Annotated in this window: 102 protein-coding genes and 4 riboswitches (1 of these 106 running past the window's edge); of the genes, 83 read left to right on the top strand and 19 right to left on the bottom strand. The window is 48.7% G+C overall.

Annotated features, from left to right (window positions below; genetic code table 11):
* Positions 1–101: 101 nt before the first annotated feature.
* The gene (locus GRF59_RS12375; RefSeq protein ID WP_160497837.1) at positions 102–545 is read right to left on the bottom strand and encodes a hypothetical protein; all 444 of its coding nucleotides are present in this window, start codon (positions 543–545) and stop codon (positions 102–104) included.
* A gap of 1 nt (position 546) precedes the next feature.
* A riboswitch (cyclic di-AMP (ydaO/yuaA leader) is annotated at positions 547–701 on the bottom strand.
* 392 nt (positions 702–1,093) lie between these two features.
* Positions 1,094–1,301: riboswitch (cyclic di-AMP (ydaO/yuaA leader) on the top strand.
* Positions 1,302–1,417: 116 nt separating this feature from the next.
* A riboswitch (cyclic di-AMP (ydaO/yuaA leader) is annotated at positions 1,418–1,597 on the top strand.
* A 124-nt stretch (positions 1,598–1,721) separates the two neighbouring features.
* On the opposite strand from GRF59_RS12375, the gene GRF59_RS12370 reads away from it, so the two are divergent.
* The 5 genes from GRF59_RS12370 (at position 1,722) to kdpC (ending at position 6,804) form a co-directional block, all read left to right on the top strand.
* Complete coding sequence (locus tag GRF59_RS12370) at positions 1,722–2,114, top strand: hypothetical protein (protein WP_160497836.1); 393 nt, start codon at positions 1,722–1,724, stop codon at positions 2,112–2,114.
* A 141-nt stretch (positions 2,115–2,255) separates the two neighbouring features.
* Positions 2,256–2,333, top strand: coding sequence for a K(+)-transporting ATPase subunit F (gene kdpF / locus GRF59_RS30285; RefSeq protein WP_160498257.1), 78 nt, complete (start codon positions 2,256–2,258; stop codon positions 2,331–2,333).
* A 23-nt stretch (positions 2,334–2,356) separates the two neighbouring features.
* On the top strand, positions 2,357–4,033 hold the full coding sequence (gene kdpA, locus GRF59_RS12360) for a potassium-transporting ATPase subunit KdpA (protein WP_160497835.1): 1,677 nt from the start codon (positions 2,357–2,359) through the stop codon (positions 4,031–4,033).
* 65 nt (positions 4,034–4,098) lie between these two features.
* Positions 4,099–6,129 carry a potassium-transporting ATPase subunit KdpB gene (kdpB, locus tag GRF59_RS12355; RefSeq protein ID WP_160497834.1) on the top strand — a complete coding sequence of 677 codons (2,031 nt, stop codon included), beginning with the start codon at positions 4,099–4,101 and terminating at the stop codon, positions 6,127–6,129.
* Positions 6,130–6,195: 66 nt separating this feature from the next.
* Positions 6,196–6,804, top strand: coding sequence for a potassium-transporting ATPase subunit KdpC (gene kdpC / locus GRF59_RS12350; RefSeq protein WP_160497833.1), 609 nt, complete (start codon positions 6,196–6,198; stop codon positions 6,802–6,804).
* 83 nt (positions 6,805–6,887) lie between these two features.
* Here the strand turns inward: kdpC and GRF59_RS12345 are convergent, their stop codons facing one another.
* Complete coding sequence (locus GRF59_RS12345) at positions 6,888–8,237, bottom strand: Nramp family divalent metal transporter (RefSeq protein ID WP_237391731.1); 1,350 nt, start codon at positions 8,235–8,237, stop codon at positions 6,888–6,890.
* 252 nt (positions 8,238–8,489) lie between these two features.
* Here GRF59_RS12345 and GRF59_RS12340 point away from each other — a divergent pair, with 252 nt between their 5' ends.
* The 13 genes from GRF59_RS12340 (at position 8,490) to GRF59_RS12280 (ending at position 20,972) form a co-directional block, all read left to right on the top strand.
* Positions 8,490–8,909, top strand: coding sequence for an organic hydroperoxide resistance protein (locus GRF59_RS12340; protein ID WP_160497832.1), 420 nt, complete (start codon positions 8,490–8,492; stop codon positions 8,907–8,909).
* 215 nt (positions 8,910–9,124) lie between these two features.
* Positions 9,125–9,409, top strand: coding sequence for a hypothetical protein (locus tag GRF59_RS12335; protein WP_160497831.1), 285 nt, complete (start codon positions 9,125–9,127; stop codon positions 9,407–9,409).
* Between the two features lie 144 nt (positions 9,410–9,553).
* The gene (locus tag GRF59_RS12330) at positions 9,554–9,985 is read left to right on the top strand and encodes a thiol-disulfide oxidoreductase DCC family protein (protein ID WP_160497830.1); all 432 of its coding nucleotides are present in this window, start codon (positions 9,554–9,556) and stop codon (positions 9,983–9,985) included.
* 149 nt (positions 9,986–10,134) lie between these two features.
* Entirely contained in the window at positions 10,135–11,340 is a 1,206-nt protein-coding gene (locus tag GRF59_RS12325; RefSeq protein ID WP_160497829.1) for a P-loop NTPase family protein, read from the top strand.
* A complete protein-coding gene (locus GRF59_RS12320) occupies positions 11,333–12,580 on the top strand; it encodes a TadA family conjugal transfer-associated ATPase (RefSeq protein ID WP_160497828.1) in 1,248 nt (415 codons plus the stop codon). Before GRF59_RS12325 ends, GRF59_RS12320 begins: the two co-directional genes overlap by 8 nt.
* The gene (locus GRF59_RS12315) at positions 12,577–13,449 is read left to right on the top strand and encodes a type II secretion system F family protein (RefSeq protein WP_160497827.1); all 873 of its coding nucleotides are present in this window, start codon (positions 12,577–12,579) and stop codon (positions 13,447–13,449) included. Before GRF59_RS12320 ends, GRF59_RS12315 begins: the two co-directional genes overlap by 4 nt.
* Positions 13,450–13,461: 12 nt before the next feature.
* On the top strand, positions 13,462–14,334 hold the full coding sequence (locus GRF59_RS12310) for a type II secretion system F family protein (protein ID WP_160497826.1): 873 nt from the start codon (positions 13,462–13,464) through the stop codon (positions 14,332–14,334).
* Between the two features lie 13 nt (positions 14,335–14,347).
* Entirely contained in the window at positions 14,348–14,536 is a 189-nt protein-coding gene (locus GRF59_RS12305; protein ID WP_160497825.1) for a Flp1 family type IVb pilin, read from the top strand.
* Positions 14,520–15,197 (top strand): TadE/TadG family type IV pilus assembly protein, encoded by a 678-nt coding sequence (locus tag GRF59_RS12300; RefSeq protein ID WP_160497824.1) that lies wholly within the window; start codon positions 14,520–14,522, stop codon positions 15,195–15,197. The genes GRF59_RS12305 and GRF59_RS12300 overlap by 17 nt, the downstream gene beginning before the upstream one ends.
* Before the next feature lie 35 nt (positions 15,198–15,232).
* The gene (locus GRF59_RS12295) at positions 15,233–17,467 is read left to right on the top strand and encodes a hypothetical protein (RefSeq protein WP_160497823.1); all 2,235 of its coding nucleotides are present in this window, start codon (positions 15,233–15,235) and stop codon (positions 17,465–17,467) included.
* Positions 17,436–18,434 (top strand): TadE/TadG family type IV pilus assembly protein, encoded by a 999-nt coding sequence (locus tag GRF59_RS12290; RefSeq protein ID WP_160497822.1) that lies wholly within the window; start codon positions 17,436–17,438, stop codon positions 18,432–18,434. The genes GRF59_RS12295 and GRF59_RS12290 overlap by 32 nt, the downstream gene beginning before the upstream one ends.
* A 58-nt stretch (positions 18,435–18,492) precedes the next feature.
* Positions 18,493–19,005, top strand: a complete 513-nt coding sequence (locus tag GRF59_RS12285) for an A24 family peptidase (protein WP_160497821.1) — start codon at positions 18,493–18,495, stop codon at positions 19,003–19,005.
* Positions 19,006–19,016: 11 nt separating this feature from the next.
* The gene (locus GRF59_RS12280; RefSeq protein ID WP_160497820.1) at positions 19,017–20,972 is read left to right on the top strand and encodes a DUF6382 domain-containing protein; all 1,956 of its coding nucleotides are present in this window, start codon (positions 19,017–19,019) and stop codon (positions 20,970–20,972) included.
* On the opposite strand, the gene GRF59_RS12275 is transcribed toward GRF59_RS12280, so the two are convergent.
* Both GRF59_RS12275 and GRF59_RS12270 read right to left on the bottom strand, forming a co-directional pair.
* Positions 20,969–21,862, bottom strand: a complete 894-nt coding sequence (locus tag GRF59_RS12275) for a TIGR01777 family oxidoreductase (RefSeq protein WP_160497819.1) — start codon at positions 21,860–21,862, stop codon at positions 20,969–20,971. The genes GRF59_RS12280 and GRF59_RS12275 overlap by 4 nt on opposite strands.
* 309 nt (positions 21,863–22,171) lie before the next feature.
* Positions 22,172–22,642: a DUF2621 family protein gene (locus tag GRF59_RS12270; RefSeq protein WP_237391730.1), complete on the bottom strand. Its 471-nt coding sequence runs from the start codon at positions 22,640–22,642 to the stop codon at positions 22,172–22,174.
* Positions 22,643–22,763: 121 nt separating this feature from the next.
* Between GRF59_RS12270 and GRF59_RS12265 the strand changes: the two genes are divergently transcribed.
* The 10 genes from GRF59_RS12265 to GRF59_RS12220 all read left to right on the top strand — a co-directional run bounded on the left by GRF59_RS12265 (position 22,764) and on the right by GRF59_RS12220 (position 38,549).
* Entirely contained in the window at positions 22,764–23,885 is a 1,122-nt protein-coding gene (locus GRF59_RS12265) for a deoxyribonuclease IV (RefSeq protein WP_160497818.1), read from the top strand.
* A 263-nt stretch (positions 23,886–24,148) separates the two neighbouring features.
* Positions 24,149–25,051: a formyltetrahydrofolate deformylase gene (gene purU / locus GRF59_RS12260; protein WP_160497817.1), complete on the top strand. Its 903-nt coding sequence runs from the start codon at positions 24,149–24,151 to the stop codon at positions 25,049–25,051.
* A gap of 432 nt (positions 25,052–25,483) precedes the next feature.
* A complete protein-coding gene (locus GRF59_RS12255) occupies positions 25,484–27,844 on the top strand; it encodes a DUF7408 domain-containing protein (protein ID WP_237391729.1) in 2,361 nt (786 codons plus the stop codon).
* On the top strand, positions 27,841–28,770 hold the full coding sequence (locus tag GRF59_RS12250) for an ABC transporter ATP-binding protein (protein ID WP_160497815.1): 930 nt from the start codon (positions 27,841–27,843) through the stop codon (positions 28,768–28,770). Before GRF59_RS12255 ends, GRF59_RS12250 begins: the two co-directional genes overlap by 4 nt.
* Positions 28,767–29,708, top strand: coding sequence for an ABC transporter permease (locus tag GRF59_RS12245; protein WP_160497814.1), 942 nt, complete (start codon positions 28,767–28,769; stop codon positions 29,706–29,708). Before GRF59_RS12250 ends, GRF59_RS12245 begins: the two co-directional genes overlap by 4 nt.
* A gap of 33 nt (positions 29,709–29,741) precedes the next feature.
* Positions 29,742–31,406 carry a phage tail tape measure protein gene (locus GRF59_RS12240; RefSeq protein WP_160497813.1) on the top strand — a complete coding sequence of 555 codons (1,665 nt, stop codon included), beginning with the start codon at positions 29,742–29,744 and terminating at the stop codon, positions 31,404–31,406.
* Between the two features lie 318 nt (positions 31,407–31,724).
* Positions 31,725–32,714 (top strand): AAA family ATPase, encoded by a 990-nt coding sequence (locus tag GRF59_RS12235; protein ID WP_160497812.1) that lies wholly within the window; start codon positions 31,725–31,727, stop codon positions 32,712–32,714.
* Positions 32,711–33,646 carry a DUF58 domain-containing protein gene (locus GRF59_RS12230; RefSeq protein ID WP_202128550.1) on the top strand — a complete coding sequence of 312 codons (936 nt, stop codon included), beginning with the start codon at positions 32,711–32,713 and terminating at the stop codon, positions 33,644–33,646. Before GRF59_RS12235 ends, GRF59_RS12230 begins: the two co-directional genes overlap by 4 nt.
* 36 nt (positions 33,647–33,682) lie before the next feature.
* Positions 33,683–35,650, top strand: coding sequence for a VWA domain-containing protein (locus tag GRF59_RS12225; RefSeq protein WP_160497811.1), 1,968 nt, complete (start codon positions 33,683–33,685; stop codon positions 35,648–35,650).
* Positions 35,634–38,549 (top strand): VWA domain-containing protein, encoded by a 2,916-nt coding sequence (locus GRF59_RS12220; protein ID WP_160497810.1) that lies wholly within the window; start codon positions 35,634–35,636, stop codon positions 38,547–38,549. Before GRF59_RS12225 ends, GRF59_RS12220 begins: the two co-directional genes overlap by 17 nt.
* Before the next feature lie 238 nt (positions 38,550–38,787).
* Here GRF59_RS12220 and GRF59_RS12215 read toward each other — a convergent pair whose 3' ends face one another.
* Positions 38,788–39,270, bottom strand: a complete 483-nt coding sequence (locus GRF59_RS12215; protein WP_202128549.1) for a hypothetical protein — start codon at positions 39,268–39,270, stop codon at positions 38,788–38,790.
* 377 nt (positions 39,271–39,647) lie between these two features.
* Here GRF59_RS12215 and tkt point away from each other — a divergent pair, with 377 nt between their 5' ends.
* The gene (tkt, locus tag GRF59_RS12210; RefSeq protein WP_160497809.1) at positions 39,648–41,690 is read left to right on the top strand and encodes a transketolase; all 2,043 of its coding nucleotides are present in this window, start codon (positions 39,648–39,650) and stop codon (positions 41,688–41,690) included.
* 54 nt (positions 41,691–41,744) lie between these two features.
* Positions 41,745–42,062, top strand: a complete 318-nt coding sequence (gene ppnP / locus GRF59_RS12205; protein WP_127606979.1) for a pyrimidine/purine nucleoside phosphorylase — start codon at positions 41,745–41,747, stop codon at positions 42,060–42,062.
* 165 nt (positions 42,063–42,227) lie between these two features.
* Here the strand turns inward: ppnP and GRF59_RS12200 are convergent, their stop codons facing one another.
* Positions 42,228–43,127, bottom strand: a complete 900-nt coding sequence (locus GRF59_RS12200; RefSeq protein WP_160497808.1) for an NAD(P)-dependent oxidoreductase — start codon at positions 43,125–43,127, stop codon at positions 42,228–42,230.
* Between the two features lie 349 nt (positions 43,128–43,476).
* Between GRF59_RS12200 and GRF59_RS12195 the strand changes: the two genes are divergently transcribed.
* The 3 genes from GRF59_RS12195 to GRF59_RS12185 all read left to right on the top strand — a co-directional run bounded on the left by GRF59_RS12195 (position 43,477) and on the right by GRF59_RS12185 (position 46,158).
* Positions 43,477–44,832 (top strand): glucose-6-phosphate isomerase, encoded by a 1,356-nt coding sequence (locus GRF59_RS12195; protein WP_160497807.1) that lies wholly within the window; start codon positions 43,477–43,479, stop codon positions 44,830–44,832.
* Between the two features lie 103 nt (positions 44,833–44,935).
* On the top strand, positions 44,936–45,568 hold the full coding sequence (locus tag GRF59_RS12190; RefSeq protein ID WP_160497806.1) for a YigZ family protein: 633 nt from the start codon (positions 44,936–44,938) through the stop codon (positions 45,566–45,568).
* A 5-nt stretch (positions 45,569–45,573) separates the two neighbouring features.
* The gene (locus GRF59_RS12185) at positions 45,574–46,158 is read left to right on the top strand and encodes a TetR/AcrR family transcriptional regulator (RefSeq protein WP_160497805.1); all 585 of its coding nucleotides are present in this window, start codon (positions 45,574–45,576) and stop codon (positions 46,156–46,158) included.
* A gap of 249 nt (positions 46,159–46,407) precedes the next feature.
* Here GRF59_RS12185 and GRF59_RS12180 read toward each other — a convergent pair whose 3' ends face one another.
* Positions 46,408–46,809: a secondary thiamine-phosphate synthase enzyme YjbQ gene (locus GRF59_RS12180; protein ID WP_160497804.1), complete on the bottom strand. Its 402-nt coding sequence runs from the start codon at positions 46,807–46,809 to the stop codon at positions 46,408–46,410.
* Positions 46,810–47,122: 313 nt separating this feature from the next.
* Here GRF59_RS12180 and cysT point away from each other — a divergent pair, with 313 nt between their 5' ends.
* The 6 genes from cysT (at position 47,123) to GRF59_RS12150 (ending at position 52,458) form a co-directional block, all read left to right on the top strand.
* The gene (gene cysT, locus GRF59_RS12175) at positions 47,123–47,938 is read left to right on the top strand and encodes a sulfate ABC transporter permease subunit CysT (protein ID WP_160497803.1); all 816 of its coding nucleotides are present in this window, start codon (positions 47,123–47,125) and stop codon (positions 47,936–47,938) included.
* Positions 47,935–48,732 carry a sulfate ABC transporter permease subunit gene (locus GRF59_RS12170; RefSeq protein WP_160497802.1) on the top strand — a complete coding sequence of 266 codons (798 nt, stop codon included), beginning with the start codon at positions 47,935–47,937 and terminating at the stop codon, positions 48,730–48,732. Before cysT ends, GRF59_RS12170 begins: the two co-directional genes overlap by 4 nt.
* A gap of 1 nt (position 48,733) precedes the next feature.
* The gene (locus GRF59_RS12165) at positions 48,734–49,798 is read left to right on the top strand and encodes a sulfate/molybdate ABC transporter ATP-binding protein (RefSeq protein WP_160497801.1); all 1,065 of its coding nucleotides are present in this window, start codon (positions 48,734–48,736) and stop codon (positions 49,796–49,798) included.
* A 75-nt stretch (positions 49,799–49,873) separates the two neighbouring features.
* The gene (locus tag GRF59_RS12160; protein WP_160497800.1) at positions 49,874–50,941 is read left to right on the top strand and encodes a sulfate ABC transporter substrate-binding protein; all 1,068 of its coding nucleotides are present in this window, start codon (positions 49,874–49,876) and stop codon (positions 50,939–50,941) included.
* A 237-nt stretch (positions 50,942–51,178) separates the two neighbouring features.
* A complete protein-coding gene (locus tag GRF59_RS12155) occupies positions 51,179–51,655 on the top strand; it encodes a GNAT family N-acetyltransferase (RefSeq protein WP_160497799.1) in 477 nt (158 codons plus the stop codon).
* A gap of 32 nt (positions 51,656–51,687) precedes the next feature.
* Positions 51,688–52,458, top strand: coding sequence for an MBL fold metallo-hydrolase (locus tag GRF59_RS12150; protein WP_160497798.1), 771 nt, complete (start codon positions 51,688–51,690; stop codon positions 52,456–52,458).
* Between the two features lie 126 nt (positions 52,459–52,584).
* Here GRF59_RS12150 and GRF59_RS12145 read toward each other — a convergent pair whose 3' ends face one another.
* Both GRF59_RS12145 and GRF59_RS12140 read right to left on the bottom strand, forming a co-directional pair.
* Positions 52,585–53,382: a Cof-type HAD-IIB family hydrolase gene (locus GRF59_RS12145; protein WP_160497797.1), complete on the bottom strand. Its 798-nt coding sequence runs from the start codon at positions 53,380–53,382 to the stop codon at positions 52,585–52,587.
* 39 nt (positions 53,383–53,421) lie between these two features.
* Entirely contained in the window at positions 53,422–54,324 is a 903-nt protein-coding gene (locus tag GRF59_RS12140; RefSeq protein WP_160497796.1) for a DMT family transporter, read from the bottom strand.
* 163 nt (positions 54,325–54,487) lie between these two features.
* Between GRF59_RS12140 and GRF59_RS12135 the strand changes: the two genes are divergently transcribed.
* Positions 54,488–54,748, top strand: a complete 261-nt coding sequence (locus tag GRF59_RS12135; protein WP_160497795.1) for a YqkE family protein — start codon at positions 54,488–54,490, stop codon at positions 54,746–54,748.
* A gap of 150 nt (positions 54,749–54,898) precedes the next feature.
* Here the strand turns inward: GRF59_RS12135 and GRF59_RS12130 are convergent, their stop codons facing one another.
* Both GRF59_RS12130 and lplA read right to left on the bottom strand, forming a co-directional pair.
* On the bottom strand, positions 54,899–55,792 hold the full coding sequence (locus GRF59_RS12130; protein WP_160497794.1) for a TolB-like translocation protein: 894 nt from the start codon (positions 55,790–55,792) through the stop codon (positions 54,899–54,901).
* A 164-nt stretch (positions 55,793–55,956) separates the two neighbouring features.
* Entirely contained in the window at positions 55,957–56,961 is a 1,005-nt protein-coding gene (gene lplA, locus GRF59_RS12125) for a lipoate--protein ligase (RefSeq protein WP_160497793.1), read from the bottom strand.
* Positions 56,962–57,217: 256 nt separating this feature from the next.
* On the opposite strand from lplA, the gene GRF59_RS12120 reads away from it, so the two are divergent.
* The 14 genes from GRF59_RS12120 to GRF59_RS12060 all read left to right on the top strand — a co-directional run bounded on the left by GRF59_RS12120 (position 57,218) and on the right by GRF59_RS12060 (position 71,136).
* The gene (locus GRF59_RS12120) at positions 57,218–58,309 is read left to right on the top strand and encodes a pyridoxal phosphate-dependent aminotransferase (protein WP_160497792.1); all 1,092 of its coding nucleotides are present in this window, start codon (positions 57,218–57,220) and stop codon (positions 58,307–58,309) included.
* Positions 58,310–58,367: 58 nt separating this feature from the next.
* On the top strand, positions 58,368–59,090 hold the full coding sequence (locus GRF59_RS12115; protein WP_160497791.1) for an adenosylcobinamide amidohydrolase: 723 nt from the start codon (positions 58,368–58,370) through the stop codon (positions 59,088–59,090).
* Positions 59,072–60,052 (top strand): adenosylcobinamide-phosphate synthase CbiB, encoded by a 981-nt coding sequence (cbiB, locus tag GRF59_RS12110; RefSeq protein ID WP_160497790.1) that lies wholly within the window; start codon positions 59,072–59,074, stop codon positions 60,050–60,052. The genes GRF59_RS12115 and cbiB overlap by 19 nt, the downstream gene beginning before the upstream one ends.
* A complete protein-coding gene (locus tag GRF59_RS12105; RefSeq protein WP_160497789.1) occupies positions 60,043–60,669 on the top strand; it encodes a histidine phosphatase family protein in 627 nt (208 codons plus the stop codon). The genes cbiB and GRF59_RS12105 overlap by 10 nt, the downstream gene beginning before the upstream one ends.
* 145 nt (positions 60,670–60,814) lie before the next feature.
* A riboswitch (cobalamin riboswitch) is annotated at positions 60,815–61,025 on the top strand.
* Positions 61,011–61,142 carry a hypothetical protein gene (locus tag GRF59_RS29990; protein WP_272914974.1) on the top strand — a complete coding sequence of 44 codons (132 nt, stop codon included), beginning with the start codon at positions 61,011–61,013 and terminating at the stop codon, positions 61,140–61,142. It overlaps the preceding riboswitch by 15 nt.
* 186 nt (positions 61,143–61,328) lie before the next feature.
* Entirely contained in the window at positions 61,329–62,339 is a 1,011-nt protein-coding gene (locus GRF59_RS12100; protein WP_160497788.1) for an ABC transporter substrate-binding protein, read from the top strand.
* Entirely contained in the window at positions 62,339–63,385 is a 1,047-nt protein-coding gene (locus tag GRF59_RS12095; protein WP_160497787.1) for a FecCD family ABC transporter permease, read from the top strand. The genes GRF59_RS12100 and GRF59_RS12095 overlap by 1 nt, the downstream gene beginning before the upstream one ends.
* Complete coding sequence (locus GRF59_RS12090) at positions 63,382–64,161, top strand: ABC transporter ATP-binding protein (RefSeq protein ID WP_160497786.1); 780 nt, start codon at positions 63,382–63,384, stop codon at positions 64,159–64,161. The genes GRF59_RS12095 and GRF59_RS12090 overlap by 4 nt, the downstream gene beginning before the upstream one ends.
* A gap of 63 nt (positions 64,162–64,224) precedes the next feature.
* Positions 64,225–65,295: a nicotinate-nucleotide--dimethylbenzimidazole phosphoribosyltransferase gene (gene cobT, locus GRF59_RS12085; RefSeq protein ID WP_160497785.1), complete on the top strand. Its 1,071-nt coding sequence runs from the start codon at positions 64,225–64,227 to the stop codon at positions 65,293–65,295.
* Positions 65,292–65,849 (top strand): bifunctional adenosylcobinamide kinase/adenosylcobinamide-phosphate guanylyltransferase, encoded by a 558-nt coding sequence (gene cobU, locus GRF59_RS12080; RefSeq protein ID WP_160497784.1) that lies wholly within the window; start codon positions 65,292–65,294, stop codon positions 65,847–65,849. Before cobT ends, cobU begins: the two co-directional genes overlap by 4 nt.
* Positions 65,846–66,655, top strand: coding sequence for an adenosylcobinamide-GDP ribazoletransferase (gene cobS / locus GRF59_RS12075; protein ID WP_160497783.1), 810 nt, complete (start codon positions 65,846–65,848; stop codon positions 66,653–66,655). The genes cobU and cobS overlap by 4 nt, the downstream gene beginning before the upstream one ends.
* A gap of 19 nt (positions 66,656–66,674) precedes the next feature.
* Positions 66,675–68,258: a cobyric acid synthase gene (locus tag GRF59_RS12070; RefSeq protein ID WP_237391816.1), complete on the top strand. Its 1,584-nt coding sequence runs from the start codon at positions 66,675–66,677 to the stop codon at positions 68,256–68,258.
* Between the two features lie 543 nt (positions 68,259–68,801).
* Positions 68,802–70,196: an L-cystine transporter gene (locus tag GRF59_RS12065; RefSeq protein WP_160497782.1), complete on the top strand. Its 1,395-nt coding sequence runs from the start codon at positions 68,802–68,804 to the stop codon at positions 70,194–70,196.
* Positions 70,197–70,440: 244 nt separating this feature from the next.
* Complete coding sequence (locus GRF59_RS12060; protein ID WP_160497781.1) at positions 70,441–71,136, top strand: queuosine precursor transporter; 696 nt, start codon at positions 70,441–70,443, stop codon at positions 71,134–71,136.
* A gap of 103 nt (positions 71,137–71,239) precedes the next feature.
* On the opposite strand, the gene GRF59_RS12055 is transcribed toward GRF59_RS12060, so the two are convergent.
* Both GRF59_RS12055 and GRF59_RS12050 read right to left on the bottom strand, forming a co-directional pair.
* Positions 71,240–72,331, bottom strand: coding sequence for a M24 family metallopeptidase (locus GRF59_RS12055; RefSeq protein ID WP_160497780.1), 1,092 nt, complete (start codon positions 72,329–72,331; stop codon positions 71,240–71,242).
* Positions 72,332–72,413: 82 nt separating this feature from the next.
* Entirely contained in the window at positions 72,414–73,205 is a 792-nt protein-coding gene (locus tag GRF59_RS12050; RefSeq protein WP_237391728.1) for an MBL fold metallo-hydrolase, read from the bottom strand.
* A 252-nt stretch (positions 73,206–73,457) separates the two neighbouring features.
* Between GRF59_RS12050 and GRF59_RS12045 the strand changes: the two genes are divergently transcribed.
* From GRF59_RS12045 to GRF59_RS11975, 15 genes are all read left to right on the top strand, one after another.
* Positions 73,458–74,303: an SDR family oxidoreductase gene (locus GRF59_RS12045; protein WP_160497779.1), complete on the top strand. Its 846-nt coding sequence runs from the start codon at positions 73,458–73,460 to the stop codon at positions 74,301–74,303.
* A 72-nt stretch (positions 74,304–74,375) separates the two neighbouring features.
* Positions 74,376–74,927 (top strand): DUF2569 family protein, encoded by a 552-nt coding sequence (locus tag GRF59_RS12040; protein WP_160497778.1) that lies wholly within the window; start codon positions 74,376–74,378, stop codon positions 74,925–74,927.
* Between the two features lie 235 nt (positions 74,928–75,162).
* A complete protein-coding gene (locus tag GRF59_RS12035) occupies positions 75,163–75,672 on the top strand; it encodes a GNAT family N-acetyltransferase (protein ID WP_160497777.1) in 510 nt (169 codons plus the stop codon).
* Between the two features lie 267 nt (positions 75,673–75,939).
* Positions 75,940–77,469 (top strand): copper amine oxidase N-terminal domain-containing protein, encoded by a 1,530-nt coding sequence (locus GRF59_RS12030; RefSeq protein ID WP_160497776.1) that lies wholly within the window; start codon positions 75,940–75,942, stop codon positions 77,467–77,469.
* A 129-nt stretch (positions 77,470–77,598) separates the two neighbouring features.
* A complete protein-coding gene (locus GRF59_RS12025) occupies positions 77,599–78,078 on the top strand; it encodes a tyrosine-type recombinase/integrase (protein ID WP_160498250.1) in 480 nt (159 codons plus the stop codon).
* Between the two features lie 156 nt (positions 78,079–78,234).
* The gene (locus GRF59_RS12020) at positions 78,235–79,107 is read left to right on the top strand and encodes a hypothetical protein (RefSeq protein ID WP_202128548.1); all 873 of its coding nucleotides are present in this window, start codon (positions 78,235–78,237) and stop codon (positions 79,105–79,107) included.
* Between the two features lie 202 nt (positions 79,108–79,309).
* Positions 79,310–80,413: a GTP pyrophosphokinase gene (locus GRF59_RS12015; RefSeq protein WP_160497775.1), complete on the top strand. Its 1,104-nt coding sequence runs from the start codon at positions 79,310–79,312 to the stop codon at positions 80,411–80,413.
* 475 nt (positions 80,414–80,888) lie between these two features.
* Entirely contained in the window at positions 80,889–81,656 is a 768-nt protein-coding gene (locus tag GRF59_RS12010; RefSeq protein ID WP_160497774.1) for a nucleotidyltransferase domain-containing protein, read from the top strand.
* 583 nt (positions 81,657–82,239) lie between these two features.
* Entirely contained in the window at positions 82,240–83,325 is a 1,086-nt protein-coding gene (locus GRF59_RS30135) for a Shedu anti-phage system protein SduA domain-containing protein (protein ID WP_160497773.1), read from the top strand.
* A 215-nt stretch (positions 83,326–83,540) separates the two neighbouring features.
* Positions 83,541–84,101, top strand: coding sequence for a GNAT family N-acetyltransferase (locus GRF59_RS12000; protein WP_160497772.1), 561 nt, complete (start codon positions 83,541–83,543; stop codon positions 84,099–84,101).
* A gap of 233 nt (positions 84,102–84,334) precedes the next feature.
* Positions 84,335–84,523: a GrpB family protein gene (locus GRF59_RS11995; RefSeq protein ID WP_160497771.1), complete on the top strand. Its 189-nt coding sequence runs from the start codon at positions 84,335–84,337 to the stop codon at positions 84,521–84,523.
* 116 nt (positions 84,524–84,639) lie between these two features.
* Positions 84,640–85,029: a hypothetical protein gene (locus GRF59_RS11990; protein WP_160497770.1), complete on the top strand. Its 390-nt coding sequence runs from the start codon at positions 84,640–84,642 to the stop codon at positions 85,027–85,029.
* A gap of 450 nt (positions 85,030–85,479) precedes the next feature.
* Positions 85,480–85,878, top strand: coding sequence for a hypothetical protein (locus GRF59_RS11985; protein WP_160497769.1), 399 nt, complete (start codon positions 85,480–85,482; stop codon positions 85,876–85,878).
* Between the two features lie 213 nt (positions 85,879–86,091).
* Entirely contained in the window at positions 86,092–86,967 is an 876-nt protein-coding gene (locus tag GRF59_RS11980; protein ID WP_202128547.1) for a serine hydrolase domain-containing protein, read from the top strand.
* 163 nt (positions 86,968–87,130) lie between these two features.
* The gene (locus GRF59_RS11975; protein ID WP_237391727.1) at positions 87,131–87,544 is read left to right on the top strand and encodes an NUDIX hydrolase; all 414 of its coding nucleotides are present in this window, start codon (positions 87,131–87,133) and stop codon (positions 87,542–87,544) included.
* Positions 87,545–87,855: 311 nt separating this feature from the next.
* Here GRF59_RS11975 and GRF59_RS11970 read toward each other — a convergent pair whose 3' ends face one another.
* Complete coding sequence (locus tag GRF59_RS11970; RefSeq protein WP_160497768.1) at positions 87,856–88,308, bottom strand: VOC family protein; 453 nt, start codon at positions 88,306–88,308, stop codon at positions 87,856–87,858.
* 338 nt (positions 88,309–88,646) lie between these two features.
* Here GRF59_RS11970 and GRF59_RS11965 point away from each other — a divergent pair, with 338 nt between their 5' ends.
* From GRF59_RS11965 to GRF59_RS11950, 5 genes are all read left to right on the top strand, one after another.
* Positions 88,647–89,210 (top strand): histidine phosphatase family protein, encoded by a 564-nt coding sequence (locus GRF59_RS11965; RefSeq protein WP_160497767.1) that lies wholly within the window; start codon positions 88,647–88,649, stop codon positions 89,208–89,210.
* A gap of 551 nt (positions 89,211–89,761) precedes the next feature.
* Positions 89,762–90,550, top strand: coding sequence for an SDR family oxidoreductase (locus GRF59_RS11960; RefSeq protein ID WP_160497766.1), 789 nt, complete (start codon positions 89,762–89,764; stop codon positions 90,548–90,550).
* Positions 90,551–90,815: 265 nt separating this feature from the next.
* Entirely contained in the window at positions 90,816–91,223 is a 408-nt protein-coding gene (locus tag GRF59_RS11955; RefSeq protein ID WP_160497765.1) for a hypothetical protein, read from the top strand.
* 261 nt (positions 91,224–91,484) lie between these two features.
* Positions 91,485–91,625, top strand: coding sequence for a hypothetical protein (locus tag GRF59_RS29755; protein WP_423802937.1), 141 nt, complete (start codon positions 91,485–91,487; stop codon positions 91,623–91,625).
* An 82-nt stretch (positions 91,626–91,707) separates the two neighbouring features.
* On the top strand, positions 91,708–92,157 hold the full coding sequence (locus tag GRF59_RS11950; protein ID WP_160497764.1) for a DUF1569 domain-containing protein: 450 nt from the start codon (positions 91,708–91,710) through the stop codon (positions 92,155–92,157).
* Between the two features lie 221 nt (positions 92,158–92,378).
* Here GRF59_RS11950 and GRF59_RS11945 read toward each other — a convergent pair whose 3' ends face one another.
* Positions 92,379–94,727 carry a helix-turn-helix domain-containing protein gene (locus tag GRF59_RS11945; protein ID WP_160497763.1) on the bottom strand — a complete coding sequence of 783 codons (2,349 nt, stop codon included), beginning with the start codon at positions 94,725–94,727 and terminating at the stop codon, positions 92,379–92,381.
* A gap of 329 nt (positions 94,728–95,056) precedes the next feature.
* Between GRF59_RS11945 and GRF59_RS11940 the strand changes: the two genes are divergently transcribed.
* The 4 genes from GRF59_RS11940 (at position 95,057) to GRF59_RS11925 (ending at position 103,057) form a co-directional block, all read left to right on the top strand.
* Positions 95,057–96,619, top strand: a complete 1,563-nt coding sequence (locus GRF59_RS11940; RefSeq protein WP_160497762.1) for an extracellular solute-binding protein — start codon at positions 95,057–95,059, stop codon at positions 96,617–96,619.
* An 82-nt stretch (positions 96,620–96,701) separates the two neighbouring features.
* On the top strand, positions 96,702–97,601 hold the full coding sequence (locus tag GRF59_RS11935) for an ABC transporter permease (RefSeq protein ID WP_160497761.1): 900 nt from the start codon (positions 96,702–96,704) through the stop codon (positions 97,599–97,601).
* Between the two features lie 19 nt (positions 97,602–97,620).
* Positions 97,621–98,490 (top strand): carbohydrate ABC transporter permease, encoded by an 870-nt coding sequence (locus tag GRF59_RS11930; RefSeq protein ID WP_160497760.1) that lies wholly within the window; start codon positions 97,621–97,623, stop codon positions 98,488–98,490.
* 52 nt (positions 98,491–98,542) lie between these two features.
* On the top strand, positions 98,543–103,057 hold the full coding sequence (locus GRF59_RS11925) for an Ig-like domain-containing protein (RefSeq protein ID WP_160497759.1): 4,515 nt from the start codon (positions 98,543–98,545) through the stop codon (positions 103,055–103,057).
* A gap of 157 nt (positions 103,058–103,214) precedes the next feature.
* Here GRF59_RS11925 and GRF59_RS11920 read toward each other — a convergent pair whose 3' ends face one another.
* The 3 genes from GRF59_RS11920 to GRF59_RS11910 form a co-directional block, all read right to left on the bottom strand.
* Positions 103,215–104,195, bottom strand: coding sequence for an alginate lyase family protein (locus GRF59_RS11920; protein WP_160497758.1), 981 nt, complete (start codon positions 104,193–104,195; stop codon positions 103,215–103,217).
* Between the two features lie 82 nt (positions 104,196–104,277).
* Positions 104,278–108,270, bottom strand: a complete 3,993-nt coding sequence (locus GRF59_RS11915; RefSeq protein WP_160497757.1) for a glycoside hydrolase family 2 protein — start codon at positions 108,268–108,270, stop codon at positions 104,278–104,280.
* Positions 108,271–108,300: 30 nt separating this feature from the next.
* A complete protein-coding gene (locus GRF59_RS11910; protein ID WP_237391726.1) occupies positions 108,301–108,957 on the bottom strand; it encodes a hypothetical protein in 657 nt (218 codons plus the stop codon).
* A 76-nt stretch (positions 108,958–109,033) separates the two neighbouring features.
* Here GRF59_RS11910 and GRF59_RS11905 point away from each other — a divergent pair, with 76 nt between their 5' ends.
* Complete coding sequence (locus tag GRF59_RS11905; RefSeq protein WP_160497756.1) at positions 109,034–109,894, top strand: helix-turn-helix domain-containing protein; 861 nt, start codon at positions 109,034–109,036, stop codon at positions 109,892–109,894.
* Between the two features lie 244 nt (positions 109,895–110,138).
* Here GRF59_RS11905 and GRF59_RS11900 read toward each other — a convergent pair whose 3' ends face one another.
* Entirely contained in the window at positions 110,139–111,008 is an 870-nt protein-coding gene (locus tag GRF59_RS11900) for a helix-turn-helix transcriptional regulator (protein ID WP_160497755.1), read from the bottom strand.
* Positions 111,009–111,167: 159 nt separating this feature from the next.
* Here GRF59_RS11900 and GRF59_RS11895 point away from each other — a divergent pair, with 159 nt between their 5' ends.
* The 4 genes from GRF59_RS11895 to GRF59_RS11880 all read left to right on the top strand — a co-directional run.
* On the top strand, positions 111,168–113,141 hold the full coding sequence (locus GRF59_RS11895; RefSeq protein ID WP_160497754.1) for a beta-galactosidase trimerization domain-containing protein: 1,974 nt from the start codon (positions 111,168–111,170) through the stop codon (positions 113,139–113,141).
* Positions 113,134–114,300, top strand: a complete 1,167-nt coding sequence (locus tag GRF59_RS11890; RefSeq protein ID WP_237391725.1) for a serine hydrolase domain-containing protein — start codon at positions 113,134–113,136, stop codon at positions 114,298–114,300. The genes GRF59_RS11895 and GRF59_RS11890 overlap by 8 nt, the downstream gene beginning before the upstream one ends.
* Positions 114,301–114,321: 21 nt before the next feature.
* A complete protein-coding gene (locus GRF59_RS11885) occupies positions 114,322–115,125 on the top strand; it encodes a polysaccharide deacetylase family protein (protein ID WP_160497753.1) in 804 nt (267 codons plus the stop codon).
* 150 nt (positions 115,126–115,275) lie between these two features.
* Positions 115,276–115,343, top strand: partial view of a glycoside hydrolase family 88 protein gene (locus tag GRF59_RS11880; protein WP_237391724.1) — the 5' portion only. It continues 1,114 nt past the right edge of the window; only the first 68 of its 1,182 coding nucleotides appear in the window; its start codon is at positions 115,276–115,278; its stop codon lies beyond the right edge, outside the window.

The raw sequence follows: 115,343 nt of genomic DNA, 5'->3' as shown, positions 1-115,343 counted from the left end.
TTCTGGATATAATCTAACGATACTCTGATCATCTTGCTTCTTATATCATATACAACTTAATTTTATACAATGAATCATTTGGTTTCAATCCTGCTTATTGTTCAGAACAAAGAAACGTATGCCTCGGCGAATCGGAGCAAATGGCCGGAGTCCTGCCGATCCTCGGTTACGCTGCCCCTTGTAGTCCGGCCGGCAGCCGTCTCGTGAATAGCATCGCAAAGCAGCTGCACTCTCGGCAGATGAAACGGTTGAATGGAGTGGAGGATGTCGTTTTGCAGGGAGGCTTCATCGGCGAAGTTTCTATGCAGAAACCGTTCATACCAGGAAGCCCATGTCACCCAATCAACCGGACGGTTCCCCTCGTTCAAGTAAATCTCACCCCAGCCTTTGCCGCAACTTGAATGAATTCTCATTAATACTCTGTAATGATCGCCCAATGAATGCAAGGGTTCGGATTTGCTTGAAGGCAAATGCAGAATGAACAGCTCGATGGCATGGAGGCGTATGACGGCCTGCACCCGGGTGCTGGTGTCCGCTTGAAGCATATGGTTCTCTCCTTCTAGCTTACGAGGTTAGCTGGCGGATTCGGGCCAGGAGAAGCCCTACGCTAATCGGAATGGCCGGTTAGAGATTCACCCCGCGGTCTAATGGACCGGTTGGTTCCCCCGTTTCCCTGCTCGGGAATTCAGCATTTACATGGTTTTAGGTAAACTGGATTTATGATATAGGACAAATGAAGGTTTGTAAATCAAGAGGTGGAGCATGTTAGCGCAGATGACCTCCGGTTTCGGGGGATACTTGACGTGCTGCCTGCGGTAACACCTGTTTCTGTTCCGTTTGCTCGCTCTCGCGCAGCTTCACGGCGGTTTATGAAAATGCCACATTCTTTTACGAAAAGAAGAATTAAGGACAATATCCCGTTTTGTGAGAATGGATGAAATAGAGAGCATAGGAGAGGTTAGAGGAGATATAAACTCTTGTAAGCGATAACCTTGCTCCAAATGCCGTCATTTTAAGCGATAAGCGATTTCGCAATGCCTTTACACTAACTCCAAGCGGGTGTATGATTCAAATCGTAATTCAAGACGTTTCCATTTTTGAATCGCTGAATTTCCATTCATAGGGGTGGAAATCGGGGGAACCAATCGCGTGTATCCCAGTCATCCGGTGTGAGAGTCGGAGGCAGGTGATACCGCAGGGGTGAATCCTGTGAACGGATGCCATGGATCCGGACACGGGTAGAGCGACTCTCACCGCTCGAATCCGTCAGCTAACCTCGTAAGCGTCGTTTGAGAGAGGAATGATGAAACTTGTGATCGATATCCATCGACCACAGGGGATCAATTGACCTCTGTGGTTTTTTATTGCCAAAAATGCTGATATACAGCGGAAATACAACAAAATTTATAACATTTGAACGTCTTTAACGCTTAATTCCGGTCCTGGACCGGAAGCGGGGGAACCAACAGCAGCATGCTTATTGATGAGCATGGCGCCGGGGTGAATCCTTCTGTCCTGCAAAGGGACAATGGAGGGATGGGCGACTCTCACGCCCTAATCCGTCAGCTAACCTCGTAAGCGTATAGGGAGAGGCAGCATTTGTCGTGAGCATATTTTCATGGCTTTCTTTCGTCATGAATTTGTAGGCCGCGGGAAAGGTCCTCTTTCCTGCGGCCTATTTTTGATGCAGATGAAGCTGCCAGAAGGAGGAGCACGAAGTCGTGGATGAGGAACTCATCATCGTCACAGCGCCGAACGAGGCCGGACGCAAATTTATCAAGCTTTTAATTTATCTTAAGCGGCCCTTCGCCGTGCTTACCAATAATCTGAAGGAAGAACGGGAGCTTAGAAAGCTCGGTGCTACGCAAATCATTCGCATTCATACCAATAACACGGATGAATGGGTCGTTCCTGATCATAGAATCGGACGGATTTTTATTTTTGAGAACAGCCTGAATCTAACTTGCAGGTATTTGCAAATCTGCAGACCCTGGACGTCGCGCCCCATCTACATTATTACCCGGGCGGATAATTCTCCGGGGATCTATCGGGGACTCGGAGCGAATCACATCATTCATACCTTGAATGGCGAGGTCGGATTCTTGCTGAAGTAGTGCTTATTTCGGGAATAAAAAGGGGAGATATGAAGCCATGATGGACTTTCTGATGATATTGACACTGGCAGGCGTATTTGGTGTCTTTCTGCTGTTCCTGACGTGGTGCGGCCATGTCGTGGACGGGGGAGGGGAAGACAAATGATCGTCGTTTTGGTACTGGCGCTGCTCGTATTTGTTTATTTGGTCTATGCCCTGATCCATCCGGAACGATTTTAGTAGGTTAAGAGGAGGAAGCGATTTTGGATATCCTGCAGATTTGTATTGTCATCGCAGTGCTGCTTCTGCTGGTCAAACCGGTAGGCAGCTATATATATCATGTGTTTTCCAATGAGGCGAACCGTACGGACAAGATTTTTGGACCCGTAGAAAAGCTTTTTTATAAAATCATCGGTCTGAAAAACCGTTCCGGCATGAGCTGGAAAAAATATGCGCTCAGTATGATTGCGACCAATATGATTTTGGTAGCCGTCAGCTATCTGATTCTAAGACTGATGGGCGGGCTGCCGGTCAACCCGAACGAAACCGGGAATATGGAGGCCAGCTTGTCCTTTAATACGGTCATCAGTTTTATGACCAACACGAACCTTCAGCATTACAGCGGCGAAAGCGGCATGTCCTATTTCGGACAGATGATCGTCATCACGATGATGATGTTTACGTCGGCGGCTTCGGGTCTCGTCATAGCCATTGCTTTTATGAGAGGCATTACAAGAAGAGGCGGCATGGGGAACTTTTTTGAGGACTTTGTCAAAGCCCATATTCGTATCTTCCTGCCCCTTGCGCTCATTGTGACATTGGTTCTGGTGGGGCTGAAAGTGCCGCAGACGCTGGATCCGACCGTAACCGTCAATACGCTGGGCGGTACAGTGCAGCACATTTCCATGGGACCTGTAGCTTCGCTGGAGTCAATCAAGCATTTGGGGACGAACGGGGGCGGATTTTTCGGGGCGAACTCTTCGCATCCATTTGAAAATCCAAGTCCGCTGACCAACGTGATCGAAATCTTGAGCATGTGGACCATTTCCGCAGCATTGCCTTATACGTTTGGACGATTCGCGAAGAATCGCAAGCAGGGCTGGATTATTTTCTCGGCCATGATGGTATTGTTCGTGGCTTTCCTTAGTCTGACGTATTTCTCGGAGAAAAGCGGCAATCCGCTTATTAACCAATTAGGCATTAACAGCTCTCAGGGCAGCATGGAGGGCAAGGAGGTTCGCTTCGGAGTGGCTCAGTCCGCACTCTTTACGACCGTTACCACGGCGGCGACCACAGGTTCCGTTAACAACATGCATGATACCTTGACACCGCTCGGCGGGCTTGCTCCCCTTGCGGAAATGATGCTGAACGTTGTATTTGGCGGCAAGGGCGTCGGTTTCGTCAATATGATTATGTATGCCATCTTGGGCGTGTTTATCTGTGGTCTGATGGTCGGACGGACGCCGGAGTTTCTGGGACGCAAAATCGAGAGCAGGGAAATGAAGCTGATCGCGATCGCGATTCTGGCGCATCCGCTCATTATATTGGCTCCGACAGCCATTTCATTTATGACGCATCTGGGGACAGACGCGATATCCAATCCGATGTATCACGGGCTGAGCCAATCGCTTTACGAGTATACCTCTTCCGCGGCGAACAACGGCTCGGGCTTTGAGGGCCTGGGAGATAATACGGTGTTCTGGAATGTAAGCACAGGGCTTGTCATGCTCCTGGGACGGTATGTTTCGATTATCGCTCTCTTGGGTGTAGCCGGCTCGTTGTCGCGGAAAAGAACGGTTCCTGAAACCATCGGCACCTTCCATACGGATACCAAGCTGTTTGCGGGAATTCTGGTCGGAACCGTGCTCCTGATTGGCGCACTGACCTTCCTGCCGGTACTGGTTCTGGGCCCTGTGGCGGAATTCCTGACAATTAAATAAGAATTGTGCAAAAACCTGAAATACGGAATAGCTTCAATTCTAGTATAAATGAGGTGGAAAGAGACATGAGCGGACAACGCAAGAGCATGCTTACAGGCAGTATCATCAAGCATGCCATGAAAGATAGCTTTATTAAACTGAATCCGGTAGTGATGATGAAAAATCCGGTCATGTTCGTCGTGGAAATCGGCACATTGGTTGTATTGCTGATGGTCCTGTTTCCGGCCTATTTCAATACCGGCGGGCGGCTGGGTTTTAACCTGACCGTATTTCTGATTCTATTGTTCACGGTCCTGTTCGCCAATTTTGCCGAGGCACTGGCCGAAGGCCGGGGCAAAGCTCAAGCCGACTCCCTGAAAAAGAGTAAAAAGGAGACGACCGCCAATAAAGTGGTCGGTCCGGACGTCAAAGTCGTCAATTCTACGGAACTGCGCAAGGGAGACATCGTCATCGTATCGCAGGGCGAGATGATTCCGGGGGATGGAGAAGTCATTGAAGGACTTGCTTCGGTAGACGAATCGGCCATTACCGGGGAATCTGCTCCGGTCATCAAGGAAGCAGGCGGTGACTTTAGTTCAGTGACCGGAGGCACGCGGGTGGTCAGTGACCGGATTAAAGTGGTCATCACCAGCGATCCAGGCGAATCGTTCATCGACCGGATGATTTCACTCGTTGAAGGCGCATCACGTCAGAAGACGCCGAATGAAATTGCGCTGAACACGCTGCTCACGACATTGACGCTGATCTTTTTGATCGTGGTTGTCACGCTTGCGCCCATTGCTAAATATTTGGGCGTATCGCTTGATATTCCGGTGTTGATTTCACTGCTCGTATGTTTGATTCCTACCACTATCGGCGGTCTCTTGTCCGCGATCGGGATTGCCGGGATGGACCGCGTCACCCAGTTCAATGTGCTTGCCATGTCAGGGAAAGCCGTGGAAGCCTCCGGTGATATCAATACCATGATTCTGGATAAAACGGGGACAATCACATACGGCAACCGGATGGCAAGCCAGTTCATTCCAACGGGCGCAGCTTCTTTGCCCGAAACCGCCTATTGGGCGGCGGTAAGCTCGCTGAAGGACGAAACGCCGGAAGGACGCTCCGTGCTCGAGCTGATGAAGAAACAGACGCTGCATTATGATGAAACGCATGCGGCGGGCGGCGAATTTATCGAGTTTAAGGCAGAGACCCGAATGAGCGGCATTGACCTGCAGGATGGGCGCCATGTCCGCAAGGGGGCCGTTGATGCGGTTCGCCAGTGGGTGCTGGCCCAAGGCGGCAGCATTCCATCCGATCTGGCTGCCAAATCCGATGCGATTGCATCGGAAGGCGGAACTCCCCTTGCGGTTGCTGTGGACAATCAAATCTATGGCTTGATCCATTTGAAAGATACCGTGAAGCCAGGCATGAAGGAACGATTTGAACAGCTTCGGCAGATGGGGATCAAGACGATCATGTGTACGGGGGATAATCCGCTGACGGCGGCAACGATCGCCCGGGAAGCCGGCGTCGATGATTTTATCGCAGAGAGCAAACCTGAGGATAAGATAGCTGTTATCCGCCGCGAACAGGCGGAAGGGAAGCTTGTGGCCATGACGGGTGACGGGACGAATGATGCTCCTGCGCTCGCTCAGGCGGATGTCGGGATTGCGATGAACAGCGGCACGGTTGCCGCCAAAGAGGCGGCGAACATGGTCGATCTGGATTCCGACCCTTCCAAAATCATTGAAGTGGTTGCGATCGGGAAACAATTGCTGATGACGCGGGGAGCGCTGACTACATTTAGCATCGCGAATGACGTGGCCAAATATTTTGCGATCATTCCGGCCATGTTCATGGTGGCGATCCCGCAGATGCAGGCACTGAACATTATGCACCTCGGATCGCCATTGTCTGCGATTCTTAGCGCATTGATCTTCAATGCTATCATCATTCCGCTGCTCATTCCACTGGCGATGAAGGGTGTTAAGTATAAGCCGATGAGCTCGGCGCGGCTGCTGAGCCGGAACCTGATGATTTTTGGACTTGGCGGGGTTATCGCTCCGTTTGCAGGCATCAAGCTGATTGATCTGGTCGTGCATTTGTGGATTTAGGATTATGACCCATAGAGAGAAGGGGCGAGTCCCCAAAAACAAGATTATGAAAAAGGATGATATACAATGAAGACGACGGCGAAATTCGAAGATGTGTCGCATGGTTCCATTTGGCTGATAGCACTGCGCTCGAGCTTGTTGTTTATCGTGATTTGCGGTATTGCCTATCCGCTGGCAAGCACGGGGCTGGCTCAGCTGATTTTTCCCCATCAAGCGAACGGAAGCATGGTCAAGGATGCCTCGGGACAGCCGGTGGGCTCGGAGCTCATCGGGCAGACCTTTACCGATCCCGCGTTTTTCCAAGGACGGGTCTCAAGCATCGACAACGATGGCGCAGGTTCGGGCTCGAACAACTATGCCCCGTCGAATCCTGAGCTGCTGAAGCGGGTCAAGGACTCGATCGCGCAGTGGGAGAAAGAGAACCCGAAAGTGCCTGTCAGCGAGCTGCCTGTCGATCTGATCACGAACTCGGGTTCCGGGCTGGATCCGCATATTACGCCTGCCTCTGCTGAGGTCCAAATTCCTCGGATCAGCGCGCTGCGCCATATTCCGGAGGACCAGCTGAAGCAGCTGGTGGATCAGAACGTTGAAGGACGCGATCTTGGCGTGTTCGGCGAGAAAAGAGTGAATGTGCTCAAGTTGAATCTGGCTCTCCAGGAGCTTGGGAGCAAGTAGTGCGCCACGAGAAAATGGTTTGAAATGATAAAAATCCGCATGACGTCTTTGGACGCATGCGGATTTTGGCATAGGGGCTGAAGTCAGCCTGTAAATGTTTGATAAATAAGAAACAGGTTCAGCACAACGATGATGGCAGAAACGCTCCAGGCGAGAATTTTCACCCAGGCTGCGTTGACGAATTTACCCATCAGCTGTTTGTCCCCAGTAAATTTGACTAAAGGGATGACCGCAAACGGGAGCTGAAGAGACAGGATAACCTGGCTGAGTATCAGCAGCTCCTCCGTACCCTTTTCCCCGGCAATGATGGTCACAATGACCGCTGGGATGATTGCAATCAGTCTGGTAATCAGCCGGCGCAGCCAAGGAGGGAGCTTGATGTCCAGGAAGCCTTCCATGACGATCTGTCCTGCCAGGGTGCCTGTCAGCGTTGAATTCTGTCCGGAGGCAAGCAGCGCGACGGCAAACAATATACTCGCAAGCGTCGTACCCACAAGCGGCGTCAGCATGTGGTAAGCATCGCTGATTTCGGCGACTTGGGTCATGCCTGCCTTGTGAAACGTGGCTGCCGAGACGATCAGGATGGCTGCATTAATGAACAGCGCCAGGGTCAGGGCGATGGTGGAATCCCAAGCGGAAAAACGGATGGCTTGACGTTTGCCCTTCTCGGTATTTTCATATTGCCTGGTTTGCACGATCGATGAGTGCAGGTACAGATTATGCGGCATGACGGTAGCGCCGAGGATCGCAATGGCAATGTACAGCTTCTGATGATCAGTGATCAGGTCGGCTGTCGGAATAAAACCGGCGAAGATGCTTCCTGCGTCGGGTTTTGCCAGATACAAGTCAACTGCAAAACATGCGCCGATCGTCAAAACGAGCACGATGACGAGGGTTTCGATAGCACGGAACCCTTTGTGCTGCAAGAGCAGTATCAACAGGACGTCCAGTGCCGTAATCAACACGCCGTACAGCAGCGGTATACCGAATAGAAGCTTCAGCGCGATGGCTGAGCCAATGACTTCGGCCAGGTCACAGGCTGCGATCGCAAGCTCGCACAATATCCATAAACCTATCGTAACAGGTCTGTTGTACTGGTTGCGGCAGGCCTGAGCCAGATCATGCCCAGTGACGATGCCGAGCTTGCTCGCAAGCGATTGGAGCAGCACGGCCATCAGATTGGACAGCAGGATGACAGCCAGCAGGGAGTATCCGAATTGGGCACCGCCGGCAATATCGGTCGCCCAATTGCCCGGATCCATATAGCCGACGGCGACAAGGTAACCAGGGCCCACGAACGCGAGAAATTTCCGGAACGTAGACCCCTGTAGCGGAACCTTCATGGAATGGTTCAGCTCAGAGAGCGATGACCGTTCCTCGGGTTTGGCCCATGTTTCTGTTTTCTTGGGATCCATATTTCCGGTGTCTTTCATCTATATCACGCACCTTGTTACGGTTATTCTTTTATATTAAACAGCTTACTATTCATTGTACTCACTCAAATATGTTTGTATGGGGAAACTTTTATGTAGATATGAAACTTCGTTGAAAATGACTGTTTTTCATGCTGTTATATTTCTCAAGGTGCCGCGTATTTCGGACGAAATCCTTTTTACCGTTTCAAATGAGGCTGTTAGCTTTAATGAAAGGGGTAGGTTATTTTCAGGAAAAAGGAGACGGTGAAGATGGAAGCACTATACACAGCTACAACAACAGTACGTGGTGGACGTGAAGGTTCGGTCACATCATCCGACGGTGTCCTGAAGCATGATCTCAGCATGCCCAAAGAGCTTGGAGGCTCAGGCGGCAGCGGCACGAACCCCGAGCAGCTTTTTGCTGCCGGTTATGGAGCCTGCTATGAAAGTGCTCTCGCTAACATTGCGCGTAAGGAAGGCGTATCTCTTCATGACGTGGAGATTAACTCTAATGTAATGATTGGAAAAGACGAGAGCGACGGCGGATTCCGATTGGCGGTTCGAATGGACATTAAATTGCCGGGCATTGAACGTTCCAAGGCGGAGGATCTTGCCAAGAAGGCCCATGAATTCTGTCCGTATTCCAAGGCAACACGCGGCAACATTGATGTGGAGCTGAACGTGGTGTAATGGATGCAATCCATATGAATTAAAATAATTCCAAAATGAAAGCCGGTACCGGATGGAGGCCATCCGGCCGGCTTTTTTGGGTCCAAACTGTATAGCGGAAGACAAATTGACATAACCTTTTATTGACATGAAGTTTAAAATTCTTTAATATGTCTAGGTACTTGATACATGATTTTTGTTTCAAGACAAGAAATTTATATAGACGGGTGATGCATATGTCTTACAGACCAGTGATTTCGAACATGAAGGAAGCCAGCAGCAACGAACAAAGCGGATTGTATGAATTCATTCTTGATCTGGCTGACGGAACCGTTTGCCGCGTGTTCTATAGCCGTTATCCGGAATGGAAAATGACAAACATCAGCCGATTGCAAAAGACACCTTGCCCAGTATGCCGCAAAGATTTCATTTGCAAATGCATCGAGAGCTACAAAGGCGAGCTGACTCAGCAAATCGAAGAGAACCAATGGATCGACAAAGCTTTGGCTGCTGCCAAGTAATCTGTCGAACCAAAGATACAGGCGCGGGAAGTTACCCGGGCTTTTTTCTTTATGTTCGGGATGAATTACGGAAGCCCTTTTCGTTAATGGATGGCTTGCTTTTCTGAGCAGGGAATCGGATACTTGAGTCAGGAGGTGCGCTCTATGACCAAGGATAAGCACAGACGTGGGGAAAACGGCTATGAAGGAATCGTACTAATCGATGGGGTATGCCATTTATGCCAGGGACTTACGCGTTTTATCATTGAGCGAGATCCTCGTGCGAGGTTCCAATTCGCTTCCCTGCAATCCGATATTGGCATCGAACTATTGGAAAAGGGTGGACTGCCCGTGGATGAGGTGGATACCGTTGTGCTGATCGAAAACGGTCATTATTATGTCCGCTCGGCGGCAGTGCTGCGTATTTTTCGTCAAATGAAGATGCCTTGGCCGCTGCTTTATGCCTTTGCTTTTGTTCCCCGGCCGCTGCGCGACAGGTTATATCGCTACGTCGCCCGCAACCGTTACCGCTGGTTCGGCAAGGAAGAGCAGTGCATGCTCCCGACCCCTGAGCTTCGGAAACGTTTCTTGTCTTAAATATTGGGTGAACGGTATGCTCCAAAGCATGTCATGTATTATTTGTCGATATTTTACACAATTTGTATTGTTTTTCATTACGGGATATGATAAATTCCTAATTAAGTAAATCAAGCTGATAACGGAAGCACCGTTTCTTCAGCCGCATCATGCGGCTGTTGAACGGTGCTTTTTTTCATGCAGAGAAATGGGGGATGAAGAGCCTCATGTTGACGTACAAGGTAGTTCTGGCCGTCAAAGAGCCGCAATATTTGGAGGCGCTGCTTCACTACGTTCATGCAAGCGAATTTGGCGATAGATTGAGAATCATCGGATTTACGCGGACGGAATCTTTTTTGGAGTATATGAGCGGTGACGAACGGCCGGATCTGGTCGTTGGGGACGGCGAACTGCTGGAGCCCTGGCTCCGGAATGAAGAAGCGGCATGCCCCTGGAAGCGGCTCGGTTCTGGCGGTGATCCAGCTGCCGAGCTGGCAAAATATCAGCCGCTTCCGGAATTGCTCGGCGCCGTGCTTCAAGCCTGTCAAAAAGACGGGAGCCGTGCCAGAATCGCTGAGCAGAGGGGAGAAGGCGCACTAACCATAGGTTTTGTATCTGCGGTAGGCGGAAGCGGGAAAACGACGGCTGCAGTCAATATGGCCAAGCAGCTCGGCGGGATGGGACTTTCCGTATTTTATCTGAATCTGGAGGCATTGAACAGCAGCGCGGTCTTTTCAAGACAGAACCGGAAGGCCGAGGATGCCCAGAGGCTTCCCCAGCTGCTGTATGAAATGAAGGCGGCGGCCGAAATGAAAAGTTCTGAAGCGATCCCTTTGGAATCCTTTGTCGTCAGTCATCCGGCGATGAAATGCGATTGGTTTGAACCGGTCCATAACCGGAATGAGATCCTTCAATTAGGCAAAGCCGATGTGCTCAGACTCATGGATATGCTGTCGCGAAGCGGCAGTTACGATGTCGTTATCGTCGATACGGATTCCGGATTGAACGAGCGGACGGCTGCGGTCATGGAAGGATGCAGGCACCTCGTATGGATTCTCCTGGATGACCTGATTCATATGTTCAAGAGCGGTCAGCAGCTGTCTTATTTGGAACGTGGCAATCCCGGAAATTTCGCCGAATGGTGTGCGAAGAGCCGGTTTATCGTCAACCGTTTTGTAGGCGAGCTCGCCAATCCGCTGCCCGAAGCGATACCGAACATTGACGGAGTTCTACCATACATCCCCTCCTGGAAGCAGAGCAGCAACGAGGAACTGCTGTTGAGCTCGCCGATTTTTCAGCGCGATATTCTGAAGCTCTGCCGGGAATTGCTGGGCGATGATCTGCCAGGGGGAAGCGGGGTGAGGGCATATGGATGAAGAACTGTTCAGGCAGCTGCGTGGAGAAGTGAGATCCGGATTGGATGTAACTTCGGTTCTGGACAATCATGAGCTGATGGACTATATCGAACGCACCGTCTTTAGCAAGCGTGAACTGCTTGATCTGACGGCATCAGAGAAAAGAAAGCTTGTTCGGCGCATCTATGATTCGTTTCGGGGGCTTGATATTTTGCAGCCTCTTGTCGATGATCCGGCCATTACGGAAATTATGATCAACAGCCATCAAGATATTTTCATAGAGCAAAATGGCGAAGTGTCAAAGCTTCCGATGGCGTTTGAATCCCAAACCAGGCTGGAGGATATCATTCAGACGATCGTCTCCGGCGTAAACCGTGTCGTAAACGAATCTTCGCCTATCGTGGATGCACGCCTGAAGGATGGCTCCCGCGTCAACATTGTTCTTCCGCCGATTGCATTGAAAGGACCGACGATGACTATCCGGAAGTTTCCTGAAAAGCCGATGACCATGGATGATTTGGTTCGGCGGGGGGCCCTCGGGGAGGAAGCGTCACGCTTTCTGCAAAAGCTGGTCGCAGGCAAATACAACATCTTTATCAGCGGAGGGACGGGCTCCGGCAAAACCACCTTCCTGAATGCTTTGTCCCAGTTTATTCCTGCGGATGAGCGAATCATAACCATTGAGGATTCGGCGGAGCTGCAGATTCAGACCGTACCGAACCTGGTTTCCATGGAGACGCGCAATGCGAACACGGAGGGAAAGGGGGAGATCGCGATCCGGGATCTGATTCGCTCTTCGCTGCGGATGCGTCCGAACCGAATTGTGGTCGGGGAAGTACGCGGAAGTGAAGCGCTTGACATGCTGCAGGCGATGAACACGGGCCATGACGGATCATTATCCACCGGACATGCAAACAGCACCAGGGATATGATCAGCCGACTGGAGACAATGGTACTCAGCGGAGCGGATTTGCCAATCGCCGTGGTCCGACAGCAAATCAGTTCTGCGATCGATATTTTCGTTCATCTAACCAGACTTCGGGACAGATCGCGGAGGGTGGTCGAGATTAGCGAGGTGGTTGGTATGGAGAACGGAGAAGTGATTTTAAATCCACTCTATAAGTTCATGGAAACGGGGGAAAAGGACGGAAAGGTCGTCGGACAGCTGAAGCCGCAAGGAGCGCTGAAGAAACAGGATAAGCTGCGAATGGCGGGACTGAATGATGCGGTGTCTCCTCCCATTGGGGAGGTGGCTTTATGAGGATAGGAGCATCATTATCGGAACAGAAAGATCCCCGTTCCCGCACTCAGGAAATAGCGGCCGGGGAACGCAGATTATCGCAGCGAAATCGTCAGGGGAATAAGGAAAAGTCGGATGGGAAGAGGCTGCTTCCCGACTATAGCGTGTATGCGTTAAGCGGATTTCAGCGGTGGATGTGCATTGGTTGCGGAGCTGCTCTCTTCTTTGGAATCGGTTATCTGTTCTATCATCAATGGATCATTGCGTTTGTCCTATCCTTCGCTGGCATGCTGATTCCCCGTTTTTGGAGAAAACATATGCTGCAGCGAAGACGTATGGCGCTGAATCTTCATTTTAAACAGGCGCTTTATTCGCTATCCTCCTCGTTATCTGCTGGCCGTTCGGTGGAAAACGGATTTCGGGAAGCGATTCAGGATTTGCGTATGCTCGATCCGGATGCGGAAAATGATCTGATCACGGAACTGTCTATCATTTGCGCGCGCATGGAGTATGGGGAACCCATTGAAGATGCGCTGAATGATTTCAGCCGGCGGGCGGATATGGAGGATATAACGAACTTTGCGGATGTGTTCTCCACCTGTAAGAGGACTGGAGGAGATCTGGTAGAGGTTATACGTAGAACTTCTTCGATTATAGGCGAGAAACTGGATATCCAGCAGGAGATAGCCGTTCTCGTTGCTCAGAAGAAATTCGAATCGAAGGCGCTGCTCGCAGCTCCCATCCTGATGCTGGTGTTCATGAACCTGACTTCAGCCGATTATATGAAGCCGATGTTCAGCGGCATGGGGATGGTCATTTCTACTTTTGCTCTGCTTGGGCTTACGGGCTGCTTGGTATGGATCATCAAGATCATGAACATCAAAATTTGACGGGGTGAACCTATGAATGTGTTGGCTGTCGTGGTACTGGTTCTGCTGGCGGGAGGTTGGGTGGTGCTGAACCAGATTGGCGGCGCGAAGTATCGGAGTATTGCCAAGCTCCAGATGGAAGGACTACGGCTTAGGGCGTTGGTATCCCCTATGCTGCTCATACTTGACCGACTGAAGGTAACATCCCGGTTTCCGCTGTTTTTTTTCAAGATTCAGCGATCGCTGCAGAAGCTGAATGGGCAGCGTCATAGCGCTGAAAAAACGCTTTTATATGTCGGCGAAATGATGTGCTACAGCTGGCTTCTGCTCATGATGGGCTGTTTGCTGACGTTGGCTATGGGAGAGATTACGGGACTGGTGATCGGCGCGGTGTTAGGCTTACTGCTGCCTGCAGCGATGATCAAGGATTTGCACAGCAAGGTGCAGAAGCGGGATCAAGATATTCTATTGGAGCTGCCCGAGATGTTGAATAAGATCGTCCTGTTGGTTGGAGCCGGAGAGACGGTCCAAAAAGCGATCGCCCATTGCGTAGAACAAAAGAAACAAGAGAAACTGCATCCGCTGTATCGCGAGCTGATCAAGATGACGGATGATCTGGAGGGTGGATACTCCTTCCAGCAAGCCTTCGAGAACTTCAGCAAGCGCTGCGCGGTGCAGGAGGTGTCGATCTTTACGACAACCGTGCTGCTCAACTTCAGGCGAGGCGGCAACGACTTTGTGATGGCACTCACGGATCTGTCCCGGGTTTTGTGGGAGAAACGAAAGGCAGTGACGCGCACACGGGGAGAACAGGCATCTTCCAAGCTGATCTTTCCGATGGTGGTCATCTTCGTCATTGTCATTGTGCTTGTAGGAACACCTGCTTTTATGATGATGAATATGTAGGAGGATAAAGGATATGTTGACATTGGCATGGGCTAAGACGAAGGCGTTTTGGAAGCAGGAAGACGGATTGGGAATGCTGGAAATGATCTTGATTATTGCGGTTATTATTATCATTGCGTTGTTGTTTAGAAAGGAACTACTTCGGATCGTGGAAAGATTACTGAATAAAGTGGATAAAAAAAGCGATGAAGTCTTTGATTAAGCCTTTCATAAGAAAAACCGAGGGAAGCTTCACGGTCGAAGCTTCCCTCGTACTTCCCATCGTTTTGTTTGTCACGATGATTCTATTGTTCTTCTGCCTATACGTTTACCAGCAAAGCTTTCTTCATCAAACGGCTTCCGCTGTGGCGGAGCGTTCGGCATACAGCTGGGACAACAGCCATAAAGAGGCAGCAACCGGGGCAGTAGCGAAGGGGCAATACGATTCGCTGTACTGGCGACTGAGCGATGACGGAATGCTAGGTGTACTGTTCGGTTGGAGCGGATTGACGGATAAAAAGCAAACGGTTGCTCTTCCGGGAACTGAGGAGACGACCGGGGCACTTCCCATTCTTAAACTGAATCATTCCGGTACTATGGTCTCTTCAGAAATGAAGGGGGAAATCAGTTATCAGAACTCGATCCTGCAGCGGAAGATCTCAGTAGGTTTAAACCGCGTGCTATCTCTGCCACCGCTGAATGGCATGCTGAAGGATGGCTCGAATGTTATCACCAATGCCAATTCCGCAGTGGTAGAGCCAATGGAATTTATCAGGACCGTAGATCTGATGAGATATTACGGATCGAAGTTTAAAGGGTCAGGGGGAAATGAAAAAACAGATCCGGGCAGTGCCAAGGAGGTACTGAATAAATTCAAGCACTGAGGAAAGAAGCGAGAATCTGAAGAGGGGGGACGAGGGTGTTCGCTAAAAGGCGATCGGAAAGTGGATCGGTTTCCGTGTTCTTGATTATGATTTTGGCCTTTATATTTGCTTTTGTGGCCCTATTTATTGACTATGCCCGCATCGCAGCCATGAAGGTTCAGAGCGAGCGTCTGGTGCATGCGGCGGTTCGTTCCGTGATGTCCTCCTACGACCCCGAACTTCAGGAACGGTATGGGTTATTTGCATATGGGGAGCAGAGCGGCGACCAGATCATGGCGAGCGTTCTGAACAACAGCATGGAAAAAGGAGTACGGACCGATCGGTTTGATATCCTGCCGATGGAGCTGGACACCTCGGGCCTGAAAATGGACAGGATGTTGGGGGAATATGATATTTTCAATCACGAAATCGGTGAAGAAATGAAATACAAGGCGCCGATTGATTTCACATTAGAAATTCTGGGAAAGTTCAAGCCTTTGTCTTCTTCGATGAAAGAGGCATCTGATACGGTTGATGTGCTCCGTAAGCTGCAAAAGCTGTATGACAAACGGGAAGCAGCGCTGGATCAAATGCTATCCAAGCAGAAGAAGGCTGCGCAAAGCGGAAGTGGGATACCAGGTATTCTAATGGGGCTGTACTCAACCTCTATATCCAATGAGTCACTAGGTTCTTCACGAGTAACCGCTGCGGCAGGAATCGCAGCCCAGTACGATGATTACGTCAGCAAAGCGAATGAGGATGCGAACAGGGACGAAGATGAAGATCCGCAATATAGTGATGAGATCGAAGATTATTTATCAAGCTCGGCAGACGTTATGGCCCGGCTTGGAAGTAAACAAGATTCGGCTGGGGAAAGTCATTCGAAACTGCTGCAGGAAGCGCATCAGGCATGGCAGGAAGCTTATGAGCAAAACGAGAGAATGAAAGAGGTCATTGCTGCTTCCGAAAGCCGGACGGAAAGTGCGGGCTATGACGAGGTTTCCGGTGGCAGTATCCCGGGAACCTCGCCGGAAACAAGCGGGGATGATTCCGATACGATCCGCGGATTGCGGGGACAAACGGAAAAACTGCTGCTGTCTGAAGACCTGCTAAGCAAATTGAAGAATGAGATTGACAGACAGAAGGATGAATTCAGCACGGCAGATCGCAGCCTATCGACAGCCATGTCCGCACTTGGAAGTGCCTCGGGCTTAAGCAGCAGCTCCGGCTACATGAAAAGTACGATCATATCGGCTCGTGGATCAATAGATTCTTATTTACGAGCTTACGCTGAATCGGGCTCGTCCAATAAGCTGGATCAGGAAGCAGCTCAGCTCGAACAGCATCGAGCATCCGACAAGGAACGAAAAGAAAAAGAGAAGCAGGGCAAGGCCAAGCTCAAGGATGCAGCCAATATACTGGAGCGGATCAACGAGCTTGATAAAAAGGCGAAGGGATATATGGAAGAGTATAGAACACTTCAGACCTATTATGACGAGAGCATGGAGTTCAACAAGCAGCTATCCGACGGAGACTATCAGGGGGCTGATCTGGACAATGATCCCTATGATGCTGGGAAATCCGCAATGAAAGACATGGATGGATTGTATGGTGCCATGGCGGGAATGATGTCGGGACTGAAGGATGAATTGCTCCAAAATGAGTATGCTGCACAATATTTTAAACATTTTGACATCAGCAGCCTGAAGGACGCGGCTAAGAACCCGCAAGAAGATCTGGGAGATGCAGTCGTTGACCAATTAAGCGTTAAAAATCAGCAACTGGAGTACATACTTTATGGGTTTCATAATCCGGTCGGAAACATCTCGGCAGCCTATGCAGAAATATTCGCCTCCAGACTTGCCATACGCACGATGGAAGGATTGGTCAAGAACAGCGGCCTAGGTCATCCGCTGCTGGTGTTGGCTGCTGCGCTGCTCTATGGCATCGAAATGGCTATTGTCGACATGATCACGCTTTGCGAGACAGGATCGGTAGAGCTGTCCAGCTATATTAAAGTGAAAATCACTTACCGGGATTACCTGCGGCTCTTCCTGTTGATCCACAGCAATAATCAGAAAAAAATGTCTCGCATGCTAGCGCTCATCCGGTTCAACACCGGAATTAATCCGGCGGAACGACCAACGTATGCTTCGGGAGAAGTAAAGGTGGGTATGAGGCTGTGGTTCCTGCCGGGTGTGATGAAAATGATCGGATATGCCGGTGGCAGCCCGGACGAAGTGGAAGGAAACCGATATTATGCGGTCAAACAAGCGGATTACTCTTATTAGCAGAGGCCTGAGGAGATGTCTGAAAATCAGGATATTTCGAAACGGCCGGCAGGGAAGCATGGTGGTAGAGGCATCGATCGTAATGCCGATGTTCGTACTATTCGTTATTTTTCTTATATACATGGTGCAAATGACCCTGATCTCAACCGCTTTGCAAAGCACTGTCTCCGATACAGTGAAAATGGTGTCGACCCATATATACCCCGTGGCGCTGGCAATAGAGCAAAAGACGCCTGATACGAACGGCAAGGAGCCTGCTGGGAGCTGGAACATTCCGAAGCTTTCGCTCAGCGACTGGGCTGCGCAATACACAGATACTTTGCCTGCGCCTTTGAACGAGTGGATGGCTGGTGCGGTGGACAAGGTGGATGAGCCCCTTCAGGATTTGAAGAACCAGGTTGCCGAGGCAGCCCTTGATCCTGTGGTGAAGCCATTTTTAAAGCCCTACATGGAAAGCAACCTGCTGAATTACGACAGAATTCATGTGTCAAATATACAGATTCCTAATCTAAAGACACGCACAGATCCTTATTTCGGTATCGAGGTAAGCTATGAGCTGCCGATGAAGGTGCCGTTTCTGAATAAAAAAATCGTACTTCAGGCCAAGGCACAGGAACGTCTGTGGATCGGGGAGACAGAACCAAAAAGCGCGGATGGTAATGAAGGGGAGTCAGAACAAGGCACTGAGGACGTGCAGGTATTAGAAAAGCCTGATCCGGCTTATGTAGGCAAAAAAGCCAAGGTACGAGTGAAGATGACGCCGGGAGCTACGGCCAATCTGTCCGTTTTTTATAAAAGCGGTCAAAGTACAGCCAAATATCTGGGGGAGAAGCAAGCGGACGCTGAAGGCTACATTGAATGGGAATGGTCTGTGGGGCCCAATACGACGCCAGGAACTTGGCCGTTTGTCATCACCACGGGAGACGGTAAGAGGACCGAGGTCATGTTCACTGTTGTAAAGGGATAGATGCGGGTGCATACACGACATCCATAACTGATGGAAATGAAGGAGGAAGTTTAAAGACATGGATGCTTCAATCTGGGGCTGTGCATTCATCGTAATCATGGCTTTTGTTACGGATATTCGAACCATGAAAATTCCTAATTGGTTAACATTAACGGCGATGCTCAGTGGAGTTCTATTTCATGTAATAACGAATGGAATGCATGGGTTGGCTTTTTCCGCCAAAGGCTTGGCCGCAGGATTCGCTTTAGTGCTCATTATGCACATGATTGGTGCGGTTGGGGCTGGTGACGTCAAACTATTCGGCGGTATCGGCGCTTGGCTGGGCACGCTGCTTACCGTCCAATGCCTGGTGTATTCTGTGCTTTGCGCCGGAGTGATAGGAATCCTGATTCTGCTGCGGAGACGTGAGACTGTGCAAAGGCTTCGAAAGGTCGTGGGAAGTCTGGCAGGAGTTTTCATTTTAAAAAGCTTTCAGTTTCTGAAGACGGGGAAGGAGCAGCAGCTTCGTTTTCCATTTATGGTCGCCGTGGTTCCCGGTTATATTTTTGCATGTATTTCCGCATTCGGTTAGGGGGAATCCAAATGGTTGATTTAACGAGAGATTTCATTCAACAAGGCGGAACCTTCATGATCCTGTCCGGAAAAGAGGGAATCCGTTCGGAGAAACTGAGCAAGGTAGAAGTATCCATGATATCTGCTTCCCGTATCCCGCATTTCTTGCCGCTTTATGTAAAAGAGGTCGATTTGCTGGTGTCCTTCCGTTATGACATTACGGAGAAGAAAATGCTATCGCATATGTTAAAGGGTGAAAGAATGAACATGACTGAATACTACAGTCTGCTGCTTCAGGTAGCGGAAACGCTGGAAGAAAGCGCCATGTACATGCTTCACCCTGGAAAGTATGTTTTGGATGAAGACTATATCTTTATGGACGGATCGCTTCAGGAAGGAACGATATACTTAACTTATATCCCGCTTGAAGGAACAGAGGGTTTGAAAGCGGTCAACGTCAGCTTGAAGGAACTTGTTACCCGGTTCATGGCCTCAGTAACGGAGCTGAGCGGTGGGGGCGTCCAACAGCTGTTGCAGTATACGACTTTCGAGGAGTTTACGGTGGGCGGATTTAAAAAGCTGCTTCTTGGTTTGCTATCCCGCGAAGGCGAGCCGGACAAATCCTCAGCAGCTGAAGTCAGGCAGAATCGGGTTCCTGAACCACTCCGCGAACGAATATCAATAGGCTCCAAGAGTGAGAGATCCAGTGACACGAATGAAACAGCTTCCGCTTCAAAGCGTGCAGACCATATTCCTTATTCTTCAATAGGGAATGCGGAACAAACGGTTGTGAAGACCTTGGGAGGGAGTGCGCCGGAATCCGGATTAAAACGCGGTAGAAGCGCATTACCGGGCAAAGCGTCTCCTTCGCCCGGAACAAACCGGAACCATAAGCAACATCAGAATGCAGAAACGGAAACTCCAGACTTTTTTAAGAATTGGAACGGCTATGGATCCAAGACTGACGAAGAGGTAGCAGCCGATGAAGAGAGCGATCCGAAATCTGCCTCGTCACGAAAAACGTACATAGCTCTCTGCTGTTTATTGGCGGCGGCGATCGTATGGAGACTGATATACATGCCAGCACCAAGCAATGGAACATTGATAGTGTGCGTGATCCTGACCCTTATTTTGGTTGTAATCGCGCTGCTGTGCTGGACGGGCCGACTTTTCGCGTCTAAGAATGCAGTTTCGGCTCCCGATACCTTTGGAGGTCTACCTGATTTTGGTTCGGCTGAGCTCACTGGGGAAGCCAAGCAGGGCAAAGGGCGCTCCCGTTTTGAGGTTGAACAATTAACGGGTTTTTTTAGAGGGAGCGTAAAGAAAGAAAAAGAGAAGCCTGATATGAACATTTCTGATCCGGAGCCCGACTGGAAATGGACATTCCCCCAAGACCCACCAGTTCAAAGATTGGCTGACAGCATGGAGAGCGGTAGAATGAGTGGCAGGACAGGCAAAGAGATGACTGACGGAGAAATGCGTATTTCGTCACTGAACCAAAGAGTATGGAATCACGCCGACATTAGAACAGAAGGTAATACGGATTTCGAAGAACAGGATTATTATGGTCAGCTTGGCCAAAGAACCGAGTTATTGAATTCAGGACAAGGCGGCGCGACGGTACTGCTGAATGGATCGATTCCTGCAAAAAAGAACGCAGCTGTACAGACAACAATGCCCGCAGGTTATCTGTTGAGAGAGGGGGATGAGGGGGCGCGGGGAGAGCGGATTGAGCTCAGACAACAGCATTTCGTCATTGGACGATCCGAAGAAGTGTCGCAGTATGTGGAAATCTCCATGGGGGCCTCGCGTGCGCATGTGGAGCTGAGCCGGACCAAAGACGGAGGATACCTGATCAAGGATCTCGGCTCCAAGAATGGTACTCGTCTGAAAGGGGAGACGATGATTCCTTACAAGGAATACCCACTACATGACGGAGACGAATTTATTATCGTTAAAGGAACATACACGTTTCGTTCCGCTTAGTGACCTTTTAAGTTCTCAAGAGCCTGCCGCAATGTCGGGAAGTCAAAGCGGAAGCCGTATTTCACGGCCTTATCCGGGATGACTCGCTGCCCTTCCAATAGGATAAGAGAAAGCTCGCCAAGAACGGTTTTCATCAGAAAGGAAGGAACCGGGAACCAGTGAGGGCGGTGATAAGCACGACCAATTGTTTGACCAAACTGATTGTTGGTCACAGGCTCCGGCGCGGATGCATTCACAGGTCCGTCGATATCGCGATCGGTGATACAAAATTCAATTAACCGGACCATATCCTGCAGATGAATCCAGGATACCCACTGCATCCCGCTGCCGATCCTTCCTCCGAATCCGAGCGTATATGGCAACTTCATGAGCGGAAAAGCACCGCCGTTTGTCCCTAGCACGACACCAGTCCGAAGCTTGACTAGACGAACACCTTGAATCAGCTCAGCGGCATCTTCCCATTCTTTGACGACTGATGAAGGGAAGTCAACGACATGTTCCGGGCTGTCTTCACTAAATGTATCGCTGCGCGAAGTGCCGTATATGGCTATAGCGGAAGATTGAACTACCACTTCCGGCTTCTGATGCAGGGCTTGAACCAATTTGGCTACGGCCATTACGGTTGATAACCTGGACTCTATGATGCTTTTTTTGGCTTTGGGTGTCCAGCGCTGGTTCAGGGAGGAGCCGGCCAGATTGACGATGGCCTCAGTTCCCTCCAGCAGGGCAGGATTTACATCGATTTGCTCCCAAGTCAGGTACTTCACTTCCGTTTCTTCGGTTTCCGGCTTTTTACGGGTAATGATGAATACTTCATGTCTTTGTTGCAGAAGATGATCGGAGAGTGCCTTCCCGATAAAACCGGTTCCACCGCAAATCGTGATTTTCATAGCCAGTACGCTCCTTTTTTTATGTATCATATCCTCAAGAGATTGAGCTTCAAATGAAATCCCATACTGAATAATGAGCGACAGGTATGAGGAGATCTTTGCTGCTTAACATTTGTAAAGCATTCATGATGATGTTGAACCAATACCTGTCTGCCTTACATAAAAGTTCTAAGGTACGGGTATGATCGATCTCATATGTGATTTTTCGTATGCAAAAGCCCCCTGGGACACGGGATCAGACTGATGAAATGGTTCATTTCTTCAATTTGATGCTCCTGTCAGGGGGCTTGTTTTCTACAGATGATGGATCTACTTTTGCATCAGGTGCTCATACGGCTTGTAGTCGATCTGATTTTTGTTCAGGAAAGCAATGAGGAACTTATTGTCTCTTTTTGGCGTGGCAGAAATGTAACCTTTAATACAGTGATCACGGGTTACCTCTGGCGCTCTGGCTTCCAAAGCGATTTTACCGATCTCGGCCGCAATCGAATGCTTGGCGATATCACGAAATGGTCCAGGTACTGGCTTAACCAATTTGTCCAAAAATGCTTTGGATTCATCCGTCCACAGATGGCGGCTTGCTTCCACCCAGTGATTCTGCCAATCCAGCTTGGATCTGCCGTCTGTCTTTGGCAGTACCTTCAGAAACTTACGGATCATGAAATATCCGCCGATGACCATACAGGTCAGCAGGATAACCGCCCAAACCATGACGGAATCCATAAAGATATTCGAGGGCATCGATGAGGACAGAAGCCTCGTGCCCAATGAACTATGCATGTGGTTCACCTCTAGGATAATCTTCTATTCATTAAACCTTTTTCTGAATTATAACGCATTTCTAGATTTATTTCAGTATTCACGCTAAAATAAGGGATAATTCGAATGAGGAGGATGGATTATGCTGAAAATCGGTTCTCATGTGTCCTTTTCGGACAAGGGCCTATTAAGTGCAACCAACGAAGCCAACAGCTATGGATCGAGCTCGTTTATGATATATACCGGCGCTCCGCAGAATACGCGCCGCAAGCCGATTGAATCGATGTATCTGGAAGAAGGCAAGGCATTAATGAAGGAAAGCGGGTTTGAGGAAATTGTCGTCCACGCGCCTTACATTATCAACCTTGGATCGTACAAGCCGAATACGTTCGAGCTGGCGGTCAGCTTCCTGCAGGAGGAGATTCGCCGCACGCATGCCATAGGCGTGAAGAATATCGTGCTCCATCCGGGTGCGTATACCGATAAGGACCCGGATTACGGTATCGAGCGGATTGCCGAAGGGCTTAACGAAGTGCTGGACGGAACGAACGAAACCGAAGTTCATATCGCGCTCGAAACCATGGCCGGCAAAGGAACGGAAATGGGTCGTACCTTTGAGGAAATTGCGCGTATGATTGAGAAAGTGAAGCACAATGAACGACTGACGATTTGCATGGATACATGCCATATTCATGATGCCGGTTACGACATCGTGAGCGATCTGGACGGCGTGCTTGAAGAATTTGACCGCATCATCGGACTGGACCGCATTGGCGTCGTTCATATCAATGACAGCAAAAACCCGCGCGGAGCCGGCAAAGACCGTCACGCACCTATAGGTTCCGGATGGATTGGCTTTGATACGATCAATAGCGTCGTACATCACGAAAAACTTGCAGGCAGACCTTTTATCCTGGAGACGCCATGGATCGGCAAGGATGCCAAAACGCAGCGCCCGATGTACGAGATTGAAATCGCGCTTCTTCGCGGCAATGTATCAGAACGTTTCGGCGCGGATTTTATCAATCAAGTGGAAGACCTGCATACGTATTTTGCCAAGCAGGATCTGAATCCCCGCCAATATGTTTTGGATGTGTGGTCACTGCTTAAAAATGACGCCAAAGCGAAAAAAGCGGATTCGCGTGAACCGCTGGAGCGCTTGTACGATCAGATTACGGAAGCCAAACTGTTCCCTGATCTGAGCGAGGAGCAAATCAACGAGCGTCTGATCGCTTGCCTGGCAGGCAAAGAAGCTTTGAAATAATCATATTGGCTCAACATCGGGAAATAGTTTGACAAAAAGCGAAAGCAGGCGGGCAGTGATCGGAAGAACGATCCGTCACCGCAGCGGTCACCTTGCGCGATGTCTAGAGATTATTTCAGGTTTTGAGCCAACGATTTTACATGTATATAAACAGAACTAAGATAGACCATCATTTTTTTCATGAACAACATGATCAAAAATGAAGGGTTGCACTTTCGTTCAATTGATTTAGATAGAGAGTATGAGGGAGGAGCAGGAATCTCATGGAACTACATGTCAAAAAAAATGCCTCATCTGCTTCACAAGCACATCTAAACCGCGCACGCATGCTTATTTCTTGTCCGGATGGACCGGGAATCGTCGCTGCCGTATCGCATTTTCTGCACCAGCATGGAGCCAATATCGTTCAATCCGATCAATACACCATGGACCCAGAGGGCGGCATGTTCTTCATGCGCGTGGAGTTTGATCTGGCGGATTTGGAGCAGCGATTGCCGGCTCTGGAAGAGCAGTTTGAGGCGGTAGGCTCGAAGTTCAATATGCAGTGGCAGATCTTTAACGTCAGCCGCAAGAAAAGACTCGCTATTTTCGTTTCCAAAGAGGACCATTGCCTGGTGGAGCTGTTGTGGCAGTGGCAGGCAGGCGATTTGGATGCCGAAATCGGAATGGTGGTCAGCAATCACCCGGACATGAAGGAGTATGTGGAGTCGTTTGGCATACCGTATCATCATATTCCGGTGACGGCCGATACGAAAAAAGAAGCAGAGCAGCGCCAGCTTGATGTGGTGGGCAGCGACATCGATGTCATTATTTTGGCACGGTACATGCAGATTATCTCTCCGACCTTTATCGAGCATTACCGCAACCGGATTATCAATATTCACCATTCGTTCCTTCCGGCCTTCGTCGGCGGCAAGCCTTATGCGCAGGCCTACGAACGCGGCGTGAAAATTATCGGAGCTACCGCCCACTACGTTACGGAAGTACTGGACGGAGGCCCGATCATTGAGCAGGATGTGCAGCGCGTCAGCCACCGCGACGATGTCAGCGAGCTGAAGCGGATCGGCCGTACCATTGAACGCGTCGTTCTGGCAAGAGCCGTCAAATGGCATATCGAGGACCGGATTCTGGTTCATGAAAACAAAACCGTCGTGTTTAACGGCTAGTACGTGTTCTTTTTCTAAGAATTGCAGCATTTCAATCCGTTATGAATCTTATAGCTGATTTCTACTAGATCTAAAAGCCTGCTTCCGTGTGAAGCAGGCTTTTCTTGTACCAGCAATATAAACCGCTGCTAACAAGGTTCATTCTCATGGGAAGTAAGCAGCAGATGCTCCTGATGTCAATAAAAGGAGGGAAATGATAAAGCTTTCTTTTTATTTTAATCGCCCAAATCGACCTGACAAACCTAATTTCTACCATTTGTAAAGAGGTTTATACAAAATTTTCTTTAGGAAATTTTAAGAATATTGAAGTGAACTTAAGAAACGAAGCGTCTTTATTATCGTAAGATGAAATCAAGCAACGATCAGAGAGGGGTAGAAATGTTGTCTTTGAACAAACGTGATATGAAGCGGACGAGCCTAATGTTATGGGCCATGGCGATGTTACTGCTGCTTCCGATTGGGATTGGAGGCGTGTCGATTGCCCATGCCGACGCCAAACCCTCCATTGAGATGAAAAGCGAAGTCGGGTATGGGGGGAAAATGAAGAATGGCACGTGGAATCCGCTGAAATTTACCTTGACCAGTAATCAGGATCTATCAGGCGATATTGTATTTCAAGTGCTTCAGAGCCAATTTGGTAACAGTCCGGCCTCATATGTTCAGCATGTAGAGCTGCCAAAAGGTACGGCAAAAGAAATTATCATGGCGGTACCGGGGCAGCAGTATAACAAAAACAATAATGCGGTCCTGTTTTACGAAGGCTCGGTTGAAAAAGGAAAATTGGTCAATCTTTCATCCGGCACAAGTTATATCAATGCTTCTACCTACATATCCACGAATGTCGGTATCTTGTCGGATGATCCGGATGCGATGAACTTTCTTGCCATCCTGCAAAGCGGAGGTTCGAATATGAATGTCCTTCATATGAAGCAGAACGATATTCCTACGGATCCGATGCTGCTGGATGGGCTGGATATATTAGTGTTCAATCGCTTTGCTACCGACACGCTATCGTCCGATCAGGTCAAGGCTATCGAGCAGTGGGTCAAAACCGGGGGAGAGCTGATTCTTGGAGGGGGCGCAGCATACCCGAAGACAGCGGCACCATTCGCCGAGATATCGCCCGTCGAGTACAAAGGGACCTTCAGCGTAACCTCGCTGCCTGAGCTGGAAAAGCTGGGAGCCTATAAGCAAGGGAGTGCTAAAGGCGCTGCAAAGCTGAATTTGGGCGGTGAGGTTACCTTATCCGATGCCGTACCTGTAAAAGATGCAAAGCTGCTCTATACGACCGGCGGCAAGCCGCTGTTTGCGAGCCGGCAGGTCGAGAGCGGTAAGGTGCTCTACGTCGCGTATGACGTTGCCATGGAGCCAGTTGCTTCTTGGGCCGGAAATCCGTCGGTGTGGTCCGCGTTGCTTGGCAGCAATTTACAGACGAACAATATGAATGTCATGCGGGGAAATATTAATCCGCTGATGAATTTGAATTATATTCTTAACTTCTTCCCGTCCCTGAAAATGCCTTCGTTCCAAGTGCTTGCGTGGCTGATCGTCATCTATGCCATCGTCGTCGCGCCGCTGCTATATTTGCTCTTAAAGAAAGTAGACAAGCGGGAATGGGCTTGGTGGATAATTCCTTTGATCGCGGTCATCGCGAGCGGAACGGTATACATGATCGGGGCTTCGGATAAAACGAAGGAGCTGGCCCATACGTTGAACGTCGTTGAGCTCGATGGCAGCGGACAAGGGAAAGTCAAAAGCGCAACAGCGTTTTTCTCGCCCGGCAGCGGAAACTACCATCTGGAGCTTCCTGTCAATTCATATGTGACCATTCAGCGGGACGGCAGTTCATTTTCAGATTCACAAGACAGCCGAAACCTGATCGAGGTCAGCTCCAAAGATACGGGCGTCGAGCTGTTGGACATGCCGCAGTGGTCTTTAGCCAAGCTATGGGTGGAGCAGCGCGCCAAAAATGAGGGGTTAGGCGAGTTTGGGGTCAGCCTTTTCATTAATAATAAGGGTGCGATTGACGGGAAAGTCGTGAACAATACTTCGAAGAACGTAGCCCATGCAGGACTCGTCGTAGGCGGCAAGCTGTATCCGCTGGGAGATCTGGAGAAAGGAAAGTCCATTTCTCTTGCCTCGGTTAACAATGCGCAAGCGGTACGTACCGGTGGTCTGAGTTATGCCATGTTCCAAGGATATTCAACAGGCGGGAAAGACCCCTATAACCGGGAGAGGGGCATGCTGGACAATTATATTCAAGCTTCTTCCTGGTCTTCACAGGATGCCTTTATTGTAGCTTTCAGCAAGGATAAGCTTTTTAACTATCGCAATGACGGCAAAGAGATCGAGAGTGATCAATTGAACCTGTGGATTCAGCCGGTGGATATCAGCTGGGCACAAAATGGAAAAGTGAACATTCCTTTCGGATTTGTCAATCCAATCGTTAATCAAATTGCATCTTCGGGTTGGTACGATAATCCGAACGGGCCCAGCCATTTAGAGCCGGGGTATATTACTTTTGATTATGACGTGCCTGATCTGAAGAGAATGACCAGCGGGACGCTGAAACTTCAAAGCAAAAATCCGGGCAAACAAACGGAATATTATATTTTCGATTATAAAAAGCAGGACTGGGAGCTTCTGAAATGGGATGCGTCCAAGCAATGGAGCGCAGCCAATCCGAATGGTCAGTATGCTTCACAAGGCCGTATCCGCTTCAAGCTGGTAGCCAAGGAAGCTACGGAGTTGATGCTGCCTGAGATCGCAGTAGAGGGGGCAGCGAAGCCATGATCGATATTCAGCATCTAAGCAAGCGGTACGGCAATTTTGACGCGTTGAAAGATATTAGTCTGTACATTCCCGAAGGGACTGTCTTCGGGTTTGTCGGACCGAACGGTGCCGGCAAATCGACGACGATGTCGATATTGGCAACCTTGATGCTGCCAACCTCGGGCATTGCCAAAGTAGACGGCTTCGACGTGACGCAGCATCCGAAAGAAGTGCGGAAAAGAATCGGGTATATGCCGGATTTCTTCGGCGTGTATGATCAGCTGAAAACGACGGAATATTTGCATTTCTACGGAGCCAGTTATAATATCCCGCGCAGCGAACGCGATCAGCTGATTCCGCAGCTGCTGGAGCTTGTGAATTTGAGCGATAAAAGCGATGTGTATGTGGATGGCCTCTCCAGAGGGATGAAGCAGCGTCTTTGCTTGGCGCGGTGTCTCATTCATGACCCGAAAGTGCTGATTCTCGATGAACCGGCTTCCGGGCTTGACCCAAGGGCAAGAATTGAAATGCGCGAAATCTTGAAAGAACTGAAGCAAATGGGCAAGACGATCATAATTTCCTCTCATATTTTGCCTGAGCTCGCAGAGATGGTCGATGAAATCGGCGTAATCGAGCATGGAGAGATGGTGGCTCAGGGAAGGGTATCCGACATTCAAGCCCGGCTTCGCGTTAAAAAAGTGCTGCATATCCGCCTGATGGAGCGGGATGAGGAGCTTGCCGCACGCTTGCGGGATGAAGCCATGGTGTCCGCCGTGTTATGCGATAACACAGGCATCCACGTGCATTTTAGCGGGGGAGACCCCGAGCAGGTGCAGCTGCTGCAAAACATTATGGCGTGGGGATATGCCGTGATTTCCTTTCATGAAGCACAAACCAATCTGGAGGATGTATTCCTCGAAATCACCAAAGGAGGGCCTGCCGTATGAACTTGAGCCGCAAATGGATCAATCCGGTGTTGGACAAAGAATTCCGGTTGCGAATGCGCACGCCGCGCTCGGCGATTTCCCTGCTGGCCTATATTCTGGTCCTGGGTCTGATTGCACTGGGATTCATATACATCACGCTTTATCTGGACAACCAGGGGAACCAATCCTTTAATTCAGGAGCAGGGCGCATGATGTTCTACGTGCTCAGCTTCGCCCAACTGGTGTTAATTGCATTTATGGCACCGGCTTTGACGGCAGGCGTGATTAGCGGCGAACGGGAAAAGCAGACGCTTAGCATGCTGCTGACAACCCAGCAAAGCTCATCAACGATTATTTTAAGTAAGCTGTTTTCATCCTTAAGTTTTATGACGCTCATTATCGTGGCGACGCTTCCGATCTACAGCATCGTGTTCTTATACGGGGGCATTTCTCTCAAACAGTTGATCTTTATTTTTTTGTTTTACCTGTTCGTGATGCTGCTGTTGGGATCGCTAGGGGTCCTATTCTCGACTATCTTTAAACGGACCATGGTGTCCGTTATTGTGACCTATGGTGTCGGTTTGTGCATCTTTCTTCTGACGGGCCTGCTGTATTTATTCGTCATGAGCATCGTTCAACGGAATTATTACTCCATGCCGAGCACGACGGGTACGACGTATTCTTTCGTAGGCTATATTCTTGGATTGAATCCTGCGGGAGCCTTGATCAGCCTGTTCGAGCCAAGCTTCTCCAAATCGGCGTTTTTGCTTCGGAACGGCAACCTGAATTCGGATGCTCCGATTCAGCTGTGGCAGGAGTTTGTGCTGGTATACAGCGTGGTGATTATCGGTGCTTTGTGGATTAGCATTCGCCGCATTCGTCCGGTAGCAAGACGCAAAAACAACCATTCGAAGAGCAAGAATTCATCCGTAGAAACCAGTGTCAGCGATCATTCATAAGGAAGCATGTAACCAAACAAAGGAGGACAGCTAATGGACGCCATACGAAAATCGATCAGCAAAGCGAAAGCCCGGCTGCAGCAGTTTCGTCTGGTCCGTTATGCCTTGTACGGATGTGCCGGTGGACTGGGCCTTTCCATTTTGCTGCTGTTTGCGGCACGGTTGTGGCCGATTCCGTATTACCGGTTTCTGGCGATGGCAGCTGTAGCGGCCGGTGTCGCGATCGGCGCTGCTTGGGGCCTGATGCATCGCGTGAAGGATCGTGAAGCTGCCAAGGTCATGGATGCGGCGACAGGCGGGGACGAGCGGAGCGATATGATGGTGACGGCGCTCTCCTTTGCCGAACAAGATTCCTCCGCAGCCCAGTGGCAACGGAAGCAGGCGGCAGCATATGGGAGCAGTTTTATAGCTCAGATGAAGAGCCGGCTTCCTCATCCGAGCTATAAAAAGATAGCTATTGTCTGCAGCGTTCTATTCGTTGTAGGAGCGGGGCTTACGATCCTGCCAAGCCCGATGGATACAAAGCTCGCCGAGGCTGCCCGCCAGAAAGAATGGGTGCAGGATCAGAAGCAAAAAACAGAACAGCTCGTACAGCAGTTGCAGACTCAAAAGCTGGATCAGGCGGTGCAGAAACCGCTGGAGGACTCGCTTCAAGCGCTGCAAAAAAAGCTGGAAGGCCAGAAGGATCCGGAGAAAGCGTTAGCTGAGCTGGAGAAAACGATGAAAGCCATGGAAAAAACGGCTGCGAAGCAAGAAGCTGCCGTTCAGAAGTTGTCCGAGTTGGGACAGAAAATGCAGAACGCTCCGAATATGTCATCGCTTGGGAAGAGTCTTGCCCAGGGAAAATCGGAAGATCTGAAAAAAGCAATGGAGAACTTCAAACAACAGGTGAAGCAGCTTTCACAAGAACAAAAGGAGCAGTTGAGGGAGGCTTTGAACAAGCTGGCCGATGAAGCAGCTAAAAATCCGGAGACCCAGGCGCTAAAGGAGGCGCTGAAGAAGACGGAAAAGGCGCTGGCTAAAGGGACAGAGGACAAAGAAGCGGATGAAGCGCTGAATGACCTGGAAGCAGCGCTTGCCAAAGCGCTTGCAGCCCGGGCAGCCGCATCCAGCCAGTCCGCGGCTGCTTCGAGCATGAGCTCCAAACTCGCTTCACAGGGACTTGGGCTGGCTTCGCAAATGACCGCTGCCGGCATGCAAGTGCCGGACACCTGGAGCAGCGGAGGGAGCGCAGAGGAGCTTGCTTTGGCTGAGGAGGCGGGTGAAGGAGAGCCGGAGGATAGTGGCTCCACTTCACCGGGAAGCAGTGGTACGCAGGGCAGCGGTTCCGGCAGCGGCTCCGGCAATGGCAACGGCTCCGGTAATGGCAGCGGAAGCGGGTCAGGCGGCAATGGACGGGGAGCTGGTCAAGGAGCAGGAGCCGGTTTAGGTGCAGGCGGGCGTGATCTGGTGATGACTCCGCGTCAATTTAAGGGCAGCGGCAATAAGCAAAACGATAAAGGACCGTTAAAGGGGCAGGGCGGTACGATCCAAAAAGGCGGAGTTTCTCCGGCCGTGGACGGTGCCAGCCGCCCGTATGAGGAAGTGTACAAGGAGTACGAGGCCGAGGCGAAGAAATCGCTTGGACGTCAGGAGCTACCTCAGCAAATGCAAAGTTTGGTGGAGAGCTATTTTACCGGGATTAATCCGAATCCATAATAAAAATTTTTATCGGTGTACCTCCACAGAAGCCAGACCGCGTATAGCGGAAATTTTTATTGCGATATCAGGAAGCGGATTTCTGGAAGTAGGTCCATCTGATATCTAAATAAAATTTTTATCGGTGTACCTCCACAGAAGCCAGACCGCGTATAGCGGAAATTTTTATTGCGATATCAGGAAGCGGATTTCTGGAAGTAGGTCCATCTGATATCTAAATAAAATGTTTTATCGGTGTACCTTCACAGAAGCCAGACCGCGTTTTAAGAGAAGTTTATAAAACATCATTATTTAAGGGAACCAGGAGGAGCATGAACGATGCAGGAAATCCAAATCCAGCCTGAAGCCTGGAAAGAAACGATATCGCATGTGCGCAGTCAGATCGGTGAGATCATTGTTGGGCAGCAGGAAGTTGTGGAGCAGATGCTCTGGTGCATTTTTGCCGGGGGACATGCGCTGCTGGAAGGCATTCCGGGACTCGGGAAGACGATGCTGGTCCGCACGATTGCCGACACGCTCGACCTGTCCTTCTCACGCATTCAGTTTACGCCGGACCTCATGCCGAGCGATATTACAGGAACACAAATCCTGTCGTTCGGAAGACAAGGCGAGACCGGAATGACGTTCCAAAGCGGGCCTCTATTCAGCAGCATCGTACTCGCGGATGAGATCAACCGCGCCACGCCGAAGACGCAAAGCGCGCTGCTGGAAGCCATGCAGGAGAAAACGGTGACGGTTGGGAATGAAACACATCGTTTGCCAAGTCCGTTCTTCGTGCTGGCGACGCAAAATCCGCTCGAAAACGAAGGAACCTATCCACTTCCGGAAGCGCAGCTGGACCGTTTTCTCCTTAAAATTCTCGTGCCTTATCCGAATGCGGATGAACTCAAAGAGATCGTGAGAAGAACGACATCCAATGATGCACCGACGATCGTGAAGCAGGCTGGTCCGGAGGAATTATTGGAGATTCAGCACGGGGCAAGAGAAGTTCTGGTTGCTGACGAGGTGCTGGACTACGCCGCGAAACTGCTGATGATGTCCCATCCTGAAGAGTCATCCGCGCCTGATGGCGTGAAGAAATATGTGCGTTTCGGCTCTGGTCCGCGCGGCATTCAATCGATAATTTCCACGGGTAAGGTCCGGGCGATTTGCCAGGGAAGAATGCATCTGTCGCAAAGCGATATCAACGCCGTGGCCGTTCCGGCGCTGCGCCACCGGATATTTTTGAATTTCGAAGGACAGGCCATGGGCGTGACTACCGATCAAGTCATTAACGAAATGCTGCATGCGCTTGGAGGAAGATTATGAGCCCTGCCCATCTGCTGCCTCCTGAATGGATGGCACTGCTGGATAGGCTGTCGCTTGGCTCGGGCAAAAGGGTCGCGGGCACGCTGCAAGGAAAGCGCCGCTCAAGCAGGCTAGGCTCCTCGCTCGAGTTTGCCGACTACCGTTCCTATGCACCCGGCGATGATGTTCGCCGCTTCGACTGGGGCGTCTATTCCCGTACGGGAAAGCCTTTCGTGCGCCAATTTATGGATGAACAGGAACTGATGGTCAGCTTGTATGTGGACTGCTCGGCCTCGATGGACTTTGGGGGAGCGCCGCTGCTTGATGGCAAGCCGGACCGTAACCATGGTGAGAATAAGCTGCTGTTTGCCAAGAGGCTTGCGGCGAGCATAGGCTATATCGCGCTTTGTTCGTATGAGCGAGTGGGAGCGTACTGCTACAGCGATCGGCTGGAAGGCCGATTGCCGATACTCCGCGGACGGGCTTCCGCAATGAGATTGTTTCAATTTCTGCAGGAGATGCCGCCCGGAGCTGAAGGGAGCTTGTCATCTGCCCTTGGAGATCCGGGTGCCGTGCCGCGACTATCCGGAATGACCTGGATTTTCTCCGATTTCTGGATGGATGAAGACGAATCGTCGATCGGAAGCATGCTCTCTCGTTTGGCGGGAGCCGGGCAGGAGGTTGTCCTGGTACAGGTATTGTCGCCGGAGGAAATTCATCCGGAGCTCAGCGGAGATCTGCGCCTTGTAGATAGCGAAAGTAACACAGGCAAGGAGGTTGCTATTACGGGACGCGTTCTACAGCGTTACCGCGAGGAATTGGAGCATTATCAGAACAAGCTTCGGAAAATAACATCAGAGCGCGGGATATCGTATGTTGCGATCTCGAGTGACATGACGCTGCAGGAAGCCGTATTCGGCGTTTTGGCGGGATCGGGGCTCGTACGCGTATGACGGAAGCGAATTACCTAAGGGAAAGGAGGCTTTCGAGTGGGAATCGGTTCATGGCTCGGGCTTTGGTTCGGACTTAGCATACCAGCGATTTTGGCGATGTATTTGCTTAAACGCAAATTTCTCGACACCAGAGTGCCGAGCCATCTGCTATGGCAGCGAGTATTGAAGAATCTGGAGGCGAACCGTCCGTGGCAGAAGCTGCAAAACAGGCTCCTTCTTTGGCTTCAGCTGCTTGCCGCCGCTCTGCTTATCTTTGCTCTAATGAAGCCCTTCATATGGACTTCGGGCGGCGGGAAGGAGCATGTCGTGCTTGTCGCGGATACGTCCGGAAGCATGAGTGCGGTAACTACCGCGGGGACCGGGCAGTCCTCTGAGAAGCGTTTGGAGCAGCTGAAGCGGGAGATGAAAGACTATATAAAACGGGATGCAAAAAACAGTGAAATCACCCTGCTGAGCATGAGTGCAGAACCGAGCGTCGTTATTTCCAGGGAAAAGGACCACAGCCGCGCTGTTGACGCCGTTGATTCCCTGCAGCCCTATTTTGGCAAGGCTTCTTATGATGAAACGCTGTCGCTGGCCTCGGCTTTGACCCGGGATGAAACGGATGCGGAGGTTGTCGTTTTTACCGATGGACAGTGGAGAGGCAATCCTTCTTCCATTCCGTTTCAAGTCCCTGTGAGAGTCGTGACCCTGGAGTCCCCGGTCGGCTTTAACCTTACCTTGCAGCAATTCGGCGTGAAGGAAGAGGCGGGAGGAACGACGGCCGTGGCAGTCGTGAAAAATAACAGCGAAGCCCCAAAGTCTGCGGAGGTTAACGTATACGGGGACGGCAAGCTGCTGAAGACAGCATCTGCCGAGATCAAGCCGGGAACATCGGCGACGTTAACGTTTCGGGCTTTGACGGGAGCTGAGGTATACAAAGCAGAAGTGGATGGCCAAGACGATTATGCTGCTGATAATGAGGCGTACGCATTCTCGCAGTCCGCCGACACTCCAAGGATTCTGCTGCTGACCCCAGGCAATCTGTTCCTGGAAAAGGGACTTCAGCTGACGGGTGCGGAGGTGGTTAAAATGACCGTGCCTGAAGCGGGTGAAGATACGCTTTCTGATCAGCCGGGAGAGACAGCCATGCCGGAAAAGAAGCCGGATCTGGTCGTTATAGATGGGAAGGCTCCGTCCTTTACGTCCCAAGGGAAGTGGAAAAAGCTTCTTGAGCGTACTCCGGTCTGGACACTGGGAGGCGGGGGAAGCAAGGTTGCCGTAAACGGCGCCCAGCCAAAACTTGTCAGCCATCCGGTAAACCGCTATGCAAGCTATAGCGGCGTTTATATCGGCAGCGTACTGGACCAAAAGCTTCCGGATTGGGCTGTGGCGATAGCCAGCATCGAAAACCACCCGGCGATCATTGCAGGGTCCGAAAACGGTGAGCCGCGGTTGTCCTTTTTGTTCAATTTACAGGAAACGGATTTTCCGTTGTCGTCGGAATTTCCGATTGTGGTTCATGAAGCTGTATCCTGGCTGACGGAGAGCGGCGGCAAGAGCCTGGGCAGATTTACGGCGGGATCCCGAATTGAAGTTCCGATTGCCGCTGATACCGTTTCAGCCCGATGGGTGGCAAAAGACGGTATGGCCAAGGACATGAAAGTAGAAAGTCAGGAAGCGGATACGGGGGAAAAAGGGCTCAGCGCATTGCAGCAGATTCCGCCTATTCCGGGTCTTTATGCTTTTGAGCAGACCAACAATGCGGGCGAGAAGCTCGAATATCTTGCCGAATCGGCGGCTGATCCGTATGAAGCGCAGCGGGACAACAAGAACGAAGGTCTGGCTGCGATCAGTGAACATGCAGGCGGTGCAGAAACAACGGCCAGCAAGGCATCCCAAGCCCCTTCAGATAAAAGTCGCGGGGAACAGAGCAAGGTACCCCTGACAACGCTGCTCGCCGGGTTAGTACTGCTTATTATTTTGGTGGAATGGGGGGTGTACCAGCGTGGGCGTTCAATTTAACCACCCTTGGCTGCTGCTTCTGATCATCCCACTGGCAGTGCTGATGTATTACGCATACCGGTCAGATTTTCGGTTATCCGGCGCACGGAAAAAGGGAGCGGTTATGCTCCGCTCCGCCGTACTGCTGATGCTGATACTTGCCATTTCCGGTCTGCAATCGTATATCGTTCTCCAGCAGAAAAAAGTCGTCTATGTGTTGGATCGATCCTCAAGTATGCCGGAGGAGGGACAAGCGGAGGCCTGGATGCAAGCATCGGCAGGCACCAAAAAGGAAAAGGACTCCGTCGGGATCGTATCCTCTTCGCTGCAGGCTGCCTATGAACAGAAATTGTTGGACCGATTGCCGCAGAGCCTGCGTATGAATGCATCGCAGAACCCGGACTTTTCCAACCTGGAATCCGGACTGATGTTGGCTGGAAACCTGTTAGACGGCCGCTCGGATTCTAGAATTGTGCTGATTAGCGACGGCAAGGAAAACGTGGGCAGTATGCTGGCGGCGGGGAGAATGCTGAAGGATCAGGGCATCCCGGTCGACGTGCTGGCGTCGCCGTCACGGCAGCAGCAGGATGTGTCTGTAGAAGAAGTAAGCGTGCCTCAACAGCTCTATCAGGCGGAGGCATTTTCGATCGAGGTGCTCGTGCAGAGTACATATAAAGGGCAGGGGGAACTCCGCCTTTACGAGGACAGCCGCGAAATCGGCAGGCAGGCGGTGGATATTGCAGCAGGCGAAAACCGGTATGCGGTCAAAGCACTGGCTAAAACGACCGGCCTGCACCGTTACCGGGCAGAAGTATTCATGGAGGGCGATCAGCAGTCTGCTAACAATGCCGGATATGCATTCACGCGTGTTGACGGTCCACCGAAAGTGCTAATCGTAGAAGGCAAAAAGGGAACTTCCGCGAATATCACCTCCGCATTATCGTCAGGCCTGGTTCAGTATGAAGTGATGCCAAGTCCCGCGCTGCTGCCCAATGAAATGGCTAAGTATGCTGCTTATGATTCTATCATTTTCAATAATGTCTCCGGCGATCAGGTCGGCGAACGCCGAATGGAAATGATTGAGCAGGCCGTGAAAAGCTATGGCATTGGCTTTATGATGGTGGGAGGCGAGGAGAGCTATGGCATGGGCGGGTATTTCAAGACGCCGATCGAACGAGCCTTGCCGGTCTCCATGGAACTGGAGGGCAAACGCCAGATTCCTTCGCTTGGACTGATCCTTGTCATCGACCGTTCCGGCAGCATGTCCGGAGACAAGATGGAGATGGCGAAGGAAGCCGCCATCCGTACGGTAGAGATGCTGAGGCCAAAGGATACCGTAGGTGTCCTGGCTTTCGATTCGAGCAATTGGTGGGTTGTGCCGCCGATGAAGCTCGATAATAAAAAGGAAGAGGTTATCGGCCAAATTCAATCGATTCAAAGCGATGGCGGAACGGATATTTTTCCTGCGGCAGCCTCAGCCGTGGAAGAGATGCTGAAAGTCCAGGCGCAGCGCAAACATATTATTCTGATGACGGACGGCCAATCGGGAGGGAATGACGCATACGGAATGCTGCTTGAACAGATGGTGAACGAGAAGATTACCATGTCAACAGTAGCCGTAGGCACGGATTCGGACGTGAATTTGCTGCAAAACCTTGCTGAAGGGGCCAAGGGCCGCTTTTACATGGCGGAGGACGAGTCGACCATTCCTGCCATCTTCAGCCGTGAAGCTGCCATGATATCGAAATCCTATATCGTGGACAAGCCGTTTGTTCCTGCTCTGCAGGACGCTGGCGACTGGGGGAAATTATTCGAAAATGGCGTGCCGCGAATCTATGGCTACGTCGCGGCCATGGCCAAGCCGGCTGCCCAAACGGTGCTCTCGAGTCCTGAGCCGGACCCGCTGCTGGCCCGATGGCAATACGGTTCGGGCCGCACGGTAGCTTGGACGAGCGATATGATGGGCAAATGGTCCAAGGATTGGGTATCCTGGCCCGCCTTTTCGAACGTGCTGACGCAAATGGTGAAATGGACCTTTCCGCAATTTACCGCTTCGCCTTATGAAGTGAAAACGCAGGTGGAAGGCAACAAGGTCCGATTTGAGGTGAGCGCGGCTGACGGAAGTGGACCTGAGCAGCTGCAGGCGGTGGTGACAGGGGATCAACTACAGCCAAGCACGGTGGACTTGGTGCAGGATTCTCCCGGCAGCTACAGCGGCGAGATCACGGTGGATCAACCCGGGTCGTTCCTGATGTCACTGCAGGATACCACGGGTAAAAGCGTAGCCATGCCGAGCGGGTTGATCGTGCCTTATTCACCGGAATACCGGATTGAAACGGGCGATGCGAAGCAGGAGCTGGAACGTCTCGCCGCCATGACCGGCGGACGTGTTCTGTCATGGGATAAGCCGGAGCAGCTGTTCGCTGCGGCTCCGCGTCCAAGCCGCGAGCTGCATGACCTCAGCTATGCGCTGCTGGTTGCGGCCCTGATCCTCTGGGTCGCAGATATTGCGGTGCGCCGGCTGGCCCTTCCATGGGGCCTGATCGGCGCACGCCTGGCCGCCCTGCTCCGCAGGCGGCCGCAGCCGGCCGGCGGGGCACAGGCCCCGGACGCCGGCCTCGGCAGGCTCGCCGCGCGCAAGGAACGCGCGGCGGCCTTCTACGGCGGCGGCTCCGCTGCGCCGCCGCCAGCACCGGCGCAGCCGCAGGCACGCGCCGGTACCAAGGAAGAAGCCGGAGCGAAGCGTCCGGCTTCAAGCCCGCCGCCGCGCGCCGAGGCGTCGCGCGGGGCGCAGGCAGCCCGGCCGCCTAAGGCGGAGCCGGGCAAGAAAGCGGCGGCTGTAGCCAAGCCGCCGCAGGAAGAGCAGCGGTCCGCTTCGATGGACCGCCTGCTGGCCGCCCGCAAGCGCAACTCGCGCTAAGGCGGATAGCAATCCATCCGCAGCTTCGCAAGTGCATGTATGCCATAATCAAACTCCAAGAGACCCCGCGATGGTTTGCCATCACGGGGCTCTTTTCGATATTGCGAATTTATTTCTAGGCAGGATTTGCGCCAAGCCATTTTTATTGGATACTATCGATTACCTTAACTTTCGACAATTAGCGGTTATTTTCAAATAAGCTGCATGTTTTGCGTGCATTGCGGTTAATGGATAAGGACTATGACGAGGGGGACTTGGCTATTCTAAGGAACGGATTCAGCAGCCGGTCTACTCCGAACAGCGCGAGGCCATACAGGAGGTGTCCGGCGAGCCACCAGGCAAAAGCCGGCATATCTCCGGGCGAAGGCACACGGTCTGATAAGAATGCCAGCGGAAAAAACAGCAGCGCGGACAAGATTCCCAAAACAATTGCGCTTCTGAACGGGCGTGGCCTACGGCTGATCATGATCCAACCGGCATATAGCAGTCCGATCACGAGCGACACGATCAGATGCAAGGCAAATTCGATCCATTCAGGCATGACTGAAGGCAGGAAGCTCACAAAGTCAACATTCAGCAGCAGCCGGTAGACCAGATATCCGGTGCTCCGCTCAACTAGCAACAGAAAGAGGCCGAGCATGATACCGCCGACCAGTCCGCAGAGAAGCCCCTGGAGCCAAAAGGCGGGTGATGAGGCGAGATGTTTGAGACGAATACCCAAGAGGACACCTCCGATGCGTATTTGGTGCGCCACAAAAAAATTGTGACAAATTATGTAGAGTGCGCCTGAAAATACTTCCAGAATGGGACCGCTTTAAATAGCGGCAGATTACGTTTTTCTGTCAATTTGAATCCTGCCAAATCTTGCCGCATAATGACCTTCCCGGGAGGGAATGGTGATAAAGGATATGGAAAAGAAGAGAGCCAAGTGTTACAATAAGTCAAAATGAAACATTCAAGCGGAGCTTCTTCATAATCCGCAAGCAGGAGAAGGCTTTTCGTGCTTTCTTTTGGTTTCATTGTAGTTGATTTCACCAGGATTATGAAGCAGCATCGCTGCCGCATTTAAATTTCCCAGAATACTTTAGGAGGATAAACATGACTGACAAGAATCAAGCGATCGACAAGAAAGAAAATTCGACCATCGACAATCTTTCGATCACCACCATCCGTACTTTGGCTATTGATGCCATCGAAAAGGCGAATTCCGGACATCCCGGCATGCCAATGGGTTCAGCCCCAATGGGTTATCAATTGTTCGCCAAAACGATGAACCACAATCCGGAAAATCCGACATGGATCAACCGTGACCGTTTCGTATTGTCCGCAGGACATGGCTCCATGCTGTTGTACAGCTTGCTGCACCTGAGCGGTTATGATCTGCCAATGGAAGAGCTGAAACAGTTCCGTCAGTGGGGAAGCTTGACTCCAGGTCACCCTGAATTCGGACATACCGCTGGCGTCGACGCAACGACCGGACCTCTGGGTCAAGGGATTGCGATGGCTGTGGGTATGGCTATGGCTGAAACTCAGCTGGGTGCAACATATAACAAAGATCAATTCCAAGTCGTTGATCACTACACATACGCGATTTGCGGCGACGGCGACCTGATGGAAGGCATCTCTTCTGAAGCAGCTTCCCTTGCAGGCCACCTGAAGCTTGGCAAATTGATTACACTATATGATTCCAATGACATTTCCCTGGATGGCGAGTTGAACCTCTCATTCTCTGAAAATGTTCAAAAGCGCTTTGAAGCTTATGGCTGGCAAGTGCTGCGCGTAGAAGACGGAAACGATCTTCCTGCCATCGAAAAAGCGATCGCTGAAGCGCAAGCAGAAACCGAAAAACCAACCCTGATCGAAGTTAAAACCATCATTGGCTACGGCAGCCCAAACAAACAAGGCAAAGGCGGCCATGGCGGTACGCACGGCTCTCCGCTGGGTTCAGACGAAGCCAAACTGACCAAAGAAAACTACAACTGGGTATACGAAGAAGATTTCTACGTTCCGGATGAAGTGCGTGCGCATTTCGCGAAAGTGAAAGAGCATGGCGTCCAAGTGAACAAAGAATGGGACGAACAATACGCAGCTTACAAGAAAGCTTACCCTGAGCTTGCAGCTCAATTCGATAAAGCCGTTGCCGGCGATCTTGCTGAAGGCTGGGATGCTGATCTTCCGAAATACAGCACCGAAGACAAAGCGGTATCCACGCGCGTGGCTTCCGGTAACGCTCTGAACGGTCTTATTCACAATGTGCCGCAGTTGATGGGCGGTTCTGCCGACCTTGAAAGCTCTACAATGACTCATTTGAAAGGATTGTCCAACTTTACACCGCAAAGCCGCGAAGGCCGCAACATTTACTTCGGCGTACGTGAGTTTGGCATGGCAGCAGCGATGAACGGCATGATGCTTCATGGCGGCGTGAAAGTATTCGGCGGTACATTCTTCGTATTCACCGACTACCTGCGTCCGGCCGTACGCCTGGCTTCCATCATGAAACTGCCTGTGACTTATGTACTGACACATGACAGTATCGCCGTTGGCGAAGACGGTCCAACCCATGAACCGATTGAACAGCTCGCTTCCCTGCGCATCATTCCAGGCCTGACCGTGATTCGTCCGGCAGACGGCAATGAAACCTCCGCAGCATGGGCTTATGCTGTAGAGAACAAAGCGAACCCGGTAGCCCTGGTTCTTACACGTCAAAACCTGCCAATCCTGGCCGGAACGGTTGACGGCGCTAGAGAAGGCATTAAACGCGGTGCATATGTGGTATCCGATGCGAAGAACGGCAAACCGGTTGCCCAAATTATCGCTACAGGCTCCGAGGTTCAACTGGCTGTCAAAGCTCAGGAAGAACTCGCCAAAGAAGGCGTTGAAGTTCGCGTTATCAGCATGCCGAGCTGGGATTTGTTCGAGAAACAAGACAAAGCTTACAAGGATTCCGTCATCCTGCCAGACGTGAAAGCCCGTCTTGCCATTGAAATGGCACAAACCTTCGGTTGGGAACGTTATGTCGGCGATCAAGGCGACATTCTTGGCATCACGACTTTCGGTGCTTCCGCCCCTGGCGACACCGTCATTAAAGAATACGGATTTACGGTGGAAAACGTCGTTAGCCGCGTCAAAGCGCTGCTCTAGGACGTTAACCCCTGCATAGATCAAGTTCCAGAAGATGAGGAGCAGTGAGTATTCATGTCGCAATTGAAGAATGCAACCATTGTCAAAGCAGCAAATATTTATTATGACGGTCAGGTTACCAGCCGGACCGTCATCCAGGAAGATGGAAGCAAGGTCACGCTTGGCATTATGCTCCCCGGCACTTATGAATTCGGTACAGATGGTCCGGAAATCATGGAAATTCTCTCTGGTCAACTTAAAGTTCTTTTGCCTGGAGAAGATACCTGGCAAGAAATAAACGGATCAGCCACATTCCATGTGCCTGCCCGTTCCAAATTTGCTCTGGAAGTGTTCAGCGTAACGGATTACTGCTGCTCCTATCCGGCGGAATGATGATCATCCGCAAAGACGCCTTGAGCTTCGGCTCCCGGCTTGCTTTGCTGGATTCCCCTGAAAAATGGATACATGAAAAAGGGTAAGATTGCCTGCTCGGCAATCTTACCCTTCTTATCATTCATGCGCGAAGGCATGCATAGTTTAGGCGTCTATACGTTACACTTATTTGAGCGGCTTGCCGCCGATCGTTTGACCGATCCAGCCTTCATAGCATTTAACGACGGCAGAGAGATCTTCATCTCCGAGCCCTTGGGTTTGGCCGGCCTGGAACAGGTTTTTGGTCAGATCGAGCAGCGGACTTGGAATCCCGGCGCCATCGGTCATGGAGGAAGCAAGCTTGAGGTCCTTCAGCATCAGAGCCAGTGAAAACTGGTTGCTGAAGTCTGCTTCAATAATTTTGCGTCCTTTGAGATCGGCAGCCTTACTGCCTGCGGAACCGAGCTGAACCAGCTCAAGGAAGCTGTCTGCAGGAATACCGGACTTGGTGGCAATCGCAAAGCCTTCGGCCAGAGCCACGTTATTGATGCCGACCATCGTGTTATGCGCCAGCTTGGCTACCGAACCGCTGCCGTTGGGGCCCATATGGATAACCTTTTTACCCATGGTGTCAAAAATCTCGGCCGAGCTTTCGACAACAGAGGCATCACCACCGACCATAAACACAAGTGTTCCGTCTATAGCCGCAGGTTTACTGCCGGTTACCGGCGCGTCAAGGAAATCGGCGCCCTTCTCCTGAATGGATGCAGCGAGTTCTTTGACAAGTCCCGGAGAAATGGTGCTGGAATCAATGACCGTCATCCCTTTTTCGAGCGAATTCAAGATGCCGTCTGCTCCGTAGTACACTTCGCGGATGGAGTCGTCATTGCTGATCATCGTGATGATAACGTCGCGGCCGGCGGCAGCTTCACGCGGAGTTGCGGCTGATGCTGCACCTTCGGCAACCAGGGGTTCGCATTTGGATGCTGTGCGGTTGTATACGGTGACTTCGTAGCCCTTTTCTAGCAGTTTGGAAGCCATTGGCGCTCCCATGGTTCCAAGTCCGATAAAAGATATTTTTTTCATGTGATCACCTTTTCTATGAGTTGTGAGGATACGCACTGCACCCTTAAATATGGGTTTGTGTGAATCCCGAAAATTAGAAGCTTCGTCTATTTTAAGATATCAGAAAGTATAACCTTTTGGGAAATGCATTCTGCTATTGGAAGAAAAACTTCTGCTAAAAGCGTTATGTCTTCTGTGAAAGTACAGCGACAGACGTTTTTCCTACCATGAGGCCAGCCCGCACAATACGAAGAGTCGCTTCCAAGAAACGCCTTTTCCGTGCTTGCTAGTCGCATGAAATTACAGTATCCTATTCTAAAGCTATTTTTTCGGAGTGTAGAGTAGAGATGAAACCAGGAGGTACAGACAGATGTCTAACCCATTGAAATTTGATTACAGTAAAGCCCTTGAATTCATCAACCAGCATGAAGTGGATTATTTCGCAGAACCGATCAAGCTTGCTCATGAGCAGCTGCATAACCAAACCGGTGCAGGTTCCGACTATCTCGGATGGATCGATCTGCCTAGCGCATATGATAAAGAAGAGTTTGCGCGGATTCAAAAGGCAGCAGCCAAAATCCAAAGCGACTCGGATGTTCTAATCGTCATCGGAATCGGCGGTTCTTACCTTGGCGCTCGTGCAGCCATCGAAGCCCTGTCGCATTCCTTCTATAACTACCTGCCGAAGGACAAGCGTAAAACGCCTGAAATTTACTTCGCCGGCAACAACATCAGCTCAACTTACGTAACACATTTGCTTGATCTGGTGGAAGGCAAGGATTTCTCCGTGAACGTCATATCCAAATCGGGTACAACGACAGAGCCAGCGATCGCATTCCGTATTTTCCGCGCAGCACTGGAGAAGAAGTACGGTAAGGAAGAAGCGAAAAAACGCATCTACGCCACAACGGACAAGGAAAAAGGAGCCCTCAAAAAGCTCGCGACCGAAGAAGGTTATGAGTCCTTTATCATTCCGGATGATGTAGGCGGGCGTTATTCCGTATTGACAGCAGTAGGTCTTCTGCCAATCGCTACAGCAGGAATCAGCATTGACGACATGATGAAGGGTGCGGCAGACGCCGCTAAGGAATTCAGCAACCCGAACGTTGCCGAAAACCAGGCATATCAGTATGCTGCCGTTCGTAATGCGCTGTACCGCAAAGGCAAAGCCATTGAAATCCTCGTTAACTATGAGCCATCTCTGCACTATGTGTCTGAATGGTGGAAGCAGCTTTTCGGCGAAAGCGAAGGCAAGGATTACAAAGGCATTTATCCGGCTTCCGTTGATTTCTCCACGGACTTGCACTCCATGGGGCAATTTATCCAGGAAGGCAGCCGGAACATTTTCGAGACTATCATTCAAGTCGACAAGGCTTCTCATGAAATCACCATCGAAAGCGATCCGGATGATCTGGACGGCCTAAATTTCTTGGCTGGCAAGACGATGGATTTCGTGAATAAAAAAGCGTTCCAAGGAACGATGCTGGCCCACACCGACGGACAGGTTCCAAACCTGATTGTCACGGTGCCGGATATGACACCATATTCATTCGGATACCTGGTTTATTTCTTTGAAAAAGCTTGCGGCATCAGCGGTTATCTGTCGGGCGTGAATCCATTCGATCAGCCGGGCGTTGAAGCGTACAAGAAAAATATGTTCGCATTGCTGGGCAAGCCAGGCTACGAGAAGGAAAAAGCGGATTTGGAAGCCAGACTTTCTGAATAACTAAACATCTTACGTATTAACATAAGACAGAAGGAAGCAGTTCACCGGTTGGATGATCACACGGGGGACTGCTTTCTTTCCAATCAGGGAAAGGGTTATAGGAATGATAGAACGTTACCGTACGGTTCGAAAAAGTGGAGAAAAAGAAATCGTGATTAAAAAATCGCGTTTTATCGGACATATCAAGCCGGTCGAAAGCGAGGACGATGCAAACGCTTTTATTGAGGACATCCGGAAAAAGCACTGGAATGCCACGCATAATTGCTTTGCCTATATGATTGGCGAACGTGACGAGATCCAGAAACAGTCGGATGATGGTGAACCTAGCGGAACGGCGGGAAAGCCGATTCTTGAGGTGATCCGGAATCAGGGTCTGAAGAATGTGGCGATCGTGGTCACCCGTTATTTTGGCGGGATTATGCTGGGTGCCGGTGGTCTGATTCGCGCCTATGCGGATGGGGCCGTAGCAGCAATTGAGTCGGGTGAAGCGATTACACGTGTACTTCACCGTCAAATTTTTGTAGAATTAGAATATACATGGTTAGGCAAGGTTGAAAATGAGCTACGCAGCCGTGAGGTACGCATGGGGGAAACGAGCTTTACTGACAAGGTAATGCTGGAATGCCTGCCGCTCGATGCGGAGGTACAGGAGTTCATGTCGTGGATGGTGGATCTGACTCAGGGGCAGTCCCTGATTACGGAGGGTGAGCAGCTTTATTTTATTGAAGGGGAATAAAGTCTATGGCAAGAAGAGCAGTGGAACAGGAGTTATCCAGGGAGAGGATTCTGGAAGCAGCCAGGCATTTGTTCGTCACAAAAGGCTACAGGGCCATCTCCATGCGCAGTATCGGTCAGCATTTAGGTTATAGTCATGGTTCCTTGTATTATCATTTTAAGGAAAAGGCGGAGCTGTTTTACGCCATAGTCGTAGAGGATTTCAATAATCTTGCGGTCCAGCTGAATAAGGTCATCAAGGCATCTCCTGTTCAGGATTTAAGTAAAGTAGAGCAGTTGATGATTGAATTTATCCGCTTCGGACTGGATCATCCGTACCAGTATGAAATTATGTTCATGATCCGGGACGAGGAGCTGTTGTCCTACTGCCGGACGGAACAGGGGCGCTGTTTGGATTTGTTTGCTTCCATCGTGCGCCGTTATATGAACGAAGAAACGCACGGTCAGGAATTCTGCCGGAATCTTCCGCTCACGCTATTTTTGTCTATGCACGGATTTATCTCTTACTACATACAGGATCGGGTTACTTTTGAGGAGGTCAAACCTGCAGCACTAAAGCATGTGAAAATATGTTGTGAAGGCTTACGGTAGCCATGTGGATATCGAAAAGCAAACTTCAAGCTGTCTATTCCCGATTTCGCGAGGATAATGCAACGAAAAACATATTGTACAACGTGGGGGTAGAGGATAGATGCTGGTCTCACGCTAGACATGCACTTTATAGCGTTGAATTGGTATTGCGTAAAAGCGTGCTGCTGTTTGGAAGGTGAAGGGGTTAGGCAAACTTGCCTGAACCCCGACGCCTGTTTTGTTTTGTTGAAGCCTCTCCGTTGCATAAGATTAGCCCTGCATGATCTTCACATGAAATTGTCTGCGGCGGGGACCGTCGAACTCGCAAAAATAAATGCCCTGCCAGCGCCCAAGCAGGAGCTCGCCTTCGCTGATGATGACCGTTTGAGACGGACCGCAGGTGATTGACTTCAAGTGGGAAGCGGTGTTGCCCTCGGCATGCCGGTATTTGGGGTGCTTCCAAGGATAGACCTCATCCAAACGCATCAATACATCCCTTTTGACGTCCGGATCAGCGTTTTCGTTAATTGCGATCCCCGCTGTCGTATGCGGGCAGTAAATAAGTACAGTTCCTTCCCTGACACCGCTTTTATGTACGAGTGATATGATGTCACGGGTAACATCCCTCATTTCATCCCGGCCGGTTGTGGCCAAATCCAGTGTGTGCAGCATGCTCAATCTCCTCTCTTTGCTTTTCGCTTTTTGATAACATTCATCCTGTTTCTGAAATTACATCTGGTGGAGTTATTTTCTAAATAAAAACGCTAATATATGTATACCCCATTTATACGGAATTTTCCGCAAAGAACAGAGTGATTCATTTTAACTTATATATTGACGATTGAATACAGTTTTTGGTAAAGTATCACTTAAGTGAAAAACCAAGTATACAAATAGGAATTAATTTGATTGTAAGATTAAATGCCTATTTTAGCAATGTTGAAATGATGTATGATCGGAGTTCAGGAAGGCGGGGAGAAGCCGTATGAATACACTGCTGCGTCATAAGGGCTGGACATGGGGGTTTCGGAGCACCCTTCTGCTATATTTTGTGCTGCTTGTCATTCTTCCGTTGCTAGGCGTCTACTATCATTCCTTCTCGGAAGGCTGGCGCTTGTTTGTGGACAGCGTGACGGATCCCATCGCTTGGAAGGCGGTACTGTTGACCGTCCGATTGGCGCTTACCGCGGCGATTGTGAATATGCTGATCGGCACGATGATCGGGTGGGTACTGGTACGATGTCGTTTTCCGGGAAGGTCGCTGCTAAATAGTCTGGTAGATTTGCCCTTCGCATTGCCGACAGCTGTAGGCGGACTGATGATCCTGCTGCTGCTCGGACCCGTGAGCTGGGTCGGTAAAGTTGCAAGTGCCTTCGGGTTTGAAATTGTATTCCATTCCCCAGCGATTATTATCGCGATGGTGTTCGTGACTTTTCCGTTTGTCATTCGCGCGGTACAGCCGCTGCTGGAGGAGATTGATCCGTCCGAGGAAGAAGCGGCAAGAACGCTGGGTGCGTCTGGTCCTAAGGTCTTCTTCCAAGTGGTTCTTCCTTCGATGCTGCCAGGTATTCTAAGCGGAGGGATGCTCGCCTTCTCTAGGGCGCTGGCCGAGTTTGGAGCGGTAGTGCTGGTTGCCGGGAATATTCCGGGCCGGACGCTGGTCGCTTCGGTGTATATATATGGCGAGGTTGAAAGTGATAATACGGCGGGAGCAGCGGCGGTGTCCGTGATTCTGTTAACGCTCTCCTTTGGCATTCTATGGGTCGTGAACTGGGTACAAACACGGGGGAAAAACCAATGAACAAGCTCTGGATCGCACTAACCTATGCTGTATTTACCGTACTTCTGATTATCCCGCTCTGTAAAATGACGTTGGCTGCGTTCAGCGGAGGGCTCGGCGAGCTGGGGGCGGCGTTATCCCGGCCGGAGGCTCTGCATGCTTTTATGATGACGGCTTTAGTCGTCGTGACCGTCACCCTTCTGAATACGCTGCTAGGGATGATGACGGCGGTCTATCTGGTGCGGGGCACATGGATGAGCCGGGGGCTTCGGCGACTCTTAAATAGCATTGTTGATCTGCCATATGCCGTATCACCTGTCATTGGCGGTCTCATGATTGTGCTGTTGCTTGGTCCGGGAAGTGCCGCCGGAACATTTTTCGAGCATATCGGATTTAAAATCGTCTATGCGTTCCCTGGGATGGTGATTGCGACGCTGTTCGTGACCTTTCCGCTGATGGTCCGTGAAGTGATGCCTGTGCTGCAGGAGATAGGCACTCAGCAGGAAGAAGCAGCCTCCACGCTCGGAGCGTACAGTTGGACGACATTCTGGAAGGTCACCTGGCCTTCGATCCGCTGGGCGGTCATCTATGGTGTGGTCTTAACCATTGCCCGCGCGCTTGGCGAGTTTGGCGCGGTCTTGGTGGTCTCCGGCAATATCATTAACCGTACCCAAACCGCGACGACGTTAATTTACCAGGATGTCGAGAATTTTAACGTAACTTCGGCGAATGGGGCAGCCCTGGTACTCGCGGCGTTCTCCATAGGACTTATGCTGATGATGGAATGGGCGAAAAAAAGAAGGGGAGTGCACTGATATGCATATTGAGGTTCGCGGTTTAAACAAGCATTTTGGCGATTTTCACGCCGTCAAGGATGTCAGCTTTGATATTGCAAAAGGCCATCTGATCGGGCTTCTGGGGCCGAGCGGCGGTGGGAAAACCTCCGTCCTGCGGATGCTTGCGGGTCTTGAGCAGCCGAATGCCGGAGAAATCCGTTTCCATGGCGAACTGGTCAACCATTTGCTGCCTCAGGAGCGGGGAATCGGTTTTGTTTTTCAGAACTATGCGTTGTTCAAGCATATGACGGTATTCGATAATATTGCTTTTGGCCTGAAGGTGAAAAAGGTCTCGAAGCCGGCGCTGAAAGAACGTGTTATGGAGCTGGTGGAGCTGACCGGTCTCTCGGGTTTTGAGAAACGATATCCCCATCAGTTGTCCGGCGGGCAGCGCCAGCGGGTTGCTTTTGCCCGGGCGCTCGCCCCTGAACCTCAGCTCTTGCTGCTGGATGAGCCATTCGCCGCCATTGACGCTAAGATCAGGCAGGAGCTGCGCTCTTGGCTGCGTGAGTTGATTGAGCGCGTGGGTATTACCTCGATTTTCGTGACCCATGATCAGGATGAGGCCATTGAGGTCGCCGATGAGATTATGATTATGAACCAGGGGCGTCTGGAGCAGAAGGGAACGCCTTGGGATATCTATAAGGAGCCGACGACGCCGTTTGTCGCTTCGTTTATCGGAGAATCGACGATGATCGATGACGTCTCCGAATTGAAGGGCTTTGAGGAAGCGGGAACCGAGACAAAGACGCGTGCGTTAATCCGTCCGGAGTATATTGAAGTGGGAGATGCCCATGAATTCAAAATGCTGTCGGTGACGGAGGAAGGAATCGTGCACCGTCTGCATTTTCGTGGAAGCGAGTGGATGGTGGAAGTGGAAGTCGGCAGCCATAAGTTGATGACTTACCGTTCACTGGAGAAGCCTGCGTTGACGCCGGGTCAGAAGGTAAGGGTGCTGGTGCACCGGGCATACCTGTTCAATCATGAGCGGAGCTGGATGGAGGAGAATCGGCTGAAGGTCGATCCGATGCCAGTGATTATTTAAATGAATCGGAAGAACAATCCGTACACGGAGCGGTCCGTGAGAAAGGTTCATTGTTTAAATAAGGAGGAAGCGCATATGAAACGATCCTTTAGCCGATTAAGAATGTATATGGTGAGTATGGCCTGCTTCCTTCTGCTGTTTGCGGGCATCCTGTCAGGGTGCAGCCGGGAGTCTGGCAATGAAGCTAGCGCTGCCGCTGCCAATGGCAAGGAGGTTACGTTGGTCATCGGAGCATACAGCATCGCCAAGGACGCGCTCGCAGACATTTTGCCGAAGTTCCAGCAGGAATGGAAGGCGAAGACCGGACAAACGGTCAAATTCCAGGAATCCTATGAAGCATCCGGAACGCAGGCACGGGCAATCATTGGGGGATTTGAAGCGGATGTGACGCTGCTCGCGATGGAAGGCGATGTGGATAAGCTGGTCAAGGCAGGACTCGTTAAGAAACAGTGGCGGGATACGGCGGATCAAGGCATGATCACGCGCTCCATTGTCGTGCTGGGGACCCGTGAGGGGAATCCGCTTGGCATACGCGACTTTGAAGATTTAACCAAACCGGGCGTCAAGGTGCTCTACCCGAATCCGCAAACATCGGGCGGCGCTCAGTGGGATATCAATGCAATCTATGGTGCTGGACTCAAGCTGTCCGAGAAACAAGGAGAGAAGAATCCGGCTTACGCCAAAGCTTTTCTGGAAAAGGTGCACCGGAACGTCGAGTCGCTGGACAAGAGCGGGAGAGCGTCTATGGCGGCTTTTGAGTACGGCGTCGGTGACGTCGTGGTGACATATGAGAACGAACTGCTGGCGCGCATCAAGCAGGGCAAGAAGTATGACGTAGTCATTCCCGAATACACGATCAAGATCGAGAACCCCGCTGCAGTCGTCGATCAGTATGCTGATCAGCATGGAACTCGCAAGGTAGCCGAGGCCTTTGTTGAATATCTCCGGGAAAAAGAAGCGCAGACGGTGTTTGCCGATTACGGGTTCCGCCCGGTGAATGAAGAGGTGCTTCAGGCCAATGAAAGCCGCTTCAAAGTTCCTGTTGGGCAATTCGATATTTCCTATTTGGGCGGCTGGGATCAAGTCCGTAAAACCCTGTACTCCAAAAAAGGGATATGGTATCAGGTTCTCGCCGGATTGTAAGCTCAGCTAAACATCGTTTAAGTCAGAGGGCAAAGGAACTGAACGGACGGAAAGTGACTAATCAGGGCGCGATAGGGGCCGAATAAGCTTTAGCACAAGGATTTGTCCAATGTGGCAGGTCCTGTTTTTGTTGCGCGGCTTTTGCTGGACTGAAGGGGGCGAGCACTTGTCATCGCTGCGTGATACAATAAATCACGGAAGATTCGGGTTATTGGTAAAGGAGGTACATTCCTATCCATGAATATTCGAGAATGGGAAGAGCGGGACACGGACGAGATGGTCGAGTTATTTTATCATACGGTTCATATGGTGAACAGCCGCGACTATTCTCTGGAGCAGCTGAATGCATGGGCGGACCTGGCCGAGAAGGGTGAACGAAAAATAGCGTGGCTCTTGTCGTTTCGAGGCCGGATCGCGTATGTGGCCGAGGATGATGGAATCATCGCGGGCTTTGTGGATATGACATCTGAGGGATACGTCGACCGGCTTTATGTGCATCAAGCGTATCAGAGAAGAGGGGTTGCTTCCGCTCTCCTTGGCAAGGTGGAGAGGGAAGCCCGGAACCTCCAGATCGGAAGGCTTTGGACCGAGGCAAGTGTGACCGCCAAAGCTTTTTTCGAACGGAAGGGTTACTGCGTCACGGAAGAGCAGCGTGTATTGCGCAAGGGAATCCCGTTGACCAACTACGTGATGATAAAAACACTGAATATATAACGCCAATAGGATGCTGAGGAGGGAAGATCGTTATGGATTCACTTGTTTTCTTGGGGACCGGCGATGCGATGGGGGTGCCTCGCGTCTACTGTGAATGTGATGTATGCACGGAAGCAAGGACCACAGGAAGCAATCGCCGTCTGCGCTCGTTGGTGATGGTCCAGGCAAAGGAAGGCGATTTTCTGATCGATTGCGGCCCGGATTGGCGCAGCCAGATGGAAGCCAGGGGACTTCGTTTTGCGGAAAAGATTTTGGTCACGCATGACCATTTCGATCACATTGGCGGACTTCCCGAGTGGGCGGATGCCTGCCGGTGGCTTGGACGAAAAGGGGAGCTGTACGCTCCGCAGGAAGTCATCGATACCATCTTGAAGCAGTTCCCGTGGTTGGCGAGGCATATGAAAATAACGGCCGTGGATGATGGAATCATGCTTGGAGGTTGGGTGGTCTCCGGCTGGAAGGTTTGTCATGGTTACAACGGATATTCTTACGCCTACCGCCTGGAGAAGAATGGGTACCGATGGGTATACTGTTCCGATTCGATCGGCTTGAACGAGGAAGAGAAGAAGCCGCTGCATGATTTGGATCTGCTGGTGCTGGGTACAAGCTTTTATCACGAAACGGCCGAATACTCGGCGCGCTCGGTATATGACATGCAGGAAGCAGCCCTGCTGCTTAACGAGGTGAGGCCGGCAAAAACCGTCTATACGCATATGTCTCATAACGTCGACGTGAATGCGGATTATCCGCTGCCGCCGAACGTAGTGCTGGCACGAACCGGGATGAAGGTTCAATTGGGATGATCGTAGAATCGAGGACGGGTTATATGAAAGACAGCCGAAGAGGTACAGGCATGGAAACCTGCTCTCCGGCTTTCTTTTTTGTGAAGAAATGAATAGAACCTTTTTTTATCGGAGTAATCTAAGCGTCTAGGCGTTCAAAACAAACTTTTCAATGGCGACCTTCACGCCGTCCTCGTTATTGCTGAGGGTGACATAGCCCGCAATATCCTTCAGCGCTTGAATGGCGTTGCCCATGGCTACGCCGAGACCTGCGGCTTCGAGCATTTCATGGTCATTCCAAGAGTCGCCAAGGGCCATGGTCTCAGCCATATCGACGCCAAAATGATTCGCCAGGAAGGTCAGGGCATGTCCCTTGGTACCTTCATTGTGCATGAACTCCAGGAAATGAGGTTTGGACTTGGTGATGTGCACTTCACTGCCAAGCAGCTCGCGCAGTACCGGAGCAATCTCGTCCAAATAATCAGGATCATCAATGATGAGCATTTTCGGCGTTTTTTGAGCAATCAACTTTTCGAAGTTAGGCTCAATATAATAAGGCGTACGGTTCAGTTCGCTATAGTCCTTGAGTTTTTGATTCTCTTCTCGTGCATACAGCTTATCATCGATATACACCTGCAGATGAAGGTCATGCTCAATACAGTATTCGAACAGCTTGTGTGCTGCGTCTTTAGGCACATAACGTTCATAAAGCACTTTTTCATCCATGAGATTCTTGATCAGTGCACCCTGGTATGTAATGATCGGAACGTTCAATCCGGTCTGGCGGGCTATCTTCTGGGCGGAAGCGTAAGCACGGCCGGTGGCCAGTGTTACCACGACGTCCTTGGCTACGGCTTGCTCCAGAGCCTGCTGCGTCGCAGGGGTAACTTCCTTGTCGTCGTTGATCAGCGTATCATCGATGTCGATGGCAATCAGTTTGTACATGGTTGTCTCTCTCCCTTGTTTCTCTAATGTATGGTCATTCTATTGTACCGTACGGGGCGCAGATTTCAATTCGGCCAGAATCATGCCCGTAAAAATACATAAGCAGCCGATACTCGCCATGATTCCTAACTTTTCTCCACCAAACCACAGGCCGGTAAGTGCGGCGAAGACCGGTTCCATCGCAAAAATGACGGCTACCCGGGAAGGGCTGGTGTACTTTTGGCATACGGTCTGAATCCAGAACGCAAATGCGCTTGTAGGACCGATGGAAACGAGAAGTGCCCACAGTACCTCCGGTTGCACAAGCCGATCCATAGTTTGCGCAATGGGACCCAAGTCTTCGAACAGCAAGGAGCCGATGCAACTGAGAACGCCGACGACGGCCATTTGCAGCGCAGCCAGCGGCAATGCGGCGTACTGTGGTGCGAAAATGCCGGTATAAGCGATATGAAGGGCAAATGCGATCGCACACAGGAATACAAGAAAGTCCCCTTTGTTAAATACAAGCGTCGAGCCTGCAAAGGTCAGCAGATATAATCCGCCAGCCGCCAGCAGCGCACTCAGCCAGGTGAAACGCGAAATCGGATGCTTGAGCAGGATTAGAGCGAGAAATGGGACCAAGACCACCGATAATCCAGTAATAAAGCCTGTGTTGGAAGTCGTGGTATACAGCAGGCCTACCGTTTGAAAAGCATAACCCAAAAATAAAAAAAGGCCCAGCAGGCAGGAATGCAGCAGCATCCGGCGGTTGATGGCCCGCCACTGGCCGCGGTAAAAAACGGTGATGATCAAAGCCAGCAAAATCGCTGCGCCTATGAAGCGGATGCCGTTAAAGGCAAGCGGAGGCAGCACTTTGACCGCATGCTGCACGATGAGAAAAGTGCATCCCCACATCATGGCAACGATGAGCAGGCTGAGATCGGCAATACGTGAGCGGTTCAATGAGGTCATTCCTTTCAATGGTGAGAAAAAATTCGACAACATCCCACAAGCAAGTGACCAAATTGTATCGCAAATCGGGAAAGTGGACAAGGAAATATGCTTAGCTGACACCTGACGTGAATGAGCAAACCTGCTATAATGTGGGTGAAACGGAGTTGATCATATGGCCAAGAAAAAAAGACAGGAAGCGGCCGTAAAGCCGCAGGCGGCGGATAAGCCGGCAACCCTGAAGGATCTTCTTAGCAGCGATGTTCTGAACAAGCTGAAGCAGCAATCGGAGGAACTAAAGGCTGAGGAGCAGCAGAAGAAGGAAGCCCAGCTCAAAAAAGCGGAGGAAGAGCGCAAAGCCGAGCAAAAACGGCGCGACAACGACTTCGAATATCTGCTGGAGAACAGCGGCATGGACTGGAAAAAATTCAAATAACATGGGGGTTTGACGAACCCGCATAACTTGTAAAATATGTTGCAAGCCAAAAAGCTGCCTTGAAGGCAGCTTTTTTATATGGCATTTGCTCAATGCCGTCATGACGGCGCAAGCGTCAGTAAATGCCGAGTTAGATGTTGCGAAATTCTGTTAGCTGCCGAGAAAATAAGGGCTGAATTTCTGGAACGTATCCAATTCCTGGCGTGTCAGATCTTTCATTTTGGTAACTGCGGAATCAGCAGGGGTATACCGGAAAATTTTCATCTGATCCGACCCTTGTTCACCGATAAAGCTGATGCTTTGGCCGTCTTTGCTCCACATGATGCAGGCCATGCTGATATAGCCGGTGAAATCTTTTTCTGTAGGAACTTTAGTAAGCTTCTTTTGGTCTATATCATAGGTGCACAGCCATAAGCTGGCATCTTCGCCACAGCTGAACGCAAGCTTGCGTTCTTCCGGCGACCAGGCAAAAGTTGTCGTGATGTCAGCTTGCTGAGCTTGGTTCTTTTTCAATTCATCTACAAGGGATACCCATGTTCCGTCATTAAGGTTGATGATAAAAGTTTGGGGAATCCCCAGGTGATAAGAGGCTTCAATGGCGAGATAGGATTCATCAGCGGAAAGAGCAGCGGAAGTCATTCCGCTCGGCTGAGGATCTAGCTTCAGATCGAAGCGTTGATCTTTTTTTTCAATCGTTGCAGTACGAACGGTCGGTGATCCCTTTGATGTGCCCAGACTGGCTGTTAGCTTTACGCTGCCCTGCTGCCATACAATATGGTCTTTATCCAATTTTGTAGTTATCGGTTTGTCGTTCAGGTAGTATTGGGAAAGCTCCATGGGGTTCGTGAACTTTTGACTTTCATGGCCTTCAGTGTTCTTAACGGCCTCTGTGTTATTGTTATCCGAATCATCACCGTTTGCCAAAGTTTCCGACTTGGACGGCATTTCAGGCGGCTGGACAGAGGTTGATTTATTTTCACCTCCGCAAGCAGTTAACGAGAGCATTAACGCAAACAGGACCGAAATGCTAAGCATACGTTTCATTATATGGCTCCTCTGTTTTTATATAATGATTAGACGGCAGGGGAGAAGGATAGGTTTCGGTGAATTGAACATTTTTTCCTGAAAATGGATTGTTAATACAAGAAAAAGAGAGGCCCATGTTTGTTATGGCCTCTCTAGTGCGATTCGGACCCTTCAGAAGAATGCTATTCCTCCAAAAATACCAGCCCGATGAAATCATCCATCTCGATGTTGCCGAAGTAATGCTTGATGTCCACGTCCGGCAAAGCCTCGCGAACCTCAGACTCCTCGTAGCGCTTGCCTCGCAGCTTGTCTTCGATATCTGCTACATCGCCCACGCCGAAGAAGTCGCCGTAGATTTTAATATCCTGAATGCGCGCATCCTTGATGTCCATGCGAATATCGATAATGCCCACGGGGAAACGCTTGGTATGCTTGACGTTGGATTCGGGCGATTGCCCATAGTTCCACTCCCAGTTTTGGTAGCGCTCCTTGGAAATTTCATGAATTTTCTCCCAATCGGTTTCGGTCAGATGATATTGCGGCACGTCCTGGGGATTCATGTTGAAAATCGCGCGGAGCAGCTCGGAGCGGAATTCCTCAATCGTCATGCTGCCATCCATCAAATCGCTGATATTCGCAACGCGGCTGCGCACGGACTTGGTGCTCTTGGATTTGAATTTCTCCGGATTGGCGTTCAGGGAAGCTTGTACATCATCCAGATTCAGGTTGAACATCAGCGTACCGTGGCTGAACATGCGTCCCCGGGTCGCGAACTGGGCGTTACCGGAAATTTTTTGCTCGCCAACCTGAAGATCATTGCGTCCGCTCAGTTCGGCATTCACGCCCATGCTGCGCAGCGCATCGATTACCGGCTGGGTAAACTTCAGGAAATTATGGAACGACTGGCCGTCATCCTTCGTAATAAAGCTGAAGTTCAGGTTGCCAAGGTCGTGATAAACCGCTCCGCCGCCGGAAAGACGGCGCACGATTTGAATATTGTTATCTTTGACGTACTCCTGGTTAATCTCTTCAATGGTGTTCTGATGCTTGCCAATAATAATGGAAGGACGGTTGATATAAAACAGCAGGTAGCTATCCTCTTCCATCGGCAGGTGCTTCAGCGTGAATTCCTCGATGGCCAGGTTGATGGCCGGATCCGTAATGCCTTGATTATCAATAAACAGCATGGCTTGATTCCTCCGTTTAAGGGCCTGTTTAATAGTGTTGTTGCTCTGTTTTGATTGAACAAAGGCCTAGTTTCCATCCTAAGCCATGCGGCTGTTTCGAAGGAATGGAGACTTGTTTCATTCGTTCATTCTATCCTATTGTAAACCAATCGATTGCAAGAAACAAAATAGAATTTGCATTGACGGAGCCGAAAAATTGGCGCAATAATGGATTCAATCATGACTTTTGTTACGTTAGACAGGAGGAATAGCACTGATGCTGGAAAGATACGGTCATGGCGGGGATTTGGAGAGTGCTGCCGAGGCATACGGCCGGAGCGGCTTTTTGGATTTCAGCGCCAACATCAATCCGCTCGGGCCGCCTCCCGGTGTGATGGAGCAGCTGGAGCAAGCGCTGCCGTCCATTATCCGTTATCCGGATCCGGGACATCGCGCTTTGAAGGAAAAGCTTGGTGCCCGATTAGGATTGGATCCTGGTCAGCTGTGCATAGGCAATGGGGCGGCGGAATGTATGGCTTTGATATTACTTGGGCTGCATCCCCGGAAGGTCGGCATCGTGGAGCCTTGCTTTTCGGAGTATAGGCAGCTGTCGGAGCAGTTCGGCGCACAGGTCCAGTCCGTGTTTGGCACCCGGGCACATGGCTGGCGGGCAGATGCAGCAGAGATTGAGGGGCTCCTTAAGTCCGTGGATCTTCTATTCATCGGACAGCCCAACAATCCAAACGGAATCCAGTATGATCTGCGCATGTTGCGTCATCTGGCTGGCGAAGCCGAGCGCAGCGGTACATATTTGGTGATAGATGAGGCTTTTATTGATTTTATTCCTGAAGGCAGGAGGCAGTCGCTGATTCAGGAGCTGGACCAATTTCCGCATACGATTCTGGTTCGTTCCATGACCAAATTCTACGCGATTCCGGGACTGCGTCTTGGCTATGCCGCTGCCCATCCGGATCTGGTGAAGGCCATGACGGGCAAGCAGGTGACGTGGAGCGTCAACGGACTGGCCCTCCTGGCCGGGGAAGCATGTTTGAACAGCGGCGAAAGCTACGAGAAGGACACGATTGGATTGATCACGGAGCAGAGGAGCCTGCTTACTGGGGGACTGCGAAATCTGGGTTGTGATGTCAGCGAGGGAGAAGCCAATTTCTTGCTATCGGGACTTCCGTCTCCGTGGACGGCAGAACGCATGCAGACCGAGATGGGCCGCAGGGGGGTGCTGATCCGCAGCTGTGCCATGTATCCCGGACTTGGGGAAGAGTACATTCGTGTCGCCGTTAAGGCGGGGGAAGCGAATGAACAGTTGCTGAAGGTTATGGCCGAGGTTTTGGGTAGCCGGGATGCCTTCTAAAAGGAAGTATGATGAAACTGAAACGTAGATAGTCTCGATATAAAAGGGGGAAAATAAAGTGGCAACACCATTTTTGAACGGACAAACGGCAGAATATGCATCTGAAGTATGGCCCGGTCTTGTATTGAAGCAAGGGGAACGTCATCTGTTGCTGCAGCTGCCTTCAATGGTTGAAGCGATGGGGAGCGCGGTTCACGGCGGCGGAGTGACACGGCTACGGAGGATGACCAACATCTATGTGGACCGTTTTTACGATTGTTCCGATCCGGTACGCGATGTGATCGAGTGGCTGCGGGAGTGGAGATATCCCATCGATACGACGGCAGGACTGCTGACGGCTGTGCAGCTGCGGCACGCGTCGGTCATGGAGGAGAAGAACGAGGAGGCGGCCGTATTCTGCTGCGTAACCGCCGGAACGTCGAATGCCGCCCGCGCGGGCTCGGAACGGACGACCTTTCCGGCATATACACCGGGAACAGTCAACATCATGCTGTTGATTGATGCCAAGCTGACCCAAGCGGCGATGCTTAATGCCATTATGACGGCCGTAGAGGCCAAAGCGGCCGCTCTTGCCGATTTGAATGTGCGCGATGCGGAGAATGGTCTGGTAGCAACAGGCACAACTTCGGATGCGATGATTCTGGGAGTAAGTCAAAGTGCTGCGCGTCAAGTGGAACATCAATACGCGGGAACGGCAACGGATCTTGGCGGCATGATCGGGCGCACGGTATACGGTGCAGTGAAAGAGGGGTTACTTACGGCATGGGCGGAGCGCAGTTAACACCCATGATGATTATGGCTGCGGCATTTATTCTGGATCTGTTGATTGGCGATCCGCGTTGGATTCCGCATCCGGTCATAGGTATGGGAAAGGCGATCAAAAAACTGGAGGCATGGATTCGTCGCCGCTTTCAGCCGGAGCATTTGAAAAAAGCGGGGATCCTTCTTCCGATTGTGGTGGCGGGGGGATCATTGGTGATCACCTGGGCGCTGTTGCAGCTTCTTGGCTGGATTCATCCCTGGCTAGCCTGGGCCGCCGAAATCGTCCTGATCGCAACGACGATTGCCGTCAAGGGGCTGAAGGATGCAGGTATGGAGGTATATCGACATTTGAAAAAGGGAGATCTGCCCGCTGCGCGGAACAGTCTCGGCATGATTGTCGGACGCGAGACCTCGCATTTGGACGAGCCGGAGATTGTCCGGGGAACGGTGGAAACCGTGGCAGAGAACATCGTGGATGCAGTGATCTCTCCGCTCCTGTATGCGCTAATCGGAGGAGCTCCTCTGGCTATGGCTTACCGCGCCGTGAATACGTTGGACTCGATGGTTGGCTATAAAAACGATAAATACATTCATCTGGGCTGGGCATCAGCCCGGCTGGATGATATCGCCAACTGGATTCCGGCAAGGCTGACGGCGCTGCTGCTTACCATCACCGCGGTGATTCTGAGACTGGATTCTAAGAGGGCCCTCCGTATGGTAAGGCGCGATGCAAGAAGGCATCCGAGCCCGAACAGCGGTTTCCCGGAATCGGCGGTGGCCGGCGCGCTGGGGATCCGTCTTGGCGGAACGAATGTGTATCATGGCGTCTCCTCGTTCAGGGCATACATGGGCGATGCGCTCAGACCTATGGAAGCCCAAGATATCCGGCTCACGAATCGAATGCTGTATACGGTTTCGGCGCTGTTCGTCATCATTGCTTTGCTCGCGATATGGGCAGTGGGAGGCACCCTATGGACCTGAAACGTATAGAACTCGTATGTATGAGACATGGCTCCACGGTGTGGAATGAACAGAAACGATACCTGGGACACTCGGATCTTAGCCTTAGTTTACATGGACAGAAGGAGCTGTCTTCCGCCCGAGATAAATTAAAGGAAATGATGTTTGACGCGGTCTACTGCAGCGATCTTGCGCGCTGCCGCGAAAGTCTGGAAGTCGTACGACCGGATCTTATGGCTAATGCCGTATACGATAGTGCCCTGCGTGAAATGGACTTTGGGAAGTGGGAAGGGCAAACCTATGACCAGCTCAAGGATTGGCCCTTATACCGGCAGTGGCTGGACGACCCGCAGCATGTGACGCCTCCGCAGGGAGAGACATGGGATTCGTTTGAGCGAAGAATTGCCGGGTTTCTGAAATCCATGCTGCAATCAGGCGAGCAAAGACAGACGGAAACATCCGCTTTTTCAGAATCGGTGCTGTTAGTGGCCCATGGCGGCGTAATCCGGCAAATGATCTCTTGCCTTATGCCTGGCCGGGCATTTTGGGATACCCGAATAGAGCCGGGTCAATTACTCGTGCTGACGCTGGAGCGCAGGGATGAAGAATGGAGCAGCTTGGAGATTCGCGTGGTTTGAGTAACGGGTACCCATTTGGACCCTGGAAAAAGCTGTCCGACCCAGGATTCGACGTTTTCAATTTCTATGAGAATATTGTCATTGTACCGATGATTTATTTCACCTATAATCAGAAGCTAGAGATGCATTGCCTGGAAATCAAGTGAATAATGATAACTGATGGGGTCCTGGAAAACGGCAACAGCCGCATGTTTCTTTCCGGGTGAAAAGGGAAGCCGGTGCAAATCCGGCACGGTCCCGCCACTGTAAAACAGGTATGGCCCGATATGCCACTGTTCCTCCGAAGGGGATGGGAAGGCCGGGTTGATTCTACCAAGCCTGTAAGTCAGGAGACCTGCCTCATGAGAATAATGACGGTCCTTCGAGGAAAGGATTACGATCTAACGCCATGTGAACACGGTCTTCTACACCGCAGACGCATGGCGCCCGACCTGACCGCGGCTACCGTGCCGCCCATGTCCGGGCAGACGTAATCCCTGGTTCTTGATCCAAGAATCGGGGTTTTTTATTGGGAAAACATATGATGTCCTATGGAGTTTTGCTGCCTTGGGTTTGTTATTCCTGTGATGTCTTCCGTCAAGCAATATTCATGGAAAGTAAATTCGCCAGGCCTCTTTTGTGTCTAAGAAAACGAAACAAAAAGAGGAGAGAACGAGAAAATGAACTTGAAATCATCAGTAAAAAGATGGTCAACCGGAGTCGCAGCGCTGCTGCTTGCATTATCCCTTGCGGCTTGCGGCAATAGCAGTGAAACGAAAGACAATGCGGCGGCGCCGCAGCAAGAGCCTGCGAAACAGGAGGCTGCACAGCCGGCCGCAGACAGCCTGAAAACGACATATCCGTTAACGCTGCAGGATGCAACCGGACAATCCTTTACGTTTAAAGAAGCGCCGAAGCATATCGTGTCGGTATCACCGGCAGAGACGGAAGCGCTGTTCGCGATTGGACTGAATGATGAGATCGTGGGCGTATCCGACTATGACGACTACCCGGAAACCGCGAAGTCCAAGCCGAAAATGGGCGGCATTATGAAGCCAAACGAAGAGGCCATTATTGCGGCACAGCCCGATGTTGTGTTCACGGGTATCTCGATGAGCGAAGAAGCGGTGAAGAAGCTGCGCGAGCTGAGTATTCCGATCTTCAAAACCGATCCCAAAACAGTGGATGACGTGATCAAAAACATTGAGACCTACGGACAGATCACGGATCATCAGGCTGAAGCGAAAAAGGTCGTTGAGCAGATGAAAGAGGAAGAGAGTAAGGTCGTAGAGGCCGTAAAATCCCTTAGTGACGAGCAGAAGAAAAAAGTGTATATCGAGTTTTCCCCCGGCTGGACGGTAGGCAAGGGAGAGTTCATGGATGAGCTTATCGGCCTTGCCGGCGGCATTAATGTGGCTTCCGATACGCAAGGGTGGAGCGAAATCAGCGAAGAGAAGATCATCAAGGACAACCCTGACGTGATTTTGTATGCGAAGAGCGTCATTGACGACAAAACCAAAAAAGGCCTAGGGGATATCATCAAAGGCCGCAGCGGCTGGGACCAGATTACAGCCGTGAAGAACGGGGCCGTCATCGGTTTGGACGACAATCTCTTGAGCCGTCCAGGTCCGCGCGTCACGCAAGGTCTTCAGGAAGTAGCGAAAGCCATCTATCCGGATCTGTTTAAATAATGAGCAAAAAACTGGCAGGTTACGGAGGGATTGGCATCGTACTGCTGGTGCTGACTCTGCTGATCTGTCTGGGGATCGGCTCGGTCGCACTGCCCGTCAAGGATATTGCACTGATTGTGCTTCATAGGCTGCCATGGATCGGCGATGCCATTCATCCGACATGGAATCCGTCCTTTGAGCAAATCATTATCAAGGTCCGGCTGCCCCGCGTGCTGCTGGGCATGCTGGTTGGTGCTGCGCTTGCGGTGGCCGGATCCGGATTTCAAGGCGTGCTACGGAACCCGCTGGCCGATCCGTTTACGCTCGGCGTATCCTCCGGCTCGGCCGTTGGCGCTTCGATCCTGATCTATTTTGGGATGCAGTATTCTTTGATCGGGGCATGGACGCTGCCTGCGCTCGCCTTTGTTACCGGATCCGTGACGCTATGGGGCGTCATGGCCCTGGCCCGTGAGGGAGGCAAAATTCCGACGAACAGTCTGATTCTGTCCGGCGTGGTGATGCAGTCCTTTCTCGGGGCAATCGTATCTTTCCTGACCGCGATGTCCAAGCAGACGGTCAATGAAATTTTATATTGGACAATGGGCAGTTTGAGCCTGCGTGGATGGTCGTATACGGCCATCCTTTTGCCGTATTTTCTGGTTGGATTCCTGTTTATCTGGAGCCGGGCGCGTTCTCTGAACCTCTTGTCTCTCGGGGAGCGGCAAGCCGCGCACTTGGGTGTCAATGTGGAAGGACTTAAAATGATGGTGCTTCTGGTCAGCACGCTGCTGACGGCGGCTGCCGTATCTATGGCCGGAGTGATCGGGTTCGTCGGTTTGGTGATCCCGCATGTGATTCGGCTGATAGCCGGGCCTGACTATCGTTATATCGTTCCGCTTTCCGCGATTGGCGGTGGTATATTTATGGTGTGGGCAGATACCCTTGCACGCTCGGTTCTTGCTCCAACGGAGATTCCGCTTGGCGTGGTGACAGCGTTCGTGGGCGCGCCGTTCTTTGGCTATCTGTTGTACCGCAACAAGAAGCAGCGAAGGGGGATAAGCTCTTGATTGAAGTTTCGGGCGTCGGGAAGCAGTATGGTGACATCACGGCCTTGAACCGCCTGGACTGGGCCATCGGGGAAGGCGAATGGTGGGGAATCATTGGTCCGAACGGAAGCGGCAAGTCGACGCTGATGCGCCTGCTTTCAGGAGTGGAACAGCTGAGCGAGGGTGCCATCACGATTCGCGGAGTCAATATTGCCGATTATAGCCGCAAGCAGCTCTCACGTATGATGGCTGTCCTGCAGCAGGAAGGCATTGCCCCAGTCCATTATCCTGTGAGGGAAGTCCTTGAGATGGGGCGCTATCCTTATCTGGACTGGCTCGGCCGCGACTCCAAGGATGACGTGGATACGCTGATTGAGGGAATCATGGATAAGCTGGAACTGCATGACTTAGCAGAACGCCCCCTTGACGAACTAAGCGGCGGACAACGACAGCGGGTGGCTTTAGGACAGGTGATGGCTCAGGAGCCGCAAATTTTGTTGCTGGATGAACCGACAACCTTTCTGGATATCCATTATCAGCAGCAGTTTATGGAGCTGGTGGCGAAGTGGAGGAAAGAGGCAGGAATCACCGTCATTGCAGTCCTGCATGATCTCAATCTGGCTGCCTTGTACTGCGACAAGCTGCTTGTGCTTCGAGACGGCAGGGCTGTTGGTTCAGGGACGCCGGCGGAAATGCTGACGGCAGAGCGTATCGGATACGTGTACGAGGTGGATCCGGTCGTGGTGGCTCATCCGTCCAATGGCGTACCGCAGATACTATTAACAAGGCAGGTTTGATGGTGTGTTTTTAAACTGTGTGCAGGTAATGATGTGAAATGATAGAACTTGGGAGGAAAGAACATGAACTCATTTTTAGAACAATACGTCGAACGGATAACGGGCCTCGATATGGAAGCTTCACGTGCGGAAGCCGTGTATATCGGCAATCTGACGGTTCCTCCCGGTGCTCTTGGAAAGCTGGAATCACTCGCTGTGCAACTGGCTGGCATAACGGGACAGATCAAGCCTTCTTTTGAAAAAAGAGAAGTGATTGTGATGGCCGCAGACCACGGCGTTTGCGAGGAAGGCGTCAGTGCATTTCCGCAGGAAGTCACATCGCAAATGATCTTTAACTTCCTCGCGGGCGGCGCGGCGGTGAACGTGCTGGCCAGACAGGCCGGAGCCGAGGTGGTGTGTGTAGACATCGGCGTCAACAACGATATTTCGCATCCAAGCCTGGTCTCGCGCAAAGTTCGTTACGGCACGGCCAATATGGCTAAGGGGCCAGCGATGATCCGCGAAGAAGCCGAGCGTTCCATTGAAACCGGGATTCGGATCGTGGAGGAAGCGGTGCAGCGCGGCGTGAGTATTTTTGTAACCGGGGAGATGGGCATTGGCAACACAACCGCAAGCGCGGCTGTCATGTGCGCTCTGACGAACACGGAGCCCAGGGAAGCAGCCGGACGCGGCACAGGCCTCGATGATGAACGCCTGAAACATAAAATAGGGATCATTGAAAAGGCGCTGAATTTGAATGCGCCCGATGCGACAGATCCTATCGATGTGCTTGCCAAGGTCGGAGGGCTTGAAATCGGTGGTCTGACGGGCGTTATCCTCGGCGCGGCTGCGAACCGCTGCCCTGTCATTATCGACGGATTTATTTCGAGTGCGGCGGCGCTTCTGGCACGGGCGATTTCTCCTGAAGCGGCCGCGTTCATGGTGGCATCCCACGCTTCCCATGAGCAAGGACACCGGCTGCTGCTGCAAGCGTTGGATCTGCGCCCGGGATTGGATCTGGATATGCGGATCGGCGAGGGAACCGGCGGCGTGCTCGGACTGACGCTGATTGATGCGGCATGCCGGATTGTTGGCGAGATGGCTACCTTTGAGAGCGCGGGCATCTCAGGTAGCGGAGCTCCGGAGCAGCCATGAGCATTCTGGTGACAGGCGGCGCTAGAAGCGGAAAGAGCTCCTTTGCGGAGCGATGGATCATGGAGAATGCGGATCAGGCAGTCTATGTGGCGACTGCACAGGCATTTGACCAGGAGATGAAGGAAAGGATCGCTCTGCATCAGGAGCAGCGGGACCAAGGGGGATTTTCCTGGCAAACGGTCGAGGAACCGCTGCGCCTGGCAGAGCTGCTTCAGTCCTGGCAATCGGAAGAACGAGCGCCGGCAGTGCTGGTTGACTGCTTGACCTTATGGCTGACCAACGTGATATTGGCAGTCGAAGGGCAGGAGAATATGGAGCTTCACATTCGTGAGGCGATCCATATGCTGGTGGAGCAGATCCGGCAGTATCCAGCCCCGCTTGCACTCGTGACGAACGAGGTCGGGGACGGTATTGTACCGGAGTACGCTCTTGGTAGGCTGTTCCGTGATTATGCGGGGATTCTGAATCAATCTGCGGCTCGTGTATGCACGCAGGTATTTTTGGTCACTGTCGGCATACCGATTGAGCTGAAGAGCAGGGAGTATCGGTTATGAACAAAGGAATGCAGGCACTAGCAGCGGCTTTTCAATTTCTGTCCCGGTTTCCTGTAAAAGCGGAGCTCGATTATACGCCGGAACTGTTCCGGAAGAGCACGCGTTATTATCCGCTGGTTGGAGCTGCCATTGGCGCGGTAGTCTGGTGCGGTGCGGCGGCGGCCACCTATCTTCTGCCTCCGCTGCCTGCAGCGGTGCTGATTCTTGCTCTATGGGCAGCTCTGACCGGCGGGCTGCATCTGGACGGATGGATGGACACCGCTGATGGGCTGCTGAGCTATAGACCACGTGAGCAAATGCTGGAGATTATGAAAGACAGCCGCGTAGGCGCGATGGGCGTGTTAGCCTGCGTACTGCTCCTTCTGCTAAAGGCAACGTTGATCTATTCTCTGCTCACTGGCGGCTGGCCGCCTCTCATGCTGCTACTGCCGCCGATATGGAGCCGTTGGTTCATGGTTCATGCGATGGCATCCTGGCCTATGGCAAGGGGCAAAGAGGGGCTGGCCGGGAAGAACTTCAACGGCATGGAAAAGCGGGATAGTCTGGTGGCTGTGCCTGGAGCGGTTATCTTGACCGCAGTGGCCGCTATCTTGTTACCGCTGCTTGGAAAGGGTGACTTCACATGGGCGCAGGCCACTCTGTCATGGATACTGCTGCCGCTCGCAGCCTGGGCGGCCGGATCCTGGTCAGCACGGCGGATGACCTCGAAGCTTGGCGGCTTAACGGGCGATACCTATGGTGCACTGAATGAGGGAATCGAAACAGTGCTGCTGCTCGTTCTTGTGATCATTCAATATCGCCTGTAAGTAGAGGAGGAACAACATGATGAACCCAACAGAACAGGGGACCGCGGGAAGCGCGGCTATACTGATGCTGCAGGGAACAGCCTCGGATGTAGGCAAGAGCGTCATTACTGCCGCGCTTTGCCGTATTTTCATGCAGGACGGCTTCCGGACGGCACCCTTCAAATCGCAGAATATGGCGCTGAATTCCTATGTCACCGAAGACGGCAAAGAGATCGGACGTGCCCAGGGCATGCAGGCGGAAGCCTGCGGCATCGAAGCGACAACCGATATGAATCCGATCCTGATTAAACCGACGCATGATATGCATTCCCAGATCGTGGTCCACGGACGTCCTCTTGCGAATATGAGTGCTGCGGATTACCGCAGCAATTATCTCCCGACAGCCAAAGACACGGTGATGGATGCGCTGGGGCGACTGCGCTCCGAATATGACATTGTCGTGATGGAAGGCGCGGGAAGTCCCGCCGAGATTAACCTCAAGGACAGGGATATCGTCAATATGAATCTGGCCGGCTGGGCGGATGCGCCGGTGGTGCTGGTGGCGGATATCGACCGAGGCGGCGTATTTGCTTTTCTGGTCGGAACCCTGGAGCTGCTGGAACCGCATGAACGTGAACGCGTGAAGGGATTTATCATCAATAAATTCCGCGGGGATTTGTCACTGCTGCAGCCGGGCCTGGACTGGCTGGAAGAGCGGACAGGCATACCTGTTCTTGGCGTACTGCCTTATATTCACGATATCCGGCTGGAAGCGGAGGACTCTGTTGTTCTGGAGAAATTGTCCGGGTCAGGGGCAGGATCAGCTGATATTGATATTGCCGTCATCCGCAGCCCGCGCATATCCAATTTCACAGATGTTGATCCATTGATGGAGGAGCCCGGTGTATCGGTGCGGTTCGTCAGCAGATCGGACGAGCTCGGAAATCCGGACGTCATCGTTCTGCCGGGAACGAAAAATACGATCGGCGATCTGGCATACCTTAGGGAGCGGGGCTTCGAGGCTGCGATTGCAAAAGAGATGGAGTCCGGCGGCACCCAGCTGGTCGGCATTTGCGGCGGTTACCAGATGCTTGGCCGCCAGCTTCGTGATCCGCACGGAGTGGAGGGATCGAAGGCCCAGGAAGTGAAGGGTCTGGGTTACCTGCCGCTCGCTACGATTTTCGCCGAAGAGAAAAGAACGGTTCGCGTCAGCGGTTTGTTGGATCCGGAATGTCCGGTGCAGCTTAGCCGCTTGGAGCAGGTCATGTCCGTTGCATTGGAAGGTTATGAAATACATATGGGCAGCACGGAGCTCCTGCTCGATTCGGAAGTGGGCGTACATCCGCTGTTTCAAATGATTGAAGCGGAAGGCGTCTTCAAAGCGGAAGGCTGCGGCACGCAAAACGGAAGAATTTGGGGAACCTATCTGCACGGGGTATTCCATAATGACGAATTCCGCAGAAGCTGGCTTAATGCGATTCGGGAAAAGAAAGGAATTCTTCTGGAAGACAGCACGTTCTCGGTTAAAGAACTGAAGGAGCGGGAGTTCGACCGGATTGCCGAATCGGTACGGGAACATGTCCGCTTAGATAAGATATATCAATTGATGGGCATCGGCACGTAAGGCGAAAGAAACCATTTCGCTCTACGCTGTGGAGCGCTTAGCCTGGTGCGGAGCAACATCGTTTCCAAAGTGTATGTTCACAGAATATTTCGCAAGTTATAAATTCGAAAAAAAAGGTAAAAATTGAGTAGAAGTCATCCTTGAAGAGTTTTCATGGATGGCTTCTTTTTTTAGATGCGGAGAGGACTGCATATCGGATACTCGGGTTTCTTTTGCTCACAATGAGATGGAGTATAAAGGAAATTCATTATCCGGCCGTAGATTCTTCAGTTCGAGGATTTCATGGCTTAAACGATCTTCAAAAAATTTTCTAAAATTAATCCTATCCAATTACTATGGATTATGCTAATATAAAAAATGCTTATTCCGATGAGTTTACTTACATGGAAAATATACGTTATTATCCGAAGTTTTGGATTTGGGGACCGGGTACGTGAAGCATGACTTTTTTCCAAGGATTAAACTTACCATCGGCAACATCATTTAAATCAGATCATGCGTACATCCGCATAGGTCTTAACGATAAAGGGGTGCATAAAGAAGATGAATACATTATGGGTTATTATCAACGTGATCGTCATGCTGGCTCTCATCGGCTTGCTGCTCTGGATGCAGAAGAAGCATGTTTCGTTCACCAAACGAGTTTTTACCGGCCTTGGTCTCGGGATCGTGTTCGGCGTTGTTTTGCAATTAATCTTCGGCGTTGATTCCGCCGTCATTACGAAGTCAACGGACTGGTTCAACCTCGCAGGCTACGGTTATGTCGGCCTGCTGCAAATGGTGGTCATTCCACTGATTATGGTTTCGATCATTTCCGCGATCATGAACTTGAAAGGCAGACAGAATCTCGGCAAAATGAGTGCATCGATTATCGCTGTGCTGTTGATTACCGTAGCCATCGCTGCCGCAGTCAGTATCGCGACCAGCGTCAGCTTTAACCTGAAAGCGATAGATATCAAAGCGGGCGACCGTGAAACGCAGCAAGGACAAAAGCTGGAGCAGAAGCTCGGTGATATCCAGGATAAAACGATTCCGCAGCAAATTCTGGAATTCGTACCAACCAATCCATTCGCTGATATGACGGGGGCACGTCGTTCATCGACATTGGCGGTTGTCATTTTCTCCGCATTCATCGGAGTAGCTGCGCTGGGTATCGACCGGAAAAAGCCGGAGCAGGCTGCAACCTTCCGGAAAATGGTTGAAGCTGTCTACGCCGTCGTATTGAGGATTGTTACACTCGTACTGAGGCTGACTCCTTACGGCATCTTGGCCTTGATTACGAAAACAGTAGCAACAACGAATGTCGAAGAAATCCTGAAGCTGATCAAATTCGTCGGCGCATCGTATGTCGCGCTGATCGTGATGTTCATCATTCATCTGATTATCATTGCTCTTTTCGGATTCAATCCGATCCAGTATGTAAGAAAGGTATTCCCGACACTGACCTTTGCCTTTACTTCCCGTTCCAGTGCGGCAACCATTCCATTGAACGTGGAGACGCAAACGAAGAAGCTGGGCGTATCCGAGGGGATCGCGAATCTGTCCGCCACCTTTGGCGCAACGATTGGACAGAATGGCTGCGCCGGTATTTATCCGGCCATGCTGGCTTGCATGATCGCTCCTACGGTTGGAATTGATCCACTAAGCTGGAGCTTCATCGTGAAGCTGATCCTGATCGTGGTTATCAGCTCCTTCGGCGTAGCCGGCGTAGGCGGCGGGGCGACCTTCGCTTCCCTGATCGTATTGTCTACGATGAACCTTCCGGTAGCACTCGCAGGTCTTCTGATCTCGGTTGAGCCTCTGATCGATATGGGCCGTACGGCGCTGAACGTCAACGACTCCATGGTGGCCGGGCTCGTATCCAGTAAAGTGCTCAAAGAGAATGACCATGACGTCTTTAATAATGATGTGGACTTGGATAACACTGTTCAGGCGTAATCCTAGACTGGCATCAAGACAGGAAGCTGTCTATTATAGAAGAAAGTATTGAACAGAGCCTCGGCAGGATGCCGGGGCTCTGTTCGTGTCCAGGCGTAAATGGCAATATATGCAGCTCCGAAAAAAATCGTAGCCACAGGGAATAGATTATGTTACATTAGAACATGTTTTTTGGTCGGCAAAGCCGGTCCGGAGAACCGCGGTTCGCAACCATCCCGCGTAATCAAAACTAGGAGGAATCACCATGTTCAATTTACTATGGGGTATTGTTTACGTACTCGTGAATTTTTCACTGTACTTACTGTGTTACCGTTTGTTCGGCAAGAAGGGCTTATATGCCTGGATCGGTGTTGCGACCGTTGTGGCCAACATTCAGGTGACCAAAACCATCGATATTTTCGGCATCGCGATGACGCTCGGCAATACGATGTATGTCAGTCTGTATATGACAAGCGACCTGCTGAACGAAAAATACGGCAGGAAGGAAGCGCAGAAGGCGGTCTGGTTCGGTTTCTTCACGCTGATTATGACCACGATCCTGATGCAGATGGCCTTGTACTTCTCGCCGCTAGGCGGAGGAGATGACGAGATTCAAAAGGCACTTCAAAGTATATTCGGCCTGATGCCGCGACTTGCGCTCGGAAGTCTGACCGCTTATTTCGTAAGCCAGTTCCTGGACGTCAAGCTCTATACCTGGATTCGCAAGTTTTACGGCAAGCGCAATCAGTTCTGGATCCGCAATAACGGCAGCACGATGATCAGCTCGTTGGTGGATACGCTCATCTTCTGCGTCATTGCTTTTGCGGGGAGAGAAGGCTTTACCTGGACGATCTGGCTGGAAGTGTTCCTGACGACGTACATTATCAAATTCGTGCTGACCGCCGTGGGTACGCCGTTCCTGTATATTGCCCGCGACTTCAAGTTCGCCGATGATAAATAGAGTCTATATTCATCGAATCATATGGTTGCAATAAAAGAAAAAACCGGAAGCACCATCCTTTAGCAGGATGAGGCATCCGGTTTTTATTGTTTCAACGGAAAATTTATCCTTCGAGCGTGATCAGTTCCTTAGGATAGGAGGTCAGCACCTCGACGCCGTTTTCCGTTACGAAAATATCGTCCTCGATCCGCACGCCGCCCAGGCCAGCCACATAAATGCCCGGTTCCACGGTGAATACCATGCCAGGCTGCACCAGATCCGTGTTTTTGCCATGTACTGAAGGATATTCATGCACATCCATACCCAGGCCATGTCCTAGCCGATGCAGGAAATATGGGCCATAGCCCGCCTTTTCGATGGCATCCCGTGCAGCTTTGTCCACCGAAGCGAGGGTGACGCCCGGCTTGATCGCTTGAATGCCCTGCAGATTGCCTTCCAGAACGGCGTTGTAGATTTTCTTCAATTCAGGGGAGATTTCTCCGACCGCAAAGGTACGAGTGATGTCGGAGGCATATCCGTCCGCGTATACGCCCATGTCGAACATGAGCAGGTCTCCGTGCTGGATTTTGCGGTCACCCGGCGTTCCATGGGGAAGGGCCGTTTTCGGACCGGACAGTACCATCGTTTCGAAGGATGGACCCTGCGCACCGAGTTTCTTCATCAAATACTCCAGCTCGGCGACGATTTCGATTTCAGTCACGCCAGTCTTAACGCTTTTCAGTCCTTGGCGCAGCACTTCCTCGATGAGCTGCATCGCATGCTTCATGCGCTTGATTTCTTCAGGCGACTTGTTGACGCGCATGCTGCGGAGCAGCGGGCCGATATCGGCGTATTGTTTTGCAGGTACCGATGCGCTCAGCTCCTCATAACGAGCCACGGTCAGCTGTTCCTTCTCGATGCCGAGGGTTCCGATGCTTCCCTTGAACTGCTGCTGCAGCAACTGGTACGGATTATCCGTATCGCTGTGGGTGATGATGTTCTTCACGCTGGAGGCTGCACTTGCAGCTTCGGCGTCCAGTGCGGGCACGATCAGCAGTGGTTCTTCTCCACGGATCAGCAGGAGACCGAGAAAACGCTCATGCGGATCGCTTGCAAATCCGGTCAGGTAATATACATGCTTGGGATCGGTAACCAGAAGGCTGTCCAGTCCCTTTTCATTCATGGATAGTTCCAATTGATTCAGTCGGCTGCTCATATACAGGTCTTCCTTTCTAAGACAAAGGTTTTCTAATTATAACACTCAATCTCAATTCGCATGAATGCGTAAAGGCTATTTTTTAGGATTGCTCCAGACTCTTCAATAATTCGGCAAGGCGCACGGATGGAGCTTGATCGTACAAGCCGCCGTGGTAGCAGAATATGTTGTCCAGCGGCAGGTCCTTTAGTTTATGCATGCTCCGCACGGCTTCCTCCATATCCGGAGTAAAGGCTTCGGCGGGACCCGCCAATTCACCGTTAACGACCCGCAGTTCATCCGCAGCCAGCAGCATCTTCTCCTTCGGCATATACAGACAGATATGTCCCGGCGTATGCCCTGGCGTATGAATCACCCTCATGCCCCCATGGATATCCAGCAGCTCGCCGTCCTTGATTTCGCGGGCAATGCGAATGGACGGGAGTCTGTCAAAAAGGGAACGGATCGCAGATTGGGCAGCTTCCGGCATTTTGGCCAGTCGCTCGTCCGTCATTTTAATCAAAGGTTTTACGCCTGTGATATAAGGAACTTCATCGGCATGCGCCCAGACCTCGATATCCGGATACTCCGCAGTGAGCTCGGCCAGATTGCTGATATGGTCTATATCCTGATGCGTGACAATGATTCGTTTGATATCGGAAAGCTGAAGACCGGCATCCTCGACCGCCTGCGTCACTTGATCCATCTGTCCGATATTACCGGTATCCACCAGCGTGGCCCCGCTGTCATCCCACAACAGTACAGGCTGGTAGGCTGGCTCCGCAGAGTCTTGATGCGTATAGAGTTCAATTGAAGCGATGTGTTGTCCAAGTTTCATATGATTTTCCGGATGAATATCCGGTACACCTCCTTTGGTATCTTGTTTCTTCTTCATTATAATGCTGCGGGCTTTAAAAATAAAAATCACCTGCTGCGTAATCAATAGGCTGCTTCCATGATTACAATCATCATTGGAGAAGAATTAACTTCACTGAGAGGATATGGAGGATGGAAATGGAAAAAATTAATTGATTTCCTTCTCTCGAAATGTTTAATTACAAATAGGAATGATGAATGAACGCAATGTTTTGTAGGATCATGGGGTTACGTCATACCAATCTGGGATGCGGAACGGGAGGAACAATATATGGAAAAGATGATGATCGTGACCGGAGCCAACTCCGGCATGGGGCTGGCTTCTACTGTTGCGCTGGCCAAGACCGGAGCAGAAGTTGTGATGGTATGCCGTAATGAACAGCGCGGTCAGGCGGCTCTGGTGGAGGCCATCCGGCAAAGCGGCTCGGACAAAATTCAGCTGATGCTTTGCGACTTGGGCAGCTTAACCAGCATAAGGGAGTTTGCCAAGGCTTTTACGGAGCGCTATGACAGGCTCGATGTGCTCCTTAATAATGCCGGTGTGGTGATGATTAAACGTCAGGAGACGTCGGATGGCTTCGAAATGGATCTTGGGGTCAATCACCTGGGGCATTTTCTGCTGACCCATTTGCTTCTGGATGTACTGCTTGCTTCACCGCAAGGGCGAGTGGTATCGGTAGCCTCCGGGGCTTATAAGGCCGGGAAAATTCATTTTGACGACCCGTTTCTGAAGCGCGGATTCAACCCGGCCAAAGCCTATGCACAGTCCAAGCTGGCGAACATCCTGTTTACGAAGGAGCTGGCTTCGCGTCTGGAGGGTACGCATGTTACGGCCAACTGCGTTCATCCCGGAGCCGTAGGCACCCAAATCGGCGTCAACCGGGATACCGGATTTGGCAAAACGGTGCTGGCGATGCTAAAGCCGTTCTTCCTGACTCCGGAAAAGGGCGCGGAGACTGCCGTGTATCTCGCCACTGCACCCGAGCTGGAGAAGGTGAGCGGTCAGTATTTTTACAAAAAAAACCCGCAGAAGCTGTCAACCAAAGCCGATAGCACAGAGGATGCCAAGCGGCTGTGGGAGTGGAGCTGCGAGCAGGTGGGGATCGCGGAGAGTTGATGCTATTTTGACCAGAAGGACGCTTCTACACATGCCTTATGAAGGCGATAAACAAATGGAGAGAACAATCAAGTGAATCCAAATGAAAACCTTGAAACGAACCGAGAGGGGGTAAAAGTAGAACCACAGACCTTTATTCCCCCGCTGCAACCTAAGGGGCTGGGCGGATGGCTGGGATTTATGCAGATTAATATGTACTTTTCGCTCGCTTATTTTTCGAATTATTTTTTTCGGAGTTTGCTTCCAATCTATGCTCAGGAGAACTGGGGTGACTTAACTTCGCCGGAAGGCGATTATTACAACCCGTATGCCAAAGGGGTTTTTATACTGGAATCCCTGTCAACGGTTGTACTAATGGGATTGATCGTCGTCGCTTTGGTGCTGATGTACCGGAAGAAAGCGGCGTTTCCACCCATCATGATTTGTTATTTTGTGCTCACCGTTCTGTTCGATATTGGAACGAATATGATGTTTCAGCGTTTTTTGACGTATGAAGATTTGTCCGGAGCTGACAAGGAACAATATATGGACACCGGATTGCTGATCAAGCGGTTTCTGTTCTGTTCGGCCTGGGTAGCTTATCTGATCCGGTCCAAACGGGTAAAAAATACATTCATTCAATGAGTCGATGCAGTGTCATAAGAAAATGGATGCCAAGCGGAATAGAAGCCCGCGATCCTATCATGAAGCTGTAACTATTGCAATGTGTTGATGCTCATATCACTCTAGTATGTGCTCGGTAATGATTGATTGGCTGAAATTCTCCCTGTTTCCATTTTTATAGATAGCGCAGCGGGCGTTCTTCTACTAAAATAAAAAACAAAACCACTCGGATCACCGCAGGAGGAATGCATACATCATGAAACTGGACCACTATACGATCGAAGATGCACAGGCAGAGGATCTGCAGGCTATTGTTGACATTTATAACTCAACCATTGAGGGAAGAAAAGTGACGGCGGATCTGGAGCCCGTGACTGTGGCGAGCCGGCAGCGCTGGTTCGATGAGCATAACAGCCATCATCGCCCGCTCTGGGTGATGAAGTCCGAGGGAGAGACGCTGGCTTGGCTAAGTTTCCAATCCTTTTATGGACGAGCTGCGTACAATGCGACGGCAGAGATCAGCATCTACGTATCCGAGACCTGCCGCGGCAAGGGAGTAGGCGGCATTTTGCTGGAAAAGGCATTTGCAGCATGTCCGGGCCTAGGCATTAAGCGGTTAGTTGGCTTCGTGTTCGGTCATAATGACGCAAGCCTCAAGCTCCTGCGCAAGTACGGTTTTGAGGATTGGGGGATGCTGCCCGGCGTGGCTGAGCTGGATGGCATCGAACGGGATCTGGTGATCATCGGTAAAAAGGTTGAGGCGTGAGGATTAGGGCCCGCTCTTAGTGACGATTCCACAGTAAAGTAAATGATCCATCATAAGAAAATCAACTCGAAGTGTCCCTGTTGGCAGGCGACCGTAGAGTTGGTTTTTTTTATGGGAAATGCTGTCATGGAGAATTTGAGAGTAAATTCGTGAAAAATTGTATTTACATGAACAGACAAGCGCTGGCATACTATATTCAATCGGGCGAACTCCGGGATATTCTGGTAAAATGAAATTATTCATGGGTACATAAGGAGGAATATAATGATGAAGCGTTTAAAATTGGGACTGGCCGTGATGTTGTCCCTGCTGCTCGTGTTGCTCGCGGGCTGTCAGGCTGTTGGCGGCGTGGATGTCAGTAAGGCAGCGCTTAGCACATTGGATGTCAAATCGTCCATGTCGAAGCAAACCCTTTCATTGCAGCTGGTGCCAACGGACGGCAAGTTAACGGAAGAAGACCAGAAGGCCATCGATTTGCTGAATTCTTTTTCCGTGACCATCGATCAGGCAGCGGTGAAGGACATGAACAATGCCTCGATGGAAGGGTCGGTTCAACTTCAAGGCAAGAAGCTTCCTTTCCATTTGGCTATGGACAAAAAAGCGCTGACCCTGTCGGTTGAAGGCATGACGCAGCCTATATCCGTTCCACTGGAGCTCGAAGATTTGGATCTTGGATTCGTAGGTCAGAACATGACCAATGAAAGCTTGATTCAAATGTATAAGGATGTACTTGGATTCCTGCTGAAGCACACGCCGAATCCGTCATCCATTTCTGTAACGCCAGTGACCGAGAAAGTAAATGGAGAGTCGTTGTCCCTGCAAAAACTGCATATCGATATTCGCGGGGATGAGCTTGTCGGCTTGGCGAAAGGGTTCCTGACAAGTGTGTCTAAGGATAAAGAAGGCGTGAAGCAGCTAATCAGCAACTTGTATGATACCTATTATCCGATCTTTGCAGCCTATGCGGGAGCGCCGGAAGAAACGGCGGCACCGGATAATGCAGAGAAAGAAAAGAATATCAATGAAGCCGTGAATGAACTGATGGGCGCACTGGATGAGCTGCTCCCTGACTATGATAAGAATGTAGATGGTCTGTTCCAGGAAGCGCCGGAGCTTAGCGAGATTTTGGGCAAAAACACCGTGCTTTCTCTCGATTTCATGCTCGACAGCAAGCTCAATATCCGTAAGCAAAACATGGATTTGACAGTGCAGCTGCCTGCATCCGAAGATTTGCCAATCAAACAAGTGAAGGTTCATTCCGAAGCCGAAACTTGGAAAGTCAATGAGCCGGTAACGGTTCATGCGGTGGACAGCTCCAAAGGAATCTGGGAAGTCAATCCGGGCGAAGCCACGCCAGGCGAGGTACTGCGCCATTTGGATCGCCAATCGGAGCTGTACCGTTTGCTGAAGGATGATATGAACATTACCAGCAAGTCCTTCTCGATGTATACGGAGGAAGATGCCAGCGAGCTGTATGACGCCGGATTTGAACCTGTGGTTGTCAACAATACCATGATGGTGCCGCTAAAATATGTGGCGGATGAGCTCGACGCGAAGCTGGTATGGGATAATGCCACCAAGCAAATCACGTTGACCGATGACCTGACGGGATCGAAAATCGTCCTGAAAATGGGTTCGAAGCTGGCCTCCATCGATGGCGTGAACGAAACGCTCGCCCAGCCCGTTCAAAATATGGACGGTTATGCTTACGTACCGATGCGTTTTATCACCAAAGCGCTTGGAGCGCAAGGAAACTGGGATCGCAACGAACAAACCGTAACGATCGTTAGAAACTAATAGAGCAAAGCGAATTGTTCGGAAAGAATCGGGGACGGTTGAGAAACCGTCTCTTTTCTTATGTCTGGAGGTGTATGGTCTGGATAAAAGGAGGGAGTTTGATGAACGGGAGAACGATTCGAATTCTACATCAAGCATCGCGCGGTGCTTACGCTAATTTATTCGGCTGGCCTGCGCATCAGCGAAGCCATTCACCTGAAGGTATATGATCTGGATGTAGAGCGCGGTACCATTCATGTGCGACAAGCGAAGGGAAGAAAGGACCGTTACACCTTGCTATCGCAAACAGCATATAAGCTCCTTGAGCAGTATATCCGAATCGAAAAACCAGAAAACTGGCTATTTCCAGGAGGTACAGAGGGCAGGCCCATTACGGCGAGAACCATTCAGCATGTATTCGAGAAGGCTGTGCAAAAGGCAGGAATTCAAAAACCCGCGACGGTACATACACTTAGGCATTCTTTTGCGACTCATCTCTTGGAAGCGGGTACAGATATCCGATATATCCAAGAGCTGCTCGGTCATGCAAGTTCCAAGACAACCGAGATTTATACCCACGTGAGCATCAGAGGTATCCGCCGCATTCAAAGCCCGCTGGACCGGATATGAGAGATGAAAGAGATTGAATAAAATGGAAGATTCGCATAACATACTTTATAAGATACAAAAGCGAATGTCGCAATTCTCCCACTGAGAGGGGAGAATGCGACATTCGCAGAATGGATGTTATACGAAATATTAGCAACTATTAATGGGGGTTGAATCATGGAAGTATGTAAATTATGTGGAGAGAAAGCTACTTTAGAAGTAAGTCATATAATACCTAAATTTGTATTTGATTATATAAAAAAAACATCTGCAACTGGACGGTTTAGGATGCCATTGGATAATCCAAATATCCCGAAGCAAGATGGGGATAAGATGAAATTGTTATGTGGGAAGTGCGAAGATCTATTTTCAAAGAATGAAACACACTTTGCAACTAATATTTTTCATAGGTTTCAGAAAGATAATATTCAAGAGTTTAATTACGATGCCTGGCTGAATTATTTTATCACTTCTGTTAATTGGAGAAATCTACAAGCTGATATTGGATCATTTAGCTCGAATAAATCAGTTTCACCAGATGAGTTAGAGTGCTTAATTAGTTCTGAAAAAATAATGAAAGATTTCCTATTAGGAAACAAAGAAGATTTAGGATACATAGATAATCATATATTTTTCTTTAATAGGATCAAGAAAACAAACAATAAAGAAGTTGTAGAAAATGGACCTCATGTATTTTTTAGAAGAAGTGTTTTTGGCTATACATTAATTAATCATAATCCAGGTGGAATATACGTTTATTCTAATCTAGCTGGAATACTAATATGTACAATATTAAAACCGTCTGTTAATGACAATTGGGAAGGGACACAGGTTGGGTTATCTCAAGGTAGTATCAATATGCCGCAGAATATTGCAAGCCCAATAATTAATGACTTATTTGATTATATGCTTGAATGTAAGCAGGTTTCAATGTCAGACCAACAGAGGACTAAACTTATTGAAAGAGTAAAGAAAGATCAAGATAAATTAATAAAGAGCAAGTTTATTGAATTCTGGAAATATGACAGAGATCTTGAAAGTAATAATTGAGGGGCTGATACATCATATAACAATATGTTCTTGCTTCGCGGCTGTTGCCTCTTGGTCTGTCTGTAGAATTATCATGTAGAGAACTCAGAAAGACACATTGATTCCCCTAAGATAAAAGCTATCTAAGGGGAATCAACGTCAGGAACACAGAAACGTTAGACGAAATACCGTAGAAAGTTCATATTAAATGGGAGGTTCATTAATGGAGAATAGCGAGAAAAATATAGACGAGATTATTAAATGGTATGTGAATGTAAGACCTACATACAAAAACCTTGCAAGCAAAGTTGAGTCAATCATAAGAGAAGTTTTAAATAGCTCAGGAATTTCATATTATACAGTTTCAAGCCGAGCAAAAGACATTGAGAGTTTTTCAAAAAAGGCCAGTAAAGAAAAATATAAAAATCCCAAAAATGAAATTAAAGATATGGCTGGAATAAGAATTATTACATTTGTTAAAAGTGAGGTCTTACAATGTTGCGATATAATTAAACCATTGTTTGATATTGATCCTGATCATAGTGTAGATAAAACAAAGGAACTTGGAAATGATAAGGTAGGATATAGATCTATCCACTATGTAGCCAAGCTAACAGACGAAAGACTTGGATTGCCAGAATATAGCGTGTTTAAAGAATTAACTTTTGAAATACAAGTTAGAACTATACTTGAGCATGCTTGGGCAGATATCTCGCACGATAGAAATTATAAGTTTATTGGTAATTTACCTACGGAAAATGATATTCAGAGAAGGTTCTCTTTAGCAGCGGCTACTTTAGAATTAGTTGATAGAGAATTTGATAACTTAGCAAAGGAAATAAATATTTATGATAAAGAAGTTAAGAATAAAGTAGAAAATGATGATTTGAATGTATCAATCAATACTACTTCTTTAAGAAATTATCTGAATAATAAATTCAGACCACTTATTGACAAAAATATATTAGAACGCACCTTCAATAAAGGAAGTAAAAGGATAGTTAATGAATTGAAATTATATGGAATATATACGTTAGCGGATATAGATAGAATAATAGGAGACGACATAAATAAATATGTAGATAAGCCAACAAACTACTTGGGTTTATTAAGGTACATTATGATTATTAACGACATAAACTTGTACTTTGAGAAAGCCTGGAGAAAATCTTGGACAGGAATAGATCGGAAAGAGGTTAATTACTTATCTTCATTAGGTGTAGACATAGAGGCAATTATGGATAAATTCGAATTGCATGTTGCCGAGAATGACTTTGATTATGATGAAGATGATATCTTTGAAGAAGAGTTTTTTTCAGAAGACTAAAAGTAAATAAAGGAGTAACTTGATTAACCAAGGAAGTCGGTACGGCGTCTAACATAATATTCACGCATCGGGCATACGCCCTCGGTCCGGCAGAAGCATTCCAGGGAAGGCTGCCGGACACACTTGGCATACGCCAAGCGTCGTGAATACCTGAACGTTAGCCGAAACTTCCTAGGTCAAGAACGTATGGTTAAACCCTCAAAGCCAGAAGCATCTAAGGTCAAGGGCGGATAAGAGCATATGAAGGTCAGATCGGATAAGGGCATATGAAGATCAAGAACATATTGGGTGGGTAGCTCAAAGAAGAAGAAGTATCGGCTAACACCGCGTTAACGCTTCGGACATACGCCCTTGGTCCGGACCGAAGTTGAGAAGCCTGGAAGTGGACTCAGCCGGACACACCCGACTCCGTCGGGCGTCGAGAATTCAACAACGTTAGCCGAAAGAAGTTCTTACATGTTTAGGAGGAGTCTATATGATATTAGAAAAAGTTATAAATAGAATTGTAATACAAAGTGAATATAAGGATTTTGTTGAAAAGTATAAAGATAGTATACTTACTGAATTTAAAGGTAAGATTCATAGCATTTATATGTGTGGCTCGATTCCAAAAGGAACTGCTAAACCTTTTAAGTCAGATGCAGACTTTACTATTGTATGTTTAAATCCCAAAGATATTGATTACGAAAGATTGTCAAATATTAAAGACAGGCTTTTGGAAGAATATCCAATACTAACTAAGATTGATACGATAATTTGCTCGATTGACGATGTATTAAGTAAACCGAATGAGTGGGGTTTTTGGATTAAGATAATTTGTGTTTGCATATATGGTCATGACGTTGGTGAAAAAGTGCCACCGATAATTACTTCTCCAGAGTTCATTTTAGACTTAAATACAGAGACCAAGGAGGAAATAGATCGTATACATAGTTTACTTTCTAATGCTAGTGATAACACAATGAAAACTAGATATATTAAAGGTTATTCTAAGAGATTAATTCGTGCATTATACTCATTGGTTTTAGAAGATACAGGTGTATGGCAAGATGACATTATTAAGATGAAGAATGCCATATTAGACTATTGCGAGATTGACTCCGCTTTAGTTGATTATCTGTATGCTTGTTACTTGGATAGTCATGTACTTGTTGAAGAGTTTCTGGGAATTGCAGATGAAGTATATAGCTATTTTGAGAACGCCTTAAATACAATGGCTGATTCCAGAACTTCCTTCGGCTAACAACAAATTGACGCTCGGGGTCACTCTGAGAAGTGAGTGACCACATCCAGCCCCCTAAGCCCGTCGGGACGTCACTGCATTAGGTAACTATAAGCAGCGGCTCTAAGGGGCCAGGACCTCGTCAATACAAGACGTTAGCCGAAACTTTCTAGGTCAAGTACGTATGGTTAAACCCTCAAAGCCATAAGCATTAAGGTCAATATCGGATAAGGACATATGAAGGTCAAAACCGGATAAAGGAATATGAAGGTCAAGATCGGATAAGGGCATATGAAGGCCAAGATCGGATAAGAGCATTTGAAGGTCAAGATCGGTAAGAGCACATGAAGATCAAGAACATATGTGGTGGGTAGCTCAAAGAAGAGAAAGCATCGGCTAACAACGCATTCACGCATCGGGCATACGCGCTCGGTCCGGACCGAAGTTGAGAAGCCTGGAAGTGGATTCAGCCGGACACACCCGACTCCGTCGGGCGTCGAGAATTCAACAACGTTAGACGAAAATTTCCAAAACATACTTAATAACATTAATGAATCGGAGAGATTTCATGTTGAACTATAGAATCGAAGGCGAAAGGACTTTCGTGAATATCAATGATAAGACAATTGTTGGTGATTGGGATAATTCATTAAACGGTGTTCTATTTCAAAATTGTGTTTTTCGAGATATTCCAGGATTTAAGTATAAAGACATCATCAATATAAGACATCAAGACATCCCAAATAATTTTCATTTTGAATTAATGGGTTGTCTTAGAGACCATACAGAAGAACCAATTGATAAATTACCTTATCCTGCATTTTGTATAATTTTTTCTAAAGAAGTTGATGCTTTTTTTGTTCAGTTTCAGATTTCTTTTGATGATAATGATGATGAATGGCGAACTCAAATAAAGTGGATATATGAATACTACATTGATGAATTAAGAAAACAGGTTAGTCTTATGGACAGTGCTCAATTTATTGAAATATCATCTGAATACGGATCTTCCTTCTATATTAAATTTTGTGAGAACAATTCTAATACAATCGGCGAAGCTTTCATTGAGTCATTGCCCAAACTAAATAGTTTATTTTTAAAAACTCATCACGCTCTTCAAGGTATTGATAAGTTCATAACAGTGATGGATTTCTGGTATAAGAACAAAGAGAATAATATGGAAAGTACATGGCATGAATTTTTTATTCAACATAATTGGGTACTTTCTCAATGCTTTTCTTTACCATTTATCTTATTCAAAGATAAAGCATATGCTGGAGGTAAAGATCTCAGCAATAGGGGCGGCAGTCTTCTTGATTTTATTTACAAAAACAACTTATTTGAGAATGTAGCTATAATAGAAATCAAAACTCCTTTAACAAAGCTAATCGGTCAAGAGTATAGAAGTGGTGTTTTTTCAATGTCTGCTGATTTGTCAGGTTCTCTTAATCAATTATTACACTATAAAGATCGGTTGCAAAAGGAGTTTTTTGTGAATCGGTACAATTCAAAAACTGTATTTCATGCTTTGAATCCAAAATGTATTTTGCTTATTGGAGCATTGGACAGTCTTAACGATTCTGAGAAACAAAACTTTGAATTATTTAGATCAGAATTAAGATCGATTGAGATAATAACATATGATGAGTTATTTGAAAAAGTAAATTTATTAAAAGACTTGTTATTGTAAATCAAAGAAGAGGAAGTCATCGTCTAACAACGTGTTCCTGCTTCGCGGCTGTCGCCGCTCGGTCTGCGCGAAGGATTTCCATGAAGAAGATTCAGGCAGACACATTGATTCCCCTAAGATAAGAGTTATCTAAGGGGAATCGACGTCAGGAACACAAGAACGTTATATACAATTCCCGTAAAACATATTATATAAATTCAAAGGAATGAAGAATAATGGTTTTTTTCAAAGAAGCAAAATTTGTTGATACAGTTAACCGAGACATTATCATACGATCAGCAAATGGAGAAGATGCCAAAGAGGTTTTGAATTTCAATCAGGAAATCATTAACACAGAGCCATATTTACTTACAACACCTGATGAATTCAAATTAACAATTGAGCAAGAACAAGAATGGATTGAGAATATTCAACAGAAATTAAATAACTTAATCTTAATAGCGATGCATAAAGGAGAGGTGGTCGGAACATTAGATTTTCACTGTGGTCATAAACGTCGATTAGAGCATATAGGTAGTTTTGGTATGAGTGTTCGGAGAGAATATCGAGGAAGTGGAATCGGCAGGGCTTTACTTCATTCATTAATTGAATGGGCATTAAGAAATGAGAAGATCGAGAAGATTAATTTAGAAGTGTTTTCGAATAACCATCGTGCTATTGAATTATATAAGAAGATCGGATTTGTCGAAGAGAGTCTATTAAAGAATCAGGTCAAGCTCAATGATAATGAATATATTGATTTAATAGGTATGGGGCTTTTTCTTAAGACATTGTGAATGATAATTCGTAGAAGGCGGGGACAACACATAACATCGCATTCAACGCTGCGGTCCGAGACAAGCACAGCCCTGGGTGCGGGAGAGGCATTTCAAGGAAGCGGATTCACCGTACACATCTCACCGCCTAACTGCCGCAAGCGGCAGCCGTCCATACGGACCTTAAGGCGCTGGGATATCGTGAATGCTGGAACGTTAGACGAAATCTCTTAAGTGCTAAAGGACGTGGACTCATGGTTATTGACGAAAGTATCCACCTTTCTCCATTTAAAGAAAGATGGAAAGATATTTATCTGATAGAAGAACAGATTCTTAGAACAATATTTGATCCATCAGTTGAATTTGAACATATAGGAAGTACAGCGATTGAAGGAATGGTGGCAAAGCCAAGCGCATCGCGCCCGGCGACTTCGTCGCCTTAAGTCAGTGGGACGTCGTGAATACAAGAACGTTATAGGAAATCAGCGTAAAAACATAAAATAAAAGCAAATTTATTATTTGTCGGTTTAAGATAACGAACCTAGGGAGAGGCGAAAGTTTGATTTCTGGGAAGAAGTTTAAGCGGCTTGACACTGTTCGTGGTCTTGTTCATGAAATGCTTTCTGCTAGAGAGATTAGCTCCAAGAAACGGGAAGCTTGGGTTCATCTTTTCGAAGTTTCTTATTTTGCTTCTTTTCTTGCTATGAGAAGAGGACAAGATTCAGAAATTACTGCGATCACGGGGTTTCTCCACGGTTTTTATTTCTATAAAACCGGAATCAAAGACTTCCCTGGTCCAAACAGTGCAAATACTGTAAGACCGATATTACGTAGCACCCAACTCTTTAACGACGAAGAGCTGTCTGTCATACTCGATCGATCTTTTATCAAGAAGATAAATATCGATTTCATGACCCATACGATGAAATTATTAAAGATGCTATTCTGATGCAGATGTACTATCAGAGTTCAGGTAACAAATTATCCAATATTGAGATAATAGACTGCAACATGTATTTATTGAATTGAGGATTCCGGGGGAGCATGTAGAAACGGAGTCCAACGTTAATACGGGAACGATAAACAGAATCACTGAAGATAGACGCCATCAGTTGGCTGATTTTGCAGAAAGGTTTGCAGGGCAAGACATTATTGGTATTCCGCACATCCGCACCGACTAATCGCATCGCGGCCGCTCACTTCGTTCGCCTATCAATTCAATCATGCGCTGTGGAATCAGCACTCCAACTTTAAATATGTAACAACCAACGAAATTGATGAACTAATCAATGATGATGTATATGGTTACGGGAACTTTTGTTGGGTCGACATCGAGAATGTGGACTATATTAATAAGTTAAGTAATAAAGAGATATCGGAATTGTTATTTTTTTCTCATATGGCGAAACCATTGAATAGAATACCTATGAATAGATTTGCTTATCATTCACATGATGATGGATGGTTTAATAAACTCTTTGTAGAAGATTTAAGAGACTATAAATCCCTATTATCGAATGTGATTATATCGAAATTAGAAGTAATAACACGCAGAACCTTTACCGAGTTGCCTGATGAAATAACTTCAGTACTTTTAGAATCAACTCGTGAAGGCTTATTTATTGATCTGAGTAGAATAGTGAAGACTAGAGTTAAAGTAAAGGTCCCATTAACAGGAATAGGTCATCATACAGATATGGATAGGGTATATAATTTTCGTGAAGAAATCAAAGATTACAAGATATTTATAGAATATTCAGAGACAAAGAAATCTTGGCAGTTACTCAAAGAGGGCTAAATCCATTGTATAACACCATATTCACGCATCGGTGGACAAGCCGTCTCGGTCCCGGAAGATAAGGCGAGGAAGCTGTTGCCGGGACACATCCACACCGACCAACCGCATCGCGGCCGCTCGTTCACTTAAGTCGGTGGGAAATCGTGAACACGGAAACGTTATCTGAAAGGCACGCAATAATCATTAAACTGAAAGATAGGTATCATTATTAACTTGAATGAACTAACAAGAGCGATAAAGAAAGAAAAAATTGAAAGCTGTGTTATATATAAAGAGAACTCGGTTGTATTTGAGTACTATAAAAATTGGAAAATTAAAGACAAACAATACAAAGTATATTCAATAACAAAGAGCATTATATCTGCATTATATGGAATTGCAATTCAGCAAGGGGATATCGAGAATGAGGATGTTCCAATTTCGAATTATTTTAGCGGAATTGAAGATACAAAGAAAGGAATTACTATAAGACACCTATTAATGATGTCCTCGGGTTTGAGGTGGTCTGGTAATGCAGCGATGATTCCAACAAAGAATTGGGTAAAGTTCATACTTGAACAACCTGTTGAATCAGAACCTGGAACGCAAATGAAATATAGTTGTGGCAATTCACATTTACTAAGCGCAATATTGCAGAAGGCAACCCAAACGAGCACTACGAATATTGCGAAAAAGAACTTATTTCTTCCGTTAGGTATTCAAAATTTTAATTGGTATCATGATGCTCAAGGAGTTTCAATAGGTGGTTTTGGTTTGATATTGAAGGTGGAAGATATGTTGAAATTTGGGAGATTATATTTACAAAAAGGGGAATGGAATTCAAAGCAACTAATCCCTGCTGAATGGATTGAAAAATCAACAAATCTTATTTCAACAACAGATAAATCGTCTTATGGATATCATTGGTGGATAATGAATCATAATTCTGTAGACTATGAGACAGGTAAGACATATTATGCTGCAGGCAGGGGAGGACAATATATTTTTATTAATCAAGAGAAGGGACTAGTCACAGTGTTTACAAGTAATTTCACAGATGATAGTTCAAGTCCAAAACAATATTTTCAGAATTATATATTAAATGATTAAAAGCTTGGTCAGTTTATTCAAGAAGGCTAACGAATGGTTCGGAAATGCAAGAACGTTATGTGAAGAGCGGCAAAAGATATTTGAAATTCATCAAGTCTTTTCATAAGAGAGGGGGAAAACGATGGATTATATAAAGTGAATTAGAAGCAAGGTTGATAGCGAAATGATAATTCTTAATTTTGCTGGAGCAATAATAACTAATGAAGAAGGACAAATTTTATTGCAGCGAAGAAGAGATAAAGATGCATGGGGATTTCCAGGTGGGGCTATGGAAATTGGTGAATCCGCAGATGAAACGGCAAAAAGGGAAGTAGAAGAAACAGGATTAAGAATTAATATCGAAGAACTAATCGGGATTTATAGTAAGTATTTTGATGAATATCCCAATGGAGATCAAGCGCAATCAATTGCATTTGTCTATAAAGGCAATATTTCTGGTGGAGAAATAATTAAGGAGAATGAAGAAAGTACAGAACTTAAATTTTTTAATAAAGATGAAGTGCCAGAATTATTTAATCAACAACATAATGATGCATTTAATGATTTTGTTAATAAGAGAACGGGAGTATATAGATAATTTGGTTTTAGCTTTTTGATATTGATTCAAAGATGGCCGGACCATCACATAACACCATATCTACGCTGCGGGCTGCGCCCTTAGTTGGCAACATGAGGTATGCAGAGAAGCTCATTCAGTTCACAACCTGCGAGGCTAAGTCTGTTGGACCCGGTCGCTGGAGCTCCCTTAAGCCTCTCGAGTTTGTAAATACAATAACGTTATATGACGTACCCGGCTTCTTCGAGTTACTTTTTCACACTGCCTTACTGTTTCTATTTTTACTCTAATAATGTATATTTCAGTGAAGTCTTACTATAACCGTCACTTACTTATTTGTTACCGAGTTGTTCCGCCAAACCGATTAGAAGTCCTTCGATTCCACGAATGTAGCAGAGCCGATACGAGTCCTCGTACTGAACCACTTCGCCAACGAGCTGAACACCATACTTACTGAGTCTGGATACCATTTCATCAATGTTTTGAACTGTAAACATGACTCGTAGATAACCGAGGGAGTTTACAGGAGCAGTCCGATGATCTGATATCGTAGGTGGGGTGAGAAATCTCGAAAGTTCAAGTCGGCTGTGGCCATCTGGGGTAACCATCATAGCAATCTCTACGCACTGAGAACCTAGTCCGGTTACACGACCAGCCCATTCACCTTCAACATTGGCTCGCCCTTCGAGGATCAAGCCAATCTCCTCGAAGAAAGAGATTGCGTCTTCAAGGGATTCTACAACGATGCCGACATTGTCCATTCTTAGTAATTTGTTTTTTTCCATAGTTTTATCTCCTCGTGTACAAATTTACTACCTGATCATCTTCGATATTATTTTAATAATAATGCTTTGTAACAATTATTTACAATAATAAGAAGTCATAGTATAGGAAGATGTGAAATGGATTTCCGGGTATGTTATATAACACTGTACTCACGCATTTCTGCTTTGCGGCTCGGTCCGCCCGAAGGATTTCGATGAAATTGGATCAGATGACAACTCTCTGAACCTAACCGCAGTCGCGGCCGGCTCCTCCGGAGCCTTAAGGTTCTCGAATTTGTGAATACCCAAAGTTATCGGAAATTCATGCAACCATAATTTTAGAAGCGGGGGTCAATTTAGTGGAGTTGATTTTTATACGTCACGGTCATGGGGAACATTTAATAGATTATCCAAACCAATTAAATACACTACATCCTGGATTAACTCCATACGGGAAGATGCAAATTAATCAACTCGCTGAAGAATCTGCATTTACAACGAATGACTTATTTCTCGTAAGCCCAACTAAACGAACAATTGAAACTGCACAAATCCTTCGAAAAGATAATAACTTCATTATTACTCCTTTTGTTGGTCCGCGAATGTTTCCGCAGAATCCAAATTTACCATTTTTAATATGTGATCAGATTTATTGTAAAGAAGATATTATTAAATATTACCTAGGAATTGAAATCTTAGATTTTGAATTAGACTGCTGGGGAGAAGGAATTAATAGAATAGATCCAAATACTTTTGAAGATTATGCCCATCGATTGTTAGCTTGGATTAAAGAAAAAGGTAACCGGATTTTTATTATTTCTCATGATGGTACTATTACAAATTACCGCATTTTATTAGGAGAACAAGAGTTAACTAGAAAAGATTTTTTAGGAGAAGCAGGAGTATTTAGAAGAACTTTGTAACCCGATTTCAGAGAAGGTATGAACATCTGATAACACCGTTCACGTTGCATTCGCTCCGCTCCGTTGGTCTGCCCGAGGAACTTCAAGGAAGTGAATTCAGCGATCATATTGGAATTGTTTTGGTTTGTGAGGGAAACAAATTATTTGTTGCAGAAGGTAATAAAGACAATGAAAACTACTCCAGTGTTTTTTACAGAGACAGAGGAAATTGTATTCTTGGATATATTCGAATAGACAACGGCTATCGTTACTGTTTTAATGGGGAATACACACCGATCGTTACTAATTAATGTCTGAGAGTAGTTATAATTATAATTGTGAACTGTAGTCTTTTCGAGGAAGACTCTGACATCCTATAACAATGTGTTCACTCATCGGGGGAGAAGCCATCTCGGTTCCCATAGCAAAGTCGATGAAGCAGTTGCCGGGACACATCCGCACCACCTAACCGGATCACTGCCGACTCTTGCGGAGTCTTAAGGTGGTGGGACGTCGTGAAAACTAGAACGTTATACGCAATTACTCGAACCTATAAAAAGGAGAAATAAATCATGCAGGAGAGAGAGTTATCATTAGAAAGAAAAATAGCCATAGTGACAGGTGCTTCCCGCCTTAGCGGCATAGGGGCAGCAATATGTACAGCGCTGGCGAGTAAGGGAATTGATGTATTCTTTACATATTGGACTACGTATGATGAAGAGATGCCTTGGGGAATTCATTCAAATGAACCTCAAGTGTTGCAAGATAAAATCATAGAATATGGTGTGCGGTGTGAGAAACTGGAATTAGATCTTTCTAACACACTTGCACCTGCTAAGTTATTAGATACAGTGGAAGAAAAATTAGGTAAGCCATCCATTTTAATAAACAATGCGACCTATTCCGTTGATGTAGGTTACGACACACTAACAGCTGAAGTACTTGATAAACATTACCAAGTAAATATTCGTGGAACCATGTTATTAAGTGCAGAATTTTCTAGTCGATTTAGCTATGCAAAAGGCGGGAGAATTATTAATTTAACTTCTGGTCAATCGCTAGGACCGATGGCTGGTAATATAGCGTACGCTACTACTAAAGGAGCCATTGATACATTCACTTTAACCTTGTCGGCTGAAGTAGCCTCGAAAGGAATTACCGTAAATGCAGTGAATCCAGGACCAACTGATACAGGATGGATGAAAGATGGCGTAAAAGATTATATATTGACTAAATCACCAATGGGTAGAATTGGAGTGCCTCAAGATGCAGCACGGTTAATTACTTTTCTTGCAAGTGACGATGCTGAGTGGGTAACCGGACAAATCATCCACTCAGAAGGTGGATTTCAGAGAGGTTAGAAAGTATCTCAAGGATGCCGAATAACGTATAACTATGCCTTCACGCATCGTTGGACAAGCCGCCTCGGTCTCGGAAGATACGGCGAGGAAGCTGTTGCCGGGACACATCTGCACCGACTAACCGCATCGCGGTCGGCTCTTGGCGCAGCCTTAGGTCGAGTGGGACGTCGTGAACACTACAACGTTAACTGAAACTCCTTGAGAGAAATAAGTGAAATCAAGTAGACACTCTTAATTGAGTTTTTATATAGAGGGAGGTTGATAAGTGAAAATGATTAACAACAGGAAATATTATTTAAGGGCATTGAGCACTGTAATTGGAATTATTGTATTAACATTTGTAGTTTCTTGCTCTACAACAACGACAAAATCAGAGGCAGGAGAAAGTATCCCTAATTACGATTCATTATTACAATTTTCCTTCAAAGATAGAATTTACTCCATCGAAGGTAATATAACCCCTGCCGAAAAAATAAAAAAAGAGATCGGGGAAATAAAAGAAATTGTAGACGATATTAAAGAAAACGGTCAAGCTAAAGTATTCAACTCAAAAATAGACCTTTTAGATAGAATAAAAATTTTTACCATTCAAGATCTAGACCAAGATACTGTAGTTGCCATCAAAATTAATGATATATATTACACTGCGTTTTTTTTAGCAAAATTAGATTAGTTATTGGAATTTATAATTGAACAAGAAAAGGATTAAATAGGATCGGGAATTAAAACCATAAGGGATACAGATACAAACTAAATGAGTGATGTGATAGGTTAATCGAATAAGAAGGAGCATCAGTTAACACAGCATTCCTACTGCGGGCATTCGCCCTTGATCGCCAAGGGGGGATTTTTCAAAGAAGTTAATCAGGCGACACATCCAAAAGGTTAAGTCTGGCGGCTTATTAATGATGACAGAAGTATTATACATGAGAGAATGCCGTCAGGTACAAGTGAAGTAAGATATCTACATAATAAATCGAAGCAATTTCTCTTTATATTATCAGGAGCCATGACGATTGAAGTGGACGGAAACGAGTATATATTGTTAAAGTACATGAAGGAATTGAAGTATTGAAGAAAAGCAGAAGATAAGAGATTTGCATAACTCAAAAAAGTACTAGTAATAACTCATATAATATTACGGAGGCGTTGTTTTAATGAAAAACATTTATAATCAATTAAATACAAATGAAATTTTAGACCGTATCGATCAATTACGCCCAGATTCACATCCGCAATGGGGTAAAATGAATATTGCACAAATGCTAGCTCATTGCTCATCTTTTCAGGATATAGCAATGGGAAACTCCACTTCCTCAAGAAGTTGGATAGGGATATTAATAGGAAAGTTTGTGAAACCCATAGTTTATAACGATAAGCCAATTCCTAAGAATATGTCCACGATTCCAACATTAATCATTGTAGATAACAGAGAATTTGAAAAAGAAAAAGAAATACTGAAACAAAAAATAATAATGTTTCAAAGTAGTGGTCCTGAAAAATGCACAACACACCCCCATCCTTTTTTCGGTAAACTCAATTCTGAAGAGTGGGGAAAATGCATATACAAGCACCTAGACCATCATTTAAAACAGTTTGGCGTTTAGCTAATAATAATGAAGTTGCAGTTTTTCAATGAAGACGCTGACATCCCAATGGTTTCACGCATAGGGCATTCGCCCTTGGTCTGGAACGAAGTCAGCCCAAAGAGTCGGATAACAATGTCTCTTTGGGCTAAATGTATCATTCTCATCAAAGAGCATGATACAAGACACACTTCTTATGCTATAAACAGCGGAGTGAGAATGTACATCAGGTATTGACCGAATTAGGATGTCTTTGGGCCTTTTCCTTGGGCTAAGCGTTGTTCCGCCGCTTGTTGCTGTCGGAATTGTCCCGGGGTAAGTCCCGTTCTGGCTTTAAAGATTTTGTTGAAGTAGCTGACATTCGCGTACCCGATCTCCCGGCAAATCTCCTCCACTGAGGTATCGGTCTGCTTTAACAGCTCTATGGCGCGTTTGATGCGAAGCTGAATGAGATAATCATTGACGGTCATACCCTTGGATTCTTTAAAGATGCGCCCCAAATAGGACGTGCTGCGCTTCACATGTTCCGCCACACTATCCACGGATATATTCTTGTTGAAATGGTCGTCCATGTATTCCGTTGCCAGCTGAAGCGTCACATCCGTCATTTTGGAGCGCTTCTCTCGGTGGTAGTCAATGATTGTACTGCACATCGTTAAGACGCATTCCTCCATATCTTGCACGGTTTCCGCGCGCGCCAGAGCATCTGTATAGGATGAGCTTTCACCGAAAACAACGGTCACCTCACCGCCGGTCTGAACGAGTGTTTTAACCAGCTCACCACTTAATTGCACATACAGCTGGTGAATATTAGCTCTACCCAGCCTTTGCTCCAAAACCTCCCGCGTGATGGCCCGGATAACGGCAGTACATTCCTCTTTATCCGTCTGCAACAGGGATTGCTGCAGCTTCATCTCCAGTTCGTAAGGATAATAGTAGGAACCTTCTTCCGATTTCCATTCATCAAGGATAGAAAAGGGGAGAATTTCGCCCTTACCAATGTATATTTTCATATTTAGTGCTTCCTGAGTCTCGTTGTAAGCCGCACGAACGGATGGCTCTCCGGAGTGAACGCGGCTGACAGCGATGGTCACAGAAATACCATAACGACTGAGGAAATATAGCTTGAGGCTCCTGGCTTGTTCTATCGGAAAGGTATCATCGGCATCCGGGTGTAAGGAGAGGAGGATGACCGTATGCCTGCTGTCTTTGACAAAGATTTCTCCGTCGATATCTTCTCCCAGCTCTTCCATCAGACCATACTGCAGCAGATGGGAATGGAATATATCCTCCGATCCCTTCTTCGGATCATGCTCTTCCAGTTCGAGGGTCAGGATGGCAAAACGACTGAAATCAAGCTTTAATCCAAGCAGCTCTGCCGCATGGTCTGGCCCGCTGGCAGGTTCTTCCCGACCGTTGCCCTGAATTAAATCGTTCAAATACTTTTCCTTAATGGCCGTACGGTTGCCGGTGAGGAGTTCATCCACTTTTCGCTTCTCTTTCATTAAGATATCGCGGTTACGTGTCATCTGCTCAAATGAGTGGCGGATAAAACCAGCTTCGTCAGTGCTGCTTGGGGCGCCGGATTTATCGCGCCGTTCGGATTCTTCCGAATTCACAATATAGGAAATCACACTTTGAAGCGGGCGATATAATCTTCTCGATACATAATAGGAAATCGCAACAGCAGCCGTTATGTATAGGATGGCGACGGTCCAGACGATGATTTTAATACGGTTCATGCCTTGCAGAAGGACGGATCGTTCGGTGATATCGACGAATCGCCAGCCTGTCATATTCGATGTCGTGTAGGTTACGATCTGGTCGGAGTCGCCGATATAGTAGCCGCTGTCCGTTGTTACCTGTTCTGTGTCCATTTGCTGAAGGAGCGTTTCGCCGTCAGGAGCATCGGAATAGAGAAGCTCCCCTTGCGGACCGATCACCATGATCGTGCCTTTTTTGCTCTTGTAATGACTTAAGTAGTCGGCGAAGAGTCGATTCAGATTCAGATTAATGACGATGGCGCCCTCCACATGGCCAATCAGTGGCATCTTCTGAAGCAGGGAGGTTGCAGGATGATCCGGAGAAAAACCATTCGGCCTCCCGGTCAACCACACCGTACGAGATCCCGAGTCCTGATTTAAGGTATCCAGCCAGGACCGGTCGGCAAAGCTCAATATAGGAGATGTCTTTATCTCCGGACGAGATGTCAGGACAAGCTCGAGCGGAGCATAGTACAAATAAATGGAATCGATGTAGGGACTGAGCTTTTTTTGCTCTTCCACAAGCGTAGATAAATCGATTAATGAGCTTACGGAGAGCTTGCCCCCGATGGTCTGGTACAAGTAGGATTGAGCCATTAGCAGACTGTTGGCTGCATTTCTAATGGTTGTCAGCTCCTTCTGAATCAGCTCCTGCTGCTGAGTCAAGACGGATTCATTGTAACCGATGGAGTTACGAACACTGTTATCGGCCGAAATCATGTACGTGACCGAAGAAATGAGAACAACAGTGATTAAAGCAATGGCGGTCATAGACAGAAGCAGTTTAACGAACATGGAGTTATTTTTAATAGCCAAAAGTCCTCTCATGGCAATCCCTCCTTTCAAATGTGGTAGCGCTTCCAATTGTGAAGTCCGATGATCTTAATAAGACGTGTGCAGTCAATTATATATCACATAAACGGAATTAGAACAGACAGAAATTGAAAAACATACAAAAAACGGAATAACGTCAGAGGCCCCAAACGGCTTCTGTAGCCAAAAACATAAAAAAAATGGAATGAGAGGATTGTGCACCGGCACGGTATAAGCTTAAAGTTTTAGGTATATAAAAACCGTTCCCAAAACCCGGCCGGGTCGTCATGCGGGGGGCGGATTCTCGAATCCAATAACAATCCAATACCAGGGGGTAGGTTCATTTGAGTAAAAGAATCAAATTTGTAAGCGCCATCTTACTGACAGTAAGTTTAGCGGCAAGCTTGCTTACCGGCTGCACTTCCAAGTCGGACACTTCAAACCCGAGTCCAAATACAGGAAAAACGCAGGAAACGAAGTCCAAGCCGATCGAAATCTCCTGGGGCATTCATTTCGCGGCTGAAGGAGTCGTAAATGACTCCGAGGTTCAGAAGTGGCTGGAGCAGAAGTTTAATGTAAAGATCAAACCGGTGAAGGTAACGGATGCAAGTATCGCATCCGGGGAAGTACCAGACATATTTATGCTCGGTGATCCTGCAAATGTAATCGCTTACCAAAATCAAGGCGTGTTAATGAGCATAGATCAGAACATGTTGAAGGAGAAAATGCCCGAATATTACACGGATATTGAGAAAAAGAAAGAGCTGTTCCAAACCGTTACCGTAAATAACGAGCTGTGGGCAATCCCGATGTTTATCGATTTGAAGCCATATGATCTGGCTACGTTGTGGCGTAAGGACTGGCTGGATAAGGTCGGCATCAATAAAGTGCCGGAGACCTTGGATGAATACGAGAAGGCTATTTATGCCTTTGCACAAAAGGATCCGGACGGTAATGGCGTTAAGGATACTTACGGTTTGACAGGAACGGCTACTTCTACGTGGTCTTCAGGTTTCTATTCCATCTTCGGGGCATTCGGCGTGGAGCCGACCATGTGGATGGAGAGGGATGGTCAAATTGTAAATGGATCGATCATGCCTGAGACAAAGGAAGCTTTGGCGAAGCTACGGCAGTGGTATGCGGACGGTGTCATTGATCCGGAATTTATCACGGATACACAAGATTCATATCGTAAGAAACTCTATAATAACCGGATTGGCGTCATTGAGGAGCAGATCGCCAAAGGTGCGCTGCCGGAATCTCCCGTAATTGCGGAAATGAAGTCATTGAATCCGGATGCCGAGCTGGCATTTTCCAAAAATCCGAAAGGACCTGGCGGTGACGGCTCATGGGATTGGGGAATTAAGAGCAACTTTATTGTCATCGGCAATAAAGTGAAGGATCAACCTGAGAAGCTTGCAAAGTTGTTCGAAATTTTACAGGCACAGAGCAATGATGAAGAGACGATAAATATGACCAGCCTAGGCGTTAAGGGAACCCAATGGGATTTTGTCGAGAGTGGTGCCACATCAGGAGCTACTAAATTCCTGCCTGGTTTCGAGAAGCAGGAGCAGCGTGATCAACTTGGAATCCGTTTGTTCTCTTTCGGTAACATTACAACCCAAGCTTATCGGGACAAATATTCTGATCCGAAGCTGAATGAGGCGATCAAAACGTATTCATCTGCTCCAAGATGGACCGATGCGCTGCTGTTCTCGGTGCTGCCTTCGGACGGAAAATACAAACAAGACCTGACGTCACTCATGCAAAAATATTTCGCCCAGATCATCAGTGGCGAAATTCCTCTGAGTGATTTCGATAAATTCGTAACGGAATGGAAGGCAAAAGGCGGCGAAGAATTAACGAAGGAAGCCAATGAAATGTACCAAGCTCAGTTCAAAAAATAACCCGAACCCGACCTAAGCACCCGTAAGGGCTGAATCAGCCCTTGCGGGAGGTCTAATGGTTCGGTTTACAAGGAAGTGCGACATGAAAACGATAAAAAAAAACGGAGAGCTGCTCTTACTATTTCTATTCGCCTTCGCGTTCTTCTTCGTATTTAAATACGGCCCTTTATATGGAGTCGTCATTGCCTTCAAGGATTTTCGGGTAATCGACGGAATATGGGGAAGTCCGTGGGTGGGATTCCACCATTTCCAGGAATTATTTCAAAATGGCGATTTTTATCGATTGCTCAAAAATACTTTGCTGCTGAATCTGTATCAGCTGATCTTTTCTTTTCCCGCACCGATCATTCTAGCGATCTTGCTAAACGAGGTCCGCTCAAGGTATTTCCAGAGGTTTATCCAGACGACCATGTATTTGCCCCATTTCGTATCGTGGGTCATTATGTCCGGACTGATTATTTATTTTCTCTCTCCAACGTCCGGCGTTGTAGGAGAAATTGTGAAATGGTTTGGTGGAGAACCCGTCTTTTTTATGGGAAAGAAGGAATATTTCCGTCCGATTGTGGTCATTTCCTCCATCCTGAAGGATATCGGCTGGGGCTCGATTATCTACTTTGCCGCCTTAGCGGCGATCAACCCAGAGCTGAATGAATCGGCCGTCATCGATGGAGCCAATCGGTGGCAGCGAATTATTCGAATTAATATTCCATCGATTATGCCAACCATCGCTATTATGTTCATCCTGAGTCTGGGTGGGTTTTTAAGTGCAAATTTCGAACAAATCATCAATCTGCTCAACCCGGTCAATTATGAAACCGGAGATGTCATCGATACTTATGTCTATCGGGTCGGTCTGCAGCAGTTCCAGTACAGTTATACGGCGGCCATAGGCTTGTTTAAATCGCTGGTTGGGCTTGTGCTGATTCTGGGAGCTAATTTTACCGTGCGGAAATTGAGCCGTGGTGAGAGCGGTCTATGGTAAAGGCAGGGGGAAGACAGTCATGAAAATAAAAAGATGGCAAGATCGAATTGCACCGTCCATTATCTACCTTACGTTGTCGATCCTGGCACTCATCGTCGTGTACCCGTTCATTCATGTCCTATCCGTCTCTTTCAGTGGAAGGGGAGAAGCTCTACGAAGCGGATTTCATTTTTATCCCCGGGATTTTGAATGGCAAGCATACCGCGAGCTCTTGGATTATCCTTTAATCTGGTCAGGTTATGCAAATACGTTGTTCCGGATGGTCGTAGGGACGACGTTAACACTTCTGGTTACCGTCTGCGCGGCTTATCCGCTCTCCCGTCCTGATCTACCGATGAAGCGTGTGCTTGTCATGCTGCTGTTGTTCACGATGATCTTTGATGGCGGAATTGTGCCTCAATATCTATTAATCAAGGAACTGCATCTCCTTAACACACGCTGGGTCTATGTGCTGCCGTCAGCTGCCAATGCTTTCAATGTGCTTGTGATGATCTCGTTTTTTCGTTCGATTCCGGATGCATTGATCGAAGCAGCTCGCATCGACGGAGCAAGAGACTTGAGAATTCTGTTCCGTATTTTGCTCCCGCTATCGATTCCGTCTCTTGTGACGATTGGGCTCTGGAATCTGGTTTATCACATTAATTCGTTTATGGATAACTTGCTATATGTCACTGATTCATCCAAATTCGTGTTGCAGCAGGTTGTCCGCCAGATCCTCATTGAGAGTAAACTCGATCCGTTTACTACGGCGACGCTTACTATACCGCCTGCTCCGGAGAGTTTGAAAATGGCGGCTGTCATTGTCAGCTCCTTGCCGGTAATCGTATTGTATCCGTTCTTGCTTAAATATTTTGAAAAAGGAACCATGATTGGGTCTGTGAAAGGGTAGTGATCATTTTGCATTTTATTCAATTGATCTTAATAGGGAGGGATTATTAAAGATGATGAAAAGAAGGATCATCATTTCATTGATCATCGTTTGGTTGGTGGGTTGTCTGCCAGTTACGGGAGCGAATGCGGAAGATACGGGGAACCCTGGTACGGTCTTTTATATTTCGAATAATGGTGATGATTCTAATTCTGGAACGGAAGCAGCCCCATTCCGTACCCTTGAAAAGGCCAGGGACGCAATCCGGCAATTGAAGAAGGGTTCCGGGCTGCCTGAAGGGGGTGTTACGGTCTATTTGAGAGGCGGTATCTATAACCGAAGCGAAAGTTTTCTTCTGGAGGAACAGGATTCCGGCACGGAGGATAAGCGGATAACCTACAAGGCTTATCCAGGAGAAAGCGTACGTTTAAGCGGTGGTCTGGAGCTGCAAAAAAGCTGGTTTTCTCCGGTAACTGACACGAAGGTCCTGGATCGAATCATCAGCCCGGATGCCAGAACGAAGGTTCTGCAGGCAGACTTAAAGGCTCATGGTATCACTGATTACGGTGTAATGAGCCGGCACGGTTATTATAAAGCCAATGATGTCAGTCAGGTTCCCCCGATGGAGCTGTATGTCGAGGGTCAAGGTATGACTCTTGCCCGCTGGCCAAATAACGGAACGGTTCAGATGGGCACCATCACGGATCCCGGACCTACCCGCAATGATCCGGACCTGCAGACACGCGGCGGTACTTTTACCTACACATACGAACGACCAGATCTCTGGAAAGAAGCAGATGATATTTGGCTGGATGGTATTTTCGGCTACAGCTGGGAATGGTCATACAACAAAGTAGCTGCAATCGATACAAGTAAAAAGACGATCACCTTGGCATACGGGGAGATGAGCGGTCTGTTTACCAACTGGTACCCGGACTTCCATTTTGCACAGAACTTGCTTGAGGAGATCGATATGCCAGGTGAGTATTACATTGACCGGAAGCAGGGCGTACTTTACTTCATGCCTACGGCTGCCTTTGAAGGGGATCAACCTGAGATCACGGTTACGATGCTTAAAACCCCGATGATCAATGCTGTCCATGTTTCGCATGTGACCTTTGAGGATCTGACTTTGGAGAATGGCCGTGACTCGGCGGCAGTCATTATGGGCGGTGAGGGCGTCAAATTGGATCACTGCGAAATACGCAACTTTTCCAATGGAGGCGTATTGATTAATACCCAGAGCCGCTGGTTGTATGACGACTTCGCAAAAGTGGACGGAGTGAATCATTCGGTGACGAACTCCCATATTCATCACATCGGAGGCACGGGGGTCATTCTGAATGGGGGAGATAAACAGACGCTCGAGCCAGGCAACAATGTATTGGAGAACAACCATATCCATGATTTTGCCTATTACCATAAAGCGTATAATCCAGGCATCTTCCTGACCGGCGCAGGGAACAAGGTTTCCCACAACGAAATTCATGACGCTCCCCATCCGGGAATGCTAATCTTTGGTAATGATCATCTCGTGGAATACAACAATATTTATGACGTATGCCAAACCTTCTCAGATCTCGGTGCCATCTATATGAATCTGGGTGAGTCGCCTCAGGAACGAGGATCGGTGATCCGCCGGAATTATTTTCATCATATAGGGGAAGGCAAGGAAGGGGTTCAAGGCATATACCCTGATAACTTTACAATGGGGCTTACCATTGAAGAGAACATATTTAACGGAATGGGTAACGATGCCATTTTAAATAACGGAGGCGCTCACATCAAGACCAAGAACAACCTTTTTATTGATGCGAAAGTGCCGTATGAATATTCAGACATGTACTTAGGTGATAAACCGGACCAGCAGATATCCAAAAACTATATGCCAAAATGGAAAGCTTTGTTCGAAAAGAACAACAATTTCGAAGGGACGCCCCACATGGAGAAATACCCGGAGCTGGCGGATTTCTTCACGGAAAACCGTTATTTCCCCGATACCAATACCTTCCAGAACAATGTGATCTATAACCCAACGAGGAAATTAAACAGCACAACGAATGATCAGGGAGCAAACGACAAGCGCAGCTTGCTTCAGTATGCGAACAACTGGATTACAGATCATGATCCTGGTTTCGTTGATCTGGCTAATGGGGACTTGAATATGAAGGCGGATGCGGAAGTGTTCCAGAAGATCCCTGGATTCCAATCGATTCCTTTCAGTGAGATGGGAACTGTGGGTAAAGTCGGTCCATACTTGGCTCCGGATCGAATTGATGTTGAAGGTATCCGATTGTATGACGAGAACGTAACTCTCGGAATTGGGAAGTCGTACTCTTTGTATTCAGCAATACTTCCTTGGAACGCAACGAACCCTAAGATTCAGTATACGTCGAGCGATCCTTCAGTTGTAAAGGTGGATCAAGACGGCAAGCTGAAGGGGGTTAATATCGGGGAAGCTACGGTTACTGCAGTATCTGCTGATCATCCGAGTTTAAAGGCTGAGGTTCAAGTGACAGTTGAAGTCGGGGATGGGATGATCGACTACACCGATTTTGAGAATGGAAGAAACAGTTGGCCGAGTGACCCGAACCGGAGCATTGTAGAGGTTGAAGGCGGCAACCATATGTATAAGCTGCTTAAAGGAGCAACGACGCTAAACGACAATGATTATAACAATTATGAGCTGACCTTCAAGCTGAAGACTCCTAAAGTCATTGCGGAAGATGCTACGTTCTATGTGTTTGACCGGTTGAATCCAAGTGGAAGCGGCGGCAGGATCGGCTATCGGAAGTATGCGAACGGAACATCTTCCTGGCTCTTGTATAATTCGGCCTGGGCTACTGTGAAGCAAAATATGCTGGCTGCCCCAGATCTACAGCCGGATACCATCTATAATATGAAGATTATCGTCAAGGGCCCGGAGATTAGCGTTTATGTGGATAACAAGCTTAAGCTAAAAGCCAGCGATTCGACATTCAACGCATCCGGCAAGGTTGGATTTTATGCCGGCGGCTTTAGTGAACTCCTATTTGATGATATCAAATTCATGGTTCCAAGTATGGATGTGTCCGGTTTGATACTTAGTGAGAGTAATATGAACATGGTCATGGGGGAGCAAAAGCAGCTGCAAGTCCAGTTTGATCCGACTGATGCCGAGAACAAAGAGGTTGTCTATCACTCCTCCCAACCGAAGATTGTCTCCGTGGACGAAAGTGGACTGGTAACCGCTTTGAGGGAAGGCGAGGCTGACATCACCGTAACATCAGTCGCCAACCCGGAAGCCACTGCATCCGTACGTATTCAGGTATCCAATGTGATGCACTTTACGGATTTCGATTCGGGAGCGAACGGATGGCCGGTGGATCCGAACCGAAGTATCATAACTGTAGATGGTAACAAAAAGTATAAAATTTTAAAAGGTGCCTCGGCACTTCATCCGAAGACATTTACAGACTATGACCTTACCTTCACGATGAAGATGCCAGCTGTCATACCGGATACGGGAACACTCTATGTGTATGATCGTTCTATCTCAAGCACATCAGGTAAAATTGCTTACAAGAAGCTGGCTGACGGCACCTCACAATGGATTCTTTACAACGGGGCGTGGGCAGTTTTGAAAACGACGAACCTGCCTGATGAGGACCTGAAGGCAGGCACGGAGTATAACATCCGCATTCGGGCCCAAGGTGCGGACATCAAAGTATACGTGAATGGGGAACTTAGGCTTGAAGGAACGGATGCTACACACAATGCATCTGGAACGGTAGGTTTCTATGTAGGCGGGTTCAGTGAGATATATTTCGATGACATCAAGTTCTCTCTGATCGATACCGATCCAATCGCTCCTGAAACCACGGCCGTCATGAGCCCGGCAGAACCGGACGGATTGAATGGATGGTATAAACAGCCAGTAACAATCACGTTGAATTCATCTGTAGGCTCTGAAGCCGCATATACGGAATATAGTCTGGATGGAGGGGATACCTGGCTTACATATCAAGACGCCCTGACCTTCAGTCAGGATGGCCGCTATTCCATTCTATACCGCTCACTGGATCAATCCGGAAATGCGGAGGAAGCAAAATCTCTGGAGTTCAAGCTTGATGCTTCGGCCCCCACCATATCGGTGACAGAGCCGATCTTCAGAGATTATACAGGAGCGGAGACGCTGAATCTGTCATGGTCTGCTGTCGATGAGATGTCCGGGGATGATCGATTGAAAAGTACCGCAAGACTCAATGATCTGCAGATTGAGCAGGGAGCGGTGGTGCCTCTCTATACGCTGCCCTTGGGAGCCCACACCTTCACGGTAACCGCCATGGACGAGGCAGGGAATGAACAGGAATCTACGGTTACTTTCTCAACTTATGCAGACATCAGCTCGCTGAAAGCGTTAGTAACACTATTTCGGGAAAAGTCCTGGATTGACAATGGCGGAATCGCAAACAGCCTGCTCAAGAAGCTGAGTAATGGTAATACCGAAGCCTTTCTCCATGAGATTCAAGCCCAGAGTGGGAAACATATTGCGACGGAAGCGGCAGCCTACCTGCTTCGAGATGGGCAGGCTGTAGCGAAAGAATAGACGACAGAAAAAAAGCCTTTCCGATCGAATTCGGAAAGGCTTTTCTGTAGATATCAGAAAGTATAAAATTCGGAGCAAGACCTTCCTGATATCGAAAGAAAAACAACATCTTAATACGGCATCGGAAGCATAAGCTTTGTCTCCGAATGTTACTTTCTTAAGTTCTTTCTATATAATCTTGAAATTGCAGCTCCGGATAGACCCAGGCATAAGAATGATAAAGTCCACTGTTAATATTCATATTGCCCGTGATCGGACGGTAAGGGGCGACAAAACGTTCAAAGTCCGGATTCTGATATACGATAGACATCGCCTCATACAAATCGAGGGGCCAAGTGCCGGCAGAGAGCTCCGCCGGGAAAATCGGATCATCGTCATACGGCCATTCCTTAAGATGACCATTGGCAAAATGAAAGAAGTGTTCGACGGCATACTGGAGGCTTTTACCGCCTGGAGAGATCCAGTGGAATAAATCCTCTCCTGTCGTGTCCAGGACTAGCTTAGCGGCGGCCGTAACCGGAGAGAGAGCGAAATAATGATACCATATGGAATGCTTCCCCCTGGATGCTTCTTCCGGAATGAATCCTTCGATGGAGAGGGAGTGGTCGAGATGTTCTTTAAGAGCCGTTACCTCTTCTGCAAAACGGAGCTTATCATCCATAAAACGATACAGAGCTAATTGGGCATGAAGGCTCCAGCTCCACCAGTTGTTGCGGAGGGGGATTCGATCCCACTCCGGCAGGCACACCCGGGTCATCCATTGGGTGAAAGTATTCCGCTCCTCCTCGCTCCAGTCCTCGAATTCTTTGATCCAATTCGCCGCCAGAACGAGTCCGACGCCCAGATAGGCGGATACCAGGGGCCCATCTGGACCCGTGATCTCCCGATTGACAACTGCCCAGCCCATGATGAGTTCCTTCGCTTTGCCTGCATAAGCAGCTGTTCCTGTAAGCCGGTAAGCCAGTGCAGTCGTAAAGGCCGCCTGGGCGTCCTTCTCCATCCGTCGCTTCGCGAACCTATGCCCCTCAGTATCCTGATAGAAGCCGGGTATATTCCACGTTGGGACAGCATGACCGGCCACGGATAGACTCTTGTTTGCTTCATCCAGAAGAATTTCAAGTGCAGTTGGTTGTTTCATATGCATGCAACCTACCTTTTTTAGAATGAAATGATTCATAATCACCATTACAGCAGCAACAGATACGGAAGAGTAAACTTACTCATTTGGGTTCTACATCATCCAAGGTCAGACGGTATTGAAGATGCCTCATGTAAGAACCGCCAGCATTCTTAAATACCAAACCGAAACGGATGTCCTCGCCATATCCTTGAACGATGGCGATCAGACGATTAATACCGGCACGCAGCTCGATATGCTTATCCGGGTCGGGAACAGGGCTCCCGTTCAGATAAATCTCATACTCGCAGTTCGTGTTCACTTGAAGCTTTCCGCTAAGGGCTCCAACGATCGGATCGCATGCAGGGTCTAATACATGAACGAAACAGCTCAGGAACCAGCGCTCATTCCCGGGATCCTGTATAAGAAAGGCTCCGTCCGAAGGTCTCCGTTCTTTCTTGAGCATCCAGCCGTAGAGCCCCTCACCCAGATTGTTCAGCGAGAATTCCGGATCCGTATAATAGGCCTTCATTGCCTCGTAATTTACCCAAGGCTTGCATGGCAGCGCCATCACCTTTTCAACGGACCAGTGCGCGTCTTCTTTGGAGCTAAAGAGAAGCCCGTCGTCGAAGGTTGCCCCAAGATTGGCCAAGAGCCGACTATATAAGCGTATGGACTTGTCGCAGTCTGTTTCAAGGAGCAGTTGAGATAACACGATACACCCTTGTTCCCGTTTCGCCTGCAGTACGAAGCTTCCGGCAGGAAGCTGGTTTTCCCGGTTTAGCTCCACCAATGCCAGTCTGCTGTATTCGGAGGTGTGCTCGTTCACAAAATAATCCTTCCAGGCTGTACCTTCTACGCTGGTGCACAGGACCGCTGTATCGGACGCATCCAGACTGTAAGAGGCTAAGGGACGATTCACAACCTCTCTGGGCGAAAGAAAAACTTTGTCATAACCGAACAGGTCTACGGGACTTAATCCTTGAACCCCAGGCATATCGTAAATTGCCTCCAGGTGGTAGGTCTCATGCTTCAGGATAGAGACAGGACGCTTTAATAGAGCGGATAGGGCGGCTTCATGACCCGGAACAGCGGGTAGGACCACGAGTTTACCGCCATGTCGAACATATTCACTTAAAACGGCTTCGGATTCCGAATCCGACAGGAGGTGCGGCTCAACGATAATAAGATGATAAGTCTCGAGAAGGGCGCTCGTGATGCTTCCAAGCACATCGAAGGACAGGCAAAGTGACCGCATGAAATGCTCTGCTGCTCCTCCCGGTTCTACCCATGCTCCGGTACGGATCGAGATCGTTTCAACGTTTCCTGCATAAGCAAGCATATTGCGAAGCAAGCAGCAAGCCGCTGGGACGGTGTGGAAATGGTCCATGAGCTGCAACTGATTAGCGATGAAGAGACCATTGCCGCTCCGGTATTCCAGAAGAGGTGACCATAGATCCCCGCCATCTCCGAAATCACCTGCGCTGCATTCCAAGATCATATTGAAGTTGCCCTTGATCGGTTTCTCGAAAGCGGCACGGATGATGGGAGGAGGGCCATCCTCGCGTACCTTTTCGTCCCAATACATGAGATCATGATTATTCAAACCTTGAAGGACAGGATGATCATAGCTGCCCGAATGGGCTCTGATGAAATCTTGCCGCGAAATCGTCAGATTACCCAGAGACAGATGGAACTGTTCCAACAGTAGTAGACGTCCACCCCTCCTTACATAATCCTGGAGCGCCATCTCCAGTTGACCGTCCTCATCCTCCAGTCCGCTGCCCGTAACAACCAAATGATTGGGGGAAAGCTCACCAATCTGTTCAAGCGAGATCCGTTTGCATCCCGGTACAAGGGTGTTAATCAAATCGAAATCCTCGTCCCGGCCGATGTAGGCCACGGGTCGACCGATAGAGACAGGGGTGGTCTTATCATGTGAGGGATACAGTTTGTACTGCAAATCCAGCTCATGAACGGGCTTGTCATCGTGAAACATCACGGCATAAAAGTGTAATAAAGTTACATCCTTAACAGGTTCAGGTCTCCAAGTTACTGTCACGATTTCGTGATTCGCCGGCTCTTGATTGAACGCGAAGAACTCCTGATGAAGGAGTCTGCCTTCCTGGCGTACTTCACATTCAATCCGGGTCTTGCATCCATGGAACGTGTCGTTGTAGACATCGAAGCTTCTGGTAATCGGCTCATCATCGAAGAAAGAACGATTGTATTCTGCCGGTATCATGGTGGCTGGCTTGAATGAGGCTTCCATGATCGGGAAAGATGGGTTCTTCATATAAAGCGGATATTCCTTCGGAAGAAGGCCGTTATTCAGCGTTAAAGAGTATTTCGGAATTACTTTCGGTTTCGGCCCCGCCGTGTTTAAAGCGGATGGAGGAAGCAAAATATCGCGCTCCGGCATGGCCCGCATGAAATAATGGGCGAAGTTGAAGGTGGAGATTCCGGAAACTCCATGCCGCCTCGCATATTCCACGAACAGCCGCTCCTTCTCGGCGAGGCCTTTTATACAATCATCCGTGTTGCGATAGGCGGCCAAACCTACGTACATACTGCTGTTCTGGGGGCAGACATACCACCAGCCACCGTGTTCGCCGAACACAAGAGGTACCTTCCGATCCCACCCGTCTATCGTCCCGTCAATGTTATAATGCCGGCTCTCAATCTCGGTGTGTGCTTTGGAGAGAAGCCGGTTATCACCTTCAGCGATGATAGGGCGGGTAGGATCTAACTCGCGAATGAGGTTCATCAGGAAAGGCATATGCTGTTTAAATGTATCGCGGCCGTCCACCCAGCGCATCTCGTTCTGCAAGCTCCACAGGATGACAGAAGGGTGGTTTCGGTCCCTTTCTACCAATCTGCTCACATGTGCTTTGCAGTTGGCGATATAATCGGGATGATCTGCAGGCATGGATTTGCTTGAACCGTAAATGGCCGTTTCATCCACAATCAGCATGCCCATCTCATCGGCTATATCAAGATAATATGTCGGATGAGGTGCGGCATGGAGCCGGACACAGTTAACCCCGGCCTCCTTGCACATACCGTACCAGGTACGTACATACTCCTGCGTTTGTTGAATCGCGCCCTGGAAATGCCAGGAGTCTCCGCGCAGGTGGAAGGGAGTGCCATTAAGGATAAACTGAGAACCCTCGGTCCAGATCTCACGGAAGCCGAACGGTTGCTCCATCCGGTCGATAGCTCGTTCACCATCCAGAAGCACCAATTCTAATCTATACAAGAAAGGTTGTTCCGGATTCCAGCACTTAGCGTTCTCCCAATCCAGGAGGAACGTGAGTCGGCTCGAAGATCCCTGGCCGCTCACGAGTAACACGTCAGTTTCGGCTTGAAGAATGGGGGAGGAATTCGAATCACCATTCTCCCGCACATAAAGAATAGCTTTATAGGATGTCTTCAAGGACAGCGCCAAGGGATGGATCACCGCAGCATCTACATCCAGCCGGTTCTCCCGTACCGATGTGCGGATCGACACATCCTCAAGCCAGACATCCGGTCGGCTTTCCAGATATACATCCTGCCAAATACCTCGGGCAATAGAACCGAACCAAGAGCCTGCAAGACCCGTGATTTTCTGCTGACCTGAAGGGATCTCCACCTTGTCAAAACTGCCGCAGACCACATGAAGTTCGTGTTCGGTATCATTTTTGACAAATTCGGTGATTTCCACGAGAAGAGGCAGGTAACCATCCTCCCATATGGCAATCTGATGATGATCCAGATAAACGGCAGCCTTTTGCATGATTCCGTCCATACGGAGGAAGATACGTGTTCTTGGTTCATTCATGGATGGAGGCAGACAAAAGGTTCGATGAAGAACACCGGCTTCCGCATTCGCCCACTCTTTCGGGTAATCGAACAAATCATATGGAGCGTATTCATACTGAGGAATCTCCCCAAAATTTTTCCCCGGTTGCTTTTCGTAGGCACTTCTCCAGCTGGAGGGAACCTGAACTTTTTGCTCTTCATAAACCAGCTCAGATGGAAGCCCGAATCCTGTTCTTTGTCCATACAAGGGCATGAAATTCCATTCTCCGTTTAAGCAATGTTCATTTCGCATCGTAGGAATACTCCTTTCGTTTGGCATCCGTTATGCCCGGATAATGAGCGGGATTTCCAGCCAGATCCGGGAGTGTTCTGCAGGCTGATCCCAGGGGATGAAGTGAGGCTCCATCGTTCCCGCCCAGTCAGACGGCGTATTGGAAGTGGAGAGCTTGCCTGAATAGGACGGCTTGTCGACGGTAGCCGGATCTTCCGAGTAGAAAAACATCAGATTCTCATGAAGAGCAATCATACCGTATTTATCACCATCGCCCGGCTTCTCCTCCTGATACTGATAATGGTAAAACACATAACTGGCGACTTTGTCCGGTTTGAGATGGGCGATCCTAGCATAAGGCCTGGCTGAAGCATTTTTTCTTAACCAATGATTCTCGTTGATCGGCTGCTGATAATGAAAAATATCCATCATCGGCACCCACCTTCTAGGTTTATCCGTTCCGGGCCAGGTTTCCAAAGCGTCTTCGCAGTGGGCGAAGAGTTCATGAGGATCAGCCGTCTGAGCCGGACTTTCATAATAAAGAAACAGCTGTGTCCCGAAATGGAACAGACTAAGATGACAGGCCCCGAATTCTTTCATCCGGATCTGGAGTACAGGTAATGCTTCGCGGAACAATCGTTCCAGGTCGATATTTTCGCGGCACTGCGCACGGAAATGATAGCGATACATAAGCCACCTCGGTTTCATGTCTTTGATCCCCATGTTACTGTAATCTGCTTCATGATTCCTTGACGATAGTGACCTTTTTTAGCATAATAGCGACATGAATAGAAAAAGCCATTACCTGGACCTAGGGCTGGAACCGGACTTTATTTTTCGCATCGAAAAGTGTCCTCTAACTCATGATTTTAGTGTCCATCACCATGACTATTCCGAGCTGGTCGTCATTCTTGGAGGTACCGCAACTCACATTATTGAAGGAAGGGAGTACCCGATCTCCGCCGGACAGGTCTTTTTCATCCATGGAAATGTTTCCCATGGGTATAAGAACGTGGACCATATCCAGTATGTCAACGTCATGTTTCATCCCGATCAGATCGCTCAACTGCAAGAACTGAAGCTGATGCCCGGCTTTCAAGCCTTATTTTATTTTGAGCCGTTCTATCGGAAGGAAATGAACTTTAAAGGGATGCTTACCCTGAATGATGAGCAGCTGCAGCAAGTAACAGGTTTGCTTGATGTCATTCTGGATGAGCATGATCAGAGGCCGGAAGGTTACCGCTTGCTGATCCGCTCATATTTTACGGCACTTATCGGTCTGCTCTCCCGTTATTATGTGGCTAACAACGGGTGGGCAGAGAATAAAGCGCTGCGAATTGCCGAGTCCATTACGTACTTGGAGGAACACTTTCAACAGCCCCTCAGTCTGGATATGCTCGCGGAAAGGGCCTATTTGTCCAAAAGGCAGTTTCTTCGCGAATTTGCAAGGAACTTCCAAACGACGCCCATGGACTATGTGATCCGGCGGAGGCTGGATTATTCCTGTACGCTGCTGCGTAATCCCGACTTGTCCATTTTGCAAGTTGCTCAAGAGAGCGGATTCCGGGATCAGAATTATTACGCTCGCCAGTTCAAGAAGAGTTACCTGTGTACACCTACGGAATACCGGGAAAAATATATCTAAACTTCTTCATACAAAAACAGCAGGAACGAATTCATCGTTCCTGCTGTTTTTGTCAAGATATCAGAAAGTATAAATTTCGAAGCAAGCCCTTCCTGATATCGCAAGAAAAAGAGTACGTCGATAGACGTTTTTCTTAAGATATCAGAAAGTATAAAATTCGAAGCAAGCCCTCCCTGATATCGCAAGAAAAACAACATCTTAATGCGGTCTGTCTCCTTCGAGAGTACGTCGATAGACGTTTTTCTTATGTCCGCCCCAATCGGACGATTCGATATTGACCGGGCGTCATTCCCATCTTTTTTCGAAATAAGCGAATAAAATAATTGGTATTCTCTATACCGACATGCACACCGATTTCGGATATGGGGAGACCTGTCTTTTCCAAAAGAGATTTAGCTTTATTGATCTGCAGCTCGTGCAGGTATTGAAGTGGACTCAGACCCGTATATTTCTTCAGGCAACGGGAGAGATAGTCAAAATGGAAATGAAGCGTTTCTTCCATATGCTTCGCATCGAAGGGACGGGTTACATGCTGCTCGAGATAGGCTATCGTTTGATCGCACAGTATTCTCGCGCGGGGAGTATATTTCAAGCGCATCGCCGTCTGCAATTCTGTCAACAAACCAATCAGCTGCAACTGCAGCGGTAAGGACGTGGCGGGTGACAAGCTTTGATGAAGCTCCATCATCCGCAGCAGGAATGGAAGAATGCTTGGGGTATGCAGGCTTGTAAATTTAGGAATATACATGACCTGCCGGTGTGGTGTGACATCCAGGTTGGAACCTTTCGTGAAAGGAGTCGACCATGGAATTTGTCCGCTATCCATCGTTCGGACAGGCGCAGAGTGGGCCAAATGGAGCCAATAAATTTCGGTTTCTTCCTCACAAGGACGATGTCCTACATGCAGACGGTTCGGCTCAAGCACAAGCAAGGAGCCTTCTGTGATTTCAAAGGGAACGTCATCTTCCAACATGTACAAGGTGCCCTTCATCACGAACAGCATGTCATACACATTAAAGGAACGGCTCAGGTGTTGTTCCCCCGGGTTCCAGATGGAGTGACCGATCGTCACTAATTGCGGAAGTGGAGGGATGGTTAGCTCAAGACAATTCATAACAGGCAGCCCTTTCCATTACTTCATGGTGTTCCTATTGTATCATGGACTGGAGAATGAATGGTAGAAATTGTGCTATTAAAAGTCGTCTTTGCACCTGTTCGTTCAATGCTGGAAGGAATATATTAGGGATATATGAATGGGAAAGGAAGAGAAATCATGCGATTCCGTCAAGTACATCTGGATTTCCACACCTCGGAAGCCATTGTCCCGATCGGGGACCGTTTTGACAAAAGGCAGTTTCAAGAAATGCTGAAGCTAGGGCATGTCGATTCCATAACGGTGTTCTCCAAATGCCATCATGGCTGGGCGTATCATCCTTCGGAGGCTAATGAGATTCATCCGGGTTTAAGTTTCGATTTGCTTGCGGCACAGATCGAGGCAGCCCATGAAATCAATGTAAAAACACCGGTATACCTATCGGCCGGATTGGATGAAAAACTAGCCCGGAAGCATCCTGAGTGGCTCATCCGTGACCAGAATGATCGAACGAATTGGGCCGAAGGCTTCATGCAACCAGGCTATCATCAGTTTTGTATGAACTCACCTTATCTCGATATCCTGATCGAACAGATTCGGGAAGTTATGCTCCGGTATGATGCAGACGGATTGTTTCTAGATATTGTGGGTATACGCAAATGTTACTGTCATAACTGCGTTGATTCCATACGGCGTAAGGGGTATGACCCTCGCGACGAGGAAGCGATGAAGACCCTTTGGGAGAACACATACGCTAATTACACAGCTAGGGTAAAGGAAACCGTAGAATCGTTAAAGCCGGGCTTGCCAATCTTCCATAACGGCGGACATATCAAGCGGGGGCGTCGCGACTTGGCTTCAATGAATACCCATTTGGAACTGGAGTCACTGCCTACCGGCGGTTGGGGTTACGACCATTTCCCGCTTTCGGCCAGGTACGTACAAACGCTCGGATTCGATTTTCTTGGCATGACCGGGAAATTTCATACCGCTTGGGGTGAATTCGGAGGGTATAAGCATCCGAACGCACTTCGTTATGAAACCGCTCTCAGCCTTGCTCATGGTGCAAAATGTTCGATTGGAGATCAGCTTCATCCTGACGGTCGTATGGATCCGGCAACCTATGAATTAATCGGTAAGGCTTATCAAGAGGTCGAGCGCAAGGAAACATGGTGCGTGAATACCACGAACGTCGCGGATGTAGCACTTTTGTCATTGGAATCAACAGGTGTGCACCCGGAAGTCAAGGAAGACGTAAGTCGGTCCAATTCAGATGCAGGCGCTGTACGAATGTTGCTGGAGGGTAACATCCTGTTTGATGTCATTGATATGGAGCATGATTTTTCGGCTTATCAGGTATTGATTCTGCCGGATTATGTGGCGGTGAATGACGAGCTGAAAGATAAGTTGGATATGTTTTTGAAGCAGGGAGGCAAGATTCTCGCCACAGGCTGGTCAGGTCTTAATCAAGAAGGCACTCGCTTCGCCATTGACTTTGGCGTTCAATATCTGGGGGTTAATCCTTACCGTCCTGATTATTTCCGTCCTTTGTTTAAGCCTGAGAGCTTAAGGGAAGCTTCCTTTATTATGTATACGGAAGGCCAGAAGCTCGCACTTGCCGGAGGAACGGAGCTTGGAAGCAGGGTAGACCCGTATTTTAACCGCGATGTCTTTACCTTCTGCTCGCACCAGCATACGCCATGCAGCGATGTCTATGGAGGACCAGGCATGGTAGAGAGCAGCAGCGGAATTTATCTGGCCTGGAATGTGTTTGAGGATTATGCGAACCAAGGAAGTCTGATATTGAAGGAGACGATCCTGTACGCGCTGAACCGCCTGTTGCCTAATAAGACGCTGAACACCGATCTGCCTGCTCAGGGCGTGACCACCCTACAGGAACATAAGGAAGAAAAAAGGCTAGTCCATCACCTGCTGTATGCGTCACCGGTTCGTCGCGGAAAACATATCGAAGTGATTGAGGATATTCTACCTCTATATGATGTGGAAGTGTCCATTCGGACTCCCCATCATGTCAAAAATGTGTATTTGGCGCCGCAAGTCCAGTCCATTTCCTTTAAGTGCGAGAATGGTTCGGTTTTCTACACCGTTCCAAAGCTTGAATGCCATCAGATGGTGGTTATCGATTATGAGTGAAATCAGATCGAAAGGAAGCAAAACGATGGACTTCAAACCGCTATCAAAGTTTATCGACCGCATTACGGATTGGCGTATTCCTTGGGCAGAGGTTCTAGTTCTGTACCAGAATCAAGAGGTATTCCGGTACCGCAGTGGCTATGCTGACTTGGAAGGATGTATTCCCATCCACGACAGGCAAATCATCCAGCTGTATTCACTGACAAAAATTCTGACCTGCACAGCAGCACTTCAGCTTGTAGAGAAGGGAGAACTACTGTTAAATGATCCGCTGTCGGACTATCTTCCCGAATATGGAGAGATGAACGTCAAGGTGACCTTACCGAGCGGTGAAATTACATTAGAGAAAGCCGAGAGACCGATCAGGGTACGTGATCTCTTTACCATGTCGGCAGGATTATCTTATGATATCCATTCGCCTTCGATCCAGGAAGTCGTAAGACGCACAAGCGGCAGAGCTCCGACCCGCGAAGTGGCGGCGGCGATTGCTGAAGAGCCGCTGTTGTTCGAACCAGGTACGAGGTGGAGCTACAGTTTGAGCCATGACGTTCTTGCCGCTTTAGTCGAAGTGGTGGACGGAAGACGTTTCAGCGCTTACGTTCGGGATGAAATCACCGGCCCGCTCGGTATGCGTGATACCGGCTTCGATGTATCGGATGGAGGTCGAAGCCGTTTGGCTCCACAGTATGAATATAGCGAGTCGTCAGGCAAACCTATTCGCAAGGATGGGAACGATTACCGGATCGGTTCGGAATACGAGAGCGGCGGTGCCGGATTATTCTCCACCGTGAGTGAGTACGCTGTCTTTTTAAATACGCTTACCAATCAAGGAACAAGCCCTGAAGGCGTTCGGATACTGGCAGCCGAGACGGTGGATCTCATGAGAACCAATCACTTGACTGAGGCTACACGCAGTCATTTCTCCTGGTCACAGCTTGCGGGGTATGGCTATGGGCTCGGTGTTCGCACTCATTGTTCTAAGGAGACTAGCGGATCGCTTAGCCCGCTCGGTGAATTCGGCTGGAGCGGCGCGGCCGGTGCTCTGGCTATCATAGATCCGTCATCTCGGCTGACCGTCATGTATGCGCAGCATATGTTAAACAATCAAGAGCCCTATGTGCATCCTCGTTTGAGAAATCTGGTTTACACTTGCTTGTAGCATAGTTTAGGAGGAACCTATATGAGAATTCGATATGATCGATTTCCGGGTGGAGTTCATAAGGCGATCACCCTGAGTTTTGATGATGGACAGATTTATGACAGGAGAGTGGTCGAAAAGTTTAATGAGTACGGTCTCAAAGGTTCGTTTCATTTAAACAGCGGTACGCTCGGAAAAGAGGGATTTCTTACGCGGGAGGAGGTACGCCCCCTGTTCACGGGTCATGAAGTATCTGCACATACCGTCAACCATCCTTTTCTCGAACAGTCCCCGATCGAACAAATGGTTCAGGAAATCACGGAGGACCGGAAGGAGCTGGAAGCCCTAGTTGGTTATCCCGTGCGTGGAATGAGCTATCCTTTTGGTACATATAACGATCAACTTGTCTCGCTATTACCTTCGCTCGGGATCGAGTATGCCCGGACAACAGGACAGGAGATCGGGTTTAATATGACGTCAGACTTTCTAAGATGGCATCCGACCTGCCATTATAGGCAAATGGTGGACTATGGCAATCAGTTACTGGATCTAAAACAGAGGCATACCAAGATGGCTTTGCTTTATGTTTGGGGTCATAGCTATGAGTTTGAGAATGACAACAATTGGGATCTGCTCGATCGGTTTGGAGAACTCGTTGCCGGAAATGAAAACATTTGGTTTGCTACCAACGCTGAGATCGTTTCTTATATGCATGCATTGAGGCAGCTCCGTTTCTCAGCCGATTACCGGATCGTTCATAATCCATCTGCACAAAGTGTATGGGTAAGCGTGGAAGCGGACGTCGTTGAGTTGGCGCCAGGCCAATTGACCGTACTCGGCTCATGATTAGCCTTCATTTCTGAATAATAAGATGAAAATAAAGACTAACAGTTTAACTGTTAGTCTTTATAATTGAGCAACAACTGGGTGCTTTTGGCAGGTGTTCTTGCTGTTCGTGAAGAAGTTTAATATAGAAGAAGAGAGGACTGAAATGCGATGTCTACAGAGGGAATGCAAACAACGGAAGTGAAAGCGAAAACACTTTACATACAAGCGATTGAGGA

Source organism: Paenibacillus dendrobii, assembly GCF_009807035.1.
GTDB classification, from domain to species: domain Bacteria; phylum Bacillota; class Bacilli; order Paenibacillales; family Paenibacillaceae; genus Paenibacillus_AQ; species Paenibacillus_AQ dendrobii.
The sequence above is the reverse complement of the archived record's forward strand: the minus strand, read 5'-3'. Positions and strand labels throughout refer to the sequence as shown.

Bases quoted from the DNA above. Each gene is read 5' to 3' on its own strand.
- GRF59_RS12375 (WP_160497837.1), bottom strand. From the start codon at position 545: ATGCTTCAAGCGGACACCAGCACCCGGGTGCAGGCCGTCATACGCCTC.
- GRF59_RS12055 (WP_160497780.1), bottom strand. From the start codon at position 72,331: ATGAGCAGCCGACTGAATCAATTGGAACTATCCATGAATGAAAAGGGA.
- GRF59_RS12155 (WP_160497799.1), top strand. From the start codon at position 51,179: ATGAATATTCGAGAATGGGAAGAGCGGGACACGGACGAGATGGTCGAG.
- GRF59_RS12240 (WP_160497813.1), top strand. From the start codon at position 29,742: ATGGACGCCATACGAAAATCGATCAGCAAAGCGAAAGCCCGGCTGCAG.
- GRF59_RS12060 (WP_160497781.1), top strand. From the start codon at position 70,441: ATGTTCAATTTACTATGGGGTATTGTTTACGTACTCGTGAATTTTTCA.
- GRF59_RS12270 (WP_237391730.1), bottom strand. From the start codon at position 22,642: ATGCATAGTTCATTGGGCACGAGGCTTCTGTCCTCATCGATGCCCTCG.
- lplA (WP_160497793.1), bottom strand. From the start codon at position 56,961: ATGCTGTTTATTGATAATCAAGGCATTACGGATCCGGCCATCAACCTG.
- GRF59_RS12150 (WP_160497798.1), top strand. From the start codon at position 51,688: ATGGATTCACTTGTTTTCTTGGGGACCGGCGATGCGATGGGGGTGCCT.
- GRF59_RS12325 (WP_160497829.1), top strand. From the start codon at position 10,135: ATGCGGCTGTTGAACGGTGCTTTTTTTCATGCAGAGAAATGGGGGATG.
- GRF59_RS11890 (WP_237391725.1), top strand. From the start codon at position 113,134: ATGAGTGAAATCAGATCGAAAGGAAGCAAAACGATGGACTTCAAACCG.
- GRF59_RS12165 (WP_160497801.1), top strand. From the start codon at position 48,734: ATGCATATTGAGGTTCGCGGTTTAAACAAGCATTTTGGCGATTTTCAC.
- GRF59_RS12020 (WP_202128548.1), top strand. From the start codon at position 78,235: ATGGAAGTATGTAAATTATGTGGAGAGAAAGCTACTTTAGAAGTAAGT.
- GRF59_RS11930 (WP_160497760.1), top strand. From the start codon at position 97,621: ATGAAAATAAAAAGATGGCAAGATCGAATTGCACCGTCCATTATCTAC.
- GRF59_RS12050 (WP_237391728.1), bottom strand. From the start codon at position 73,205: ATGAAGAAGAAACAAGATACCAAAGGAGGTGTACCGGATATTCATCCG.
- GRF59_RS12180 (WP_160497804.1), bottom strand. From the start codon at position 46,809: ATGCTGCACACACTGGATTTGGCCACAACCGGCCGGGATGAAATGAGG.
- GRF59_RS11900 (WP_160497755.1), bottom strand. From the start codon at position 111,008: ATGAATTGTCTTGAGCTAACCATCCCTCCACTTCCGCAATTAGTGACG.
- GRF59_RS11950 (WP_160497764.1), top strand. From the start codon at position 91,708: ATGAAAAACATTTATAATCAATTAAATACAAATGAAATTTTAGACCGT.
- GRF59_RS12160 (WP_160497800.1), top strand. From the start codon at position 49,874: ATGAAACGATCCTTTAGCCGATTAAGAATGTATATGGTGAGTATGGCC.
- GRF59_RS12120 (WP_160497792.1), top strand. From the start codon at position 57,218: ATGCTGGAAAGATACGGTCATGGCGGGGATTTGGAGAGTGCTGCCGAG.
- GRF59_RS12200 (WP_160497808.1), bottom strand. From the start codon at position 43,127: ATGAAAAAAATATCTTTTATCGGACTTGGAACCATGGGAGCGCCAATG.
- GRF59_RS11905 (WP_160497756.1), top strand. From the start codon at position 109,034: ATGAATAGAAAAAGCCATTACCTGGACCTAGGGCTGGAACCGGACTTT.
- kdpF (WP_160498257.1), top strand. From the start codon at position 2,256: ATGATCGTCGTTTTGGTACTGGCGCTGCTCGTATTTGTTTATTTGGTC.
- GRF59_RS12145 (WP_160497797.1), bottom strand. From the start codon at position 53,382: ATGTACAAACTGATTGCCATCGACATCGATGATACGCTGATCAACGAC.
- GRF59_RS11895 (WP_160497754.1), top strand. From the start codon at position 111,168: ATGCGATTCCGTCAAGTACATCTGGATTTCCACACCTCGGAAGCCATT.
- GRF59_RS12065 (WP_160497782.1), top strand. From the start codon at position 68,802: ATGAATACATTATGGGTTATTATCAACGTGATCGTCATGCTGGCTCTC.
- kdpC (WP_160497833.1), top strand. From the start codon at position 6,196: ATGAAGACGACGGCGAAATTCGAAGATGTGTCGCATGGTTCCATTTGG.
- GRF59_RS11975 (WP_237391727.1), top strand. From the start codon at position 87,131: ATGATAATTCTTAATTTTGCTGGAGCAATAATAACTAATGAAGAAGGA.
- cobS (WP_160497783.1), top strand. From the start codon at position 65,846: ATGAACAAAGGAATGCAGGCACTAGCAGCGGCTTTTCAATTTCTGTCC.
- GRF59_RS12230 (WP_202128550.1), top strand. From the start codon at position 32,711: ATGAGCCCTGCCCATCTGCTGCCTCCTGAATGGATGGCACTGCTGGAT.
- GRF59_RS12275 (WP_160497819.1), bottom strand. From the start codon at position 21,862: ATGAAAATCACGATTTGCGGTGGAACCGGTTTTATCGGGAAGGCACTC.
- GRF59_RS12030 (WP_160497776.1), top strand. From the start codon at position 75,940: ATGAAGCGTTTAAAATTGGGACTGGCCGTGATGTTGTCCCTGCTGCTC.
- GRF59_RS12235 (WP_160497812.1), top strand. From the start codon at position 31,725: ATGCAGGAAATCCAAATCCAGCCTGAAGCCTGGAAAGAAACGATATCG.
- GRF59_RS12070 (WP_237391816.1), top strand. From the start codon at position 66,675: ATGAACCCAACAGAACAGGGGACCGCGGGAAGCGCGGCTATACTGATG.
- cobT (WP_160497785.1), top strand. From the start codon at position 64,225: ATGAACTCATTTTTAGAACAATACGTCGAACGGATAACGGGCCTCGAT.
- GRF59_RS12170 (WP_160497802.1), top strand. From the start codon at position 47,935: ATGAACAAGCTCTGGATCGCACTAACCTATGCTGTATTTACCGTACTT.
- cbiB (WP_160497790.1), top strand. From the start codon at position 59,072: ATGGGCGGAGCGCAGTTAACACCCATGATGATTATGGCTGCGGCATTT.
- GRF59_RS12345 (WP_237391731.1), bottom strand. From the start codon at position 8,237: ATGAAAGACACCGGAAATATGGATCCCAAGAAAACAGAAACATGGGCC.
- GRF59_RS12130 (WP_160497794.1), bottom strand. From the start codon at position 55,792: ATGAAACGTATGCTTAGCATTTCGGTCCTGTTTGCGTTAATGCTCTCG.
- GRF59_RS11985 (WP_160497769.1), top strand. From the start codon at position 85,480: ATGGCGAAACCATTGAATAGAATACCTATGAATAGATTTGCTTATCAT.
- GRF59_RS12105 (WP_160497789.1), top strand. From the start codon at position 60,043: ATGGACCTGAAACGTATAGAACTCGTATGTATGAGACATGGCTCCACG.
- GRF59_RS12035 (WP_160497777.1), top strand. From the start codon at position 75,163: ATGAAACTGGACCACTATACGATCGAAGATGCACAGGCAGAGGATCTG.
- GRF59_RS11925 (WP_160497759.1), top strand. From the start codon at position 98,543: ATGATGAAAAGAAGGATCATCATTTCATTGATCATCGTTTGGTTGGTG.
- kdpB (WP_160497834.1), top strand. From the start codon at position 4,099: ATGAGCGGACAACGCAAGAGCATGCTTACAGGCAGTATCATCAAGCAT.
- GRF59_RS12000 (WP_160497772.1), top strand. From the start codon at position 83,541: ATGGTTTTTTTCAAAGAAGCAAAATTTGTTGATACAGTTAACCGAGAC.
- GRF59_RS12335 (WP_160497831.1), top strand. From the start codon at position 9,125: ATGTCTTACAGACCAGTGATTTCGAACATGAAGGAAGCCAGCAGCAAC.
- GRF59_RS12290 (WP_160497822.1), top strand. From the start codon at position 17,436: ATGCGGTCAAACAAGCGGATTACTCTTATTAGCAGAGGCCTGAGGAGA.
- GRF59_RS29990 (WP_272914974.1), top strand. From the start codon at position 61,011: ATGAGAATAATGACGGTCCTTCGAGGAAAGGATTACGATCTAACGCCA.
- GRF59_RS11945 (WP_160497763.1), bottom strand. From the start codon at position 94,727: ATGAGAGGACTTTTGGCTATTAAAAATAACTCCATGTTCGTTAAACTG.
- GRF59_RS12135 (WP_160497795.1), top strand. From the start codon at position 54,488: ATGGCCAAGAAAAAAAGACAGGAAGCGGCCGTAAAGCCGCAGGCGGCG.
- GRF59_RS12340 (WP_160497832.1), top strand. From the start codon at position 8,490: ATGGAAGCACTATACACAGCTACAACAACAGTACGTGGTGGACGTGAA.
- GRF59_RS12320 (WP_160497828.1), top strand. From the start codon at position 11,333: ATGGATGAAGAACTGTTCAGGCAGCTGCGTGGAGAAGTGAGATCCGGA.
- cysT (WP_160497803.1), top strand. From the start codon at position 47,123: ATGAATACACTGCTGCGTCATAAGGGCTGGACATGGGGGTTTCGGAGC.
- GRF59_RS12015 (WP_160497775.1), top strand. From the start codon at position 79,310: ATGGAGAATAGCGAGAAAAATATAGACGAGATTATTAAATGGTATGTG.
- GRF59_RS12285 (WP_160497821.1), top strand. From the start codon at position 18,493: ATGGATGCTTCAATCTGGGGCTGTGCATTCATCGTAATCATGGCTTTT.
- GRF59_RS12095 (WP_160497787.1), top strand. From the start codon at position 62,339: ATGAGCAAAAAACTGGCAGGTTACGGAGGGATTGGCATCGTACTGCTG.
- ppnP (WP_127606979.1), top strand. From the start codon at position 41,745: ATGTCGCAATTGAAGAATGCAACCATTGTCAAAGCAGCAAATATTTAT.
- GRF59_RS12250 (WP_160497815.1), top strand. From the start codon at position 27,841: ATGATCGATATTCAGCATCTAAGCAAGCGGTACGGCAATTTTGACGCG.
- GRF59_RS12305 (WP_160497825.1), top strand. From the start codon at position 14,348: ATGTTGACATTGGCATGGGCTAAGACGAAGGCGTTTTGGAAGCAGGAA.
- GRF59_RS11935 (WP_160497761.1), top strand. From the start codon at position 96,702: ATGAAAACGATAAAAAAAAACGGAGAGCTGCTCTTACTATTTCTATTC.
- GRF59_RS12195 (WP_160497807.1), top strand. From the start codon at position 43,477: ATGTCTAACCCATTGAAATTTGATTACAGTAAAGCCCTTGAATTCATC.
- purU (WP_160497817.1), top strand. From the start codon at position 24,149: ATGGAACTACATGTCAAAAAAAATGCCTCATCTGCTTCACAAGCACAT.
- GRF59_RS12255 (WP_237391729.1), top strand. From the start codon at position 25,484: ATGGCGATGTTACTGCTGCTTCCGATTGGGATTGGAGGCGTGTCGATT.
- GRF59_RS12010 (WP_160497774.1), top strand. From the start codon at position 80,889: ATGATATTAGAAAAAGTTATAAATAGAATTGTAATACAAAGTGAATAT.
- GRF59_RS29755 (WP_423802937.1), top strand. From the start codon at position 91,485: ATGCCGTCAGGTACAAGTGAAGTAAGATATCTACATAATAAATCGAAG.
- GRF59_RS12265 (WP_160497818.1), top strand. From the start codon at position 22,764: ATGCTGAAAATCGGTTCTCATGTGTCCTTTTCGGACAAGGGCCTATTA.
- GRF59_RS12300 (WP_160497824.1), top strand. From the start codon at position 14,520: ATGAAGTCTTTGATTAAGCCTTTCATAAGAAAAACCGAGGGAAGCTTC.
- GRF59_RS11920 (WP_160497758.1), bottom strand. From the start codon at position 104,195: ATGAAACAACCAACTGCACTTGAAATTCTTCTGGATGAAGCAAACAAG.
- GRF59_RS12190 (WP_160497806.1), top strand. From the start codon at position 44,936: ATGATAGAACGTTACCGTACGGTTCGAAAAAGTGGAGAAAAAGAAATC.
- GRF59_RS11885 (WP_160497753.1), top strand. From the start codon at position 114,322: ATGAGAATTCGATATGATCGATTTCCGGGTGGAGTTCATAAGGCGATC.
- GRF59_RS12185 (WP_160497805.1), top strand. From the start codon at position 45,574: ATGGCAAGAAGAGCAGTGGAACAGGAGTTATCCAGGGAGAGGATTCTG.
- GRF59_RS12315 (WP_160497827.1), top strand. From the start codon at position 12,577: ATGAGGATAGGAGCATCATTATCGGAACAGAAAGATCCCCGTTCCCGC.
- GRF59_RS12045 (WP_160497779.1), top strand. From the start codon at position 73,458: ATGGAAAAGATGATGATCGTGACCGGAGCCAACTCCGGCATGGGGCTG.
- GRF59_RS12100 (WP_160497788.1), top strand. From the start codon at position 61,329: ATGAACTTGAAATCATCAGTAAAAAGATGGTCAACCGGAGTCGCAGCG.
- GRF59_RS12330 (WP_160497830.1), top strand. From the start codon at position 9,554: ATGACCAAGGATAAGCACAGACGTGGGGAAAACGGCTATGAAGGAATC.
- GRF59_RS12310 (WP_160497826.1), top strand. From the start codon at position 13,462: ATGAATGTGTTGGCTGTCGTGGTACTGGTTCTGCTGGCGGGAGGTTGG.
- GRF59_RS11970 (WP_160497768.1), bottom strand. From the start codon at position 88,308: ATGGAAAAAAACAAATTACTAAGAATGGACAATGTCGGCATCGTTGTA.
- tkt (WP_160497809.1), top strand. From the start codon at position 39,648: ATGACTGACAAGAATCAAGCGATCGACAAGAAAGAAAATTCGACCATC.
- GRF59_RS11910 (WP_237391726.1), bottom strand. From the start codon at position 108,957: ATGAAACCGAGGTGGCTTATGTATCGCTATCATTTCCGTGCGCAGTGC.
- GRF59_RS12280 (WP_160497820.1), top strand. From the start codon at position 19,017: ATGGTTGATTTAACGAGAGATTTCATTCAACAAGGCGGAACCTTCATG.
- cobU (WP_160497784.1), top strand. From the start codon at position 65,292: ATGAGCATTCTGGTGACAGGCGGCGCTAGAAGCGGAAAGAGCTCCTTT.
- GRF59_RS12245 (WP_160497814.1), top strand. From the start codon at position 28,767: ATGAACTTGAGCCGCAAATGGATCAATCCGGTGTTGGACAAAGAATTC.
- GRF59_RS11960 (WP_160497766.1), top strand. From the start codon at position 89,762: ATGCAGGAGAGAGAGTTATCATTAGAAAGAAAAATAGCCATAGTGACA.
- GRF59_RS11995 (WP_160497771.1), top strand. From the start codon at position 84,335: ATGGTTATTGACGAAAGTATCCACCTTTCTCCATTTAAAGAAAGATGG.
- GRF59_RS11915 (WP_160497757.1), bottom strand. From the start codon at position 108,270: ATGCGAAATGAACATTGCTTAAACGGAGAATGGAATTTCATGCCCTTG.